Source organism: Enterocloster sp. OA13 (genome assembly GCF_022440595.1).
In the GTDB taxonomy this organism is placed as follows: domain Bacteria; phylum Bacillota; class Clostridia; order Lachnospirales; family Lachnospiraceae; genus Enterocloster; species Enterocloster hominis.
Window position 1 is genome coordinate 4,844,409 of record NZ_JAKNTF010000001.1, and the last position, 115,343, is coordinate 4,959,751.

Annotated in this window: 102 protein-coding genes (2 of these 102 cut by a window edge); 24 read left to right on the forward strand and 78 right to left on the reverse strand. The window is 50.9% G+C overall.

Annotated elements, in window-relative coordinates; translation table 11 throughout:
* The 8 genes from MCJ35_RS21440 to thrC form a co-directional block, all read right to left on the reverse strand.
* A protein-coding gene (locus MCJ35_RS21440; protein WP_008720060.1) for an AAA family ATPase crosses the window boundary here: on the reverse strand, positions 1-404 show its beginning. 913 nt of this gene lie to the left of the window's left edge; the window shows 404 of its 1,317 coding nt (coding positions 1-404); its start codon is at positions 402-404; its stop codon lies off the left edge, out of view.
* Between the two features lie 28 nt (positions 405-432).
* Positions 433-1,161 (reverse strand): polysaccharide deacetylase family protein, encoded by a 729-nt coding sequence (locus MCJ35_RS21445; RefSeq protein WP_008720061.1) that lies wholly within the window; start codon positions 1,159-1,161, stop codon positions 433-435.
* A 179-nt stretch (positions 1,162-1,340) separates the two neighbouring features.
* On the reverse strand, positions 1,341-3,191 hold the full coding sequence (locus tag MCJ35_RS21450; RefSeq protein ID WP_240299648.1) for a GH25 family lysozyme: 1,851 nt from the start codon (positions 3,189-3,191) through the stop codon (positions 1,341-1,343).
* Between the two features lie 79 nt (positions 3,192-3,270).
* Positions 3,271-4,344, reverse strand: coding sequence for a PspC-like choline-binding domain-containing protein (locus MCJ35_RS21455; RefSeq protein ID WP_008720063.1), 1,074 nt, complete (start codon positions 4,342-4,344; stop codon positions 3,271-3,273).
* A gap of 105 nt (positions 4,345-4,449) precedes the next feature.
* Positions 4,450-6,321 carry a phosphotransferase gene (locus MCJ35_RS21460; RefSeq protein WP_025485374.1) on the reverse strand — a complete coding sequence of 624 codons (1,872 nt, stop codon included), beginning with the start codon at positions 6,319-6,321 and terminating at the stop codon, positions 4,450-4,452.
* Positions 6,322-6,744: 423 nt separating this feature from the next.
* On the reverse strand, positions 6,745-8,859 hold the full coding sequence (locus tag MCJ35_RS21465) for a glutamine synthetase III family protein (protein WP_025485373.1): 2,115 nt from the start codon (positions 8,857-8,859) through the stop codon (positions 6,745-6,747).
* A gap of 300 nt (positions 8,860-9,159) precedes the next feature.
* Positions 9,160-10,023, reverse strand: a complete 864-nt coding sequence (gene fba / locus MCJ35_RS21470) for a class II fructose-1,6-bisphosphate aldolase (protein ID WP_008720067.1) — start codon at positions 10,021-10,023, stop codon at positions 9,160-9,162.
* 122 nt (positions 10,024-10,145) lie between these two features.
* Complete coding sequence (gene thrC, locus MCJ35_RS21475; RefSeq protein WP_227808576.1) at positions 10,146-11,639, reverse strand: threonine synthase; 1,494 nt, start codon at positions 11,637-11,639, stop codon at positions 10,146-10,148.
* A 257-nt stretch (positions 11,640-11,896) separates the two neighbouring features.
* On the opposite strand from thrC, the gene MCJ35_RS21480 reads away from it, so the two are divergent.
* Positions 11,897-12,742: a PD-(D/E)XK nuclease family transposase gene (locus MCJ35_RS21480; RefSeq protein WP_025485372.1), complete on the forward strand. Its 846-nt coding sequence runs from the start codon at positions 11,897-11,899 to the stop codon at positions 12,740-12,742.
* 168 nt (positions 12,743-12,910) lie between these two features.
* Entirely contained in the window at positions 12,911-13,636 is a 726-nt protein-coding gene (gene sfsA, locus MCJ35_RS21485) for a DNA/RNA nuclease SfsA (RefSeq protein WP_025485371.1), read from the forward strand.
* Positions 13,637-13,763: 127 nt separating this feature from the next.
* On the opposite strand, the gene MCJ35_RS21490 is transcribed toward sfsA, so the two are convergent.
* Positions 13,764-14,189, reverse strand: a complete 426-nt coding sequence (locus MCJ35_RS21490; protein ID WP_025485370.1) for a hypothetical protein — start codon at positions 14,187-14,189, stop codon at positions 13,764-13,766.
* Positions 14,190-14,322: 133 nt separating this feature from the next.
* On the opposite strand from MCJ35_RS21490, the gene MCJ35_RS21495 reads away from it, so the two are divergent.
* Complete coding sequence (locus tag MCJ35_RS21495; RefSeq protein WP_008720073.1) at positions 14,323-14,562, forward strand: FeoA family protein; 240 nt, start codon at positions 14,323-14,325, stop codon at positions 14,560-14,562.
* An 84-nt stretch (positions 14,563-14,646) separates the two neighbouring features.
* Here MCJ35_RS21495 and MCJ35_RS21500 read toward each other — a convergent pair whose 3' ends face one another.
* From MCJ35_RS21500 to MCJ35_RS21520, 5 genes are read right to left on the reverse strand one after another with little or no spacing between them, the layout of a single operon-like run.
* On the reverse strand, positions 14,647-15,534 hold the full coding sequence (locus tag MCJ35_RS21500; RefSeq protein WP_025485369.1) for a dihydrodipicolinate synthase family protein: 888 nt from the start codon (positions 15,532-15,534) through the stop codon (positions 14,647-14,649).
* 11 nt (positions 15,535-15,545) lie between these two features.
* Positions 15,546-16,436, reverse strand: a complete 891-nt coding sequence (locus tag MCJ35_RS21505) for a fumarylacetoacetate hydrolase family protein (RefSeq protein WP_025485368.1) — start codon at positions 16,434-16,436, stop codon at positions 15,546-15,548.
* Between the two features lie 37 nt (positions 16,437-16,473).
* A complete protein-coding gene (locus tag MCJ35_RS21510) occupies positions 16,474-17,661 on the reverse strand; it encodes a UxaA family hydrolase (RefSeq protein WP_353656084.1) in 1,188 nt (395 codons plus the stop codon).
* 15 nt (positions 17,662-17,676) lie between these two features.
* The gene (locus MCJ35_RS21515) at positions 17,677-17,970 is read right to left on the reverse strand and encodes a UxaA family hydrolase (RefSeq protein WP_240299649.1); all 294 of its coding nucleotides are present in this window, start codon (positions 17,968-17,970) and stop codon (positions 17,677-17,679) included.
* A 31-nt stretch (positions 17,971-18,001) separates the two neighbouring features.
* Positions 18,002-18,958 (reverse strand): 2-keto-3-deoxygluconate permease, encoded by a 957-nt coding sequence (locus MCJ35_RS21520; protein ID WP_025485364.1) that lies wholly within the window; start codon positions 18,956-18,958, stop codon positions 18,002-18,004.
* Between the two features lie 220 nt (positions 18,959-19,178).
* Here MCJ35_RS21520 and MCJ35_RS21525 point away from each other — a divergent pair, with 220 nt between their 5' ends.
* Positions 19,179-19,970, forward strand: coding sequence for an IclR family transcriptional regulator (locus tag MCJ35_RS21525; RefSeq protein ID WP_008720082.1), 792 nt, complete (start codon positions 19,179-19,181; stop codon positions 19,968-19,970).
* 1,317 nt (positions 19,971-21,287) lie between these two features.
* Here the strand turns inward: MCJ35_RS21525 and MCJ35_RS21530 are convergent.
* The 8 genes from MCJ35_RS21530 to MCJ35_RS21565 form a co-directional block, all read right to left on the reverse strand.
* Positions 21,288-22,520: a phenylacetate--CoA ligase family protein gene (locus tag MCJ35_RS21530; protein ID WP_008720084.1), complete on the reverse strand. Its 1,233-nt coding sequence runs from the start codon at positions 22,518-22,520 to the stop codon at positions 21,288-21,290.
* Between the two features lie 19 nt (positions 22,521-22,539).
* On the reverse strand, positions 22,540-23,127 hold the full coding sequence (locus tag MCJ35_RS21535; RefSeq protein ID WP_025485359.1) for an indolepyruvate oxidoreductase subunit beta: 588 nt from the start codon (positions 23,125-23,127) through the stop codon (positions 22,540-22,542).
* 15 nt (positions 23,128-23,142) lie between these two features.
* Positions 23,143-25,098, reverse strand: coding sequence for a thiamine pyrophosphate-dependent enzyme (locus MCJ35_RS21540; RefSeq protein ID WP_025485358.1), 1,956 nt, complete (start codon positions 25,096-25,098; stop codon positions 23,143-23,145).
* A 221-nt stretch (positions 25,099-25,319) separates the two neighbouring features.
* On the reverse strand, positions 25,320-25,496 hold the full coding sequence (locus MCJ35_RS21545; protein WP_155858460.1) for a hypothetical protein: 177 nt from the start codon (positions 25,494-25,496) through the stop codon (positions 25,320-25,322).
* Between the two features lie 425 nt (positions 25,497-25,921).
* Positions 25,922-27,187 carry a uracil permease gene (gene uraA, locus MCJ35_RS21550; protein WP_008720087.1) on the reverse strand — a complete coding sequence of 422 codons (1,266 nt, stop codon included), beginning with the start codon at positions 27,185-27,187 and terminating at the stop codon, positions 25,922-25,924.
* Positions 27,188-27,266: 79 nt separating this feature from the next.
* Positions 27,267-29,255, reverse strand: coding sequence for a helicase-related protein (locus MCJ35_RS21555; protein WP_240299650.1), 1,989 nt, complete (start codon positions 29,253-29,255; stop codon positions 27,267-27,269).
* 78 nt (positions 29,256-29,333) lie between these two features.
* Complete coding sequence (locus MCJ35_RS21560) at positions 29,334-29,729, reverse strand: DUF6483 family protein (RefSeq protein ID WP_025485356.1); 396 nt, start codon at positions 29,727-29,729, stop codon at positions 29,334-29,336.
* 120 nt (positions 29,730-29,849) lie between these two features.
* Positions 29,850-31,454, reverse strand: a complete 1,605-nt coding sequence (locus MCJ35_RS21565; RefSeq protein ID WP_025485355.1) for a hypothetical protein — start codon at positions 31,452-31,454, stop codon at positions 29,850-29,852.
* Positions 31,455-31,705: 251 nt separating this feature from the next.
* On the opposite strand from MCJ35_RS21565, the gene MCJ35_RS21570 reads away from it, so the two are divergent.
* From MCJ35_RS21570 to MCJ35_RS21580, 3 genes are all read left to right on the forward strand, one after another.
* Positions 31,706-33,643 (forward strand): FeoB small GTPase domain-containing protein, encoded by a 1,938-nt coding sequence (locus tag MCJ35_RS21570; RefSeq protein ID WP_025485353.1) that lies wholly within the window; start codon positions 31,706-31,708, stop codon positions 33,641-33,643.
* Between the two features lie 143 nt (positions 33,644-33,786).
* Positions 33,787-34,848, forward strand: a complete 1,062-nt coding sequence (locus MCJ35_RS21575) for an AI-2E family transporter (protein ID WP_025485352.1) — start codon at positions 33,787-33,789, stop codon at positions 34,846-34,848.
* Positions 34,849-34,967: 119 nt separating this feature from the next.
* A complete protein-coding gene (locus MCJ35_RS21580) occupies positions 34,968-36,131 on the forward strand; it encodes a DUF3810 domain-containing protein (protein WP_025485350.1) in 1,164 nt (387 codons plus the stop codon).
* 264 nt (positions 36,132-36,395) lie between these two features.
* On the opposite strand, the gene MCJ35_RS21585 is transcribed toward MCJ35_RS21580, so the two are convergent.
* The 7 genes from MCJ35_RS21585 to MCJ35_RS21615 all read right to left on the reverse strand — a co-directional run bounded on the left by MCJ35_RS21585 (position 36,396) and on the right by MCJ35_RS21615 (position 45,469).
* A complete protein-coding gene (locus MCJ35_RS21585) occupies positions 36,396-38,483 on the reverse strand; it encodes a gluzincin family metallopeptidase (protein WP_025485349.1) in 2,088 nt (695 codons plus the stop codon).
* 141 nt (positions 38,484-38,624) lie between these two features.
* Positions 38,625-40,193 carry a metallophosphoesterase gene (locus MCJ35_RS21590; RefSeq protein WP_025485347.1) on the reverse strand — a complete coding sequence of 523 codons (1,569 nt, stop codon included), beginning with the start codon at positions 40,191-40,193 and terminating at the stop codon, positions 38,625-38,627.
* Between the two features lie 14 nt (positions 40,194-40,207).
* Positions 40,208-41,017 (reverse strand): Cof-type HAD-IIB family hydrolase, encoded by an 810-nt coding sequence (locus MCJ35_RS21595; protein WP_025485346.1) that lies wholly within the window; start codon positions 41,015-41,017, stop codon positions 40,208-40,210.
* A complete protein-coding gene (locus tag MCJ35_RS21600; protein ID WP_008720099.1) occupies positions 40,995-41,579 on the reverse strand; it encodes a xanthine phosphoribosyltransferase in 585 nt (194 codons plus the stop codon). The genes MCJ35_RS21595 and MCJ35_RS21600 overlap by 23 nt, the downstream gene beginning before the upstream one ends.
* A gap of 32 nt (positions 41,580-41,611) precedes the next feature.
* Entirely contained in the window at positions 41,612-42,907 is a 1,296-nt protein-coding gene (gene tig / locus MCJ35_RS21605; RefSeq protein ID WP_025485345.1) for a trigger factor, read from the reverse strand.
* Between the two features lie 207 nt (positions 42,908-43,114).
* Positions 43,115-44,509: an aminopeptidase gene (locus MCJ35_RS21610; protein WP_025485344.1), complete on the reverse strand. Its 1,395-nt coding sequence runs from the start codon at positions 44,507-44,509 to the stop codon at positions 43,115-43,117.
* An 18-nt stretch (positions 44,510-44,527) separates the two neighbouring features.
* Positions 44,528-45,469 (reverse strand): leucine-rich repeat protein, encoded by a 942-nt coding sequence (locus MCJ35_RS21615; protein ID WP_025485343.1) that lies wholly within the window; start codon positions 45,467-45,469, stop codon positions 44,528-44,530.
* A gap of 190 nt (positions 45,470-45,659) precedes the next feature.
* On the opposite strand from MCJ35_RS21615, the gene MCJ35_RS32595 reads away from it, so the two are divergent.
* Entirely contained in the window at positions 45,660-46,121 is a 462-nt protein-coding gene (locus tag MCJ35_RS32595) for a peptidoglycan-binding protein (RefSeq protein WP_025485342.1), read from the forward strand.
* Between the two features lie 459 nt (positions 46,122-46,580).
* Here the strand turns inward: MCJ35_RS32595 and MCJ35_RS21625 are convergent, their stop codons facing one another.
* The 13 genes from MCJ35_RS21625 to MCJ35_RS21685 all read right to left on the reverse strand — a co-directional run bounded on the left by MCJ35_RS21625 (position 46,581) and on the right by MCJ35_RS21685 (position 62,209).
* Positions 46,581-47,270 (reverse strand): response regulator, encoded by a 690-nt coding sequence (locus tag MCJ35_RS21625; protein ID WP_008720107.1) that lies wholly within the window; start codon positions 47,268-47,270, stop codon positions 46,581-46,583.
* On the reverse strand, positions 47,263-48,744 hold the full coding sequence (locus MCJ35_RS21630) for a sensor histidine kinase (RefSeq protein WP_025485340.1): 1,482 nt from the start codon (positions 48,742-48,744) through the stop codon (positions 47,263-47,265). Before MCJ35_RS21630 ends, MCJ35_RS21625 begins: the two co-directional genes overlap by 8 nt.
* 35 nt (positions 48,745-48,779) lie before the next feature.
* Positions 48,780-49,166, reverse strand: coding sequence for a potassium channel family protein (locus tag MCJ35_RS21635; RefSeq protein ID WP_025485339.1), 387 nt, complete (start codon positions 49,164-49,166; stop codon positions 48,780-48,782).
* Entirely contained in the window at positions 49,163-49,600 is a 438-nt protein-coding gene (locus MCJ35_RS21640) for a potassium channel family protein (protein WP_008720112.1), read from the reverse strand. Before MCJ35_RS21640 ends, MCJ35_RS21635 begins: the two co-directional genes overlap by 4 nt.
* A 227-nt stretch (positions 49,601-49,827) precedes the next feature.
* Positions 49,828-50,025: a hypothetical protein gene (locus tag MCJ35_RS21645; RefSeq protein ID WP_008720117.1), complete on the reverse strand. Its 198-nt coding sequence runs from the start codon at positions 50,023-50,025 to the stop codon at positions 49,828-49,830.
* Between the two features lie 94 nt (positions 50,026-50,119).
* Positions 50,120-52,102: a DUF4118 domain-containing protein gene (locus tag MCJ35_RS21650; protein ID WP_025485337.1), complete on the reverse strand. Its 1,983-nt coding sequence runs from the start codon at positions 52,100-52,102 to the stop codon at positions 50,120-50,122.
* Positions 52,103-52,233: 131 nt separating this feature from the next.
* Positions 52,234-52,839, reverse strand: a complete 606-nt coding sequence (gene kdpC, locus MCJ35_RS21655; protein ID WP_025485336.1) for a potassium-transporting ATPase subunit KdpC — start codon at positions 52,837-52,839, stop codon at positions 52,234-52,236.
* 73 nt (positions 52,840-52,912) lie between these two features.
* Positions 52,913-54,985, reverse strand: a complete 2,073-nt coding sequence (gene kdpB, locus MCJ35_RS21660; protein WP_025485334.1) for a potassium-transporting ATPase subunit KdpB — start codon at positions 54,983-54,985, stop codon at positions 52,913-52,915.
* A gap of 15 nt (positions 54,986-55,000) precedes the next feature.
* Positions 55,001-56,752 carry a potassium-transporting ATPase subunit KdpA gene (gene kdpA, locus MCJ35_RS21665; protein WP_025485333.1) on the reverse strand — a complete coding sequence of 584 codons (1,752 nt, stop codon included), beginning with the start codon at positions 56,750-56,752 and terminating at the stop codon, positions 55,001-55,003.
* Between the two features lie 787 nt (positions 56,753-57,539).
* Entirely contained in the window at positions 57,540-58,229 is a 690-nt protein-coding gene (locus tag MCJ35_RS21670; protein WP_025485332.1) for a response regulator transcription factor, read from the reverse strand.
* Between the two features lie 305 nt (positions 58,230-58,534).
* The gene (locus MCJ35_RS21675) at positions 58,535-58,807 is read right to left on the reverse strand and encodes a 4Fe-4S dicluster domain-containing protein (RefSeq protein WP_008720126.1); all 273 of its coding nucleotides are present in this window, start codon (positions 58,805-58,807) and stop codon (positions 58,535-58,537) included.
* Complete coding sequence (locus MCJ35_RS21680; RefSeq protein WP_240299651.1) at positions 58,794-60,746, reverse strand: FAD-dependent oxidoreductase; 1,953 nt, start codon at positions 60,744-60,746, stop codon at positions 58,794-58,796. Before MCJ35_RS21680 ends, MCJ35_RS21675 begins: the two co-directional genes overlap by 14 nt.
* Before the next feature lie 53 nt (positions 60,747-60,799).
* Positions 60,800-62,209 carry a sodium:solute symporter family protein gene (locus MCJ35_RS21685; protein ID WP_025485331.1) on the reverse strand — a complete coding sequence of 470 codons (1,410 nt, stop codon included), beginning with the start codon at positions 62,207-62,209 and terminating at the stop codon, positions 60,800-60,802.
* 192 nt (positions 62,210-62,401) lie between these two features.
* Here MCJ35_RS21685 and MCJ35_RS21690 point away from each other — a divergent pair, with 192 nt between their 5' ends.
* On the forward strand, positions 62,402-63,058 hold the full coding sequence (locus tag MCJ35_RS21690) for a GntR family transcriptional regulator (protein ID WP_025485329.1): 657 nt from the start codon (positions 62,402-62,404) through the stop codon (positions 63,056-63,058).
* A 54-nt stretch (positions 63,059-63,112) separates the two neighbouring features.
* On the opposite strand, the gene xdhC is transcribed toward MCJ35_RS21690, so the two are convergent.
* The 7 genes from xdhC to MCJ35_RS21725 form a co-directional block, all read right to left on the reverse strand.
* The gene (gene xdhC / locus MCJ35_RS21695) at positions 63,113-63,598 is read right to left on the reverse strand and encodes a xanthine dehydrogenase subunit XdhC (RefSeq protein WP_025485328.1); all 486 of its coding nucleotides are present in this window, start codon (positions 63,596-63,598) and stop codon (positions 63,113-63,115) included.
* Positions 63,591-64,481 carry a xanthine dehydrogenase subunit XdhB gene (gene xdhB / locus MCJ35_RS21700; protein ID WP_008720135.1) on the reverse strand — a complete coding sequence of 297 codons (891 nt, stop codon included), beginning with the start codon at positions 64,479-64,481 and terminating at the stop codon, positions 63,591-63,593. Before xdhB ends, xdhC begins: the two co-directional genes overlap by 8 nt.
* A gap of 51 nt (positions 64,482-64,532) precedes the next feature.
* Positions 64,533-66,860 carry a xanthine dehydrogenase subunit XdhA gene (gene xdhA, locus MCJ35_RS21705; protein WP_025485327.1) on the reverse strand — a complete coding sequence of 776 codons (2,328 nt, stop codon included), beginning with the start codon at positions 66,858-66,860 and terminating at the stop codon, positions 64,533-64,535.
* Between the two features lie 16 nt (positions 66,861-66,876).
* On the reverse strand, positions 66,877-67,626 hold the full coding sequence (locus MCJ35_RS21710) for a sulfite exporter TauE/SafE family protein (protein ID WP_025485326.1): 750 nt from the start codon (positions 67,624-67,626) through the stop codon (positions 66,877-66,879).
* A gap of 104 nt (positions 67,627-67,730) precedes the next feature.
* Positions 67,731-69,041 (reverse strand): amidohydrolase family protein, encoded by a 1,311-nt coding sequence (locus MCJ35_RS21715; protein WP_008720138.1) that lies wholly within the window; start codon positions 69,039-69,041, stop codon positions 67,731-67,733.
* A gap of 46 nt (positions 69,042-69,087) precedes the next feature.
* Entirely contained in the window at positions 69,088-69,534 is a 447-nt protein-coding gene (locus MCJ35_RS21720) for a hypothetical protein (RefSeq protein WP_025485325.1), read from the reverse strand.
* A complete protein-coding gene (locus MCJ35_RS21725; protein WP_008720140.1) occupies positions 69,531-70,403 on the reverse strand; it encodes a DUF3100 domain-containing protein in 873 nt (290 codons plus the stop codon). Before MCJ35_RS21725 ends, MCJ35_RS21720 begins: the two co-directional genes overlap by 4 nt.
* 206 nt (positions 70,404-70,609) lie before the next feature.
* Between MCJ35_RS21725 and MCJ35_RS21730 the strand changes: the two genes are divergently transcribed.
* From MCJ35_RS21730 to MCJ35_RS21740, 3 genes are all read left to right on the forward strand, one after another.
* Positions 70,610-71,317: a Crp/Fnr family transcriptional regulator gene (locus tag MCJ35_RS21730; RefSeq protein ID WP_025485322.1), complete on the forward strand. Its 708-nt coding sequence runs from the start codon at positions 70,610-70,612 to the stop codon at positions 71,315-71,317.
* Between the two features lie 91 nt (positions 71,318-71,408).
* Entirely contained in the window at positions 71,409-73,565 is a 2,157-nt protein-coding gene (locus MCJ35_RS21735) for a DNA gyrase/topoisomerase IV subunit B (protein WP_025485321.1), read from the forward strand.
* Positions 73,566-73,698: 133 nt separating this feature from the next.
* A complete protein-coding gene (locus MCJ35_RS21740; protein ID WP_025485320.1) occupies positions 73,699-74,799 on the forward strand; it encodes a LysR family transcriptional regulator in 1,101 nt (366 codons plus the stop codon).
* Between the two features lie 117 nt (positions 74,800-74,916).
* Here MCJ35_RS21740 and MCJ35_RS21745 read toward each other — a convergent pair whose 3' ends face one another.
* Together MCJ35_RS21745 and MCJ35_RS21750 are read right to left on the reverse strand one after the other, a co-directional pair.
* Positions 74,917-75,279, reverse strand: a complete 363-nt coding sequence (locus tag MCJ35_RS21745; RefSeq protein ID WP_025485319.1) for a hypothetical protein — start codon at positions 75,277-75,279, stop codon at positions 74,917-74,919.
* Between the two features lie 88 nt (positions 75,280-75,367).
* A complete protein-coding gene (locus MCJ35_RS21750; protein ID WP_155858459.1) occupies positions 75,368-77,017 on the reverse strand; it encodes a hypothetical protein in 1,650 nt (549 codons plus the stop codon).
* A 161-nt stretch (positions 77,018-77,178) separates the two neighbouring features.
* Between MCJ35_RS21750 and MCJ35_RS21755 the strand changes: the two genes are divergently transcribed.
* The 6 genes from MCJ35_RS21755 to MCJ35_RS21780 all read left to right on the forward strand — a co-directional run bounded on the left by MCJ35_RS21755 (position 77,179) and on the right by MCJ35_RS21780 (position 83,999).
* A complete protein-coding gene (locus MCJ35_RS21755; protein ID WP_025485317.1) occupies positions 77,179-77,961 on the forward strand; it encodes a nitroreductase family protein in 783 nt (260 codons plus the stop codon).
* Positions 77,962-78,148: 187 nt separating this feature from the next.
* Entirely contained in the window at positions 78,149-78,892 is a 744-nt protein-coding gene (locus tag MCJ35_RS21760; RefSeq protein ID WP_025485316.1) for a MurR/RpiR family transcriptional regulator, read from the forward strand.
* Positions 78,893-79,264: 372 nt separating this feature from the next.
* Positions 79,265-80,869: a PTS transporter subunit EIIC gene (locus tag MCJ35_RS21765; protein ID WP_025485315.1), complete on the forward strand. Its 1,605-nt coding sequence runs from the start codon at positions 79,265-79,267 to the stop codon at positions 80,867-80,869.
* Positions 80,870-80,935: 66 nt separating this feature from the next.
* Positions 80,936-82,267 (forward strand): 6-phospho-alpha-glucosidase, encoded by a 1,332-nt coding sequence (locus tag MCJ35_RS21770; protein ID WP_025485313.1) that lies wholly within the window; start codon positions 80,936-80,938, stop codon positions 82,265-82,267.
* Positions 82,249-82,389 carry a hypothetical protein gene (locus tag MCJ35_RS21775; protein ID WP_008720156.1) on the forward strand — a complete coding sequence of 47 codons (141 nt, stop codon included), beginning with the start codon at positions 82,249-82,251 and terminating at the stop codon, positions 82,387-82,389. Before MCJ35_RS21770 ends, MCJ35_RS21775 begins: the two co-directional genes overlap by 19 nt.
* A gap of 206 nt (positions 82,390-82,595) precedes the next feature.
* Positions 82,596-83,999, forward strand: a complete 1,404-nt coding sequence (locus MCJ35_RS21780; protein WP_488473305.1) for an ATP-binding protein — start codon at positions 82,596-82,598, stop codon at positions 83,997-83,999.
* Positions 84,000-84,066: 67 nt separating this feature from the next.
* Here the strand turns inward: MCJ35_RS21780 and MCJ35_RS21785 are convergent, their stop codons facing one another.
* The 9 genes from MCJ35_RS21785 to MCJ35_RS21825 all read right to left on the reverse strand — a co-directional run bounded on the left by MCJ35_RS21785 (position 84,067) and on the right by MCJ35_RS21825 (position 92,007).
* On the reverse strand, positions 84,067-84,834 hold the full coding sequence (locus MCJ35_RS21785; RefSeq protein ID WP_008720159.1) for a DeoR/GlpR family DNA-binding transcription regulator: 768 nt from the start codon (positions 84,832-84,834) through the stop codon (positions 84,067-84,069).
* Between the two features lie 62 nt (positions 84,835-84,896).
* Positions 84,897-85,973 carry an SIS domain-containing protein gene (locus MCJ35_RS21790; RefSeq protein WP_025485311.1) on the reverse strand — a complete coding sequence of 359 codons (1,077 nt, stop codon included), beginning with the start codon at positions 85,971-85,973 and terminating at the stop codon, positions 84,897-84,899.
* A 13-nt stretch (positions 85,974-85,986) separates the two neighbouring features.
* Positions 85,987-86,706, reverse strand: coding sequence for an amidohydrolase family protein (locus tag MCJ35_RS21795; protein WP_008720163.1), 720 nt, complete (start codon positions 86,704-86,706; stop codon positions 85,987-85,989).
* Positions 86,707-87,438: an amidohydrolase family protein gene (locus MCJ35_RS21800; protein WP_025485310.1), complete on the reverse strand. Its 732-nt coding sequence runs from the start codon at positions 87,436-87,438 to the stop codon at positions 86,707-86,709.
* A gap of 16 nt (positions 87,439-87,454) precedes the next feature.
* On the reverse strand, positions 87,455-88,471 hold the full coding sequence (locus MCJ35_RS21805) for an SIS domain-containing protein (protein WP_025485309.1): 1,017 nt from the start codon (positions 88,469-88,471) through the stop codon (positions 87,455-87,457).
* On the reverse strand, positions 88,468-88,806 hold the full coding sequence (locus MCJ35_RS21810; protein WP_025485308.1) for a PTS sugar transporter subunit IIA: 339 nt from the start codon (positions 88,804-88,806) through the stop codon (positions 88,468-88,470). The genes MCJ35_RS21805 and MCJ35_RS21810 overlap by 4 nt, the downstream gene beginning before the upstream one ends.
* A gap of 18 nt (positions 88,807-88,824) precedes the next feature.
* Positions 88,825-89,160, reverse strand: a complete 336-nt coding sequence (locus tag MCJ35_RS21815; protein WP_025485307.1) for a PTS sugar transporter subunit IIB — start codon at positions 89,158-89,160, stop codon at positions 88,825-88,827.
* Between the two features lie 27 nt (positions 89,161-89,187).
* Positions 89,188-90,465, reverse strand: coding sequence for a PTS sugar transporter subunit IIC (locus MCJ35_RS21820; RefSeq protein ID WP_008720173.1), 1,278 nt, complete (start codon positions 90,463-90,465; stop codon positions 89,188-89,190).
* A 603-nt stretch (positions 90,466-91,068) separates the two neighbouring features.
* The gene (locus MCJ35_RS21825; RefSeq protein WP_025485306.1) at positions 91,069-92,007 is read right to left on the reverse strand and encodes a LysR family transcriptional regulator; all 939 of its coding nucleotides are present in this window, start codon (positions 92,005-92,007) and stop codon (positions 91,069-91,071) included.
* A 142-nt stretch (positions 92,008-92,149) separates the two neighbouring features.
* Between MCJ35_RS21825 and MCJ35_RS21830 the strand changes: the two genes are divergently transcribed.
* On the forward strand, positions 92,150-93,463 hold the full coding sequence (locus tag MCJ35_RS21830) for a GntP family permease (protein ID WP_025485305.1): 1,314 nt from the start codon (positions 92,150-92,152) through the stop codon (positions 93,461-93,463).
* A gap of 9 nt (positions 93,464-93,472) precedes the next feature.
* Positions 93,473-94,636, forward strand: a complete 1,164-nt coding sequence (locus tag MCJ35_RS21835) for an amidohydrolase family protein (RefSeq protein ID WP_240299652.1) — start codon at positions 93,473-93,475, stop codon at positions 94,634-94,636.
* 252 nt (positions 94,637-94,888) lie between these two features.
* Here the strand turns inward: MCJ35_RS21835 and MCJ35_RS21840 are convergent, their stop codons facing one another.
* Genes MCJ35_RS21840 through MCJ35_RS21850 form a run of 3 tightly spaced genes read right to left on the reverse strand, consistent with a single transcriptional unit; the run spans position 94,889 to position 96,583 of the window.
* Positions 94,889-95,692 carry a KilA-N domain-containing protein gene (locus tag MCJ35_RS21840; protein WP_025485303.1) on the reverse strand — a complete coding sequence of 268 codons (804 nt, stop codon included), beginning with the start codon at positions 95,690-95,692 and terminating at the stop codon, positions 94,889-94,891.
* Complete coding sequence (locus tag MCJ35_RS21845; RefSeq protein WP_025485302.1) at positions 95,670-95,885, reverse strand: hypothetical protein; 216 nt, start codon at positions 95,883-95,885, stop codon at positions 95,670-95,672. The genes MCJ35_RS21840 and MCJ35_RS21845 overlap by 23 nt, the downstream gene beginning before the upstream one ends.
* A complete protein-coding gene (locus tag MCJ35_RS21850) occupies positions 95,882-96,583 on the reverse strand; it encodes a Crp/Fnr family transcriptional regulator (protein ID WP_025485301.1) in 702 nt (233 codons plus the stop codon). The genes MCJ35_RS21845 and MCJ35_RS21850 overlap by 4 nt, the downstream gene beginning before the upstream one ends.
* A gap of 270 nt (positions 96,584-96,853) precedes the next feature.
* Here MCJ35_RS21850 and MCJ35_RS21855 point away from each other — a divergent pair, with 270 nt between their 5' ends.
* The 4 genes from MCJ35_RS21855 (at position 96,854) to MCJ35_RS21870 (ending at position 101,527) form a co-directional block, all read left to right on the forward strand.
* Positions 96,854-98,095, forward strand: coding sequence for an aminotransferase class V-fold PLP-dependent enzyme (locus MCJ35_RS21855; RefSeq protein WP_025485299.1), 1,242 nt, complete (start codon positions 96,854-96,856; stop codon positions 98,093-98,095).
* Positions 98,096-98,351: 256 nt separating this feature from the next.
* A complete protein-coding gene (locus MCJ35_RS21860; protein ID WP_008720191.1) occupies positions 98,352-99,761 on the forward strand; it encodes a Na+/H+ antiporter NhaC family protein in 1,410 nt (469 codons plus the stop codon).
* 5 nt (positions 99,762-99,766) lie between these two features.
* Positions 99,767-100,474, forward strand: coding sequence for an aspartate/glutamate racemase family protein (locus tag MCJ35_RS21865; protein ID WP_025485297.1), 708 nt, complete (start codon positions 99,767-99,769; stop codon positions 100,472-100,474).
* A gap of 18 nt (positions 100,475-100,492) precedes the next feature.
* Entirely contained in the window at positions 100,493-101,527 is a 1,035-nt protein-coding gene (locus tag MCJ35_RS21870) for a threonine aldolase family protein (protein ID WP_025485296.1), read from the forward strand.
* 173 nt (positions 101,528-101,700) lie between these two features.
* Here MCJ35_RS21870 and MCJ35_RS21875 read toward each other — a convergent pair whose 3' ends face one another.
* The 15 genes from MCJ35_RS21875 to MCJ35_RS21945 all read right to left on the reverse strand — a co-directional run.
* Complete coding sequence (locus MCJ35_RS21875) at positions 101,701-102,987, reverse strand: TRAP transporter large permease (protein ID WP_227796816.1); 1,287 nt, start codon at positions 102,985-102,987, stop codon at positions 101,701-101,703.
* Positions 102,988-102,990: 3 nt separating this feature from the next.
* Positions 102,991-103,470 carry a TRAP transporter small permease gene (locus tag MCJ35_RS21880; protein WP_025485294.1) on the reverse strand — a complete coding sequence of 160 codons (480 nt, stop codon included), beginning with the start codon at positions 103,468-103,470 and terminating at the stop codon, positions 102,991-102,993.
* A 42-nt stretch (positions 103,471-103,512) separates the two neighbouring features.
* Positions 103,513-104,565: a TRAP transporter substrate-binding protein gene (locus tag MCJ35_RS21885; RefSeq protein ID WP_008720198.1), complete on the reverse strand. Its 1,053-nt coding sequence runs from the start codon at positions 104,563-104,565 to the stop codon at positions 103,513-103,515.
* Positions 104,566-104,628: 63 nt separating this feature from the next.
* The gene (gene yiaK, locus MCJ35_RS21890) at positions 104,629-105,639 is read right to left on the reverse strand and encodes a 3-dehydro-L-gulonate 2-dehydrogenase (RefSeq protein WP_240299653.1); all 1,011 of its coding nucleotides are present in this window, start codon (positions 105,637-105,639) and stop codon (positions 104,629-104,631) included.
* A gap of 168 nt (positions 105,640-105,807) precedes the next feature.
* Positions 105,808-106,281 (reverse strand): NanQ anomerase/TabA/YiaL family protein, encoded by a 474-nt coding sequence (locus MCJ35_RS21895; RefSeq protein WP_025485291.1) that lies wholly within the window; start codon positions 106,279-106,281, stop codon positions 105,808-105,810.
* 423 nt (positions 106,282-106,704) lie between these two features.
* The gene (locus tag MCJ35_RS21900; protein ID WP_240299654.1) at positions 106,705-107,016 is read right to left on the reverse strand and encodes a hypothetical protein; all 312 of its coding nucleotides are present in this window, start codon (positions 107,014-107,016) and stop codon (positions 106,705-106,707) included.
* Positions 107,016-108,005: a LacI family DNA-binding transcriptional regulator gene (locus MCJ35_RS21905; protein ID WP_227796812.1), complete on the reverse strand. Its 990-nt coding sequence runs from the start codon at positions 108,003-108,005 to the stop codon at positions 107,016-107,018. The genes MCJ35_RS21900 and MCJ35_RS21905 overlap by 1 nt, the downstream gene beginning before the upstream one ends.
* A 382-nt stretch (positions 108,006-108,387) precedes the next feature.
* Complete coding sequence (locus tag MCJ35_RS21910) at positions 108,388-108,816, reverse strand: DUF3788 domain-containing protein (RefSeq protein ID WP_025485285.1); 429 nt, start codon at positions 108,814-108,816, stop codon at positions 108,388-108,390.
* Positions 108,817-108,884: 68 nt separating this feature from the next.
* The gene (locus MCJ35_RS21915; protein ID WP_025485284.1) at positions 108,885-109,922 is read right to left on the reverse strand and encodes an aromatic acid exporter family protein; all 1,038 of its coding nucleotides are present in this window, start codon (positions 109,920-109,922) and stop codon (positions 108,885-108,887) included.
* A gap of 110 nt (positions 109,923-110,032) precedes the next feature.
* Positions 110,033-110,803 (reverse strand): nucleotidyltransferase domain-containing protein, encoded by a 771-nt coding sequence (locus MCJ35_RS21920; protein ID WP_025485283.1) that lies wholly within the window; start codon positions 110,801-110,803, stop codon positions 110,033-110,035.
* Positions 110,803-111,804 (reverse strand): nucleotidyltransferase domain-containing protein, encoded by a 1,002-nt coding sequence (locus MCJ35_RS21925; RefSeq protein WP_034577462.1) that lies wholly within the window; start codon positions 111,802-111,804, stop codon positions 110,803-110,805. The genes MCJ35_RS21920 and MCJ35_RS21925 overlap by 1 nt, the downstream gene beginning before the upstream one ends.
* Before the next feature lie 141 nt (positions 111,805-111,945).
* Positions 111,946-112,110, reverse strand: a complete 165-nt coding sequence (locus MCJ35_RS21930) for a hypothetical protein (RefSeq protein ID WP_168164722.1) — start codon at positions 112,108-112,110, stop codon at positions 111,946-111,948.
* Positions 112,111-112,177: 67 nt separating this feature from the next.
* Positions 112,178-112,534, reverse strand: a complete 357-nt coding sequence (locus tag MCJ35_RS21935; RefSeq protein WP_008720217.1) for a hypothetical protein — start codon at positions 112,532-112,534, stop codon at positions 112,178-112,180.
* A gap of 83 nt (positions 112,535-112,617) precedes the next feature.
* Complete coding sequence (locus MCJ35_RS21940; protein ID WP_025485280.1) at positions 112,618-114,117, reverse strand: methyltransferase domain-containing protein; 1,500 nt, start codon at positions 114,115-114,117, stop codon at positions 112,618-112,620.
* A 322-nt stretch (positions 114,118-114,439) separates the two neighbouring features.
* Positions 114,440-115,343 carry the 3' portion of a methyl-accepting chemotaxis protein gene (locus MCJ35_RS21945; RefSeq protein ID WP_025485279.1) on the reverse strand. Its footprint extends 770 nt past the window's final position, so 904 of the gene's 1,674 nt are visible here — the last part of the coding sequence; its start codon lies beyond the right edge, outside the window — the gene reads right to left on this strand; its stop codon occupies positions 114,440-114,442.

The window sequence follows — 115,343 nt, forward strand, 5'->3', positions numbered from 1 at the left end:
TCCTCCACAAAGGGCAGGAGATAATCCTGCTGCCCCTTATTAAAGCGGTGGATCTCATCCACGAACAATATGGTCTTCCTGCCATACATGCCCATATTATCCTTGGCGCCCTTAACCACTTCCTCCATGTCCTTCTTGCCGGCAACCGTGGCATTGATCTGCTTGAAATCCGCGCTGGTGGTATTGGCAATCACCTTGGCCAGGGTGGTCTTTCCCGTGCCGGGAGGGCCATAGAAAATAATGGATCCCAGCTTATCCGCCTTGATTGCCCGGTAAAGCAGTTTATCCACGCCCACTATATGCTGCTGCCCCACCACCTCATCCAGGGTCCTGGGCCTGAGCCTGGAAGCCAGCGGGGATTCTGTCTCCATGGTGTTCTCTCTCATATAATCAAATAAATCCATCGTCTTACCCTTTCTGCCGTGTCCTATCTCAATCAATCAGCAGTTCATCAACCGTAACAAAAGTATATCCCTGCCTGGTAAGCGTGTCAACCAGTTCCAGCGCAGCCTGTACCGAAGTGGGGAAAATATCATGCATTAATATAATATCCCCATCCTCCACATCTTTCAAGACCCGTTTCACAATCTTATTCTTATTCCTCAGTTTCCAGTCCAGGGAATCCACGGACCACAGCACCGTGGTCATGCCCACGTCGCACTCCAGTTCCTCATTCCAGTCCCCAAAGGGCGGCCTCATGTATTGCGGCCGTTCCCCGGTTATGTCCTCTATCATCATGCTGGTCCTGTCCACGGCCTGGCACACGGACCTGGCCCCGGCCTTGGTCAGCTGGACATGGCTGAAGCTGTGGTTTCCAATCAGATGGCCGTCATCATGCATCCGCTTCACCAGCTCTTCATTGCCCTCTATGTTCTGTCCCATCAGGAAAAATGTGGCCCTGACGCCTCTTTCCTTCAGACCGTCCAGCAGCTGGGCGGTACACTCCTTATGGGGACCGTCGTCAAATGTAAGGGCCACGCATTTGCCCTCAAGCCCTTTGGCCCGCTCCATGGTCTCCCCGCCCTCCTGGACCCACGCCCCATTCCCTGCCGCGGCATGGACCGGCCGGTTTCCCAGGACAGTACGGCACAGTCCCCCAAGAAGGATCACGTCCGCCGCACAGACAACAGCCAGAAGTTTTACTTTATTTCCCAGTTTCACCTTATGCCCTCTTTCACCTGATGCCCTTTATCTATCCAGTATATGTCAGGAGTGGAAGGAAAAATGCATGGGATTCTGAAACGGGGTGGATTCCTGCATCATAGCAAGAATCCACCCCATCATGGCGTCCTTCACGGACACTGCTTTTCGAGTCATTTCATGTGCATGTCACCGTATCCCTATCCCACCGGAGTAATGACTACCCCTGGGCCGCCGGATTTCCCGCTGGGGGAACTGCCCTGCGTCTGGCCGGACTGGCTTTCGCCCGGTGCAGTACCGGCCTGGGCATTGCCGGACTGGGCGCTGCCGCCCGGTTGGGCACTGCCCGGCTGTGTGCTGCCCGGCTGGGCGCTTCCGCCGCCCTGGGCACCATCTCCCGGCTGGCCCCCGGCGCCGTCCTGGCCGCCTGCATTTTCCTGTACCTGGCCCAGCACACCGTCAGGGCCGGCCTGATAGCTGGTCCCATTGATGTCAACCACGGTGTTTGCCGCCATCCTGCCGGTGGATGGATCCATATAGTAATGGAGGCCGTTTACATCAATCATGCCCTTTGCCATACGGCCTGAGCCTTCAAAGTAATACCACGCGCCGTCCATCTCGCGCCAGCCGGTTGCCATGGCGCCTGAACCCCTGAGGTAGTATTTCTCCCCGGCATCCTCCAGCCATCCGGTCTGCATGGCCCCCTGGCCGTCGGCATAGTACCAGGTTCCGTTGTCGTTAATCCAGCCCTTGGACAGGACGCCTGCGTTATCCAGATAGTACCACGTTCCGTTCTGGTTGGTCCAGCCCTTGGCCATGGCTCCTGAGTTCTCCAGGAAGTATCTTCTTCCGTTGTCGTCCAGCCATCCGGTCTGCATCACGCCCTGGCTGTCAGCATAGTACCAGGTTCCCTTATCATCTATCCAGCCCTTGGACAGGGCGCCTGAACTGCCAAAGTAATACCACTTGCTGTTGTCGGACTTCCAGCCCGTTATCATGCGGCCCGTACTGTCATCCAGGTAATATCTCTTATCTGAAAGGGTAAGCCAGCCCCTGGATGCAAGGCCGTCCCCATCCATGTAGAACCAGCCCGTGCCGTCGTCAATCCAGCTGTTCTTCTGTTTTACGTAGTTCTGGTAATAATAGGTCTTTCCCTGGATGGTCCTCCAGGTATTGCCTGGAATCACCGTTGTAAAATCCTTAAACTGGAAATCAATGTCCACATTCCCGCTGATCCCGTTGACCGCGCCCGTACTGGTGGCCTGCCACATGACCGGGTTCTGATATGCCGGTTTTGCGGAGTAACGGGCAACCCAAACAGGATAATTCATCTTGCCCATGTCTAATTTGTTGGCCAGCCAGTTGTCATTGGCATAAATGATAGGATAATAGCCTGCTTCGGATATACGCCCGCAGAACGCATTGGCGATTGCCGCCAGTTCATCCTTTGACAGGGCGCCCTGGGTGGAGTCCTCCATGTCAAATGCAACCGGATAGGATACCGGATAATCGTGGATCAGGTCCAGGACAAAATTCGCCTCGTCCACCGCCATCTCCGGCGTGGTGGCAAGGGAATAGATATAGACCCCCACCTTAACCCCTGCCGCGCTGGCCTGCTGTATGTTCCTGTGGAAATATGGGTCCACCGCGCCCTTGGAGCGGGTTCCCAGCATGACAAAGGACACATCGTCCGCAGCCACCTGGCCCCAGTTAATATCCCCCTGCCACCTGGATACGTCGATTCCCCTGAACAGCACGCTGCTGATGGATGTACCGTCCGGCATCTGGTATGTGCCATTTACCTTTTTCCAGGCATTGGGGTTGGTCGTGGAAGAGCCTGAGGAAGCCGCTCCCGTATTTCCCGTGCTTCCGGTGGCACCTGCGGCGGGCTGTCCGGGGCCTCCGGGGCCTGGTGATGAGACAACCGGGGCTGATGTCTCGCCCGGTCCGATGGCCAGTGCGGTGCCCGCGGGAAGAATGGTGCCCGCGCTTATGATTCCCGCCATGGCAAGTGCCTGGCAGCGTCTTATCATGTGCATCTTGTTTTTCATACATTTCTCCTTATATAAAAATACGGGGGATGCTCAGCCGTCCGCTGTGACATCCCCCGTATCATGATCTGATTTACCGTCAGCCTGGTCCGTCTGTCCTTCCGGCCTGCAGGCTCCCTGAGGAGCTTCCGCCAGGCGAGTTGCTTGTGGAATTATTTCCGGAACTGCTTCCGGGAGTCCCACCGGACGTGCCGCCAGGCCCGTTGCTGCTGATGCCTGAGGAACCGCCTGACGCGCCCGGACCGCCGCTTGTGCCTGTGGAACTGTTGTTAACAGTACCTGGAGTCTGGGCCGATACACCGCCGGCGTTCTGGCATATGCCGCTGGCGTCAAAGGTGTACTGCGTTCCGTTGATGGTTGCCGTGGTGCCTGCAATCATCCTTCCTTCATTGGCAGGGTTCAGATAGTAATACTTGCCGTCCAGCTGAATCCAGCCAGTCATCATATGGCCGTTGCTGTTAAAATAATACCATGAGCCGTCAATCTGCTTCCAGCCCGTGGACATCTTACCATTACTCATATCCATGTAGTACTTGTTGCCATCGCTGTCACTGAGCCATCCAATCAGCATGCGCCCGTCCGTGTTCAGGTAGAAATAATCCTTGTCCACCTTGGCCCATCCGGTCATCATCTTGCCGTCCGTGCCGAACAGGTACCAATTGTCCTTAATCTGTGCCCAGGAATTCACGACGCACTTGCCGTTGCTCTGGAAATAGTACCAGGCCCCGTCCATCTCGCGCCAGCCCGTTGCCATGGTCCCGTTACCGCGCATGAAATAAAAGTCGCTGGTGGTTCCATTGCTGATTTTCAGCCAGCCGGTTACCATGGTTCCGTCATTCAGCAGGTAGTACCACTTGCCTTCTTCCGGGTTCACCCAGCCCGTTGCCATGATGCCGCTGGGCTTGAAGAAATACCACTTACCGTCAATCTGTTTGAAATCCTTTGTCATATAACCAGTGGACGGGTCCATGTAATACCATCCCTCACTGGTCTGCAGCCATCCTGTGTATACCTGGCCGTTGTCGACATAGGTCCAGTTGTCATTTGATTTTGTCCAGCTGCCGGCGGCATAGCTGGTAAATGCGCTCCCCAATGCCATGGCCCCAATCATACCGGCTGCTGCGACAGCTGTCCAGTACCTTTTATGTCCCATGTGTCATCCTCCTCGCCTCTTATATCCAGTTGGGGACAATATTCCCCAGTTTTCCACATATTTTTGATTATAGCACAATCCCATATGCTTTTGATAACATTTTTATTACAATTTCCGTAATTTCCTATAATATTTCTTTGCGTACCGGTACATGATGATGGTGTACTCTCCGAATTCATCTCCCAGCGCACTCTTGTATACAGCCCACAGGCTCCACAGGAAACCGCCCAGGGCAGCATATGCATAGACGGCAAAATACTCGTCTTTTGTAGGTTCCCTCTGAAGGTAAATGGCCAGAAGCTTCTCCATGTCCGCCTCATCATAGTAAGAGTAGATAGCGCACATGGACACATCCATGATGGGGTCGCACATGCCGGCATACTCCCAGTCCAGAAGTTTTACACCGCCGTCCCCGAGGAACAGGAAGTTATCCACATTGGCGTCAATATGGCTCAGGCATTTGGGGCGGTCCATGGCGTCCATGCGGTCCATGAGCCAGTCCATCCACCCCCGCACCTCCTGGTAGTCCTCGAACAGGATGCCGCCATGGCTGCTGCACAGCTTTTCATAAAAATCAATCCGTTCCCGGATGTCAAAATCATGTCCCACCGTGATGCCTGACTGATGGAGCCTGCGCACCATTTCCATGCACCGGTCCATGTCGGACCAGTCCGAGGCGTCTGCATTCCTGGCCCCCTCGTAATATTCGGCTATCTTATAACCGGTCCGGTCGTTCATATAAATCACATGCTCGGTAATACCAAGGCAGGCCACGGCGTCATAGACCTGTTTTTCCTGCTTCCTGTTAATAAGAAGCTCTGTGCCCGGACCAGGGATGCGGCAGATACAGTGGCGCTCCCCTACCTTGAACAGGAAGGACTTATTGGTCATGCCGGACTTCAGGCAGCGTATATCCTTAATCTGGGATTCAGGCACCTTAAATACCTCGGCCACCAGCTTCATGGCCGCGTTGTCGGAGTGGTTCTGATACCTGGGGTCGAATAAGCGCAGTTCTTCCAGGTTCTCGAACTCATACACCTGATTGTCGGGCTGGCGGTTTGCATCCATTTCAATCTCATCCCAATGGGCGGGGGACAGGCCGCTGGCCCTCACGGCCTCGTTAAGCAGCTCCCCATCCTCCTGTTCCAGGCGGCGCCTGGCCTCGCCTGAGAGCATGTCCACGTATACCTGCTCCCAGTAGAACTGTTCCGTGCCCGGGCTTTTGTAATAGGCCTCCAGCACGGGAAGGAACCGCGCGGAGAACTCCCTGGAAAAATAGGCCGGCCCGTACATGACCCACTGGTCCCGTCCGCCTATCTTCACGTCCGTGATGCGCCCCCTCTTGTTAAAGGAAAGGCACCACTCCTTGGTCTCGCCGTCCTGATAGGCAGCGCTGTACCATGCCCCGCATTCATATGCGTGGTACATGTTCTCCCTCATCCAGTTGTCGGAGGCCAGCACATACATGTTCCGCCCTTTTAAGACCTTCCTGGACCTGTAGATGGTTGCCAGGGTGTTCTTGTCCGAATACTCAGGATTATATAGAAGCTTTACATCGTATTTATCCATAAGATATTCAAACTTTTCCTTCAGATACCCCACCGCTATGGTGATATCCGTGATTCCCGCCTCATGGAGCTGGCATATCTGGCGTTCTATCATGCGCTCCCCGAATACCTCCAGAAGCCCCTTGGGGGTTTCAAATGTCAGGGGAACGAACCTGGAACCAAACCCGGCCGCTATGATTAATGCACCGTCCACCTTATACCCTTCCAAAAGGCGCCGTCCTTCTCCTGTAAGCTCCCACCCGGAGCCGCCCCCGCCGTCCGTGCGCTCCGCAATGTATCCCTTTCCGATGCACTCCTTAATAAGCCCGTTAACGGTCCCCAGGGATACCTTAAGCTTTTGCGCCATCTCCCTCTGGGTGATATCCGGCTGCTCCAGCACTGTCCTGCACACAAGTCCATGTCTGTCCATCAATACAAATCCTCGCTTCCGTCCCATTTATGTTCAAAATATGTATTTAATCAAAATATATGAACATTATAGCACATCCACCGGAAAATGCAAGCCGGATCAGGACTACATGGAAAGGGCATGAAAAAGGGGCCTCCGTTCCATGACGGCAGACCCCTTTCTCAAATGATTGATATATCCTGATACTCATTTCCCCTTAACCTGACAGCTGCCAATCTGTCACATGCCTGATGCTGCAGCGGCCAGCCTATGCTGCCAATCTGTCACTTGTCTGATGCTGCTACGGCCAGCCAATGCTGCCAATCTGTCACATACAGGATGCAGCGGCGGCCAGCCTATGCTGCCAATCTGTCACATGCCTGATGCTGCAACGGCCAGCCTATGCTGCCAATCTGCCACATACAGGATGCCGCGGCAGCCAGCCTATACTTCAAAAATCAGATCGCCGTAGCTGGGCATGGGCCACAATTCCTTATCCACAATCATCTCCAGCTTATCCACCGGCGCCCTTAAAGCCTCCATGGCCGGAACCACCTCGCTGTGATAGGCGGTTGCCTGGGCAATCCCGCCATCCGCGCAGGCTGCCTTCTCCGTTACCTCAGCCAGCCTGGATACCGCCGCCTTCATATCGGACAGCAGGCCGGAGGTCTCCATGAGAAGTCCTGTCTGTGTGCTCACATCCGCCTCCGGGCAGGCGCCCTTGACCGCTGAAATGGATGCCGCCAGCTGTGTAGTGTATCTGATGACTGCCGGGATAATGGACTTGCTTGCCATATCGTACATGGTCCTGGCTTCTATGTTGATGGCCTTAGAAAAGTTCTCATATTCAACCTCAGCCCTGGATTCAAGCTCCGCCCTGGTGAACACGCCGAAGGCCTCGAACAGCTTCACCGCCTTATCCGTTGTCAGGGCAGGGATGGCCTCCACCATGGACCTGATGTTTGGAAGGCCCCTCTTCTCTGCCTCTGCAACCCATTCGTCAGAGTAGCCGTTTCCATTGAAGATGACCCTTCTGTGGGCTGCCAGCATTTCCTTAATCATGTCATGGACCGCCATGTCGAAGTCGTCGGCCTTTTCCAGCTTATCGGCAGCTTCCTTGAACGCTTCCGCCACAATGGTGTTCAGCACGGTGTTGGGGCTTGCGATGGAATCCGAGGAACCCACCATACGGAACTCAAACTTGTTGCCTGTAAATGCAAAGGGCGAGGTCCTGTTCCTGTCCGTGGCATCCTTATCCAGGTCAGGAAGGATGTCAACCCCGGTCCTTAAGGTGCCGCCCTTCTTGGAGTGGGTTGCTTCTCCTGTGCTGCACAGCTGGTCAATCACGTCCTCCAGCTGCTCTCCCAGGAAGATGGAAATGATGGCAGGCGGCGCTTCGTTGGCACCCAGCCTGTGGTCATTGCCCACATCGGCCGCTGATTCCCGCAAAAGGTCTGCGTGGAGGTCCACTGCCTTGATGATACATGCCAGCACCAGAAGGAACTGGATGTTCTCATGAGGCGTGTCGCCTGGGTTTAAAAGGTTGGTGCCGTCATCCGCTGTCAGGGACCAGTTGTTATGCTTTCCTGAACCGTTGACGCCTGCAAATGGCTTCTCATGGAGAAGGCATGCCATGCCATGGCGGCCAGCCACCTTTTTCAGTGTCTCCATTACAATCTGGTTGTGGTCCACTGCCTGGTTCACGCCCTCATATATGGGGGCCAGTTCGTGCTGTGCAGGCGCAACCTCGTTGTGCTGCGTCTTGGCCGGGACGCCCAGCTTCCAAAGCTCTTTATTCACATCGTTCATGTAGGAACCAATCCTCTCGCGGATGGCGCCAAAGTAATGGTCCTCCAGCTCCTGCCCCTTGGGAGGCATGGCGCCGAAGAGGGTGCGTCCGGTGTAAATCAGGTCCTTGCGCTGTAAGTATTTTTCACGGTCAACCAGGAAGTATTCCTGCTCCGCCCCCACGGACGGCGCAACCCTTTTGGCGGTTGTGTTGCCAAAAAGTCTGAGGATCCTTAAGGCCTGCTCGTTCACCGCCTGCATGGAACGCAGCAGGGGCGTCTTTTTATCCAGGGACTCGCCTTTATAAGAACAGAAGGAGGTGGGGATACAAAGGGTGACGCCGATGGCGTCTTCCCTTAAGAACGCAGGGGAGGTACAATCCCAGACCGTGTACCCCCTGGCCTCAAAGGTGGCGCGCAGGCCGCCTGATGGGAAGGAGGATGCATCCGGCTCACCCTTAATCAGCTCCTTGCCGGAGAATTCCATGATTACCTTGCCATCGCTTGGGGCAGAGATAAAGGAATCATGCTTCTCAGCTGTCACGCCGGTCAGAGGCTGGAACCAGTGGGTATAGTGGGTGGCCCCCCTCTCAATTGCCCAGTCCTTCATGGCGTGCGCCACCACATCCGCAATACTGGGATCCAGTTCCGCACCGTCTTCCACTGTCTTTTTCAGCTTCTTATAAACATTTTTAGGCAGACGGTCCTTCATCACCGCATCATTGAACACATTTTTCCCGAATATCTCAGATACATTCAATACATCGCTCATAGATTCTTCCATCCTCTCTTTGATTCTTCCTTTTTGATTCTTCCTTTTGGGTTCTTCCTTTTTCCGGGCTTCCGCTTCCTTTTTCCAAAATCCTGTCATCCTGTCTAAATCCAGATACCATTTCCCGTAATTTTATTCAATCCGGCCGGATATATAACAAAAAGGTGCTCTCCCCTTGAGAGAGAACACCTTTGTTCTTTATTAAAATAAACCATTTCCTTTGAAATTGCAAGCAGTTTTTCAGGAAAACATGATTTTTATTCTAATAAGCATTATTAAGCTGTCTTAATATCTCAGGAATTAAGCCTTGCCAACAGAACCGAATAATTCCATCTTTTCTTTTACAGTTGCCTTGATTGCATCTGCGCCCGGAGCCAGCAGCTTTCTTGGGTCAAAGCCCTTGCCGCTCTGGTCCTTACCGGCCTCGATGTACTCCCTGGTAGCTGCCGCAAAGGTTAACTGGCACTCCGTGTTAACATTAATCTTAGCAACGCCCAGGCTGATTGCCTTCTTAATCATATCCTCAGGGATGCCGGTTCCGCCGTGAAGGACCAGAGGCATGTCGCCTACAGCCGCTTTCACATTCTCCAGCACGTCGAAGCGCAGGCCTGGCCAGTTCTCCGGATATTTGCCGTGGATATTGCCGATGCCTGCTGCCAGGAAGTCGATTCCCAGGTCAGCAATGGCCTTGCACTCATTGGGATCCGCGCACTCGCCAAGACCCACAACGCCGTCTTCCTCACCGCCGATGGAGCCCACCTCAGCTTCCAGGGACAGTCCCATGTTATGTGCAATCTTAACCAGTTCCTTGGTCTTCTCAATGTTCTCCTCAATTGGATAATGGGAGCCATCGAACATGATGGAGGTAAAGCCTGCCTTGATACATTTATAGCAGCCCTCGTATGAGCCGTGGTCCAGATGCAGGGCAACCGGAACCGTGATGTTCAGTTCTTCCATCATGGCCTTCACCATGGCAGATACTGTCTTAAAGCCTGTCATATACTTTCCTGCGCCCTCGGATACGCCCAGGATAACCGGAGATTTGAGTTCTTCTGCTGTCAGCAGCACGGACTTGGTCCACTCAAGGTTATTGATGTTAAACTGTCCAACTGCATACTTGCCTTCCCTAGCCTTGTCAAGCATCTCTTTTGCTGAAACTAACATTTGATACCCTCCTTATAAAGTTTGTTATTTTATTAACTATCTCACCTATTATATCGCAGCTGCGAACAAAAAGGAAGATGTTTTTTTGTAATTTATGATTCGTGCTGCATCGGAACCATGAATCAGATTCCAAGGATAGCTTTTACCGCTTCTTCCATTTTATCCACATCGCACTCTGTGTTGTGGCGGATCGGCGCGTGGCGGATTTCCTCAACCGCGGCCGGGACATCCACTCCGGACAGGCTGCTTAAGGCGTCTACCACCTCAAATCCGTCTTTGTCCCTGATGCTTTCAGGTCCGGCAATTGCTTCCATTACGCTGTCAGAGAACTTGTAGGGACTTGCCGTGGAGGCGATGACGGTCTTTGCCCTATCGCCGCTTTCCGCCCTGTAGGCTTCATATACCGTGGCCGCAACGCCCGTATGGGTGTCAATCAGGTAACCGGTGCTGTCAAATATCCTCTTGATGGTGGCAGCATTTTCCTCCTGGGTTGCAAAGCCGCCTGCGAAATCGGACATGAATGCCTTCATATCCTCTGTGACGGTATAGCTCCCCTTCTCGGATAAATCCTGCATCAAAGCCGCGCTGGCCCCGGCGTCACAGCCGGTGCTCAGATAAATCAGGCGCTCCAGGTTGCTGGAAATCAGGATATCCATGGACGGGGAATTGGTGAGGATGAAATCCCTCTTCCTGTCATAGGTTCCCGTTGTAAAGAAATCATACAGCACCTTATTGTCATTGGACGCGCAGATCAGTGTCTTAACCGGGACGCCCATGCGTTTTGCAAAGTAGGCTGCCAGGATATTGCCGAAGTTGCCTGTCGGGACCACCACATTAATCTGCTCGCCGTCCGCAATCTCCTCATTGGCCAGAAGCCTGGCATATGCATATACATAATAAACAATCTGCGGGACCAGCCTGCCGATATTGATGGAATTGGCGGACGAGAACTGGAAGCCCCTGGAATCCAGTAAAGCCTCCAGGGACTTGTCCCCAAACAGCTTCTTCACACCGGTCTGGGCATCGTCAAAGTTGCCGTGGATTGCCACCACGCTGGTGTTGGCTCCCTTCTGGGTGCGCATCTGGAGTTCCTGTACCTTGCTGACCCCGTCCTTTGGATAAAATACAATGATACGGGTGCCAGGCACGTCGGCAAAGCCAGCCATGGCCGCCTTTCCCGTGTCGCCGGAGGTGGCTGTCAGTATCACGATTTCCTTGTCCACCTGGTTCTTCTTAGCCGCCGTTGTCATGAGATGGGGCAGGATGGAAAGGGCCATGTCCTTAAAGGCTATGGTGCTTCCGTGATATAGCTCCAGGAAATATGCGCCGTCGGCCTTTGCCAGGGGCGCAATCTCTTCTGTGTCGAATTTGCTGTCGTAGGCCTTTGCTATGCAGTCCTTAAGTTCCCCGGGACTGTAATCCGTAAGGAACAGCTTCATGACCTCGTAGGCTGTTTCCTGGTAGGTCATGGTCCCAAGCTTCTCCATTGGCACGTCAAGCTTTGGTATCTCTGTGGGCATGAACAGGCCGCCGTCCTTTGCCAGTCCCTTCAGGATGGCCATGGATGCCGGCACACCTGCTTCACCGCCCCTTGTACTCTGATAGGTTAATCCCATACTCTTGTCCTCGCTTTTATATTATGTTCACATTTATTATTGAAATATTAACACATTTCACTGGCTGGCGCAACTGAAATTCGGAACGCTTGCAGCCATCGGGGAGATATGCTACAATGAAGCCAAAGCAATACATCTTAATTATTCTATATGGCCTATCTAGGTTAAACCCGTATCTTGCTTTAAAACCCATTTATGACAAACATGCAGGATAGGAGGCAGACCTGTTCCTGCATAAGAACGAAAGAGAGGAATTTATGCAGGAAAAAGTAGGACGCAGTGAAAGCAGGCTGGAAAGCTATGAGGAAAAGCGGCAAAAGGTCAGCCAGTTCAATCTGACAAGCGATATATTCTTTGGTAAAACAGTGGAGGATATAGATGCCTGCCAGGAAGTGGTGCAGATCCTTACCAGGAAGGAGCTGAAGATTAAATCAGTGAAAACCCAATATTCCATCCGCAATGTGGAAAACCGCTCCGTGGTATTAGATGTGCTGGCTGAGGACAGGAATGGCTGTCTGGTAAATGTGGAAATGCACCCCCAGGAGGATGAAGATCATGTCCGGCGGGTCCGCTATCACCTAAGCAGCCTTGACATGAGCTATCTTGAAAAGGGAACGGATTTTGAATCCATTCCAGAGGTTTATCTGATTTATATTACGAAAAAGGATTTTATTGGAAGGAACAGAGGAATTAACGAAATAATCCGGGTTGTGGATGGAACCGGAACCGTTTTAAATAATGGGGTCCATGAGTTATATGTTAATTTTGAAGGCGCGGCAGACACGCCGGAACAAAGGGAGCTGCTGGATTATATGGTACACTCGGCTGCTGACTATGAGACTGGGACATTTCCGCATTTAGCTGCAAGGGTCAGGCTGCTGAAGGAGAAGAAGGAGGGAATTGATATTATGTGTGATATCCTTGATAGGGAACGGGCAGAAGGGAAAGCAGAGGGAATGGCGGCGGGAATAGCCGCATTCATCCTGGATAACCTGGAAGAGCATAGGACAGAGGAACAGATACTGGCAAAACTGGTAAAGAGATTTTCCCTGAGCCAGGAGGAAGCCGGGAAGTATCTGGCTGAATATATTCCAAAAGATTAATATGAAGCATGGCTGCTTTCATGCAGATTCAGCTTGATTCCTCCGTCTGGTTTCTATATAATTGAGTATCGCCTGTTTTACCACATATGTGTGGATTGCAGGAATGGATATCCATCCTGATCCATATCCGGATGGGTATCCGTACACTTTGACCAGGAGGAACCTTCCATGATTTACCAGCATATAAAAACCGGAACCTTCATAAGCCGCCCCAACCGTTTCATAGCCCATGTGAAGCTGGAGGGGCAGACCGTTGTCTGCCATGTGAAAAATACAGGGCGGTGCAGGGAGCTGTTAATTCCCGGCGTAAAGGTAATCCTTGAATACCATCCGGATGCCGCGGCCGCCGGACGTAAGACAGAATATGACCTGATTGGGGTATATAAGGGCGGAATCCTGATTAACATGGATTCCCAGGCGCCCAACCGGGCTGCCTGGGAATGGCTGGATGCGCAGGAAAGCATTCCGGGGCTGCCTGGCTGGGCGCCTGACAGTCTGCAGCGCGAGGTGACCCACGGTGATTCCCGGTTTGACCTGGCATTTACCCTTAATGAGATAAATGGCAGCGGGACCCGGCCTGCCTTTATGGAGGTAAAGGGGGTGACCCTGGAAACAGATGGCATGGCCATGTTCCCGGACGCGCCCACTGAGCGGGGGATTAAGCATCTTCACGGATTGGAGAAGGCGGTGCAGGAAGGTTATGAGGCCTATGTACTGTTTGTCATCCAGATGAAAGGAGTCCACGGATTCAGACCCAATGACACCACCCACCCCGCATTTGGCGATGCGCTGCGGGCCGCAGCCAGGGCCGGTGTCCATGTGCTGGCATATGACTGCACCATAACGCCGGATACCATGACGGTTGATGCTCCGGTAGCTGTAATCCTGGAATGATTCAGGTACCAGGCAGAAGCCGGGGCTTCCACATCCATGGAAGCCCCGGCCATCCCATCCGGATTATATTCTCCGGGGTGTATTTACTGTATCATAACCTCAAGCTGCATGTGCTGCAGCCAGACCTTCACATGCGGCATCCGCAACCGGAGTTACATCTGCTGCATCCGCAGCCAGTATTGCATCTGCTGCAGCCACATCCGGAATTGCAGGAGCTGCAGCCGCAGTTTCCTGCCGCGGCAGCGGAAGCAGTACGCCCCGCTGCCTGGGCAGCCGTCCTTGCAACGGATGACTGGTTGCACTGGTTATTGGCGTAGAATCCTGCCATATATCCCTGCCAGTATAAATTGCAGTTACGGCAGCCGGAGCCGCAGGCAGCTGCTGTGCCGGCCGTGTTTGCATAGGCCGTGTTCCCATAATAAGCTGCATTTCCATAATTATTTGCATTCTCATAACAGGTACCATTGGCAGCATATGCTGCACCTGCATTCGCGGCTGTCCCGCCATAATTCACACTATTTCCACTACAACCACCACATTCACTATAATTCATATTTTATCTTCTCCTTTCAATTAGGTTGTACTCTATTATATGGGCATGTACGGAATGTGTGACAGGCCTGTTCCTCCCCCCGGATAAGCGCCCTGCATATAATATAGTAACAAACCTGAACCGGTGATTTATTATGGTCTATCCTTTAAATGAACTCAATCCAGGAGAAACAGCCGAGGTGGTCTGGATCATCAGCGACCCGTATATGTCTGACAGGCTGGATTCCCTGGGTTTTTCCTTCAAGGAGCATATAACCTGCATCCTTGGCGGCCACAGGGATTCCATGTCTGCCTATCTCATACGCGGCACCCTTATTGCACTTCGCACTGAAAATGCAAAGGAGGTGCTGGTACGCTCCTTAGGGCGTGTTTGAAAATCACTTTGCTTTCTGTCAGCAGTCAGGAACAGGGGCCGCAAACGCAGCCCCTGTCCAGAACATCTATCCACTTATCTTCAATTATCCCACACGTTCCATGATTGCCTTTAAACGCCCGGTTTCCGGCTCCGTGGCACTGAGCACCGGTTTCTTGCAGCAGTCCTTCATCTGGACGCCCCTGAGGATCATTGCCTTTTTAATGGTGCCTATGAAGAATGGGTTGATATCATAGATACCCATTAACATATCCACCTTTTTCTGAAGTGCGAAGGCAGCATCCCAGTCCTTCCGGTTCACGGCATCCTGCCAGCTTACCAGCAGCTCCGGATACACATTGGACAGGGCGCCGATACAGCCCGCGCCGCCGCAGGCAGCATTGTGAATCAGGTTCTCATCAAATCCGCAGTACACCTCAAACTCAGGAAATTCTTCCCGCACCGTTGTAAGGATGCTCCTGGTATGCCCCATCTCCGATACCGAGTCCTTCAGGCCCACGATATTCCGGTGTCTGCGCAGCAGGTTCAGGACGATTTCAGGTTTCACGTCATATCCGGTCCTGGCTGGAAAGTTATAGATGTACAGCGGCCCGTCAATCTTCTCCGCCGCCTCATCATAAAACGCTTCAATGGAAGCATCGTCAATGGTAAAGTAGTAGGGGCTGATTAACATCACGCCGTCCGCACCCGCCTTAAGGGCATAGTTGCTCAGCTCCACGGTCTCCTCCATGCTGTCGCATGCGGTTCCAAAGAAAACCTTTGCCCTTTTGTTAATATATGGGACCGCCATGTCAATCAGCGTTTTTTTCTGTTCCATGCCCAGTGCATAAAACTCACCGCTGCTCCCAAGTATCAGCAGACCTCCGATGCCGCCTCCGATCAAATGGTCGTATATGTTCTTATTGCCCTGTAAATCCAGTTCCCCATTCTCATCAAATGCAGTTACAACTGGGGTGTAAAAGTTCACTTTCATATGTTTCCTCCCTAGCCAATTATATTTGTCAGTTTACCTATCTTCTCTATCTCGCATGTTACCTGGTCGCCCTTTTTCATATAACGGGGCGGGTCATACCCCATGCCGACGCCGGAGGGGGTTCCCGTGGCAATGATGTCCCCGCACTCCAGAGTGATGCACTGGGATAATTCGGATATGAGCCATGGAATGTCGTGGATGAAATTGCGCGTATTGGAGTGCTGGCGCAGCTGTCCGTTGACAAAGCTCCTTACTTCCAGCTCCACGGGGAACGGCAGTTCCTCCCGGCCCACGATTACCGGCCCCATGGATGCGTATGTGTCCAGGCTCTTTCCATAAAACCACTGTCCATGCCCTGTCTGCAGGTTCCTGGATGAAATGTCATTAAATACAGAATATCCGAAGATATATTCCTCTGCCTGGCAGGGCGGTATCTTCTTTCCATCCTTGCCTATGATGACCGCCAGCTCCACCTCATAATCCAGCGCTTCATCCACATCCAGCCTGCCCTCAATCCGTCCCCCGGGACCCATAAGCCGCAGCGCCCGTTTGGAGAAATATACTGCCTTGGGCGGTTTTTTAAAGCTCTCTTTTCCAAGATGTTCCTCTGTTTCCCTCAGATGGTCTTCATAATTCACACCCACGCACAGGATATCGTGGATTGGCCGTTCAATGGGCGCAAGAAGCCTCACTGAATCCAGGTCATATGACTGTTGCCCCAAACATCCGGAAACCGGCGGCTCCGGCAAGCCGCCGGAGATACCGGCATATTTAATGAGATCCATCATATCCCCCTTCTTCAGTCCGGGAACAAAGGATGACACCGGGATCACCCGGTCCCCCTCCAAAAGGATGCCAACCTCTGCTTCCTTTCCAGGGGCAATAAACCTTATGTATTTCATGATACACCTCTTTTTATATCGTGCCACCCTTTTATGGTTACATATAATTACATACCCTGGCAATGGCCATTTCCGTGTAGCCCAGGGCTTCTGCCTTGGTCAGTTTTCCGTCGGCCACCTGCTTCATTTCCGTAAACAGTTCATCCCCTAATTGCTCCAGGGTCTTCTTGCCGTAGATATAGGGGCTTGCATCAATGTCGATATTGTCGGACATGTTCGCATAGGTTACTTTATTGCCCGTTATCTTGATGACAGGGACAATGGGGTTGCCGGTAGGCGTTCCGCGGCCAGTGGAGAACAGGCATATCTGACAGCCGCCTGCAGCCATCCCGGCAACGGAAGAGGGGTCATTTCCAGGTGTGTCCATGATGACCAGGCCCATGTTTTTCTCCACCTGTTTTGCATAATCGTAAACCTCGTTGACCGGCACATGGCCGCCCTTATGGATGCAGCCCAGGGACTTTTCCTCCAGGGTCGTCAGTCCGCCTTCCATGTTGCCGGGGGACGGGTTTCCTTCCCGCACATCATGGCCCACAAGGCGGATTGCATTTTCATAATCATGTACAATCTGGTAAATCCTCTGGCTGACCCTCTCATCCTTGCCGTGCTTTGCCAGTATGTGTTCGGCGCCGATGAACTCGGTTGTCTCGGATAGGATGGAGGTCCCTCCGATTTCCGCCATGCGGTCGCTGATCTCGCCAATAAGGACATTGGAAGCAAGACCTGAGGTGGGATCTGAACCGCCGCATTCCGTTCCGATGATCAGTTCGGACATGCCGAATTCCTCACGTGGAAGCATGGACGCGTCCATTGTCATTTTCCTGGCGGAGCGCACCGCCTTCTCGATGGTGGCAATGGTGCCGCCGTTTTCCTGGATGATAAAATGCTCCAGTGGCTTATTTGTGCGTTCCCTGATTGCATCCAGCACCAGATCCATCTGGCAGTTCTCACATCCCAGGGAAATGACCACGATCCCATATACATTGGGATTGGCTGCATAACCAGCCATCACGTCCATGGTAAACTGCTGGTCCGAGGGGACCTGGGAGCATCCATTCTGATTGTTAAATGTAACAGCATTTTCCACCTGGGAAGCGATGATCCTTGTTGTATCCGAAGCACATACGCTGGCCGGGAGGATTAACACCTTGTTGCGTATCCCTACCCTTCCATCCGGTCTCCTGTATCCCATAAATGTCATTTCCTTCATTGCTTTCTTATCCATTGCGTCAGCCCCCTTTTATAATTGTTCCCTGTGGTTCTCAACATTGTGCGTATGTACGTGTTCTCCTGCCTGGATATCCCTGGCAGCCAGCCCGATATGTTCCCCATACTTGACAACCGGCTCTCCCTTTTGCATGTCCCTGATTGCAAACTTGTGGTAAATGGGTATGTCCGTAACAGCCGTAACTTCCCAAAGCCCGCCGCTCTTATCCAGCCAGGCCGCGGTCTGGCCCGCCTTAACCGGTTCAATGGCAACGGCTACCGTGTCTTTTTCATCAATAATCATTGCATTCGTAATTATTTCGCTCATTCTAATCATCCTCCACCATTTGTCCTATTATTTATTCAGTTTCCAGCGGCATTTTGGGGCAGCCATACTTCTTGGCCCAGTAGCTTGTCATCAAAGGAGCGATGATTGCCGTTACCACCACGGCCGCCGCCACCTGGGTGGTTGCACCGGATACGTACGGCTCAAGAGCCGGGTCCGCCATGGCCACCACGGCCGGAACTGCCACCGCATTGCCTGCGGTTGTGGCAACTGCCCATCCGGCATATCCGGGACGCTTGCCAATCACACGGTCGCAGAACACGATGAACGCGCCGCCCACGAATACAGAGATAAGCCCCAGGATCACGCCAGGTATACCACCCTTAAGTACATTCATAAGATTGATTCCTGCTCCCAGCGTCAATCCCACAAAAGGAATCATCACAGCCCCTGCAGGGGAAACGAAATCCGCAAATTTTTTATCCATATTGCCCAGGATCATACCTACCAGGATAGGGGTCACGGTTGCAATCAGTGCCTGGATTGGAATATTGGCAAGACCGGATACACCCATGGCAATCATGGTCATGAACGGTCCGTCATTCAGTGCCAGCAGCGCCATGGCGCCTCCGTCCACATCGTCTCCGTATGTCTGCATCAGGGCCAGGTAAACGGAGCCGTTGCTGTTGGTTACGGCGCTGATGATTGCCAGTGCGGATAATCCCAGGACCCCGGCCGGACCGAATATCTTACCCGCAGCGATTCCAATCAGTGAGCCGATACAAAACTTTGAAAGCAGCAGGATTCCGCCCCGCTTCAGCACCCTTCCGATATCGCCCAGCTGCAGCGTGGTTCCCAGGCATACAAGCTGGATTCCCATGGCGGTTGCGGCGCCTGCATTGGAAAATGTTGCTGTTGTCAGGGAGCCAAGCTGCAGCGCCTGGGGGAAAAAGGTGTTTAAGACCGCGCCAATCAGAAGCGGTACAATCATCATTCCGGCAGGAACCTTTTTTAGGAAATTCATTATCATAGTTTTACCCCTCTTTTCTTTTTGTACGTATATTCGTACGATATGCGCATTCTCGTACGTCACATAAAAAGAATATATCTGATTCAAAGAAAAGTCAATATTAATTTAACATTTCGACATATCACACAAACGAATACATTTTATATTGTATATTTTTACTAGTGGCTTTCTCAAAATCCCGTCTGGTATAATAGACTCAGCAAGTTAAAAGGAGCAGACCATGCCAAATACAGAACATAAACCAACAGAGCGCGTTTTAAACATACTGGAGCTGCTGGGAACCACCCCATCCGGCCTCAGCCTTTCTGATATAGCCAAACATATCGGTTCCCCCAAAACAACCGTGGCCCCTATCCTGCACACCATGGCCAGCCGGAACTTCATCGCATTCCACAGGGACAGCAGCCTTTACACCATAGGCATCGGCGCCTACCTGGCGGGCAGTTCCTATTATGGTGAAAAGAGCATCATGCAGTTCATCAAATCAGAAATGGAATATGCGGTCAATGAAACAAACGAAATCTGCCAATTCGGAATCCGTTCCGATAACAGCGTGCTTTACATAGCAAAGGTGGACTCAAAGGAGGCCATACGCCTTGTATCCAGCGTCGGGAAACGTCTGCCCCTCTACTGTACCGCTCTTGGCAAGGCCCTGCTGTACCAGCTCCCCTTTGAAAAGGTAAGGGCCTTATACCCTAACGGCCTGGAAAAGTTCACCGAATATACCATCACGGATTTTGAAACACTGGAAAAAGAGTGGGAAGAGATTAACGCCAGCAAATTCGCCCACGAAAAAAAGGAAACCGCCCTGGACATCTGCTGCTACGCAGTCCCTATCTGCTGCAACCAGAAAACCATTGCCAGCCTGTCCATCAGCGTTCCTGCCTTCCGGGACACGGAAGAAAAAGCTGTGTTGATAAAAGATGTACTTAAAAAGGTGGGAAATACAATCGAACAGTATTTGTTTGAGAATAATTTGGATGAGAATGCGTTTTGTATTTATGAGGGGTGAGGATTGGTAGGATGAGGATTGGTGGGATGAGGGCGAAGGTGCATCCGTCCGTGAGTGGAATGGGGATGGGGGCCATGGATACGGCTGCGGGGCTAGCATGTCTAAGCCTGTGGAAATCGGCGCTGGACAAGAGTCTGGCTGCCAAACTCACGCCTTATCTTATCCAACAATTTTGTTACTGAGTTCAGACAAAGGCGCCAGACTCTTAGCACCGATTCCCACAGGCTAAGACCTGCACGCCCCTGTAGATGCATCCATCGCCCCCATCCCCATTCCACTCACCCGCTACGTATCGACAGCTTCCTGCATCACACGAATCCGGGGTGTGATTTATGAGTCTCTGCGGCGTAGTAGTACCAGTATGCCAGTGCATGTTGTCTGCCTTATGTGCTCTGCAAAGAGGTGGCGTAGTGGGCGCTATGACTAGGCTTTTCAGGCATATTTCTGGCGTAGATATCTGATGCTGGCTTTACTGGTATTCGTGTAAGGCTGTACTAACTATGGCTTTCGTATTGATTTCATATTACGTTCTTATCACTTAATTATTGTTTTTTATTGGCTTCTTATTGCCTTTTTATTATTTACTTTTCGTGCTTTTATTGCTCTTTTGTTGCTTTCTTATTGCCTTCTTATTACTTACTTATCGCGCTTCTATTGTTCTTTTGTTGCTTTCTTAATGCCTTCTTAATTATTTACTTATGGCGCTTCTATTGTTCTTTTGTTGCTTTCTTATTGTCTTCTTAATTATTTACTTATGGCGCTTCTATTGTTCTTTTAGTTGACCAGTTACAGTGTCAGATTAATGATAATTTGGACAGCAATCCATATTCGATTGCACATCTAACTATAGAATGAATCCTAAAATATGTTAAAACACTCAACCTAAGATATCCCATAAACCAGCACACTACCCGTGTCATATGGCGGGCGGGGCCTTCTTCCTTTCTGGTGTGGAGGTGGCAGACGCAGTGGACGGAAGATATAGCAACCTCTTCATAACCTTGGCAGGAGCGGGGGCGGGAGGCGGGCGGGCTTGCGGTTCCTTGTGGAGGGGGCTTGGTTTGCTTGCTCAAAAAATGGGCGGAAACAGGGCCGAGAGAGGGCTTCCAAGCCCGAACGCAGAGCGCCTACGGACGAAAAATCATCAAGATTTCTTCGGTAGTTGGCGCGGTGCCCTGTTTCCGTCCATTTTTTGAGTTAGCAAACCATGCGCCCGGAACCAGGAACCGCAAGGCCGCCCGCCTCCCGGCCCCGCTCCCGGAACCAAACAAAAGCAGAGGTTGCGCACCCCCGCGCTCCCTCTGCCTCTCCCCCCCATCAATACCTATTATCAAACACCCTGGTAGACTTCTTCTCACTCCGCGGAAGTTCCCCCAGATCCACCAGCTTAACAACCGGCGTCAGGCCTATCCTGTTTTTGAAGCTGGTCTGGATTTCTATTTCAAGGGCGTACCTGTTAATGGATGGGTTGGTTTCCACAAACAGGGTCATTACATCCTTGCCCATGAGATGGTCTACCATGACCTGATACTCACTGGATGCGCCTTCAATGGAGCTTAACAGTTCTTCTATCTGGCTTGGGAAAATGTTGACACCCTTTACTTTTACCATATCGTCCGTGCGTCCAATCAAGGTTCCGATTCTTGGATAAGGAGAACCGCATGGGCAGTCGCCGGGCACAATCCTGGAAAGGTCATGGGTGCGGTAACGGATTAAGGGAGCGCCTTCTTTTTTCAGGGTTGTGATGACGATTTCCCCCACTTCCCCGTCAGGCAGGACTTCTCCGGTCTTCGGGTCCACAATCTCAATATAAATAAAATCATCCCAGTAATGCATGGCTCCCTGGGCCTGGCAGTTGATTGCTATGCCGGGACCATATACTTCCGTGAGTCCATAGATGTCGTAAAGGTCAACCCCCAGCTCGGCGGCAATCCGCTTCCTCATCTTGTCACCCCAGCGTTCCGATCCAATCACACCTTTTCTCAGGCATATCCTGTCCCCAATCCCCCTCTTGGCAATCTCCTCTGCCAACAGCAGGGCATAGGATGAGGTGGCGCACAGGACCGTGGACTTCATGTCCATCATCATGCGCAGCTGTTTATCCGTGTTGCCGGGTCCCATGGGCACGGTCATGGCCCCCAGACGCTCAGCTCCCAGCTGGAATCCGATTCCCGCTGTCCACAGCCCGTATCCCGGTGTAATCTGTATCCTGTCCATGTTGGTGATTCCGGCCATCTCATAGCAGCGGGCAAACATCAGCGCCCAGTCATCCACATCCTGCTGGGTGTAGGGGATGATGACCGGGGTCCCGGTGGTCCCGGATGAGGAGTGGATACGCACGATTTTATCTTCTGGTTCAGCCATGAGACCAAGGGGATACGCCTCCCTCAGGTCGCCTTTCCACGTAAACGGAAGCTTTTCAAAGTCCTCCTGCGACTGTATCTGGTCCACATTGATTCCTTCCAGCTTGTGCTTATAAAAACACTCCTTGCCAGTCAGTTTCTTCAGCTGTTCCTTTATGAGAAGGAACTGGGATTCTTTCATCTTCATTGGTTCTATCCTCCGTTTTTCACGCGTGTTCTGAGGCAGCACCCAAGTTAAGCGCTGTCACATTCATGGCCCTGAACTTCTCAGGTACCCGTTTTAATATGGCCTGCTCCATTTCCTCCAGGGAAATGCCGATTAAACCGCTGGCAATGGCAGCGCCCAGCAGCGCCACATTCAGTACCTTTGGGGAACCGCTCCTGGTGCAGATGGCTGTGCCGTCCACCACCACCAGGTTATCCACGGTCTGTTTTAAATACTCCATCATCTCATTGCCTGTATAGGCGCCTCCTGTGAGGGAAGCAGTAACCGGACGGATCGGCACGGGTGACACCACCATGCAGCCTCCCTTTTTCAGGTATGGGAGACAGCGCACTGCCTCGGCAGGTTCAAAGCCAATGATGACGTCCGCTGCTTTGTATGGTATCAGGGGGGAGTGGATTTCCTCCCCAATCCGCACATGGCTGACCACGCTGCCGCCTCTCTGTGCCATTCCAATAGTTTCTGCGCCTCTGGCCTCCATCCCCTTTTCCATGGCTGCCAGGGCTATCAGGCGGGACGCAAGGACGGTTCCCTGTCCTCCCACTCCACATAACAATACATTTTTTGTCATATCTATCCTCCTCGCTTATTCCACAGGTTCGATGGCGTCCACGGTACATATCTGGCCGCAGAGTCCGCAGCCGGTACAGAGTCCGGAATCTATCTTAACCTTATCCTGGTCCAGCACCAGGGCCGGGCATCCGATTTCATTGATGCAGGTGCGGCAGTCCACACATCTGTCCTCCACAATCCTGCATTTCTTCGTGGTTTTTACAATGGCAATGCAGGGAGCCTTGAATATCACGGCCTTTACCCCGTTTAGGGCGGAAAACTCCAGCACGGTGTCCACGCACTGCTTAAGATCCAGCGCATCCACGGTCCTTATGTGTTTTATGCCGATTCCCTCCAGTACCTTTGTTATGTCAACCTTTTCCACCACCTGGCCCATCATGGTATGGCCGGTTCCCGGATGGGGCTGGTGGCCTGTCATGGCCGTGGTGGAATTATCCAGGATGCACAGGGTGAGATTGGCCTCATTGTACACTGCATTCACAATACCAGTCAGCCCGGAGGCAAAGAATGTGGAATCCCCGACAAAGGAGAAGTAACGCTTGTGCGGCTCCACCCTCTGCATCCCCTGCGCCATGGTGATGCCTGCACCCATGCACAGACAGGTATCCACCATGTCCAGAGGCTTTGCATTGCCCAGGGTATAGCATCCGATGTCTCCGCAGTAAATGCCTTCCACCGGCTCCTGTCCATCGGGCAGTTCCTGGTTCAGCTTTTCCATGGCACGCTTGACCGCATAGAAGGAAGCCCTGTGGGGACATCCCGCACATAGGACCGGAGGACGGATTGGGAGGGGCGGGACCGGAAGGGGGGCCGCACCGGCAGCCATATCGGAAGATGCACCGGCAGCCTCATCGGAAGCCGCATCGACAGCCGCACCGGCAGCCTCATCGGAAGCCTCATCGACAGCCTCATCGGAAGCCTCATCCAGGGATTCCATATATTCTATGTACGGTGCACCCAGATAAGCCTCCAGCACCTTGCGCACGGACTCCACGCTGTTCTCTCCTGCACACTGTACATCACCCGTAAGCTTTCCCCGGATATCCACATTCAAATGGTGTTTTCCGCAGAGAAGCATCAGTTCCTGCTCCAGCACCGGGTCCAGTTCTTCCACTGCCATGACCTCATTAAGGCCGTCCATGAACTGAAGCATCAGCTTTTCCGGCGTGGGGTTGGGCGTGGAAATCTTGATTACACGCGCGCCCTTGTATCCGTTCAGCGCTTCCATGACAAACTCATAACTGATTCCATGGGTGATGATTCCCTGGACAGTTTCCTTCTCTTCCCTGTGTAGCAGGTTGAAACGGTAACTGCTGAAGTCATCTCCGATTACAGGATTGCGCGCCTCAATCATCCTGTGGTTTGCATTGGACAGGCGCGGGAAGATAACCCATTTGTTGGAATCTTTCACGAATCCCTGTGGTGCCGGAAGACAGATACGTTCCTTTAACTCCACGCTGGCACAGCCATGGCAGATTCTTGTGGTGGGACGGAACAGCACCGGGGTATGGTATTTTTCCGAGTAATCAAATGCATCCCCAATCATCTCATAAGCTTCCTCCGGGGAACTGGGGTCAAATACAGGCAGCTTGGAAAACTGTCCGAAGTGACGCGTATCCTGTTCTGTCTGGGAGGATATGGGGCCTGGGTCGTCTGCCACCATGACAACCATACCTCCCTTGACGCCCACATAGGCCAGGCTCATAAGGGGGTCCGAGGCCACATTAAGTCCCACCTGTTTCATGGTGACCATGGTCCTGGCGCCCGTATAGGCGGCCGCGGCAGCCACCTCCATTGCCGCTTTTTCATTCACCGACCACTCCACATAGATATCACCTGGGTTGTGTTTTGCCACTGTCTCCAGGACTTCCGTGGACGGGGTGCCCGGATAACCCGATACCACCTGCACACCTGCCCTGACTGCTCCCAGGCCGATTGCTTCATTTCCCATTAAAAATGATTTGGACATTGCCCTTCTCCTTCCGTTATGTACATTTACTGCTATTTTCAGATACAAAAAGACCTGTCCTTAAGAAAGGACAGGCCTGAATATACAGCACCTGTGGTACCACCTTATCTGCTTACCACTTTAACAAATATGCTAAGACGCGTTTGGGCAAAACTGAACTTCCAGACACAATCCGGCACATATTCTGCCTTTAACGCAGGCCTGCGGTCCGGATACTGGGGCTATAAATGCCGGATTATACATGCCAGACAGCTGCAACGGCCGATTGTCGCCTTCCTGTGGCACACTTCCATCTGCGGCCTTCCTGCTGCACACTTCCGTCTGCGGCCTTCCTGCTGCACGCTTCCGTCTGCAGTCTTCCTGCTGCATGTTTCCTTCTGCAGTCTTTCCTGCCGCATTCTTCCCGCCACAGTCTTCCTGCCCGCACCTAACCTGCCCGTTCACCTTTCCCTCTGCGGTCCATTTGCCGTCCGGCTTATTACAGGAATCCCACCATCCCCTGCTCTCTGTGAATGCCCTCTACGGTTTGATCTCCGCTTCATCGGTTTAATACTTTACTTTATCAGTCATTATTGCAGATTTCACTGTAAATGTCAATGACTTTCCAATGCATTTCCATACCTGTAATTCATGGCTGTTATTCCATAACCGCTATCCCATAACTGTTATTCCATAACCGCTATCCCATAACTGTTACTCCATAACCGCCACCCCATAACTGTTACTCCATAACCACTATTCCATAACTGCTATTCCATAACTGCTATTCCATAACTGTTATTCCATAACCGCTATCTCATAACTGCTATACATACCCACCATCCTACGCCTGGTCATTAGTCAGATGGAAATAATCCAGCAGATAGAACACAAGGCTTAAAACCATACCCACCACGCAGGCCAGGACCATGCCGGTCAGCTGGATGTTTCCGATTTTCACGGCGATTCCTGAAAGGCCGGTGACAAATATGACAGAGGTCAGGGCCAGGTTCCTGGAATTGCCGTAATCCACCTGTGAATCCACCAGGATACGCAGTCCCGAGGTACCGATCATTCCGTAGAGCAGGAAGGAGATTCCCCCGATGACCGGCCCCGGTATGGTGCTGATCAGGGTGGACAGCTTGCCGATGAAGGAACATATGATGGACAGCACGGCGGCGCCTGCGATTACACGCACACTGTATACCCGGGTGATGGCCATGACGCCGATGTTCTCCCCGTAGGTGGTGGTTGGCACGGAACCGATGAGTCCGGATATCATGGTGGAGAAGTTGTCTCCGAACAGGGAGCGGTGAAGGCCCGGGTCCTTTAACAGGTCGCGGCCCACAATCTTACTGGTGACCACCTGATGTCCGATGTGCTCCGAAGTGATGACCAGGAGGACCGGAAGGATGGTCATGATTGCCTCCAGGTTAAACTTGGGTCTGGAGAAGTTTGGCAGTGCAAATACAGGCGCCGCAGCCACTGCTGAGAAATCCAGAAGTCCGCATGCAAATGCAGCTACATACCCTGCTATGACCGCTATCAGGATAGGGATGACTGAGAAGAACTTCCTGAACAGGATGGAGCCAAATACAGCGGTGCCCAGTGTGATTACGAATACGATAATCTTCCTTGGGTCCATTGCAGGGTCTAAAAGGCCTGCATTGTCAGCCGCATTGCTGGAAAGTTCAAGACCAATCAGGGCCACCACCGGACCCATGGCTGCCGGAGGAAGGACAACATTAATCCATTCCGTGCCGAACTTGTAAACGATGAATGCCAGGATACATCCGCAGAATCCCACGGCCACAAAACCGCCCAGCGCATAGGCGTATCCGGATTCCCCGAAGTTTTGGATGACCACCCCGGCCGGGGCCAGGAACGCAAAGCTGGAGCCCAGATAAGCAGGCGCCTTTCCCTTTGTCACACAGATGAACAGCAAGGTACCCACACCGTTCATGAACAGGACCACAGCCGGGCTGATGCCGAACAGAAAGGGCACCAGGATGGATGCGCCGAACATGGCGAACATGTGCTGGATGCTCAGGGGAACAAGCAGCTTAAAGGGTACCTTGTCCTCCACCTGAATGATACGTTGATTTTCCATTTTCTTCCTCCTTTGTCTTTCCCATACTCTTATAAACAACTGGCGCATCCCTGCGCAGACCTGCGGTAATGGCCCGCCTCTATGATGCGCGGCGCCGTCCCCCTCGGTTATGGGTACGGTTTACCTTCCCCCGCTCAAAACATTTCTCACATACAGAGAAGGGGTAATCCCATGACAGCTCCCGTCCGCAGGCTGAACACTTGCGGGAATAGCTGGCACATTCTGTTTTCAGGATACGGCTGATTTCCTCTTCGGTGCGCCGCCGCTCCTCATTCAGGTTTCCGGTCTGGACCGGAAGTCCTGCCTTCCTGGAAAACTGGAAATACAGATCCAGCATTTTATAATAGCTCTCCAGGTCATACAGGTCATCGCCCGGGCTGTAGGGGAATTCCAGTTCATCCACATCCCGGTAATCCCTGCAGTAATCCTTCCACAGGTCCATGACCATCTTATTATCTATATCAATGGAACACGTAATCAGCTTATATATCTCCTGTCTGGTAAATGTGTCCATGTTGTCCTGGTGCACATGTTCAAATGTCATGTACAGGGACAGGAGCTCGTCCACCTCCATCTTCTCATAAATGGAAGGCGTATCCATGGACGCCCAGATCTTCACCAGGGTGTCAATCTCGGCCGGCAGGTTCAGCAGCTGTTCCGGGAAGCCCACATATGCCTTCATGATGGGGATGGGAAGCCTGGACAGACCGTCCTTTATCACATCCAGCTCGTCAATGGCAGTGACGAACCCTTCATCGTAAAGCCCGTATCTTCCGGCCCGGCCCGCTATCTGCTTAATCTCTTCCGGATTCAGGGTGCGTTTGCCCACACCGTCGAATTTCCTGGTCTCCACAAACACAATCCTGCGTATGGGCAGGTTCAGGCCCATGCCGATGGCGTCCGTGCTGACCACCACATCCGTCTCCTTTGCCAGGAAACGGCGCACCTGTTCCCGTCTGGTGGCCGGAGGCAGGCTTCCATATATGACGCTGCAATGGGTTCCCTCGTTCTCCAGATGGGCTGCCAGGGCAAGCACTGATTTTTTGGAAAATACAATCAGGGCGTCGCCTTTCTTCAAATCCCGCTTCAGGTTATATGGCTTTGTCTCCAGGGTCAGCCTGGTATTCCGCTTGTGGCGCACCACCCGGAACTGGTCCCCGCAGCGTTTTATCATCTGGACGATGATGTCCTCTGCCTCCGGCGCCATGCACAGATGTATCTCCTCTGCCCGAAGCCCCAGGACCGCCCTGGTCCAGTTGTGTCCCCTGTATGGGTCCGCAACCATCTGGCACTCATCCACCACAACGATATCAAAGTAATCGTGGTCATTGAGCATTTCCACGGTACATGCCTGGCACACGGCCCCCGGCACCTCCAGCGTCTCCTCCCCTGTAATCATGGAACATGCAAGCCCCTCTGAATTAAGCTTATCATAGACCTCCAGGGCCAAAAGCCTTAAGGGGCCGAAATACGCCCCGTGCCCGCACTCCTTCAGCCGTTCCAATGCATCATGGGTCTTGCCGCTGTTGGTGGGGCCTACATGGAGGATGAACCTGCGCTTCATCTCCCTGGCTCCCGGATACTCCTCCTCCGGCTTCTGGTTCACGGACTCCCGGATTCCCTTTTTAATGGTCTTTGGTATATAGAACAGCTGGTAGGCACGGTCCAATGAGTTGGTCAGCAGATAACGGCGGATTCCCTGCATCCTGAGGACATGTTCCAGTTCCTCCAGGGACAGGCCCGACAGGTACTCCAGGTCCTTTCTTGCAAGGGCGCCGCAGAATTCCTGCATGCTGGCACAATTCTGTTCCCACTCCTGGACAGCCGGTCCCGGCGGCAGCTTTCCCTCCTTGTGCATCAGATATGCGCAGACCTTGGACAGCATGGCATGGACATCGCTCAGTTCATTGGCTTTCTCAAGGGGCTTTAAGTTCTCCTCAGTCAGGCGCTTTAACCGTTTCCTCAATTCAGCGGCCGTCATGGCCCTGAAACGCTTATTCACGCTGCCGAAAAAAAGCTCCTTATAGTATTCCTCCAAATACTGAGCGCATTCTCTTTTTATCTCCATGGATTTCCTCTTTCCTTCTGATTTTCACAAAAGCAGCCAGGTGCACATGTTCCCACGTCCATCTGGCAGCTATTAAACTTACACCATGGTAGTATCCACAAAATGCTCAAAACCTGAAATGCCATATTCCGCGCACACGCTGTTGATACCGTCCACAATCTCCTCCCGCGAATAGTTCGCCTCGAAAAGTGTGTCATCCTTCATCTGGTTAAGATACATATAAAAAGTAAGGGCCATCTCCAGGCGGTCAATATCCTGGGGATCCAGCTGGTCCGAGAGATAATTCTCAGCCCCGTTGATATCGCCTGCATCCGCCATGTCCTTTAACTGGCGGTACACCCGGTCCATGGGGGTATAGCTGTCCTCGTCCTCCGGAAGCTCATAGTCTATATCGTTCTTGCCCAGCACCAGCCTTGCAATGGCCCTGACCAGGTCGCTGATGGTCCTCATCACATAATCGTCCTGAAATCCCATAACTGTTCATCTCCTGCGTATTTTCCTTTTAGTATAGTTGATATCGATTCCGCCGTCAAGCCGTAGAATTGATCCCGTCTTACAATGTCCTGCGGCCTGCCCTGCAAAGCATCTGCCTGTTCAGTCATACCCTGCCAGCCCAAAATCCCCGTCCATTATCAGCCCGGCTCCATAGCGGCTTCCGGCAACGTCATAACGGACTGTTATCCGCGGATAATCTGAAGGGATTACATCAACCTGGAACGAACAAAAGCGCCCATCCTGTGAAAGGCCGGACGAAGCCACGGTTATCCTTTCATTCCCATAATCATATTCCGAGTAAACAGCGCCGTCTGCCATCCATGCCAGCCAGTGCTGTTTCAACGCATCCCCCACCTGCTCCGGCACCGTCACATATCCATGATCACCCGCCCCGCCGTAATGCCGTATCCGTGTTATGAGGGCATCCTTCACATCTGCTTCCCGGTCCGTAAAATTAGCGGCGGACAGCACTTCCAGAACCCCTGGCTCCAGCAGGTCCATCTCCAGCGCGTCCATCCCCAGCACATCTGGCTCCAGCACGTCCGTCCCCAGCACGTCCATCCCCAGCACGTCCCGGAAGGTGTCTGCTAAAGCGCTGTCACCGTACGCCCCAAGGACAGCGGCTTCCGGCTTCAATAGGGATTCCAGTCCCTCAGGCTGTCCTTTCAGGAAATCCCCATATGGCTCCAGCACGGTATAGGTAACATTTCCTTTTGTAAGAAAATAGTCCTGGTTCCGCCCGCTTTTTACAAACTCCAGAACCTGGTCCGCATAATCCCTGTCCCCGTCTCCATGGCCCTGTTCCGGCGTGACTGCCTTTAGGGTCAGATGGCTTACAATCAGGCGCTCTTTTTGCCCTATGTCCGCCTTTTGCCAATCTGAAAGTTCATCCAGCCTGTCCTCCATCATTTCCTTTACCTCTGCAGCGGTTTCATCAACAAGGGTATTGCACAGGCATTCCATCCTGTATTCCAGGTATTGGCTGAAATCCCGGTCCTTAAATACCACAAAAGCCGCGTTGACCGTGTGATAACCCGGGGCTGTTTCCTTAGACTGAATGGAAGAAAAGCACAAAGTTTCCGGGTTATAGTTATTCCATGACCCTTCCTCTTTGTGGTCATTAATCATATCTGCAATGGATGACGGAAGCCTGATTGAGGACAAGGACATCTCATCCGGGTTCACCTCCACCATGGTAAGCGGCTGGCTATCCGCACCTGTCTCACCGGCCGCGCCGGTTTCCGCTGCCAATGAAAGGATTGTCCGGTAATCCCCGGCCTCCGTCTCCTTTTCAACAGCAAATACCTTCCTGCTGCCAAATATCCGGCTTCTCTCCTGCGCACCCGGCACCGGTTTTTCAGTAAACGGGTCCAACAGGTCCGTTTCCTCCCGAAGCTTCAGGCTGCCGTATGTCTTCCTGATTCCGTCCGGCGTATCCCCAAGGCGGAATTCAAAGGCTTCATCAATGGGTTCCGGAATATTTCCAAGGGGAGAATTAAACTCACTGTAGATGACACGGTTCACCTCTTCATAGTACGGGTTGACAGTCCCGGCAGCTTCCTCTCCGGCCCTGTCCACACGGCTGTCCGCCTCCAGTCCGGCAGGTATCCCGGCTTTGTCTTCCTTATCCCCCTGTCCGCTGCACGCAGCCGTAAAAACTGCTGTCAGTATCAGCACAGGCAGTATCAGCATTTTCCTCATCATCTTTTCTCCTCCTTGATACGGACCATACGACAATACATCTTTCCATTATATCAAAAGATGTATGTAAAATCAAAACAGTTTCCGTCATGTCCAAAGCGGCGGCATATGGATGGACTGGCGTGATTCAGGCAGACCGGCTCCTGGGGCGCCGGAACCCCTCCGCTGTACTGGCACCACCAGGATTTCCCGGCATATCTAATCATAAGGCCCAATCCATTTCCCTGGATTGGATTTATATATGGAGTGATTAAATGGAAAATGAATACAGCGTGATTGCCCTTGCAGGAACCCCGAAATCCGGAAAAACCACCATATTCAACGGACTGACAGGTATGTGCCGTTACACCGGCGGCTGGTGGGGGGACGGGGGAGCACCTGGCCGCGGTACTTACAGATACTGCGGCCAGGCTTATATGCTTCTTGACATGCCCGGCGCCTATTCCCTTTCCTCTGCTCCGTTTCCGGATTCCGGTTCCCGTGAAAGCAATGATTCCCTCCTGCAATCCCGGCAGCCGGATGTAATTGCAGTGGTGGCTGACGCGACCAGGCTGGAACTGGGACTTCACCTGTTAAAACAAGTCCTTGGAATGGATAGCGGAACCAGAAATACAGGCAGCATCCCAGTGATACTCTGTGTTAATTTTTGTGACGAGGCCCTTCGGACAGGGCTGGTGATTGATTATAACCTTCTGGAGGATGTGCTCCAGATTCCCGTCATCCCCTGCTGCGCCCGGGACCAGAGCCATCTTGACGATGTCAAGGCCGCCATACATTATGCGGCCAAACCAGGGAACCGGAAGGCATTCTGCTATGACTGTCTGGATTTTTCGCCTAAGAAACTGACTGCGGAATGCATCTCCGTCACCTCAGAGGCAGACGGCGCCCGCAGGGTATTGCTGGACCTCATCCTCACCGGGCCTGTTACAGGGAAAATCATACTGCTCCTGCTGCTGGCCGGAGTCCTCCATCTGACCATGCTTGCTGGCGGTGTCCCATCCCTCCTGCTGTGGAATGCCCTGTCACGGCTGGAACTGTATCTGGACAGCGCCATGGCATATCTGGGGGCGGCTCCCTGGCTTACAGGCTGCCTTATTCACGGTGGCTTCCGTGCGCTTTCCTGGACCACTGCCATCATGCTGCCTCCCCTTGCTGTTTTCCTCTTTTTTTTCACCCTGCTGGAGGACCTTGGATTCCTTCCCAGGGCATCCATGGGCATGGACCCCATATTTGAAAAATGCGGCGCCTGCGGCGGACAATGTGTGACCATGGCCCTGGGTCTGGGGTGCAATGCTGCCGGAGTGGCCTGCTGCCGGTCCATCCAGTCCCCCAGGGAACGCATCATTGCCGTACTCACCAATTCCATGATTCCCTGCTGCGGCCGTTTTCCTGTTTTTATAATGCTGATTCCCCTGTTTTTTGCCGTTGGTCCCGTGGACTCCCTGACCGGTTCCCTGTCCTGCGCCCTGTTGTTTTCCATCCTGCTGCTGGCCGCTGTCTACCTGTCCTTGGGGATATCCTGGCTTCTGTCAAAAACGCTGTTAAAGGGACTTCCCTCCGCCTTCGCCCTGGAACTGTCCCCTTACAGGAAAATGCACATTACCCGCTCAGCCCTGCGCTCCCTCCTGAACAGAACCATGGTGTTTGCCGGACGCGCGGTCAGGGCGGCGGTTCCCGCCGGAATCATCATATGGTTCCTGGCCAATCTCTTCTACACAGGCCCTTCCGGCGGATTCGTGTCCTTTCACCGGCCTGCCGCCGGCGTTCCCAGCCTGCTGGCTGCATTTACGGGCCTGCTCCATCCTGCCGCGGTCCTTCTTGGCATGGACGGGGCCATATTGGCGGCCTTTGTGCTGTCCTTCCCGGCAGGAGAGCTGTTCCTTCCAATCCTCATCATGGCCTACCTTGAAGGCGGGCCCCTTGGCGGCATGCTGGGCGGTTCCCTGGCCGCGGGCGGCAATGGCTTTTCCCTGTACCAGCTGCTCACCTCCCAGGGCTGGACCTGGGTTACAGCAATCTGTACCCTTGTCTTTACCTTCCTGCACTGGCCCTGCCTGACCACCTGCCAGGCAATTGCCAGGGAGACAAAAAGCTGGAAATGGGCCGGGGCGGCTGTCTGTATCGCCACGGTTCCCGGGATTCTCATATGTGCGGGGATTGCGCTGTATGGGCATATGGTCTTAGGTATCTGAGTTAGCATGTCCTCCTGATTGCATATTCTCCTGATTGTATATCCTCCTGATAGCATGTCCTCCAAATTCTGGGGATTATTTCTTGACTGCGGCATTTCCACTGCCTATAATAGAGGTAAGCAAACAAACAGGATGCATGTCATATGGACCTCCAAAAACGCAGGACCTTTATCATCAGCTTTATTTACTTTGCGATTATCGGTGTAATCTGCTATATTCTCTTTAAAAGGCTGATTCCCATGCTCATGCCCTTTATCATGGCGCTGGCAATTGCCGCGGCGCTGGACCCGGCTGTCTCCTTTTTAGGAAGCCGCATCAAAGGCGGGCAGAAGTGTGCGGCAGCGGCAGTCCTCCTTCTGTTCTATGGCTGTCTCTTCAGTCTGGCGGCTGTCTCCGGGAACTGGCTGTTTTCCTGCATCCAGGAACAGGGCAGGAAGCTTCCAGCGTTATACAGCGAAGTGGTGGAACCAGGGCTTTCCCGGTTTTTCACGCTTCTGGAAGCCAGTTTCCCAGGCCATAGCATCCATATCTCCTCCCTTGGGACCAGTCTGGAGCATGCCATGGAAAATGCAGCAGGCGCCCTTTCCTCCAGCCTGATTGGCTACGGCGCCTCTGTCCTTGTTGGTTTCCCATCCCTTCTGGTGGATATCCTGGCTGCGGTGATTGCGTCTTTCTTCCTTACCGGAAGTTACCGGCAGACCGTTGCATTCCTCATGCGCCAGATTCCGGAAAAACAGCGGGCCATACTCACGGCTGCATGTGCCAGCATACGGGATGTGACAGGGCGTCTGGTTAAGGCATATGCCCTGCTTATGGCCCTTACCTTTGCGGAACTGTCCGTGGGTTTCCTAATCCTGGGAGTGCCCATGGGGTTCACGGCCGCTTGCCTGATTACACTGGTGGATATCCTGCCTGTGCTGGGCACGGGCACCGTCCTTTTGCCCTGGGCCTTTATTGCCTGGACCACAGGTTCCAGGAGCCTGGGCATCGGCCTTGTGTGCCTCTATCTGCTGATTACGGTAGTCCGCCAGTCCCTTGAGCCCAAGGTGGTCGGCCTGCAGATGGGCCTCCCTCCTGCTGCTGCCCTGCTCTGCATGTTTGTGGGCGGCAAAGTCCTGGGGCTGCCCGGTATCTTCCTGTTTCCCATTGGCGCCACCGTCCTCTTTAAGCTCAGCGGGGACGGAACTATCCAGTTATTCAAATAAATTGCAAATCCTTTTTCTTCTGGGCGTGTATGTTCATCATTTCCCGTCAAGTCATCCGCCCCGGAGCGTGCTGTATACCATCCAGAACCGGACTACATTACATAAAGGCAGGTATGTTTATGAAGATTCCATCCAAGTTCCCGTCCCCACCATCCCGTCATGCCCCCAGTCCCCCGGACAGGGTCCGCAGGTCCCAGATCCGTCTTTTTGCCATCAGCCTGGTTCTTGCTGCCGCTGCCGCCATCCTGGGCATCTGTGCCAGGATGGTTCCTGGTTTTGCACATACATATTCCATTACCGTCTATCCTGTGCTTGTGAATACCATTGGCCGTTTCAGCAGCATTTTCCCTATCTCCCTGTCAGAAGCAGGGTTATATCTGGCTGCTGTTTTCTGTATCCTGAACCTCTTTTCCCTCATCAGGAAACCGCTTGCCGTGCTGTCCCGTCTGTTTTTCCTTGTCTGCCTCCTCCTGTTCCTGTACACGGCCAACTGCGGCATCAACTACTACAGGACGCCATTTTCCTATGAGGCTGGCATGGTCATGGAAAAATCGTCTACAGAAGAGCTTTACAGCCTCTGCCTGTTCCTTACGGAACAGGTAAACAGCACGCTTAAGGAAACAGACCACTCAGAAGATGTACTTAAGGGGCTTTATCCTGGCCAGACAGGGGACACGCCCCTGCCCTCAGCCGCAATGCTCCGGGAGTTTGGGATGGAAGGGGTTAAATCCATGAAGGACCTGGGCACAGACTACCCCCAGCTGGCTGGATACTACCCTTATCCCAAACCCCTGATGAATCCGCGTCTGCTGTCCATCCAGCAGCTTTGCGGCATCTACTCCCCCTTTACCATTGAGGCAAACTACAACAGGGAAATGCCTTACTACAATATCCCGCATACCATATGCCATGAACTGTCCCATCTGAAAGGATTCATGCGCGAGGATGAGGCCAACTTCATCGGATACCTGGCCTGTATCGGTTCCGGTTCCCCGGATTTCCGTTACAGCGGATACCTGACCGGATGGGTCTATGCCGGTAATGCACTGGCCAAGGTGGATCTGGAGGCATATTATGACCTGTACGGGCGGCTTGCCCCGGAGGCAGCCAGGGACCTCTCCTGGAACAACCAGTTCTGGGACAGGTTTGACGGCAAGGTCGCCGAAGCCTCCACCCAGCTCAATGACCGTTACCTGAAGGCCAATAACCAGGAGGACGGTGTGCGCAGTTATGGGAGGATGGTGGATCTGATGCTGGCTTATTATCGGGATTCCCAGTGGTGATGATGCGGGGTGGCGGGTGGCAGTTTTGTGGTTGGTAATTTTACGGTTGGCGATATCACAATCGATGATATCCAAGGCATATATGTCCCAAATGACCGCTTATAATTCAATCCAACGGATTCTTACATAGGAAAAGGACAGTAACCCAGATATCTGAATCCCAGATTCCTGAATGCTGCTGTCCTTTTCTTACCACCGCATCTATACTAGCTTTTCCTTACTGCCATTTATCCTGCTTCCGCTTTCCTTACCGCTGCCTTTCCCTCACTGCCGTCTCTTCTTAATCTCCCACAAAATCACAAGCCCGATACTGATGATCAGGACCTGAAGCACAATCACTGTCCCGACTCCCGCCAGAATGATGAACAGTACTGACCTATCGCTCTGGGCTGCGGATGTTCTGTCCGGGCTGACCACAGGCGCTTCTTCCTCAGGCTGGCCGCCATCCACGGTATCTTCCCCTTCCATGCCGCCGGTTTCCCCAAGCCTTGTAAGTTCCAGGGACAGCTCCTTTATATCTTCCTCATTAAACACATCCTTCATATCCCACCTGGCCATGGTCCCTCTGTAGGGCGCATCCAGCCCTTCGTTCAGTATTCCAAGGTAGGTGTCCACCGCCCCATCCCAGTCCTCCCCGGAAAGCACCCAAAGATCCAGGGCTGAAAGGGCTGAAGTCCCATAGCCGATATAATACAGGGGAGTATAGAAAAGGTGGGGGATATCTACCCAGTCATAACACATATCCCCATATACCCGGTAATACCAGCCATCGTAAGAATCCTGTATCTCCTTGAACCTGCGGTTCATATCATCCAGGGTCATGTCAGGGGTCGTGTATACGGCTTCCTCGAATTCCTGAATCATACATGCAGTTATGGCCACATACAGCATATCCGTCATTGTCTCATAGGCATAGGCGGACGCCCCATCCCCAAACAGTTCCTCCGCATAGCGTGTTGACAGCATCTCCAGTCCCTGGGACTGTATCTCGCACACATCCACATGAAAGCCCTGATACATCTCGGGTACTGTATTATAATAATAACTGCAAAAATGCCCGAACTCATGAATCAGGGACTGGTAATCCCGGAACGTATTGTCACGGTTTATGAAGATAAATGCGTCCTTGTAGCTGGGCAGACCCACTGTATAGCTCCCAGCGGTACGCTCCACGCCGTCCTCCCCTGCCTGGATATCATACAGATGGTTATCCCTCATATATTGGAATATTTCCCCAAGTTCCGGCACCATCTGATCCATGCCGTGCCCTACCGTATCAAGAATATCCTCTGTCGTGCTTTCTTCCAGCCGGTCCAGGCTGTCATAGGAAGCATTATCCACATCTTCTGACCACAGGTACCACATAGTATCGCTGAGAACCACGATGTAATCCTTCACATTCCGGCAAAGCTGCTTCGTATCCTCAAGGGTATAGTCCCGCCCGTATATTGTCTCATGTGCATATTCAGCATAATTGTCATAGCCTGCAGAACCGGCTATCTCCCCGCGGACCTTGACCAGTTCCAGGTATTTGCCCCCAAGGATGCGGTTTCTTTCCCTGCCCAGCGCCTCGTTCACTTCACTGTAATCTTCCGTACTCATATCCGGCTCTTTTGCCAGACGCTCATAATCCCACTGTTCCCCGTCATATTCCACGGATATCCCGCCGGATGCCAGCTGGTCATATTCCCTGATCAGTTCTTCTTCCCTGCTATGGAGATCCAGCTCCTCCTGTGAGTAATCCTCATAATAGGCAATCATGGGAACGTAGGATTTTCCAATTTTTGTCTCCAGAAGGGAGCGGTAAGAAGATTCAAGGCCCTTTTGCAGGCAGGCCGCTGCCTTATTCCCCATCTCCGAATACAACTGTGTTGTATATGCCTGCTCCGCGGCGGCCTCCTGGTCAGATATATCCCTGTCATACATGATCTGGGCCATATAAGCCATTGTTGCCAACCGGTCAAACTCACTGATGATCAGGTCATACAGACGCCCCACTTCCTCTTCCTGCCCCTGTGCGCTTAAAGCCAGTTCAAAATCCTCCATGGCCTTGTCCAGGACAGATGTGGAGAAATGTTCATACGGCCTTTGGGAATAATCCACCCCTTCAAAAAACCGGTCCATCCGGGGTGATACCGCCTGACGCCCCGATTCCGACCGAGCCTGAACCTCTGCCTGACGCCCCGATTCCAACCGCGCCTGAACCTCTGCCTGACGCCCCGATTCCGGCCGCGCCTGAACCTCTGCCTGAACCTGGACCGCGCCGCAGGACGGTACGGAAACCACAAGGATGGCTGCCACCGCCAACGCCCCCAGGCGTCTTATGACAATCTTCCAGGCATTTTTCTTCATGGCCGGTTCCTCCTTCTGTATATTTCTTACATTTATTCTAACACACAAACAGGCCCCTCACAAGGCCTGTCCGTCAACCGTGCCGGCCATGCCAGCCCCATTCTGTAATTTTCCAGATACCCGGTACCGGATATCCCCGGTTCATTCCCTGAGCCAGCCCTCTTCCTCCGGCAGCAGGAAGTAATTATTATCCCTGTCCGAATCCATAATCATGGAATCCAGTTCCCGGAGCAGGTAGCTGTCCGGCATATTGCGCTGCCACCATCGGTACCCCTTTGTGTTCCTGATTCCTTTGGCATCAATCTTCCTGCCTGCATAGTAATCAATGTAAACACCCGCATAGGTGGCTGCCATGGAACGCTCCACATCATTCCCAAGATTTTTCACCACTCCCCGTATCTGGTCACTGATAAGTTTCTGTATGTAGCGGTAAGACCAGTCCTCAAAGTCCAGCAGATCCGGATTCCCACTTCCCATCTTCCTGGCCCAGCCTGACACATCCACTGACCGTGTCTCATAGGAAATGCTGCCATCCTCATCCCAGACCACCTCGCCATACTGGCACGGGGGGATGCTCAATGCATCTGTGATGATTTCCTGTATCCCGTAAGCCTCATCGGCCACTCCAGGCTCAGCCTTGTGCTTGCGCACCCTTTGTACATGAAGGTGTCCGCTGAAAAACAGGGGAAGTTCATATTTCTGGAGAAGGTCAATCACTTCCCCGTTATTGTCCATGGCACATTGGGTGGTATACATACGGCTCTGGGCCAGCAGGTTATGGTGGGCAACAGGCAGTACGAAAATCCCCTGTTCCCTGGCTTTTAAAAGCTGCTCATCCATCCATGCCAGGGTGCTTTCCTTAATCCTGCCCTCCACCTTATTCTCAGGTTCATACTGGCAGGAATCCAGCATGAGAAGCCAGTTTTTTTCATCCAGTCCATATACGTAACTTAGGGAACTGCTGTCCCTGCTGAGGGCCTGGTCATATCCATACCTGTGGTAGATTTCGTAAAAACCGTCCGCATCTATGGAATCCACGGATTCCTTCTCTGCTCCGTAATACACTGCGGCATGTCCATTGTTGATATCGTGGTTGCCGGGAATGACCAGTACCTGTATCCCTGCATCCTGTACCCGCGCCAGACGTCCTGCCAGTTCTTCATGGTTCATCCGCTCCCCGTTCATGGTAATGTCCCCGCTGAGTACAAGGGCGGAGGGCTTTTCTTCTATGACCTCGTCCAGGAATGCCTCCAGCAGTTCCGGAAGGTACTGGATGACCTTACCGTCGCTTCGCTCCACAAACAGCTGGAATGCCGGACCGCCGTCACCTGCCTGGGCGCTCTGATAGTGGAGGTCAGTGGCCAGGACAAGCCTTGGGGGCACATACGGCTCCTCTGTGTCCTGGGGAGGGGTCCACAGGCCGGGAAACTGTTTCTTCCAGCCGGTATACCCTTCTTCCCTTATGACCTCCTCCGGCTTTTCGGCCTGGGAATCCGTTGCCGTCTTAATCAGGCTGTCCACGTTCCCGTCTTCCGGCCGCTTTCCATCATCACCGTCCACGGATTCCTGTCCGAATCCCTCTGTGCCTGTCTCCATCTGCACCGGGCCAGCGGGTTCCATTAACTTTTTCATAAAATGCAAAACCCCGAAGCATGCCATGAATACCATGGCATACATCAGGGCACTTATTATCCAGGTCTTTTTCTTCATCCGGTCAGCTCTTTCTATATGATGCCTAACTCTTTCATCGCGTACGCGATACCGTCATCCTCCACGTCCTTTGTCTCAAAGGTGGCATAGGGCAGAAGCACGTCGCTGTGCTGGCCCATAAGCACACAATTGGTGGCATATTTGAACATGGACAGATCGTTGCTGCTGTCGCCGAATACATAGGCGTCATCCTTGGAAATACCATAATGCTTCAGGACTAAATCCATGGCCGTTGCCTTTGAATGGCCTCTGGGAACACACTCATAATAGCCGTCCCCCCTGTCAATGGCCTCAATATCCTTAAGACGCCCGAACAGTTCCCTGGGTCTGCTCTTCTCATCCGAGGCCAGATAAAACTTGGAAAAATCGTAACAGTCGTCCTCCCAGTCATACATGCCTGTGGTGCCCGACCGCCTCAATGCCGCCTTCAGCTCTTCCACCTGCGGAAACCTGGAAACCGTTCTGTGCAGATAACATCCTTCCACACCTTCCAGCGCGCCGTCCAGACCGCATTCGTCAATATCCTTCTTAATCTGCAGACCTCTCTCATGAGGAATCTGGTAACAGTAGAGTACCCTGCCCTCCGCAATCACATAGGTCCCACAGCCGCACAGGCAGCCATCGGTCTCAATCTCAGACCGGATATCCCGGGTGTGGGGGTACACCCTGCCTGTATTGATGAATACCAGATGCCCTTTTTTACGCGCTTCCTTAATTGCCTCTTTGGCGCTGTCAGGAACCAGTCCTGTCTTTTCAGACAGGAGGGTTCCGTCAATATCAAAAAATAAAGCTTTATTCCTATTACTCATCATCTCTGAACACAATAGTCTGTGTCTCCTCATCCATACTCTCTACAATTGCAAGGGATTCCAGCCTGATTCCCTCGGAACGCAGCAGGTCCCCGCCTACCTGGAAGCCTTTTTCAATCACGATTCCCGCGCCCACCAGCTGTGCACCGGAGTCCCTGACAAGGGCTGCCAGTCCTTCCAGCGCCTTGCCGTTGGCAAGGAAATCATCAATCAGAAGCACCTTGTCCCCAGGCCCTAAAAATTCCTTGGAAACAATGATGTCATATACACGGCCATGGGTAAAGGATTCCACCTTGGTGGTGTAAACCTCTCCTGCAATGTTCTTGGTCTGTGTCTTCTTGGCAAATACCACCGGCACATCAAAGTACTGGGCAACTATACATGCTATTCCGATACCGGAAGCCTCAATGGTCAAAATCTTGGTCACCGGAACATCGGCAAACCTGCGCTTAAACTCCCTGCCAATCTCCCCAAACAGCTTAATATCCATCTGATGGTTCAGGAAGCTGTCCACTTTCAGAACGTTTCCGGCCTTAATCTTGCCGTCTTTACGTATCCTGTCTTTTAAAATCTGCATGTACGTACCCTCCTCATTCTTTTCTTATCCTATTACTGCGCTGCCGTAGTCTCTGCCACTGTGGTCTCTGCCGCTTCCGTCTCAGCTGCTGTGGTTTCTTCTGCCATGGTCTCTCCTGCCCCGTCTTCCGCTGCCGTGGTTTCCGCTGCCATGGTTTCTCCTGCCCCGTCTTCCGCTGCCGTGGTTTCTGCTACCTCGGTTTCCGCTGCCGTGGTCTCTTCCGCCTCAGTCTCATTTGCCGTGGTTTCTTCCGCCTCGTTCCCTGCCGCAGCCGTCTCCGGTGCCGCCGTCTCCCCAGCACCCGTCTGTGCAACATTGGAAGCATTATCAGCCATGAACTTCATGACCTTATAATTCAGCGCCATCTCATCAAATGTCTCCTGGCCATAATAACTTACCGCAGCATCCACGGTCTGTCCGTTGGATTCTGCAAATGCCTCACGGTCAGCATCCTCCAGCACAAGTCCCTCACGCTCTGCAATCGTGTTGATGACCAGCTGGTTCTTTACATCATCCTTCACACTGGCATAGATTGCTTCCTGAAGTCCAGGCACGTCCATACCGTTGGCCTGGGCCATACCTGACAGGCTGCTCCCATACATCTTAGCCTGCTGCTCATACTGTTTAAGTCTTGTATTGTAACGCTTGGAAACTGCATTCTTATTAAGCTTGAATGTGGAATCCGCTACTACCTGCTGGAGTACGGATGTCTGTACCTGACGGTCTGCCGCCTGCTTCTTCTGTTTTAACAGATCGGCCCGGATGCTTTCCTTATACTCATCCACGGTCTTGTAGTCTGAAACCCCCTGGACAAATTCATCGTCCAGGACAGCGTCTGTTTTCTCCTTCACCGCATTCACGGTAACAGTGAATACAACAGGCTGGCCTGCAAGGGATTTTTCCTGATAGGTCTCTGGGAATGTCAGGTTCAGTTCCTTCTTATCGCCCTTCTTAGCCCCAATCAGGCCATCCTCAAATCCTTCAATAAAGCTGCCGGAACCAAGTGTAAGGTCAAAGCCCTCAGCGGATCCGCCCTCAAACTCCACACCGTCCTTTGTTCCCACATAATCGATGTTCACCACATCGCCCTCTGCTGCCGGGCGGTCAACCTCGGTTTCCTTGGGATTCTGGCTTAATACCTGATTAATCCTGGAATCCACCTCTGCGTCCGTGACCAATACCTCCGGCATGTTTACCTTAACGCCTTTGTATTCGCCCAGTTCCACGGTACCCAGGTTTTCCTTTCCCCCCTCAGTACTGCCTGAACATCCTGTCAGCAGTGACAGGGCTGTCATGGTGCATAAACATATCAATGCTAATTTTTTCATCTTACATATCCCTTTTCTTTTACTCATTTCACACATCCCCGGGCGGGAATGAATTTTCAAACATGCCCTCGTCCTCCCTCCCCTGATCTGTCATGGGGATTCCCGGGGATTCCTTTCGGAGCGTGCGCTGTACATAGTTATACCATACCTGTCCATGAAAAAAAAGTGTTTCCATCAATTTCATGAAAATTTAAGAGGGCCTTCCTTTTATTTATAAAATGCCTTAAATGCCTTGTAGGTGTTATACACATCCAGCTTGGAAGACAGTTCGAAGGGGGAGTGCATGGACAGGATGGGTACGCCCAGATCCACGGTATCCACATTCATGTGGGCAACCAGCTTGGCGATGGTCCCGCCTCCTCCTGCATCCACTGCGCCCAGCTCCCCTGCCTGCCAGTACACGCCCTCTTCTTCCATGATGCCGATGACTTTTGCCATGGTTTCAGCGCTGGCATCATTGGAACCGGACTTGCCCCTTGCCCCCGTGTACTTGGTCAGGACACAGCCCTTGTTGATGTAGCTGGAATTACGTCCCTCATATACATCGGGAAATGTCGGGTCGTAGGCCGCATTCACATCAGAGGACAGGCACAGGGAATTCCTGAGCACATCCCGCACCGGCACGCCGGCCTGCCCTGCAAGGTCTTCTATGTAGTGAAGCACGTAATCCGAATTCAGACCGGTATTGCCGTCAGAACCAGTCTCCTCCTTATCAGTCAGGATGGTCACCGTGGTATGGGCCGGCTTCTTTGCATCCATCTCGGCCGTAAGAGCGGTGTAGGCACACACCCGGTCATCCTGTCCGTAAGCTCCTATCATGCTGGCATCCAGGCCCACATCCCTGGCCTTTACCGCAGGCACCAGCTCCAGCTCTGCCCGGAAGAAGTCCTTTTCCGTAATCTTATAGCGCTCATTGAGCAGGGACAGTGCCATCAGCTTGACCGGTTCCTTTATGTCCTCCTCCTGATAAGGAAGGGAACCAATGACAATATTCAGTTCCTCCCCCTTCAGTCCGTCCTTTAAGGGGCGCTCGTTCTGTTTGGCTGAAAGATGGGGAAGCAGGTCTGTCACGCAGAACACCGGGTCTGTCTCATCCTCACCGATGCAGATATCCACGGTTTCCCCATTTTTCTTAACCACCACCCCGTGGATGGCAAGCGGTATGGTCCCCCACTGGTATTTGCGTATGCCGCCGTAATAATGGGTCTTAAAAAATGCAATCTCGTCCTTCTCATACAGGGGATTGGGCTTTAAATCCAGCCTTGGCGAGTCAATATGCGCCCCGTTTATCCTGACTCCCTCTGTAAGGGGCTTCTTACCAAAGGTGGTTGCTATCAGCGCCTTTCCCCTGTTAACATAATACACCTTATCCCCTGGTTCATAAGAAGCATTCCTGTCAAAGGGCCTGTAGCCTGCCTTCTTAAGCATTTTCACGGATGCCTTCACGCATTCCCGCTCCGTCTTGCCTGCATTTAAAAATGCCTTGTAACCCTCGCAGTATTTGGACGCCTTTTCTATCTGCTCCGGCGAATCCTTTCCAATGTGAGGGAAGGTCCATGTAAGCTGTTCCTGTAATTCCTGTGCTTTTGTCTTTTTTGACATATCCTTTTTTATCCTCCTTTATAATTCAAATGTCCTGGCCTTTAGAGGCACAGCACCGAATCTTTCGTGTTTTATATCCATCAGGAGGGCTGCATCCGCCGCATTCCCTCCGCGTGAAGCCGCATCCAGCATCTGCCCCAGCCCATCCCTGCCCACAGGCTCAGAGCGGGCCATCCAGCCCAGTATATCCCGTTCCCCCCGCTTAAGGATTCCTTCCGCGGCATCCCCTGCATGGGCAGCAACATAATCCCAATACGCCTGTGCCGCCTCCTCCTTAAGCCCCCAGGGCCAATACAGGCGGTACAGGGCCAGGCGCGTCACAAGTTCCGGCTTCTCCTGCACTGTCACATAGGGAAAAAGCCGGTCATACTCCCCCACATCGAACCTGGTCCCGTCAAAACAGTAACGGTACATATGGCCGCAGCCATGCATTTCCCTCATAATGATCCTGGCCGGGGTATTCTCCACCGACTCTTCAAAATACTCCGGAAACACCAATCTGGCAAGAAGCGCCCCGTCCTCCCCCCTGTAATCCACATCCAGGGTCTGGCGAAGTTCCGAAAGAATCTCCCTGAAGCAGGACTTCCCTTCCTCCCTCACACAGATATCCAGGCGTTCAATACCGGTACACCCGGTAAACACACCCGCCCCCCAATCCTCCACGGTACTACGGCAGGAAATCTTCCTCAACCCAAAACAGTTATAAAAAGCATAGGCACCAATCCGTTTTGTATATCTGGGCAACACCAGCTCCTTAACCTGGCTGCCGCAAAGTTCCGGCTCGCCCTCATATTCATGCGGAGGCACCTCGCGCCCTCTGACCGTCTCCGAAAAAAGATACCTCTCAAGCCCCGTCACAGGCTTTCCGTCATAACTGTCCGGAATCTGTACAATTCCGTCTAAACCATAACAACGCCGGACAGATATTCCATCCAGCGTTTCATCATATAATAACTTCATGGTATCAGTTTAATCACTTTACATATTTTTTTCAAGGACATTTTAAGATCTGCCGTAAAAAGGAAAATGAATCATTACAAACATAGTGACCGAACGCACAAAATATGCTAAAATAAAACCAGTACCAGGGGAGGGGAGCTTACCCTCTCCCCAAACCACAAAACATCCACATATCACGGGGGAAATGCATATGAGACACATCAGCAAAAAAATCATCGCAATGAGCATGGGAATCATGATGGCCGGAAGCGCCATCTGCCACGTCAGTGTCCAGACATCCATTGTAGCCGAAGCCCATTCCGGAAGGACCGATGCCAGCGGCGGACACAAGGACAACAAAAACAAAAGCGGCCTGGGATCCTATCACTACCACTGCGGCGGACATCCCGCCCACCTGCACCCAAACGGAGTATGCCCCTACGCCTCCACTTCATCCGCCAGCACCCAATCCTCCGCCCCTGCCTCCGAAGCAGACACCGCCCTTACCAAACAGGTCCAGCAGGCCCTAAACGACAAAGGCTACGACTGCGGAACCCCCGACGGCATATCCGGTGAAAAAACCAGGACAGCACTAATACAATTCCAGGAAGACAACAACCTGACCGCCGACGGACTCATCGGAGAAGAAGTAAAAACCGCCCTTGGAATCTAACCCCCAAAATCACCATCCAACAAACCATCACCCCCTCCCCCACTAACAAACACCCCCAAGGCCACCCCATCCTACCATCCCCAGATTCATGATTGAAGGCCTCGTCCCGGAGCGCCCAGCAACCTCTCCACAGCCTTAGCAGGAGGCAGGGGCGGGAGGAAGGCGGGGCTGCGGTTCCTTGTGGAGGGGGGCAGGTCTGCTTACTCAAAAAGAGGCTGGAAGCAGGGCCGAGTGAGGGCCTCCAAGCCCGAACGCAGAGTCTCCACGGACGGAAAATCATCAAGATTTTCCGGTAGTTGAGACGGTGCCCTGTTTCCAGCCTCTTTTTGAGTTAGCAGACCAGCCTCCCGGAACCAGGAACCGCAGCCCCGTCTTCCTCCCGCCCCTGACTCCGGAGAGACAAACAAAAACAGAGGTTGCGTACCCCCCAACCCCTGCCTCCAATCATCAACCTCCCCATCATTCATCCACAAACCTATACCCCACCCCCACCTCAGTCAATATAAACCTGGGGTTTGCCGTATTATCCTCTATCTTACGCCTGATATTAGCCATGAATACCCGCAGGGACTGGTAGTCGTCCGTGGTGTCATATCCCCACACCTCCTGCTGGATATAATGGTGGGTCAGCACCTTGCCGCTGTTGTTTACCAGCAGTACCATCATCTTGTACTCCAGGGGCGTCAGGTGGATTTCCTGGTCATGGACAAAAATCTTGCGCTTTTCAAAATCCATCCTGAAGTAGTCCAGTTCAAACTCCTGGTCCTGCCTGCTGACAAAGGAGTTCTTGTGCCGCAGCCCCACACGGATACGGGCCAGAAGCTCTTCTGCGCTGAAGGGTTTGGTCACATAATCGTCCGCGCCCTGGTCCAGGGCATTGATTTTTTCCCGCTCCTGCCCCCTGGCAGAGACAACGATGACCGGCGTATTGGACTGCTGCCTTATCTGCTTTAACACTTCCATGCCGTCAATATCCGGCAGTCCCAGATCCAGAAGGATTAAGTCCGGATGGTTGGCATAAAAAAGTGAAATACCGGAAAGGCCGTTATCTGCAAGTATATATGAATACCCCCGGGTCTTAAGGGATATCTTCATAAAATTCTGTATGGTCTTGTCATCCTCAATGACCAGGATTGTGGTTTCATTCATGCTTTTTGTCCTCCAATGGCATCCTTATTTCAAACACAGCGCCGCCCTGGCTGCCGTTATAAGCTGTTATGGTCCCTCCCTGGGCCTCTACAATGGCTTTGCAGATGGTAAGCCCAAGACCTACCCCTCTCTGTTTATCCCCCTTTTCATAGGCCGTGGTAAAGAAGTTGTCAAATATCTTATCAATCTTTTCCTGGGACAGGCCCACCCCGTTATCCGACACAGTGAACACAAGGACATCCCCCTCCTTCACAACCTTAAGCGTAACCGTCGTGCTGTTTCCGGAATGCCGGAACGCATTATCGAGAAGGTTGACCAGCACCTGTATGAAAAGGCGGCCATCCACCGGAAACAGGATGATATCCTCCGGCGTATGGGTCCTTAAGGTATGGTTTCCTATCCGCTTGGACACCAGCCGGACCGCAGATGAGACAATATCATCCAGAACTTCCTTTTTCTTATTGATATCCAGACGCCCTTCCTGGATCCGCGTCATGTTAAGCAGGTTTTCAACCATGGAGCTGAGCCACTCCGAATCCGTACAGATATCCTTTAACATACTCTTAATCGTGGCATCGTCCATGATTCCCAGATTGTCATAAAGGAAACCCGCGCTTCCGCTGATTCCGGTCAGCGGGGTCCTTAAATCATGGGAAATGCTCCGAAGCAGCGTGCTTTTAAGCCGCTCCCGCTCCACCTGCACCCGGTTGTCCTCCTTTTCCCGGCTCAGCTGCTCCCGCTCAATCACAAGGGTAATCTGGGAAATAACCGTGTCCACATATATCTTTTCTTCCTGGTTCAGCGTCCATCCGGCGCAGTCAAAGATGATGACCCCGTATGTTTTTTCCCTGTTCCGGATAGGGACGTACAGACCATTGTCATCCGGGAACTGGCATTCCCCATGTCCGCAGGGAATGGACTGGCGGTAGCACCACTCTGCCATGGAATTGGAGAATACCGTGTTCTCATCCTCCTTCAGAAGGACGGTCACATGCTTTCCAATCAGCCCTGTCAGGCTGGCCTCGCTGTACTCCTTAATCTGCTGGTACCCGGACAGGTTCAGGAAACCGCTTCCGATTTCGTTGAGCTTGGCTGTTATCTCCGTCTTCTTGTTGGCTATCTGCATCTGCTTCTGAAGCTTCAGCACCAGGGTGGCCACCGTGGCAGCCACTGCAACGAATATGACGGATGATATCACATAGTTAAGGTCATCCATGTGGAAGGTCAGCTTGGGTTCCGTAAACAGGTAGTTAAAGGTAAATGTGAATACAAAAGCCGCACAGAACGCCCATGCCAGGCTTCCCGTTGCAAGTATGCTGATTAGGACACCTACCAGGTAAACCAGAAGCAGGTTCTCCGCCCTGATACCCCAGCTGTCCAGCACAATGGCCAATATGGTCGAAAATACCCATATGACGGTCATCCTCACACATGCCTTTACAAAATCCAGTACAACATCCCAATGGTTAAACATATATTTATCCTTCACTATTCTTTTACTCTGGTATATTACCCAATCATATCCGCAATCATTACAGGGATATTTATCACCAGATCCATCCCCAGCTGCCCGAAAACCTCCACATTCCTTGGATTCTTCACAACACATACCGCTTTCTTAATCCCAAAAACCTTCTTGCACATCTGGCATATCTCAAAATTATCCGTATCCTCCTGCCCTATGGCCGCAACCATGTCAAAGTCCTTTAAACCGGCATCCGCCAGGACGTCTTCCTGGCAGGGGTTGCCCAGGATTGCCTTGACATCATAAGAAGCACACATGCGCTCACAGAATTCCTTATCCTTATCAATCACTGTCACCTTATGGTTCCTGGCTGCCAGCAGGCCAATAAGGATATCCGCGTAATCACTGCCGCCTGTCACCGCTATCTTCATACCGCCACCTCCTGGCACACAGACTCTGCCAGATGCAGGTAATCATCCACTGACAGGTTATAGACACAGATTGGCTTAATGGGCGTATCCCTTATGAGCCGGCTCCTGCTGGTGTCATCCAGACGCGCGTATACCTGGTTCACCTGGAAAATGCGGCTGGCTATCTGTGAAATCAGGAGGTTGGAATTATCATCCGGGGTGGCAGCGATGAACATGCCCGCCCGTTCAATCCCGGCTTCTTTTAATACCTTAGGGTCAGTGGGATCCCCTTCCATCTCAGCCCCGCCGAACCCGTCCGGCAGGTAACGGAAGCTTTCCCTGTCCTTATCTAAGACAACCACCTTGTGACCTTTATTATATAATGTATTGGCCAGCGCTGCGCCGAAGGGGCTGCAGCCAACGATAATAATACCTTTTGATTTATGGAATAACATGATATTTCCCCCTTTCTACTATATGTTCCCACTTTTATTGTAAAAGAAAACCATATAAAGAAACTAGGGATAATGTACAAACAGGGTATAAAGATTCTATAAAGATATCTTTATCCCTGTTTCCTGATTACAATCATATCCTTAATCCATGCCTGTGTCAAACAAAAATTACATCGCGGGGCAGCCGTCACTCCCATGCAAGGCTGTATGTTATCTATATCTCAAATTTACATAACTCCAAACACTTTGTAAAACACCCAGATAATGGTTCCTCCCACACATGCAATCGAGGCAACCACGCCAACCATGAAAATCGCGGCGGCCAGTTGAAGTACAATACTTGACAGTACCGGAAAATGCCGGCATGCACGGTCTATTTCCTGCTCCATCGGGCTTTTGAGTTTTAAAATCATCTTTGCAATCATTGCAGGCACCTCCTTTTGATATCTTAAGGATACTGCACATTGCCGTAAAGATTCCATTCGTCCCTCAGCCAATCACATAAATTCCGTGCAAATATCATCTGTGTTCCATGTCCCCCAGCCTGTAGGATGTCTCCTCCGCAATGATGTTAAGGACGTTCTTATCATTGGGCTTTATCATGTCCCCTCCGTCCAGTTCCACGCCGATGACCGCATATACCTTATCGTTCTTGTAGACCGGGGTATAGCGGGCCTTGGAGCCGGGAAGGGTGTCCGTGGTGGCGCCTGCCTTATGGCGGTTCTTCCTGACCCATGCCGCCACGGCCATCTCATCCGGGGATTTGAACAGGCCGGTAAGGCGGGCAGAGTCTTCGGATTCAGATGCAGGGTATATCCTCATCTGGTCCATTTTCCCGTTCCTTGTGTCATATATGACAATATTACGCTTTAAGAGGGTACGCACCAGGCGGCCGCATATGTCCAGGATTTCCTCTCCTGTGGCGCCCTTCCTTAAGTTCCTGTTAATATCAAAAAGAATCTGCATATACCTGGACTCAGACTCTCCCCTGGCAGCCTCACGCTTCAGCTTTGCCGCCATGGAGCTGGTTACAAGGGCGCATACCAGCATGGCTGCAAATGTAAACGGGTAAATGGACGCATCCGCCTGAAAGGTCAGACGCGGGTCCGTAAAAAAGTAGTTGAACAGCAGCACCGACAATACCGAGGCCAGCAGCCCGCACCAGCCGGCCCTTGTCATATATGCCACCAGCATGGTTCCCATCATGTATATCATGGCAGCGTTGATGACTCCCAGCTGATAATGATCCAGCACCAGCGACAATACGGTACAGAGCGCCATGACCGCTCCGGTCTTAAGGATATCCATCCATACCTTCCGTTTCTGGTCCGTGCTTATTTTATACCTGCGTTCCACTGCCGTTGCATCGGGGATCACATAGACATCCATATTGGGCACTGCCTTAATCAGGCGGTCTATGATGGTGGGGCGCACATATAGTGTGTGGCGTTTTCTCACGGAACGCCCTATCACTATTTTGGAAATGCCGTTCTGTCTTGCATAGGAAGCCACCTGTTCCACTATGTCATCCCCGTACAGGGTAATGACATTGGCCCTGAACTGCTTGGCCAGGCTGATATTGGCTTCCATGCTCCTGCTGATCCTGCTGTGCTCCCGTTTTAAATGCTCTGTCTCCACCAGTACCGCCGTAAAGTCCGCATGGAACGCCCCCGCCATCCTGGCCGCGGTCCGTATGACCCTTGCATTGGTGGGGGAAGGGGACAGACAGACCAGCACATGTTCATTGGTAAAATACTCCTTTCCTGCCGCATCCCGCTCCCGGACAACTTCCCGGTTCACCCGGTCCGCGGTGCGCCGCAATGCTATCTCACGCAGGGCTGAAAGATTCTCCACTGTAAAGAAACTGATTTTCGCCTTATCCGCCTGGTCTTTGTGGTATATCCTACCCTCCTCCAGACGCTGGCGCAGTTCTTCCGGCGCAATATCCACCAGCTCCACCTGGCTGGCATTGTCAAATACGGAATCCGGGATGCGCTCACTGACGCGCACATGGGTGATGGATGCAACTATATCATGAAGGCTCTCCAGATGCTGCACATTAACGGTGGTATACACGTTTATGCCTGCATCCAGGAGTTCAATCACATCCTGATAGCGTTTCCTGTGGCGGCAGCCCTGGGCATTGGTATGGGCCAGCTCATCCACCAGGATCAGGTCCGGCCTGCGTATCAGGGCGGCATCCAGATCAAACTCCCGCAGCGTGATTCCCTTATATTCCACGGACCTGGGAGTCAGGAATTCCAGCCCGTCAAGAAGGGCCATGGTATCCGGCCTGTCATGGGGTTCAATATACCCGGCCACCACATCCCTGCCCGCTTCCTTTTCCTGGCGCGCCGCATCCAGCATGGCATATGTCTTGCCCACGCCGGCCGCATATCCGAAGAATATCTTTAATTTTCCCTTCCCATCCGGTTCACCTTCCGGGAAATTCTGTCTGAGCAGAAGCTCCGGGTCGGGCCTGCTGTCCCATTCCTTGTCCATATGGTTCCTCCTTACCTGATTATGTATTTCCCAGGAATATCTATGTAAGTCCTGCTTTTACGGCGGGTATGCCAGAAGACAGCTTTAGAGCTGCCGCATCCGCGGCAACTCTCTTGGCATGTCTGAAAACATCAAAGCAGGCCATCCAGGGCAAGATTTACCTTCAGCACATTCACCCTTGGTTCTCCCATGATTCCTAAAAACTTTCCTGTGGTATACTTTTGGATGACGGACTCCACCTCTTCCACGGACATCCCCCTTGCGCCGGCAATCCGCTCAGCCTGGTACCCGGCTGCTGCCGGTGAAATCTCAGGGTCAAGTCCGCTGCCTGAACAGGTAACCAGATCCACGGGAATGGGTTCATCCCCCTTTTCAGGATGGGCCTCCCTGATTTTCTCCACGCGCTCAGCCACCATGGCCTCCAGTTCCTCACCTGCCGGTGTCTTGTTGGATGCCCATGAATACATCAGCGGCTCTCCATTTTCATCGGTAAATGTAGATGTGTCCACATTCATGATCCTGCCCCACAGATACTGGCTGCCTGTAAATTCCTGGGCCAGCAGGGCGCTTCCGTATTTCCTGCCGTCATTGCCTGTTATGATGGAGCCTTCGGCCTTATTGCCAAATGCCACATTGGCTGCCGCGGTAATGACCGCCGGGTATATGATGCTTGTAATCACCATCATGATTAGGAAAAATCCTATCATTTTAGGTAAGACTGATTTTATTGTTTTCATAGCTATCCTCTCCTCATTATGAGCACTTTTATGTTACTTACCCGGATACACTCTGCTGCTGCATTGCGCAGTACTAGCCGACTAATCCCGAAGCCGTGATCAGCACATCAATCATCTTAATGGCAATGAACGGTATGACGATTCCTCCAAGTCCATATACCAGAAGGTTTCCGCGGAGCATCTGCGCCGCCGACACCTCCCTGTAGCGGACGCCCTTAAGGGCCAGTGGGATCAGGGCCACGATAATCAGGGCATTGTATATGATGGCTGAGAATACCGCGCTGTCAGCGCTGTGAAGCCCCATGATGTTGAGCGCCCCCAGTCCGGGATAAAGTCCCATGAACAGCGCGGGGATGATGGCAAAATACTTGGCAACATCATTGGCAATGCTGAACGTGGTCAGGGACCCCCTTGTCATCAGCAGCTGTTTCCCAATCTTTACAATCTCAATCAGCTTGGTCGGTGAGGAATCCAGGTCTACCATATTGCCAGCCTCCTTGGCTGCCTGGGTGCCTGTATTCATGGCCACCGCCACGTCTGCCTGTGCCAGGGCCGGCGCGTCATTGGTACCGTCGCCTGTCATGGCTACCAGATGTCCCTTGGACTGGTAATCACGTATCATTTCCAGTTTTGCCTCAGGGGTGGCCTCTGCCAGGAAGTCATCCACACCTGCCTCAGCCGCAATGGAGGCGGCCGTCAGGGGGTTATCGCCTGTAATCATGATGGTCCTGATACCCATCTTGCGCAGGTCAGCGAATTTCTCCTTTACGCCCTGCTTAACAATATCCTTTAGTTCAACCACACCCATGACCCGGCCATTCCTGGCAACCACCAGCGGTGTGCCGCCCTGGTTGGCAATCCTGGTCACGGTCTGTGTACACTCATTGCTAAAACTTCCGCCATGTTCCTCCACGTACCGTTTCACGGCATCGGCAGCGCCCTTCCTGATCTCATTTCCATTATAATCAATGCCGCTCATCCTGGTCTTGGCCGTAAAGGGTACGAATCTGGCATGGAGTTCTTCCATGTTCCTTCCCCTGATTCCAAACCGTTCCTTTGCCAGGATTACGATGCTTCGGCCCTCAGGTGTCTCATCTGCCAGGGATGACAGCTGCGCAGCGTCTGCCAGGTCCTTCCCGTCATTGCCGTCAACCGGGATGAATGCATCCGCCTGCCTGTTTCCCAATGTAATGGTACCTGTCTTATCCAGAAGCAGCGTATCCACATCGCCCGCGGCCTCGATCGCACGGCCGCTCATGGCCAGTACATTGGCCTGGTTCAGACGGCTCATGCCCGCAATGCCGATGGCGGAAAGCAGGGCGCCGATGGTGGTGGGGGCCAGACAGATTAACAGGGCCACCAGGTTTGTCACGGATGTGGGATTCTCCATGCCAGCCTCCCTGGATGAAAACAGGGAGTAGGAATACAGGGACATGGTAACCAGCATGAATATAATGGACAATGCCACCAGGAAAATCTGGAGCGCCAGTTCATTGGGGGTCTTTTTACGGGAAGCGCCTTCTACCATGGCAATCATCTTATCCATGAAGCCCTCGCCCGGATTGCTGCTTACCTCCACCACAATCCAGTCCGATATGACGGTTGTACCGCCTGTCACCGCGCTTCTGTCGCCTCCGCTTTCACGGATTACAGGGGCGGATTCACCGGTAATCGCACTCTCATCCACCGAGGCCGCGCCTTCTATCACATCGCCGTCCGCCGGAATCTGCTCACCGGCCTTTATATATACAATATCACCTTTTTTCAGTTCTGTGGATTTAACCTGTGTGATTTTATCTTTCTGGCCGGCAGATGGTATCCTGGACGCCATTGTGTCCCTTCTGCCCGCCCTCAGCGCATCTGCCTGGGCCTTGCCCCTGCCCTCTGCGATTGCCTCGGCAAAGTTGCCGAACAGTACGGTGAACCAGAGGATGACTGATATGGCAAGTATGTACCCGGGCTTTGCATCCCTTACGCCAGCCAGTGCAAAGATGAACATGGCCAGGGTCAGTATGGCTGACACAAATACCATGAACATGACCGGGTTCCTGACCTGGGTCCTTGGATTCAGCTTTATGAAGGAATCCTTTATGGCCCGGCCTACTATCTTTCTATCGGAAAATATATTCTTTTTACGTTCACTCATGTCTCATTGACCTCCCTAAGCTATCATCTGGAAGAACTCAGCAACCGGTCCCAGTGACAATGCCGGGAAAAAGCTGAGAGCGCCTACTAACAGCACAACAAATATCAGTAAGAATATAAACATGGCATTGTGCGTGGGAAGGGTGCCGGAGCTTACCGCTACCTTCTTCTTGCCCACCAGGCTGCCTGCGATAGCCAGTGTCGCGAACATTGGCAGGAATCTTACAAAAAGCATGACCAGTCCAATGCTCACATTTAGGAATGGGGTATTTGCATTGAATCCTGCAAACGCTGAACCATTATTGCCGCCCGCAGATGAATATGCGTACAGCATCTCGGACAGTCCATGGGCGCCCGGGTTATTCAGGCTGTCATGGGTGGAAGGAAGCAGGGCTGCAATCCCGCTGCCCACCAGGATAGCAATGGGGGTTGCCAGACACACAAGGACTGCCATCTTCATTTCAAAAGGCTCTATCTTCTTACACAGGTACTCCGGCGTACGCCCCACCATCAGTCCTGCTATGAACACGGTCATGATGGCAAATCCAATCATGCCGTACAGCCCGCAGCCCGTTCCTCCGAATACCACCTCGCCCAGCTGCATCAGAAGCATCGGGACAAGTCCGCCAAGGGGCGTGTAGCTGTCATGCATGGAGTTGACGGAACCATTGGAAGCAGCCGTTGTAAAGGTTGCCCAGGTAGCAGAAGTGGCGATGCCGAACCTTGTCTCCTTGCCTTCCATGTTGCCTCCTGCCTGTCCTTCGGTCCCCATGTATACGGAGCCGTCCTGGGCCAGCTGGGGCGTGCCCGCCTGCTCATTATAGCCCACAATCACAAGGGCCACCGCCAGCATGATGAACATGGCAAGGAAGATGGCGATTCCCTGGCGCTTATCCTTTACATTGCGTCCAAAGGTAAAGCAGAGTCCTGCAGGAATCAGCAGCAGGGAAATCATTTCAAACAAATTGGAAAGGGGGGTGGGGTTCTCAAACGGATGGGCCGAGTTATTGCCCCAGAACCCGCCTCCGTTGGTCCCCAGCTGCTTGATGGCAATCTGGCTTGCGCCAGGACCCAAGGGAACCACTGCCTTGGTCACTTCTGTTGTGGTGCCGTCTTCATTTTCCACCACCACCGGCTCCAGCAGCTGTACTTCATCATACTGTTTAAACGTCTGGGGCACTCCCTGTGATGCAATGACAAGGGATACAGCCATTGACAGAGGAATCAGTATGTAAAGGACCGTCTTTGTCATATCCGCATAAAAGTTTCCGATACCTGTTTTCTTTACCCTCACAAATCCCCTAATCAGGGCAAACAGGACCGCAATCCCGATTGCGGCTGACACGAAGTTCTGGAAATTCAGTCCCAGCATCTGGCTGAAATAGCTCAGTGTGGATTCTCCTGAATAAGCCTGCCAGTTGGTATTGGTGGTAAAGCTTGCTGCCGTGTTAAAGCCCAGGTGCCAGCTTGTGCCCCCAATCCCTTCCGGATTCAGCGGAAGGAACTTCTGGAAACAGAGGATGGCCCACAGGACAAACAGGCTCAGCACACTGAAAACCGCTGCACAGACCGAATACTTCTTCCAGTCCATATCCTCATCCGGGTCTATTTTAAGCACCCTGTAAATCACGCGCTCGACTGGCTGCAATACGCCTGAGAGGAAAACATGCTCCCCATTCATAACCTTACCCATATAGCGTCCAAGGGGTATTGCCAGCAGTACAAGTATTACACAATACACAACCATCTGTACCGTTACATTCATCATTGTTTATCACCTCTCAATAGTATAATGACCAGATAGGCCAACAGGAAAACTGCGGTTACACCTATGATACCTAACAGTACTGACATCGATTTTTCCTCCTCGTTTTAAGATAGGGGTATGGTATCACACGTGGGAATAAAGATTCCATACCATAGCCGGGTCCTTTTTATAAAGAATCTATAAATACGTCAAGGGATATCCCGGTCTTAATGATAACTTAATGCCGTACCCGAAACTGCATATGGAATCTTTAAGCCTTCGGTACTAGACTGAAGGTATCTCAAAGGAGGTGACCTTATATGATGAAAGAGATAAAAAAGGACCTGGCCTGTTTGGGTATAATGACCGTGGTTTCCGCGTTAGCAATAGGGTTAAGGTTTCTTATATGGATGTCTTAGAATAGATTGGCAGATGGATTTGATGTGAAATGGATTTGATGTGTAAGTAGCTTTAATGTGTAAGTAGCTTTAATATGTAAGTAGCTTTAATATGTAAGTATGTTTAATGTATAAGTATGTTTAATGTATAAGTATGTTTAAGGCGGAGGCCATGCAGTTGTAATTGATACTGCATGGCCTCCGCCTCATTTTGTCCTGATTTAGTTCTAATTTATTCCTGATTTAGTTCTAAATTTATTCCTAATCTATCCCTATCGTCCTTGTTTATCCCTTATTTATCCCTAATTTAGTCCCAAATCAGACCTTACCTCCCTCCCCCCTTATATCCAGCCCAATCTGCCTTAATCCTCGTTCCCCACCGTGCAGTCCGGTCCGCCGGCGGAATAAGGCTATTCATCCGCAAACCTGTACCCCACGCCGATTTCCGTCCTAATAAACCTGGAATGTGCGGTCTGGTCCCCTATCTTTTTCCTGACATTGGCCATGAATACCCGGAGTCTTCTGTAGTCCCCGGTGTCATCATTTCCCCAGATTTCCTGCTGGATGTAACTGTTTGTCAGGACCTTTCCCTTATTTGTCACCATAAGGATCAGGATCTTATATTCCACCGGTGTCAAATGGACCGGTTTCCCATGGACATAAACCTTTCTCTTTTCAAAATCAATCTCCAGGTAATCCATGCGGAATGTATCATCCCTCACCGGTCTTTGGTCCTCTCCATGCCTCAGGGCGGCCCTGATACGCGCCATAAGCTCCTCTGAATGGCAGGACTTTGCCACATAATCATCAGCTCCGCAGTCCAAAGCCTCCACCATGACGGCTTCTTCTGTTTTGGATGTCACAATAATGACCGGGGTCCCGGATTCCTGCCGGATCATCTTCAGCACATCCATTCCATCCATGTCAGGAAGGACCAGGTCAAGCAGTACGATATCCGGATGCCCTGCATAGAAAAATGACAGGCCTCCCAGACCGTTCTCGGCCTGGTGGAACCGGTAATTCTCCGTATCTGACGTATTTTCCATAAGCTTCTGCATGATTTCATCATTATGGATTATAAGAACCGTGTATTGAGTCATATTCCTTCCACCTCCTGGATGCCTCTTTCCTTCCCGGAATACCTGCTGTCCCCAGATTCCGGCCATCCGGGTTTCCGGTCTGGCCCCTCCAGACTTGCCCCAGCCTGCCTCGTCCCAGCCAGCCTGTTTCTATAAAATACCAGAACTGTACGTTAAAAAGCCATATGCCATTTTTCCTATGATATAAATATCCTGTGAATACTTTTTTACAACACAAAAAAGCTGGCCCCCGGACTGATCTGACAAAATCACATCATTCCGGAGCCAGCTTCTGCTTTATTATATTTGATTTGATACGGCCATCCTTACTCAATCCCCACAAACTTGGTCTGGTTCATCAGCGGATGCCTCAGATGTATGGCCCCCTTAACCGGACAGGCCATGACGCAGGAGCCGCAGTAATAGCACTCCCCCGGATACATCACCACGGGATGCTTCCCCTTTTCCGGTGAAGGAATCATGATATCCACCTGGCACACGGATGCACACTGGTTACAGCCAATACAAAGCTTATCATCAAAGGACAGGGGCTTCACGCTGCATGACACCGGTTCTGCCTGAAATTCAATTTTCTTCATACAACCCAGCCTCCTCCTTCATATAGTCCTGGTTATGTGCTTCATACCCGGCCTTCACATCCCCGTAATATCGCTTTGGCACCCTTCTGCTGCGGATTTCCCCGTCCTCCTGGTAAATGGTGATGAAGCACTGGTCTTCTTCCGGATCCGTCTGCGGATAATCGCTGCGCTCAAAACAAAGAGGCACGGAGCTGGATCTGCGCAGCAGGCAGGAGTTGATGATCAGCTTACATACCTCTAAGATATCCATTACCTCATGGGCACGCATCAATTCATGGGGGTTGGAGCATGAGAGGGCGGGTACATATTCCCTTTCATAGCTTTCCAGCAGTTCCAGTCCCTGGGTCAGCAGCATGTCATTCTTCACGCCTCCGCAGTAATTCTGCATGGCCTTGGAGACCGCCTTGTTAAGCTCCCTCCAGTCCATTCCGTCCTCCACAAAAAGCGGGGCATAAAGCCGTTCCTTTTCCCGCTCCACATCCGCCCGGTCCGGCGCTGCCGGTTCAAGCCCATGGCAGGCCGCTGCCGCCTTCCGTCCCGCGTAATACCCGGTTGCAGCTGCAAATCCGCAGCAGTCCGATGCGTACAGCTGGTCTCCGGCAGCATAAAGCCCATCAATGTTGGTCTTTAAATCCCAGTCATGGAAAATTCCTCCGGGCGCGCCGAACAGCTGGCGCTCCTGTGCCAGGAAGGCAGCTGACTGCCAGCCCGTCCCATAGGACTGAAGACGGTGTTTTGCAGGGTCAAACCCACGCTCTGTAAAATTCTCCAGGACCGGAATCTTAGTCTTGCCTTCCTCACCCACCATCATGCCCCAGATGACCCGGCGCTCTTCGTCCGGCATCCTGCTTAAATCCGCATAGAACGGCAGCTGGTATCCGCGCCTCATCAGTTCCTCAAATTCCAGTGTCTCAGGCCCGCGGTACTCATACTTGGGATTGTCAATCACCCCGCCCTTCAGGAAAAACTTCTGTCCTTTGGCCGGATAATACCGTTCTTTTACGGTCTTAAGCTCATTTCCATCCCGGTCCACATATGGGATTTCCCGGCCCCTGGCATCCACCATGGTGGCCGCGTACCAGGTATTATGGTTATTCCCCGTGCTGTAGGGCGGAAAGCTTCTGCCTGCGGCTGAAAACTCCCCACGCACGGATTTCTCCATCATGGTAAACTCAACCCCTGCCCGGTAGCCCATGGCGTGACCGCTGCCAATGCTCTGGGTTGGACGGAATTCGCTTAAACCTACCTGATCTGAATCAAAGAGCCAGATCCTGGCCGGCCTTGACATGGCAAGGACCGTTGTCCTGGAGCTGAACACCAGGAACTTCCCCGTATGTACGTCCATACCCATGGCGCCGATGCAGCGCCTGCTGCCATTCTCCTGTTTTACCAGCAATGCCGTTGCCTCGGTCCTGTCATGGATTTCCACGCCCAGGCGTCTTAACTCCTTATAAAGAGCCGGTTTAAAGGTGCTTCCCCAGACGCGGATTGTAAATTTATTCTCATAGTCATAGGCAAACATCAGCCCGGTCTTCCCATCCCGGAAATCCGCCCCCGCGAATTCACCCTGGGTATCCCTGATCTTGCCCCCAAAGGATTCCATATCCCTAAGCCTGTGCCAGCCCTCCTGACATTCGATGTAGTGGGCAATCCCATTGCTGTACCCATCCTGCTCATCTATGTAGGCATTGGCAATCTCCTCTGCCGTTACTTTGGAGCAGGGGTTGGTGCAGGCTGACTCCCAGTGGTCAAAACCGCTTCCCGCTGCGCCGCTGCGGACCGTGGCTCCTTTTTCTACTAATATTACCTTTTTTCCCTTCCGGGCCGCTGCAATGGCTGCATAACAGCCCGCCATACCGCCCCCCAGGACAAGGACATCACCTGATATCTGCTCCTCCTGGTCCATTTCGTTGGGATAAGGCCATTTCATATCTGACATATTACCTCTTTTCTGTGTTCAAACACACCCTGATATAGAATCTATCGTATGACTTAATTCTTTCCTTTCCGGTCAGCCATGCTGAATAGGATCAGGAATACGGCTGAAACCGTATATGCGATTAAAAGTGAAAGGTCTGTGTTCATTTTCCCATATAAAGGTCCTGGTATGCCGAACAGGAAGGACACTACCCCCACGATGCCGCCCGCAATGGCTGCCGCAAACGCCCCCCTTCTTGTGGCCCCCTTCCATACCAGTCCGCCCAGCAGCGGAATCAGCAGGCTGCCCATATACGGATAATTGAAAATAATCATGGCGTCCAATATGTCCGTCATATGGAAGGCAAAGAAAATACCTGCCAGGCTGCCCAGGAACACCGTTACCTGGGAGATTAGCTTTGACTTTGGAAGCTTGTCCAGGTCGTCCACCTCCGGATGAAGGAACTTATTATAAAAGTCCCTTGCAAAGGACGCGCCCATGGACAGGATCACACAGTTGGCGCTGGACATGGCTGCCGCCAGTATGGCCGCAATCACGATGCCTGCCAGCACAGGAGGCAGGACGCCGGTGGCCGCTATGGTGAAAATACCGTCTGTCACGCCCGGGAAAAGGCTCCTTGCCGCCACGCCGATGGTGGAACAGAACGCGCCTATGATGATGACCAGGATACCGCCTATGATACAGCCAATCCTTGCTGTCTTTGCGTCTTTGGATGACTGTATGCGCGAGTAGGCGTCATAGGACACGGATATGGACAGCAGGAACGGCAGTACCAGGTATATGAACCTTGAACCCATTCCTGCCGGAATGAACGGCGTTGCAAAAATCTCCCCAATGCTTCCCCCGGCCCCCACATAACGGATCAGGATTGCAACTGCCAGGATTGGCACACCCACTGCAATGATGGCTGTCTGGGCCACATCGGTCAGCACAACGCCCCACATGCCGCCCACGGTACAGTAGATAAGGATTACCACTGCCGTAATCACAACCCCTGTCTTAAACGGGATGCCGAAACCAGCCAGGATACCGCCGGACGCCAGCAGCTGCGCAATGAAAATACCCAGAAGGCTGGGCACATTGCTGATCCAGGCCCAAAGCCGGATTGCCTTGCTCTCCCCATAGCGCTGTGCAAAATAATCCAGGGGCACATAGCCTTCCTGCTCCCTGAGTTTCTTTGTTGTTACAAGTCCCGCTATGATCAGACCTCCGCCGCATCCAAATGCATAATACATACCCGGCCATACGCCCAGGTCATAGCCATTGGTGGCGCTGCTGAGCACGATACCCACCCCGATCTGTACTGCTGCCAGCGTAATGGCGGTCATGGTCACGTTCAGTTTCCTTCCCGCCACCAGATAATCAGAAGTTGCCTTATTCCTTCTTGCAGCGATTATCCCTATCAGGATCATTGCTGCAAAGTAAATGACACAAACCACTACAACTATTTTTTCCTTTTCCATACCATGATTCCTTTCTTTTTCACTTTAAACCATTAAAGCCCATGTGTATTTTACCATCAAAGGTATTATTTGGCAATATGCATTTTGCAAAATGTCAAATAAATATAGATGGTTCTTCTTTATCATTGCATTCTGACAATTCCCTGTGATAAAATGATAGCTATCCCCATCTAATATGAAAGGCAGCTGACCATGGATTTAAAAAAGACCCTGTCCGAACAGATATATGAGATATTGAGAAATGATATAGTAACCCAGGCCATTCCCTGCGGTTCCAAGCTGACCCTGAAGATACTCCAGGAACGCTTTCACGTAAGTTCCACCCCCATCAGGGAAGCCCTGACCCGCCTGGCTGAAGAACAGCTTGCCTCCTATTATTCCAACATAGGCGTGTCCGTTGTCAGCCTGGATGAAACAGATGTAAAGGAAATCTACCAGTTCATGGGTGACCTTGACAGCCTGGCGGTAAGCTATGCCTCCCGCTGTCCGGACCAGAAGCCCATCCTCAGTGAACTGCGTGAAAACCTTTCCCGGATGGATGCCTGTGACCTGGCCTCCCCCAGCTGGCAGGACTACTCAGACCGTTTCCACCTGATTTTCTATGACTACTGTGAGAACAGCCGCCTGGTCCATTCCGCCCAGCGCATGCGCAGCCAGATGTCCATCCTGGCCTACCAGTATGAAAAACAGGCCCCGAAGCAGGACCTGATTTTAAAAGAACATCATATGATTTTCAGCCTGTATGAAACAGGACAGTATGAGGGGGCCGTGGCTATGATGAAAGAGCATCTGAGCCATTCCCTGGAATTTGCCATGGAGATTGCCCGGAAGCAGCCTGGGCGTGTTTGAAAATTCATTCCCGCCATCCGCCGCGCCTCTGCTCCACAGAAACCATCTGTTATCTTATTCTTTCCCAACTACTTTATATGTCTCCTCCACAATCCGCTCCATGGCATTCAGGATATTCTCATACCCCGTGCACCTGCAGAGGTGGCCGGATATCAGCTTCTTCAGCTCTTCCCTGTCATACTTCTTCCCGGTGCCCACGATTTCCACCGCGGACATGATCAGACCCGGGGTGCAGAATCCGCACTGGACAGCTGCTTCCTCTATAAATGCCTTCTGGATGGGACTCAGCTCGCCGTTTGGCCCTTTTAACCCTTCCACGGTCATGATGTTCCTGCCGTCCGCCCACATGGCCAGATAGATGCAGGAATCCACGGCCTCGCCGTCCACCAGCACGGTGCAGGCGCCGCATTCCCCGACCTCGCAGCCCTTTTTCACCGATGTATATCCAAGGTTTCTCAGGGTGTCTAACAGTGACTCCCGCTCATCCACGGAAACCTGTCTCAATTTTCCGTTTATCTTCAGATCAATCAGTCTAAGCATCTATATTACCTCCTGCCAGAAGAATGGATTCCTTGAGTCCGCGCCTTGCCAGCTCCTTAATCAGCTGGAGCCGGAACTCCCTGCTGGCCCGCCAGGACGTCCTGGGATTCACCTGGGACAGGGCGGTTTCTGCAAATAAATCATAGATGGAGGCGTCCCTGACCATCTTTCCCCGGAGCGCCGCCTCCGCCTCATAACACCGCACCGGCGTAGGCGCAGCCACGCCGTATGCCAGGCGCACATCCTCAATCACGGTTTTATCCTCAGACAGCTTAACCCTTACCGCGCAGCCAAGGGTGGCAATCTCCATGGCCTTACGCTTGCCGTACTTGATATAGCAGCCTTCCCAGCCCTCATAATCCTCCCTGGCAATCCTGAAGGCGGTACAGACTTCATTCTGTTTCCTCACGGTCCTTCCGGGGCCTGTGTAGAACTCGGTCACAGGTATCTCCCGGACGCCCTCCGGCCCCTCAAGCACCACCACTGCGTTCAGCGCGCACATGGTGGAGGCGGAATCCGCCGAGGTGGCCCCATTGCATATATTGCCGCCAATGGTGGCCGTATTCCTGACCTGGGGCCCGCCCACCTGGTCCACGGCAAGGCCCAGCATATTCAGGTGCTTCTGAATCATGGGGTGGTTGGTTATATGGGAAAACGAAGTTGCCGGCTTAATGATGATTGTCCCATCCGCATCCATTTCCACGCCTTTTAATTCCGGGATATTATGGATGGATACAAGGCCCTTTCCCGCATCCTTCCCTTCCCTGACACGTATGAGCACATCCGTACCCCCGCTGATGACCTCTGAATCCGGGTCAGCGCTGAGGGCCGCCACCGCATCCTCAACTGATTTGGCTTCATAAAATGACTTTATATCAAACATAATGACTCTCCTTGCTATTGACTAGTTCTGACCGGTCATCCCCGGCACATTTCAGATAAGCCCTTTTTCCTGGAACGCCCCGATGAGCCGCTGAGGCGTCATGGGTATGGTATCCATGGCAACCCCGGTCGCATGGAGCACGGCATTGCGCAGGGCCGGGGCCACCGGGATTGTGGGCGGCTCGCCCAGGGACTTATTTCCGTAAGGTCCGGTGGGGTCGTCTAACTGGATGAACTTCACGTTCAGGTCCGGGGTGTCCATGGCGGTTGGAATTTTATAATCCAGCAGGTTGTCATTGAGCGGCTTACCCTTATCACTGTAAATGAATTCCTCCGATAATCCGTATCCAAGCCCCATGGACATGCCTCCGTGGACCTGTGCCTCTGCCAGCTTGGGGTTCATCAGCATACCGGAATCATGCACATTGACAATCTCCTTCACCGTCACCTTGCCAAGAGGCATATCCACCTCCACATCCACAAAGCAGCAGCCCGAGGCAAATGAATTATCCCTGCACTGGTTTGTCACCTCTGCCGTGATATGCTCCGAGCGCTCCAGGGAATAGAATGCAGTGACCGCCAGGGTCGGCATGTCGATAAGCTCCTTCCCCGTTTCCTTCTCGATGACAAAATCATGGTCCACATCCAGTTCATCCACGGGCCGTCCATCCAGCATGAAGCTGGCGTAATCAAGAATCCTTGCCTTTAACGCCTCACCGCATTTTTTCACCGCCATACCGGACACGTAGGTCTGGCGCGACGCGTAGGCGCCCGTATCGAAGGGGGCCGTATCCGTATCCTGGGTGGATACGATGTATACGTGTTCAAAGCTGATTCCCGTTGTCTGGGCCGCCATCTGGGAGAATACGGTGTCCGCTCCCTGTCCGATCTCAGTGGCTCCCAGCTGTACCTGGATGGAACCGTCCTGGTTCAATATCATCCTGGCAGAAGCAGTTTCCAGGGAAATGGGGTACACCCCTGTCTTATAGCAGAAAATCGCCATTCCGATTCCCCGTCTTACCGGCCCTGTCTGATTGGCATAGGCCCTGCGCCTTTCATCCCATCCGATATAATCAGCGCCCTTCTCCATGCACTTCTTAAGGCCATAGGAGTGGAAGGTAATGCCGTTGGCCGGGTCCACGAAGCCCTCCGGCATACAGTTCTCCATCCTGAACCTGAGCGGGTCCGCTCCAATGGCATGGCATATGTCATCGGTGAGGGCTTCTGAGAAAAATGCGGCCTGCGGAATGCCATATCCGCGCATGGCTCCCGCAGTGGCAGTGGAGGTCCATACCGTATAGCAGTCAATCTCAGCTCCCAGCCGGTCCGCATAAATATCCTTAAACACATTGCCGCAGTTGGCACAGATGGCATGGCCGTGGGACGCATAGCCCCCGTTGTTGGCATAAGCCTCCAGCTTCCTGGCAAGCATTTTCCCGTCCTTTGTCACAACCGCCTTACATGACCCGTCGATGGCATGGCGGGTCCTGGTTCCATAGATGGTTTCCTCCCGGCTGATTTCCAGACGCACCGGACGTCCGCCCACCACAGTGGTAAGATATGCGTTCAAAGGCTCGTACAGAACATCCTGCTTGTTGCCAAAGCCCCCGCCGATATAGGGCTTAATCACCCTTATGCGCCCGGCCGGGACTCCCAGGGCCTGGGAAATCACCCGCCTTACAATATGGGGAATCTGTGTGGAGGAAGTAACCGTAATCTTCCCATTGGGTTCCACATAAGCCCAGGAAACAGGCAGTTCTATATGGCAGTGGGAAATACGTGGCGTATGGTAATCCCTTTCAATCACGGTGAGCTGGTCCTTCCCATAGACGTCTTCTGCCGCCTTAAGGCCATCCTCAAAGGTAAAGTCCTTTGGCCCCATGGTCAGGTGGGAATGGACAATCACATTATCCTTCCTCAAATCAGGATGGAGAGGGGTGGCGCCCTCTTCCATGGCCTGTCTGACAGTCACAAGGGGTTCATATTCTTCATACTCCACCTTGATGAGCCTTGCCGCCTGCTGGCATGCAACCTCATTTTCCCCTATGACGGCAGCTATGTCGTCCCCGTACAGCCTGACCCTCTGGTTTAAAAGCTTTCTGTCGGCAATATCCTGGTGGGCCTTCTCCACACTCCACGGATGTCCGGCAGTGGGGAACTGGTAATCCGGCACATCAAAGCAGGTGACAATCTTCACAACCCCAGGCACCTTAAGCGCTTCCTCCAGATCAAAGCTTTTAACCAGTCCATTGGCAATGGTGGAATGCACCACTTTGGCGCACAGGCAGTCCTTTGGTTCCAAATCAGCCGTATACTTTGCTTCCCCGGTCACTTTCCCGTAAGCATCCACACGGTTTACGCTTTTACCAACTATGTTCATGACAAATCCTCCGACTCTACAACAATTTCCAGATGGCAATCAAAATAGAAAATACCGCAATCCCTTTTTTCAGCAGGTCCTGGTTAATCTTCACCGCGTTCCTGCTTCCATAAATAACCCCGATTCCGTGGAACACCAGGGCTGCCGCCATCACCGGCAGGATGGACGTTACATCGCACTGCATCATATAGCCGATGCAGGCGGGAATCCCGATGAATACCGAGTTGAACAGCGCCACCCCCACCGCTGTCCTGATGCCGATTCCCAGCACCACCAGCAGGGGCATCACAAGGACCGGGCCGCCGGCGCCGGACAGGGCGCAGACAGCGCCTGTGACAAATCCCAGAGCCAGGGTGGCTGCCAGGTGTTCGGATATCACATAACCCTTTTTGCCATCCCCGTCCTTCTTATCCTTTCTTAGAAGGATGGAGATACCTGACAGGAGGACCACCACATAGAGGATGACTTTGACAACGGATTCCGGTATGACCAGGTTCAGCTTCACCCCCAGAATGGCGCCTGCCAGGCTTCCTATACTGAGCCGGATACCGAACGGGATATCCAGGTTCCCCGCCTTTTTATAATTCACCGAGCCAAGGGCGCCTGATACGATGAAGGCCGCAAAGCTTAAGGCCAGCCCCTCCGTCACCCCCATGGCCAGCGGCCCCGTATATACAATAGGCAGAAGAAATCCTGCCACTCCCGTAAGTCCTACAAATGCGCCCACCACCAGGTTCGCTGCCACAACAATCAGCCAGAATACCATGACCCAGTCATCCTCCTTGTTCTGTCTTTCTACTATGTTCTGTCTTTCTACTATGTTCTGTCCTTCTACTATGTCCTGTCTTTCTGCTATGCTTTGTCTTTCTGCTATGCTCCGTATGTCTCCATATATTTTCCCGACTCATACAGGATGCGCTCCTCATCCATGGAGAGCACTTCCCTATCCTTCATGATCAGCCTGCCGCCTACAACCATATCCGCCACATCCCCTGCGCCCACACACTCAAACAGGGTGCGCAGCTTATTGCCAGTGGGGCACAGATGGGCCTGGTTCATATTGATGCTGATGAAATCCGCCTTATATCCAGCCTCCAGCCGTCCCAGGTTCCCTTCCTCATCAAGGGCAGCCGCCCCGCCTTCCAGGATTATCTTAAAAATAGTCTCCGCAGGCATGACCTTTGGATTATTGTTGGGTACGCCATGGAAAATGTTCATGACGGAACGGAATATCTTCATCTCATTCCACAGGCTTAAACCTCCGTGGGCAGCCCCGTCCGTTCCCATCCCCACAGGGATTCCCATCTCCAGGAGCTTCGGCGTATCCGGCACCGCCTTGCCGCAGTTGCTGAACGGGCAGTGGCAGGTCTTCACCCCGCGCTCCTTCACAAGGGCCATCTCCTCATCGGAAAGGATCAGGCTGTGCGCTCCCAGGAAATTACTGCCAAGCACCTGCATTTTCTCCAGGTATTCATACGGGCGCATGCCTTCCCGCTTGATGATTCCATTCACCTCGCCCATGTACTCGTTCATATGGGCCTGAAGCATGGTGCCCCGCTCCTTTGCGTGTCCTGCCTCCAGTTCAACCAGGCGGTTGGAACAGGAGTTGAGGGCGCGCAGGGAATAGTATACCTTCAGGTTTCCATTTCCATGGAACCCGTCATACAGGGAATCCGTGCGCTTTACAGCCTCCTGCGCATCCATTGCAATGGATTCCGGAAGCCCATCCTCATCCATGGTGGAATAGGAAAGGGCGCCTCTAAGCCCGCTTCCTGCATAAACCCGGGCCGCGTCTTCCATATAATAGCTTCCGGCGTCAATAAATCCGGTTGTACCTGATTTAATCATCTCCAGCGCCGCTGCCTGGGCGCTTAGGCGCATTTTTTCAGGCGTCAGCGTGCTCTCAAAGGGAAGCATGACCCTGGTCCAGATAATGGGCTTTGCATCCAGTACCAGACCCTTTAACAGCTGCTGGCCCGTATGCATGTGGCTGTCTATAAGCCCGGGCATGAAAAGCTTTCCTTTTCCACTGATTGTCTCTGCTGCCTGGTATTTTTTCCACAGATCCGTTCCTGTCTCCACAATACGGCCATCCTGGACCGCGATATCCACATGTTCGCTTAAAACATCGGATTTTATCAACACAGTTCCATCCTTAATCAACAAATCGCATGTCTGCATCCTATCTTCTCCTCACTTTTCATGAAATCCGCCCCAGACCGTTACATTAGATCACACCCGCCAGTGTCAAAAGCATCTGGTCCCAGAGACATGAGCCTAAAAACGTTCCTGTCATGACGAATATCCCAACAATCAGTATCTTCCAGCCCTGGCTGATGAATGTCTTTAACTGGTCGCTGATAGCCAGTCCGGCAAATGCGCCAACCATTGTAAAAGGCGCCGTAAAGTTGATATTGGCCGCTGCCTGGATCACAAAATCCCGGACAGGTGAAATAGGCGAAGCGGAAATCAGTCCGATGATGGAGCAGTAAGCCACGATGGGAAGCTTTAAAGGAAGGATTTTGGTAAGGACCACCGCCACCATGGAAATCACAATCAGCACCAACAGTCCTGGGATGGAATCACCAAATCCCACTCCATAGCCAATCAGGTTGGCAAGCCCGGTCCCACATGCCGCTATTACAAACAATACAAGCCATTCTATGTATCTCATACCGTTCCCTCCTTAATCTCTGCACTTTCGCTGCCCTTTAAGGCAAATTTTCCAAGCTTCGGTTCCAGAATCCTGTACAGCTTATCGGTCATCGGAATCGCAATGAACATGGTTATGTACATGCCAGTGATTCCTGCAATGGTCTCGCCCACACTGGCCATGGCTGATATCGTCTCTGCCCAGGAAGGATAGATGGCGCACAGGCTTGCGCTGGAGCTGGCCATCATGATGCCTGCGCCCACACCGGAGGCAAGGCCAAGGGCCTGTGGATGGAACCATCCGGTCATACCGACCACGGAGGCCATCAGTCCAAAGTAAATGGTTCCCACCATGCCGCCTACAATGTAGATGGACAGGCTGCCCCTGGCCTCGGCTGATTCCGGCCCGTAGATATTGTTCACCAGCGCCATATGGTACTCCCTGTTAATGGAATGGCAGGCGCCGATGGCCTCCCGCTTCATTCCCAAAAGGATTGCGATTGGCAGCGCCAGCAGCGGTCCTAACAGGTTCCCGAAGCCGTGAAGCAGAAGCACAGGCCCGGACTGGAGAATGGTATCGATGTTGGCTCCGGCCGTGATGCCCAGCTTGGCGATAAAGGGACATATGCCCACTACTACCAGCTTGGAGGCCGCCTTCACGTGCTTGTTATCCACAATCTTAAGCACCTGCGGGCCGCTTATCACACCCAGGATAATCGCATAAAATATCGGGAACAGGATGAACATCCCCTTTCCCACCGGAATCTTAATCTGCCCGATATTATCTGCAATCAGGATAAATACGAATGCCAGGGCGTAGATTTTCCATTCCACCGCAAACCGTTCCTTTAAGGAACCATACACATATGTTTCTTTCTTTTTGCCGCTCATAAGAGCCCCTCCTTTCCAGCCGGCTTTTTTTCACCCCGCCGGCTGTTACAATCACCTTGTATTGAGTATTTTAGACAAAACACCATCACAAAAAAAGGACAAATGAGCACTTTTAACGGAAATCTCCATTGATTTTGTTTTTTATATAATGGTATACTTATAAAAAGCCATAAAATTAAAGAAATACAGGAATAGAGGGAATACCAATGACACTGACTGAACTGGAAGAAAAGGTTCCTGCCCTGAAGGAATATACAAAGACCATGCCCCCGGAAATACGCAGCCGCTGTACGGTAAGGACCCACGCCGCAGGCTCCATCATCCACCAGAAGGACATGGAGCTTAATTACTTCGGCATCGTGGCCACCGGGGAGAACCGGGTAATCAATGAATTTGAAAACGGAAATGTCTACATGATTGAGGGCAACAAGGCCATCGACTTCATCGGCGAGGTCACCATCCTTGCAGGCATGCCCCGCACCTCCGTGACCATCGAGGCGGTGACCGACAACGTGGTGGCCTATATCAGCCGCAAGGACGCGGAGCGGTGGCTGTCGGAGGACATGAACATCCTGCGCCTGACAGCCGGACACACGGCCTTCAAGCTCTACCGCTCCTCCTACACCAACGGGGCCAAACTCTTTTACCCGCCCTCCTATCTGCTGCTTGATTACCTGGTGCGCTATGGCAGGCAGAACGGCATGGAAAGCGCCCGCCCGCCAAAATCCGTAACCGTGGGCCGGACCCGCCAGATGCTTCAGGAGGAAATCGGCGTCAATGTCAAGACACTGAACAGGACCATACGCCAGCTGAAGGAGGAAGGATTCTTTGATATCTGCAAGGGCAAACTTTCCTTTACACGGGAACAGTACAGGATGGCTATGGACTGGCTGGAGTCAGCCAAAGATAAGTAGGTTTCCTGTGATTTAATCCCAGGAAATCAGTCAATGTTTCTCCCGGGGTTTTGATATAATGGCAATACTAACTTTTTAGGAGTGTTGCCATATGAATCCCAATGCAGGAATGATAGAAGATAATGGAGATTATAGCGCTGTGGATCGTCCGGATTATGGAGACGCAGGAAGTCCAGGCTGTGGAGGCGCAGGAAGTCCGGATTGCGAAGACGCAGGAAGTCCGGATTGCGGAGACGCAGGAAGTCCGGATTGCGGAGGCGCAGGAAGTCCAGGCTGCAGCACCGCAGGAAGTCCAGACTACGGCGCCGCCCAGATACAGATTCTCGAGGGTCTGGAAGCCGTCCGTAAACGCCCCAGCATGTATATTGGAAATACATCTGCCCAGGGTCTGCACCACATGGTCTATGAAATCGTGGACAACGCAGTGGACGAGGCCCTGGCCGGATACTGTACTGAGATTGAGGTTTATCTGAACCCGGATAACTCCGTCACCGTACACGACAACGGACGGGGCATCCCTGCCGGAATCCAGTCTAAAACAGGCCTGTCGGCCATACAGGTAGTATTTACCGTCCTCCACGCAGGCGGTAAATTCGATAACAGCAGCTATAAAGTATCAGGAGGCCTCCACGGTGTAGGGGCCTCTGTTGTCAATGCCCTTTCCAGCCACCTTAAAGTAAAGGTGGACCAGGACGGGTATTCTTATGTCCAAAGCTATGAGCGCGGCATTCCCCTTGGCCCTGTCCGCGTCCAGGGAACCTGCTCCAGCCAGGAACACGGCACCACCGTGACCTTCTGGCCAGACGGGAAAATATTTAAGGACTGCCATTTTCATCCCGAAACCCTCAGGCAGCATATGCAGGAGACCGCATTCCTCATGAGCGGGCTTACAATCACATTATATGACCATTCTGAGTCCCGGGGCCAGGACAATCATCCTGACGCGCCTGTCTGGCGTTTCTGTTATCAGGATGGGCTGAAGGACTTTGTCAAATTCATCAATGGCCCTGAACCAACCCTTTACCAGGATATTCTATACGGCCAGTCCGGCACGGATGAGGTACTGGCTGAATTTGCACTGATACACAATACTGGTTTTGATGAAAAGCTCCGCAGCTTTGCCAACAACATTTCCACCCCGGAAGGCGGAACCCATGTAACCGGTTTCCGTCAGGCGCTTACGCGGGCAATCAATGATTATGCCAGAAAGCAGGGCATGTTAAAGGAGTCAGACCCATCCATCTCCCGTGAGGAACTGTCCGAAGGCATGACCGCCGTCATCAGCGTGCGCCTAAAAGAACCACAGTTTGAGGGACAGACCAAACAGAGGCTGGGAAGCAGCAGCGCCCGCCCCGTGATGGACCACCTTGTATACACAAAACTCACCCTGTTCCTGGAGCAGAATCCGCTGGCGGCCAAGGCCATCATCAACAAAGCAGTCCTTGCCAAGAAAGCCCGGGCTGCCGCAAGAAGCGCAAGGGAGATGGCCCGCCGCAAGACAGCCCTTTCCGGCCTGTCCCTGCCCGGCAAGCTGGCTGACTGTTCCAGCCGCAATCCAAAGGATTGTGAACTCTTCATCGTGGAGGGGGATTCCGCCGGCGGATCCGCCAAGATGGCGCGCTGCCGCGAGAATCAGGCGGTCCTTCCCCTGCGCGGCAAAATACTGAACGTGGAGAAAACCACCCTTGACAAGGTCTGTGCCAATGCGGAAATCAAAGCCATGATTTCCGCATTCGGCACCGGTATCATGGATGGATTTTCCCTGGACGGCCTGCGCTATCATAAAATCATCCTGATGACGGATGCGGATGTGGACGGCGCCCACATCACCACCCTGCTGCTCACCTTCCTGTTCCGTTTCATGCCCCGGCTCATTGAGGCCGGTCATGTGTATCTGGCGCAGCCGCCCCTTTTCAGGGTGGAAAAAGGCAAAAAACTCTGGTATGCTTACAGTGACAGCGAACTTTCACAGATACTGGAGGACATCGGGCGCGATGGAAACTACAAAATCCAGCGCTACAAGGGCCTTGGGGAAATGGACGCAAAACAGCTGTGGGAAACCACCATGGACCCGTCCCGCCGCACCTTGCTGCGGGTGGGGGCCGCGGACTCCCATGATACGTTTGGACAGGACAGCAGTGAAAGCGAGACCAGCCGGATTTTCCGTATCCTCATGGGGGATGACGTGGAACCCAGGAAGAATTACATCCTGGAGCACGCCCAATATACCACCATGCTGGATGTATAAAGGGAATATAGATGAATCAGGATTTTTAGTGGATTAGGATTTTTAGTGAATCAAAATCTTTATTGAATCAGAATCTTTAGTAATTCAGGATATGCAGATAAAGCGCAGATGTGCACAGAAAGGGGATATACGCTTGAACCGTGGGGATTTACAGCTATTCATGACCATCCTGGAGGAAAACAATCTAATAAAGGCAGCCGGGCTTCTCTATCTGTCCCCTTCCACGGCCGGATCCAGGCTGCGGGCCATGGAAGATGAACTTGGCTTTGAGCTGTTTGAGCGGAAACGCGGGGTCAAGACAGCCCTTCCCACGCCCAAGGGCCAGGAATTTGCCCGTGTTGCAGCCCAGATGCTGGCATTGTGGAACGAGGCGGACCAGATTACCCATAGCCAGGAGACGCCCACCCTATCCATCGCAACCGTGGACAGCTTCCTGGACTATAACCTGTCCCCTCTTTACAGAGAACTGGTAACAGACCACGGATTTTCCCTGGACATTAAATGCTATCCCGCTGATATGATATACTCCCTGGTAAGCAGCAAACAGGCGGACGTCGGATTTGCACTCTATCACACCAGCTGCCCCCATGTGGATGTGGTTCCCATCATGGAGGATGAGATGGTGCTGGTAGTGCCGAGTGGGGAGGATTCCTGGTGGAAAGCCGCTTGCGTCAGCGGTTCCGGGTCCGTTTCATCATCTTTTCCTGCCCAGGAAAGCACCTGCCCTTCTGCCTCCGTGCATGAAGCCATCCCTCTGTCCGCCCCTGTGCATGAAGCTATCTGCCCGTCTACCCCTGTGCATGAAGCCATCTGCCCGTCTGCCCCTGTACATAAAGCCATCCACCCGTCCTCACTCCCACCTGAAAAGGAGCTGATGACAGGTTCCAGATTCAACAGCAATATGGGCTGGGGACCGGAATTCAGGTTATGGCATGACCGGTATATCAATCCCCAGGTCAGGCCCCTGGTAACCGCGTCCAGCATTTCCATCCTAACCGGATTTCTGGAGGGCAGGGACTACTGGACCATCATGCCCGCTACCACTGCCAACGGCCTGAAGGCCCACTATCCCATTACCATCCTGCCACTGTCGCCTGCCCCGCCAGGGCGCACCCTCTATATGCTGACCCATGAGTCCCCATCCAGCCTGTCAGCCAAAAACACGGATATCTTTTCCCGGTATCTCAGGGACTATCTGAAAATGCACTGCCCGGAGGGAAATCTGATGGAATAAGGTACATGTCATATACCACAGGACCATACGGAATACATTAAGATGTCTTTGGCAGCACCATCGCTGTCAGGGACATTTTGCCAGTGTCTTTCCCATATCAAAGGCAGCCCTTTCCCTTTATTTCTTTTTCCCCTTTAATGCTTTCCTTACATCCCGGCTGAATTTCACCATACCATCCTCATTAATAGTGATATCGACTGCATCAGGAACCCTCGCATTTAACTTATTTACAAAGGACTCGCCCAGTCTTTTCCTACTAAACAAATCAAGTATCTCTTCTTTGACATCTATATTTCGCACTTTACCTGATTCATCGAAACCAGATAGTCTGAGTTCTGAACCTGTAAATTCATGGTATCCTCCAAAACCGTTATAGTTCCTGTTTCCTGTTTTATGATTATAGTTATGTCTTCCGCGCACCCCCTGGTTATAAGAATAGCTTCCTGGTGAATATTGGAATTGTACTTCTGTTAGTTTCATCGGCTTTGTCCTCCTCATAAATAATTTTGTTTACAAGACAATATTACCAGAACGGAAGACTAAAATCAGGTGACGGAATTCTTGGATTTTACTCCAATATCCCCATACATACCTCATGCATATGATAGATGAATCTCCTCAACTCACTCATTTCCATGTCTAAAGATGGCAGTTGATAGATTTCCAGTATTCTTTCATAATAAAGTTTTTCTACATTGCTCTTTGGCGTATATAATTTACCAATCCCCCTCTCGCGGAAAAATCCCCGGTTTAACTTTTCCAATACAAAATAACCCTTTTCATTTAAAAAAAATTCACTGTCTGTTGGCTTCAGCTTTATTTCATCGCAAATTTCTTCCATGATAGTACGGGCTGTCTTTTGCGGTATTTTAGGAAATTTAGGGGATTTTAATTTATCTACCAATATCTCCCGATATATATTCTTTATATGCTGTAGGTAAAATGGCTCAAGCATCCTGCCTTCATACTTTTTTAGTATCATACAATAATTCCAGCATCTTTTCAGGTTCTCCCTAAAATCGCTTTTTCTTCCTTTTTCTTCACGCTCCAAAATATAGTGCTGGATATCACTTATATCTGCAATTATATCAAAGGTTCCCCTGTTTCTTGTCTCCAAAATTTTCTTTACACATCTGCCTGCTGTCTCCTGGGTAAAATCATCACCTTCTAGGTCATTTCCACACAAAGTTTTTTGTATTCCCCCCTTTGATTCAATGTATTCCTTTATGTAATCCATTCCATATATCGGTATTTCAATTATTTTCTTTTCAAACCTATAAATAGATGGCACCTCCATTGAATATCCGCCCTCTATCTGCTGCATTAAAAGATTCAATACTTTACAGGAAGTCATCAATTCCTTACGTCGGTTAAGATACGCTAACTTAATAGAAAAGTCAATAAAAATGTCTCCTTTTCCTATATCCTCAGATTTTTGTACCTGATAAAATCTGATTTTCTCGGCAATTAAAGACAATTTTTCCAATCGCGTTTGGATAGATAAGGATTGATTATCTGTTATATGATATACAATTATCTGCCAAAAAAAATCTGTCATTATCTCTTCTAACTGGATAAATGCAAGCAGCCTCTCATCAAATGGCGTATCTGGGAATCCTCCTTGCCAACAATACTCAGGCAGTGCTTTCTTTAAATCTTCATATACAGCCCTAGTCCCCCTTTCCTGATGACGGATTATGTCCCGTAAACGATGCTTTTCAATATCAATTGCATTGCGTATCTCCTGGATTTCATTTCGAAGAATCCCTTCATCTTTATTACAAACACAGCTTAAATTATATGCTAATATATCATCCAGATGAATGGACCAATCCATTTTTTCTATATTGCTCAAAAGCTCCCTATTCTTTCCAGCAAACTCCTCCCTCTCTATCATTAATATCCACCTTGCAAAAAAACGGGCTTTCATATCGGTAGAGTATTTATTTAAATCCAAACATAGAACATCCCTATCGCTATCATTAAGTGTTTGGGATAAACGTTTAATAAGTTTAAATATCCTATCCTTATTATCCTGAATCTCCCTTGCACTTGTATATAAAAGCTTAAGCGTCGGAGTAAGTACTCCGGAATAAACCGTTTTTTCCTCCATATTATCCCATCCTCCTCCAGATAAAATATTTATGGGCCAATCAAGGTGCAAAGCCATCCTAACCTGATTATACCCTATTTCCATAGATAAAAATATACTTTTCACCTTCCATCGGTTCCTATGATAGGATACCACGGTCGTAAAAACAGGTAAAAACGTTCCTCTTCTCGATATTGCCGTGACATTTAATATAGGTTATAATAGCAGTACAGATTATGGCAATCGTAAACCATAATCAGCGCCAAAAGCAAAGGAGGATCCGCCAAATGGTCATAATTGATAAAGACGCCTGTATCGGCTGCGGCCGCTGCGTTGCGGACTGTATCGCTAACAGCCTGTCCATTGAGGATAATAAAGCCCAGTCATCCGGGAACTGTCTTCTCTGCGGCCACTGCGTTGCGGTCTGTCCTGTCAGTGCAGTCTCCATCCCGGAGTATGACATGGAGGACGTGGAAGAATTATCCCCGGAAGAAGCCACGCTTGAAACCGGACGCCTGTTAAAGGCAATCAAATTCCGCCGGAGCATACGCAGCTATAAACAGATGCCGGTAGCCCGCAGTTATATGGAACTGCTGTTACAGGCCGGGCGGTATACCGCCACTGCCAAAAATACCCAGGGATGCCGTTTTATCTTTGTACAGGAAGAACTGGATTTGTTCAAATCCATGATATGGGAAGGAATCGGACGGATTCTGAATAGCCCGGAACCCGGCGTGGCAGAACCCTACCGGAATTTTTACAATGCCCATCGGGCCAATCCACAGGATGATTACCTCTTCCGCAACGCCCCATGTGTCCTCTTCATAGCTGCCCCAAGCACGATTGACGCCGGGCTGGCCGCACAGAACATGGAGCTGACCGGAACCTCCCTGGGCCTTGGCTTTCTTTACAACGGTTACCTGCGAAGGGCCGCGGAAATGATTCCCGAAGCCAGGGAATGGCTGGGAGCTGGCGACAAACCGTTAGAAGCATGCGCCCTGTTTGGATTTCCCGATGTTACATACAAAAGGACTGCCCCCAGACGGGCTGCGGATTCGGTTTTCCACTAGAAAAGACTGCTTTCGGTTTTCGGGATAGAAGTTTCTATTCAAATGCTTCCTTCATTCAGCCAAATGGTTCCTGCAGCCAGCCACATGCTTCCTACGCCAGCCCATGCTTCCTGCTTTCAGCCACACAATTCCTGCTTCCAGCCACACAACACCCATTTCCAGCCACATGCATCTCCGGGGGGACGCCATGAAATTTGACATCTACAAATTAGCCGATAAATACAAACTGACAGAAACCGAGGTGCAGGTACTGCGCTACATCCTGGACAACCATGAGCAGTCCATGAACATGGCTGTCCGGGACGTGGCCAACTTAAACTATACCTCTGCCGCCACGGTCATCAAGCTGTCCAAGAAAATGGGATATACCGGCTATATCGACATGGTATACCGGCTGAATTTCATGATTAAGAACCGTCAGATGGACCAGAACCACACCTCGGACCTGACCAGTTTCATGAACAATATCCCAAGCAGCTGTCTGGAACATTTTATTGAACAGATTAAGCTTCACAGAAAGAATCTGATTCTTGTCTCCGCCACCGGCTTCTCCACTCCGCTGGCCGAATATATCGAACGTAAGCTGCTGGTGACCGGATTCCGGTGCATTAAGACCAATGCCTATGAAGTCTACGACAGCAACAAGCTGGGGGCTTCCCTTATGATTGCCGTGTCCAGAAGCGGCGAGACCGATACCATTGTACGGGTGGCTGATTCTGCCCATGAAAACCAGATGGACATCATCTCCTTCACGGGAGAACAGATGAACCACATTGCCGGCATTTCCACGGTCAATATACCAATCCTGGACGATAAGGCCTTGGATGACCGGAACCTCCAGGCCAACTACTTTTATGCACGCGTCATCATCGTATTCGAGTATCTGATGGACCGGGCACTGGAACAGCTGGAGAAGCTGGAAAACGGATAACATCCATATGATATAAATTCCATCACATGAACTGCCTGCAGGGGAATCCAGCCCATCCCTGCAGGCAGTTACTTTTGCGGTTAATCTGTGTTCCCTTATCATTTATTCTGTATTCCCCTATCACTTATTCTGCGTTCCCCTATCCCATATTCTGTATTCCCTTACCCCCAAATCGTTCACCCCCTATCACTTATTTTCACTTCAAGCCCCATTGGACGTGTTTCAAACATTCATCCCGGTAAACCTGTTTACATCTTGGTCAACCTGTTGACAAGTGCCTGAAATCTATTTCCTTTTCTGTGCAATTATGATAAATTATGTCCACAAGGTAATTACCAGGAAAACACACAATGTTTTGAGGAGGATAAATCAATGAAAGACAAAGTAGTGGGCGGGATGCAGAACTTCTCCAAAGCCATGATCGGACCAGTCCTGTTTCTCCCTGTAGTGGGAATGCTGATTGCATTAACCGCAATCGCCACCAACACGGCAATCGTCACGGACGGCGGTTTCATATGGACGGCCGGCAAATTCTTCAATGGAATGTTAAATCCCATCATGGGAAACTTAAGCATCCTGTTCTGCGTTGGCATTGCAATGGGCATGTCCAAGAAAAAGAAAGCGGATGCTGCCTTCGTTGCCCTGATGTGTTACATCCTGTTCTTAGGCGCCAACAGCAGATGGCTGGAACTCTCCGGCAAACTCATTGAAGGCGCAACAGCAGGCGACCTTTATGGAACAGGCCAGACCATACAGCTGGGCTTCCATGTGACGGACATGGGCGTGTTCCTGGGCATGATTATCGGCGTACTCACTGCCTGGGTACATAACAGACACTGCGACACAGAATTCAAAGGCGGCTTTGCCCCTTACGGCAACAGCAAGCTGGTCTTCATCCTGATGATTCCGGTAACCGCTGTCTTAAGCATCGGCGTGACCTATGTATGGCCAACAGTTGCAAATGGGATTTCCGCCCTTACCGGCTTCATGAGCACCGCAGGCGCGCTGGGAGTCTTTGTATACGGTTTCCTCAACCGTTTCCTGATTCCTACCGGCCTCCATCATTTAATCTGGTCCCCATTCCTGTATTCAGCGGTGGGCGGCCAGTCCATCATCAACAATGAAAATGTCATCGGCGCAAAACCCATTTTCCTGGCGCTTTTAAGCGACCAGTCCGGCGCCATGATGCCTGACACCTGCCGTTTCCTGACCTATGGCCTGGTCAAGACCTTTGGTGTGATCGGTGTTGCCCTGGCATTCTATGTGACTGCCAAAAAAGTGAAAAAAGCCAACTTAAAGGCACAGCTTATCCCGTCCACCCTGACCGCTGTCATTGCAGGTATCACGGAACCGCTGGAATTCACCTTCATTTTCGCTGCTCCCGTGCTGTGGCTTGTGTATTCCATCCTGGACGGATTCTTCCAGATGGTCACCTACATAGTGGGCGTCCGTGTCTGCGCCACCAACGGCATCCTGGATTTCCTGGTGCTGAACCTTCCGGCAGGCGCGGGCCGGACCATGTGGCCCATGTATATTGTCATCGGCCTTGTGGAAATCGTGGTCATGTTCGTGGTATTTAAGTTCATGATTGAAAAGCTGAACCTGAAAACGCCGGGACGTGAGGATGATGACTCTGAACAGGCCATTGACCTGAAAGCCAACGCCTCTGTCGTCAAGAAGGAATTGAAGGCAAAGCAGTCGGGAAATGCCTCAGGCCCAGCATCCCAGGCAGACCCCCTTGCAACAGGCCGCATCATCGTCAACGCACTGGGCGGCAAAGACAATATCCTGTCCCTGGAAAACTGCTTCTCCAGGCTCCGGGTGGAGGTAAAGGATATCCAGCTGATAGATGAACCCACCCTGAAAACCACAGGCGCTGCCGGAATCATGAAAAAGGGCAATGCGGTCCAGGTCGTATATGGACTCAGTGTAAGCAAGATGCGCACCATGGTGGATGACGCGCTGGAACAGATGTAGCGATACAAAATGGAAAAAATGATTTAGCGGCATAAAAACATATCTCAAAATTCAGGAGGAAACACCATGAACAAAACATTTAAACTAGTCATTGTAGGCGGCGGCAGCACCTATACCCCGGGAATTGTCAAAAGCCTGCTGGATAAAAAGGATTCTTTTAAGCTCTCTGAGCTGAGGCTGTATGATAACCTGAAGGAACGCCAGGACAAGGTGGGCGTCCTGGTACAGAAGGTAATCGAAATGTTTGACCCGGACCTTAAGCTGGTCCTGACCACTGACCCAAAGGAAGCATTTGAGGACGCGGACTTCATCTTTGCCCAGATGCGCGTGGGACTGTACCACATGAGGGAACTGGATGAGAAGATTCCGTTAAAATATGATGTTGTTGGACAGGAAACTTGCGGCCCAGGCGGACTTGCCTATGGACTGCGCACCATTTACCCCATGGTGGATATCATTGATTACTGCGAACAGTATGCCAGCAAGGATTACTGGATCGTCAACTACTCCAACCCGGCCGCCATTGTGGCAAAGGCCATGCACAGGCTGCGCCCCCATGCCCGTATCCTGAATATCTGCGATATGCCGGTTGCCATCATGAGGAACATGGCCAACATCCTTGACTGCGACCGCCATGATATCGTGCCTGATTACTTTGGCCTTAACCATTTTGGCTGGTTTACTAAAATCCGTGTGGGGGATACGGACCGCACTGAGGAATTAAAGGCATACGTAAAGGAACACGGCTACATGCCGCCGGATGAACGAAGCGAGGTCCGCCACAACGACGCATCCTGGAAGCACACCTTCGACAATGCCAAGAACCTGCTGCGCATGTTCCCGGATTATCTGCCCAATACCTATATGCAGTATTATCTGCTGGGTGACCAGATTGTAAAGGACTCCGACAAGAACCACACCAGGGCCAACGAGGTCATGGAGGGCAGGGAAAAACGCATCTTCCAGGCAGTGGATACATACATGGAAACCGGAGAGATTGACATGACCCCCTTCTTCACCGGCGTACACGGCGAATTCATTGTGGAGGTTGCCATGAGCCTTGCATTTAACCTGAGGAAACGCCACCTTGTCATGGTCATGAACAACGGAGCTATCAAGAACCTTCCGGATGACGCCATGGTGGAAATCCCCTGCTACATCACCAGCGAAGGTCCGGAACCCACCCGCGTTGGCGAAATCCCCACCTTTTTCAAGGGCATGATAGAACAGCAGGAAGCCTGCGAAAAGCTGATTGTGGAAGCCGCCGTGGAAGGCTCCTATGAAAAGGCGCTGATGGCATTTACCCTGAACAAGACCATCCCTTCTGCCGCGGTTGCAAAACAGATACTGGATGAGATGATTGAGGCGAATACGGAGTATTGGCCGGAGTTGAAATAAGCGCGGGACAGACAATCAACCTTTCTAAAATCAATATATTCCGCCGGATGCAGGGGGATGCCAAAGCCGAGGCCAATGTGTTCCTGACAGGGATTTACATCCAGCTTACTGTTTTAAAATGACGAATCCTGATCCTATCAGGATTCGCTTTTTTTGTGCCTTTCTGCTATACTTACTATTATCAATAATACTGGCAGAAGGATTTCCTGTGGATGGCAACCACAATCCAAGGGCAGACTCCTCTGCCCTTTGTCATAATTGACACACAATGTTTACAAGAACAGAGAAAAGGAAATGACCCCGATGCTGATTAGAAATGAGGTGTTAGATGATGAAAGTAACCGATTTTATTGGCGAAGCTACCGAATATGACAAGAAGGAAATGTTGGAAGAACGCAAGCCCCGAAGCTGGCTGAAAAGCGTAAGCGCCTTTGCAAATGGCATTGGTGGAACATTGATTTTCGGTGTGTCCGATGATGGAATGCTCGTTGGTCTTGCAGATTCACAGACAGTATCCGAGAAAATCAGCGAAATCATCAAGACTAAAATGGATCCGGTTCCGCAAGTAATTATGGAAAATCACACTGAGGACGGAAAAGACTTTATCACCTTAAAAATCCTGCCCGGTCAGGAAACGCCGTATTACTATGCTGCAGATGGAAACCGTGTTGCCTATGTCCGTGTTGGTAATGAGAGCATACCCGCAGATACAGCAGCTTTGAAGCGTCTTGTCCTCCGTGGTACGAATATGACATACGACAGTGTTGTTTCCTCTTATATGCTCCAAGACCTTTCTTTTACAAAGCTACGTTCCGTCTATCGCATGAGAACAGGGGCAGAGCTGACAGATTCAGACTTTATTTCTTTTGAACTTGCAGACGAAAGCGGGAAATTAACAAATGCAGGAGTTTTGTTAGCTGATGAATCCCCCATGCGGCATTCTCGTCTATTCTGCACACGCTGGTATGGATTGGATAAGGCATCCGGAATAATGGAAGCGTTAGACGATAAGGAATACAGCGGGTCACTTGTGTCCCTTTTGCAGAATGGAACAGAGTTTATAAAGAACAATACGAAAAAGCGATGGAAAAAGACAGGTACAGGCAGAGTGGAAATGCCGGAATATCCCGAACAGGCCGTACATGAGGTTTTTGTTAATGCGTTGATTCACCGTGATTATATGGAAATTGGCAGCGAGGTTCACATTGATATTTTTGATGATTGTATGGAGATATATTCTCCCGGCGGTATGTTTGACGGTTCCATTGTGCAAAATCTGGATACCGATAATGTAGCATCCAAACGACGTAATCCCATAATCGCTGATATTTTCAGCCGTATGCACTTTATGGAACGCCGGGGCAGCGGATTTAAGAAAATTTTTGTCACGCTCTATAACTTAAATTACAATGTTCCGGTTGAAAAGGTGTTAATTGACCCCAAAAAGGTTGCAGTTGACAGAGAAAAGGTGTTAATTACGCCCGATTACCTTTCAGTTCAAAATGCTATTGATGGGTTAAATGCCACAAAAGGCACAAAAGAAAAAGCTAGAATCCTATTTGGCCAGATGGAGTTTGACGGTATATTTGGCCGTAATGATATCATGGGGATTATGAACATTTCCATAACGGCTGCCGGCAATCTCTTAAACCACCTAAAAAATGCAGGACTGATTAAAACTGTCCGCGGATATGGGAAAGGCAAATATAAATTCATAAAGCCAGAAGCGTAACATTAATGCCCGTTATCAGCCATCAAGCTAATAACGGGCATTTTGTTATAATACCGCCCCTCATCATTTATACAACAATAATCTTCTTTCCCAGTCCTTCATACCGTTCAATCACATCCTGGTCCAGCCCACTGTCAGTAACAAAGGTATCCACATCATCCAGCTGCGCCACCTTGGTAAAGGCCGTCCTTTCAAATTTAGAGGAATCTGCCAGGCATATGACCTGGTCAGCCGCATCAATGAACGCCCTCTTGGTAAAATTATCGCCGTAGTTAAAAATCATCAGGCCTTCCTTTGTATCAACGGTGCTGGTCCCCAAAAACAGCTTACTTACCCTATACTTTTTCAGGAACTGGATTGCATCCTCGCCTGTGACAATATAGGAATCGCTGTCACGGCGCACCAGCCCTCCTATGATGTAGAGCGTGACGTTGGGCTTATACATAAGTTCATTTACAATAAGCAGGTCATTGGTCAGGACCGTAACCCTGAAATCCCCCAGAAGATTTGCCAGTTCCTGAGTGGTGCTGCCATCATCCAAAAGAATCACATCATCTTCCCTGATAAGCGTCAGCGCCCTTCTGGCAATTCTCTGCTTCTGCTCCAGATGGGATAACCTTCGGGAGGATTTCCTGCTGTTCAGTGACATTGTCTGGATTTTAAGAACAGCTCCCCCATGAACACGTTCCACAAGATTCTGGTTTTCCAGTTCTTTAAGATCCAGCCTGACTGTCTTTTCCGTGACCTCAAGCCTCTGGCTCAATGTCTTTACATCCACCATGCCTTCATCTTTTAATATGCCCATAATCGTATCCAGGCGTCTCTTCTGTATCATCCAGAATCCTCCCCTCTGCCATTCAATATACCATATGCCAAAGTCCTAATCAACCGCTTTCTTTATGAAACCCTGGTGTGCACATACTGTGTATAATCGTCATTTGCCTCACGGTTAGGGTCATATCCGCCGGCTTCAGGAATATAAACCGACAGGACCTGTATGGCCATGGTCAGCACCAGGACCGACTGGGTGAGAGGATAGTAATCCAGTTTCAGGACCTTGTCTCCACAGACGCTGCCATTTCCCGCATAGAGCATCAAAACCCTATCCGTTATATTCATAAGATAGGAAAATGTAGCCGATATAAGTTCTGTATACAGGTTGTCCGTGTTAAGCAGGATCACGCTGGAGGTTTCATTAATGGAACGGTGCATCCCATGGGAAAATTCCTCAATATCATTAAACATGGTGGGAATGCACATGGTCTCCATCAATTTCAGCTGTCCTTCCATAGCAGTACCATAATTCATCCCTGCCCCCAGTACGTACAGGTTTTCCATCCGGCATCCAAAGCCGCTCTTTTTACACCAGTCCGCCACCTGGTCCATAGCGGTATCCAGCCGGCTGACACATTGTTTCAGTTCCTGTAGCACAGCCTGATACATTTCCTGTTCCAGCTTTCCATGGGAAAGGCCGTATTGTAACCCAAATATCATCAGGGCCAGAAGGGTACTGCTGTAGCCTTTTGTTTTTGCATTACTTTCTTCATCCCCACATCCCAGGTAAAGGCATCGGCCTGCCAGATGGGTCAACGGGGAATCCTTTACCTGTGTGACGCCCATCACTGCAAATCCCATATCCTTTGCCAGCCCTGCCGCCTCCAGAAGTCCTCTGCTGGTCCCCGTCTGGCTGATTGCCACGACCATACAACGTTTCCGGTCCTCGCATTTTATGGAGCTGCAGTTATGCATGAAATTTGCAGGCGTATACCCATATACCCGGACGCGCATATATCGTGACAGGAAATCCGACATTACGACCGATGCATTGTAGGAACTGCCATGGGCTACAATATAGACAGCTTCCAATTCCGGGACAGATCCGGCAGTCTCAAACAGCGCTTCATCGTCAAGCATCCGCCCCAGCGCTTCCTGTTCCTCCCTGATATAGTCCCACATGACGCTTGTTCCCTTCATATGCCACCTCGCCCTATTTATCATCCATATTCATGATCCTGGCTGAATTTTTCCCCAGCATCAGTTCCAGATGTTCCTCATTCCTTGTTACATAACGGATTTTGTCCATTTCCTGTATCTGGTCACAGAATGGGGCGTCTGATGAAAAGAGTATCTTCTCCGGACCAACCTTCTCATACGCCATCTGTATGACAGGAACATATGCGCCTGCTGTGCTCAGATAGAAGTTAGGGATTTCTTTTGCCAGCTCCATGGCCCTTTCATACATCAGCGGAACCCCCATATGGTATAATACCACCGGTACATCCGGAAAGCTTCTGGCCATCTGCGCCCACTTATCCGGAATGGAAAACATATCCGACTGTCCGTGGACCACAACACATTTTCCATATGCCCTGCATAATTCGAAATAAGGGGCCAGAAGGCTGTAACGGTCCGCAGAATACCCGAAGCGGATTGCGTTCATTTTAAGTCCATAAAAATGATAATCCCGGAAACATTTCTCCAGCTGCTCCTCACCGTTGATGTCCCATGGATTTACCACTGCAAACCCAAATGTCCTATCCGGGAATTTCTGCACGGACTCATATATGTATTCGTTGTTGACGGTTTCCAGCTGGGAGCATATCATACATTTATCCACGCCGGACTGATCCATGATCTCAATCAGGGATTCCACATGGTAATCCTCTCCCTTTTTCACACCAATGTGCGCAAGCATATCAATAATCATTTAACATCCCTCCTCAAGACGGAATATCCTGGCCGCGTTTTTCCAGAGCACCTTTTCCTCGCCTTCGGGGAAACCCGCCGCAGCCTTCCTCACCTTAACCAGTTCCAGTTCATAGTAACCGGCATCCGGCGTCCCGGTCCCCAGTAACACCTGATCTATCCCCGCCGTCTTCATGGCCCGCAATGTATTAAAGTCCATACTGGAGGATGTTTCAAGATAAACATTCTTATGCCGCTTTCCCACTGCCACCGCACTGGCATTATCATACTGCAGCCCCATGCGTCCCATGATAATATTGACATCCGGATAGTCCCCGGCTATCTTTTCAAAAAACACAGGGTTGGAAAATACCTCAGCAGCTCCATAACACCATACCGGGACCTGATATTTCCTGCACAGATCCAGCAGAGGATAAAATACCTCCCTTTCGCAAAGCATGTATCCATGGCGGACAGGATCCATGTAAAGCCCTTTAAATCCATCTTCTGTCAATGCCTTCTCGAATTGAGCCGGACTGTCCTCATACCACGGGTTTACTGTATAAAGTCCGATAAAGCGTTTGGGATGATCTTTCATAGCCTGGTATACAGACCTGTTATCCATGCTTTCTGCATAGCTGTGGATGACCGCCATATCAATATGGTTCCTGTCCATCTCCTTCAACAGATCCCCTGCCTTGATTTCCGGCTTAAACCGGTGGCGCCCTAATGTATTGGAAACATCAATAATCATACAATCCTCCTTCCTGTCAATGGTCCTTTATCCAGTCAGGACCGTACAGCATTCCAAGAAACGTTTCTGCCGCAATGCTTTCAACCAGCGGCATCAGGGATGGGCGTACCTGCGGCAGCCGTACCACCAGCAGGTTTTCCTGGGGCCTGATATCAGAACAGGTATAAAGGATCACCCTGCCCCCATGTTCCAGTATATAGTCCTTCATCTTCATTTCCTTGGTCCCATCCTCAAATACAGGAAAAAACATCTGCGCCAGATATTGCCTGCCCAGCTTGGAACTGTGATACTGTCCATGGGCATAGTCCGCGCACTCCCATACAGCCGTGCAGTTATGAAGCCCTTCCCTGTATGCCAGTGACAATTGTTGTGCCGTTGCCAGCGAGGCGTCATTCGCCAATAAATCATACAGCAGCGCATCCTTTGCAAATTCAAACATCGGTCTGCTGTTTTCCTCCCAATCTTCCAGCCATGAGCACGCCCAATCCGCAGCACACCGGCACTCTTGCATAAAGCCTTCATCCAGGCCGCCTGTAAGGCGGTGGGCAATCAGGTTCAGGATCAGCATGGTCAGCTCATATGTCTTATTCGTCACCGAGTATTCCTTATCACCGTGAATCTGAAGCATGAAATCACACACGGCCCCCAACGGGCTTTCCTCATAATTATGGATGCCAACCACAACCGTAACCTTCCTGGCCTTGTCCGCCAGTTCAACTACCTCCGGGCTTTTACCGGACTGTGAGATGGCAATGACAAGGCAGCGGCTGTCAATCTGATTGAACTGGAACCGCGAAAGTTCAAATGAACTGAATGCCAGGGCCGGAATGCCGTGTCCTGTCAGATAACTCTGCACACAACGGGCCGCATAAAGCGAGCTTCCCATACCGGTAAGGATTACGCGGTTCATGGCTTTCTCCTTAAAACATACGGCTATCCGCTCCACAATCTCCCGGTCCACGGGCCAGTATTCCTTTAAATACCGTTTTAATAAGATTCCCTGGGTACGGACTTCTTCCACAAATCCATTCATGTCCTGACTCCTCCTGCCTTTTTAATTTTTGCTTTGACGATTGCCTTAACCATATCCTTTTCCGCAGTACTGGTCATGAGTATATCCATGGCGTGAAGCAGCAGCATGCTGCAGGGTATCTCGTCGCCCCTGGCCTGCATGCTCATCAGCTTCAGGAACTGGATTTCATGCGCCTTTGCCAGGTTATCCTCTGCCTCTTCTATCTTCTTCATCGCCGCCTGGTAGTCATCCTCCACCATCAGGCCTACCGCTTCATACACCAGGGATCTGCCCTCCCCTGTATAACCAATCATTTCCATGCAATTGGCTGCCACTTCATCCATTGTAAGCGCCATCTGAATCAACCTCCCCTGTTACTTTTTATTCTGATTCAGGACTTCCAGGGCCTGTTTCAGGATTGCGCCGCCCTTTACCAGACCGTATTCCCTCATCTGTATATTCATATATGGGATATCCAGTCCAAGACCCTTTACATATTCCATGATATCCCCGGTAGAACTTTTTACCTGCGGGGCAATCAGGATGATATCCAGCCCATTATAATCCAGTTCCCTGTAGCGCAGGCTTGGTGAACAGTGGACATCCACCTCCACGCCATATTCCGGGGCATGTTCAATTATGCTGTCCACCACCAGACCGCTTGACATACCTGATGCACACAGGACCATTATCCTTATCTTTCCTTCCATATCACTACACTCCTTCCAGTATGTTGCTTACGCGTTTTCTTCTTCAATCATCCTTGCTTCCCATATCTTTGCAAATGGGTAATATATGATAAACAGCACAACCAGCAATGCCACCTGGGCAATCACACAGCGCACATCCCCTCCGGAGGACAGGTATGGATTAATCAGAAGCGGCGTTGTCCACGGTGTCGGAACATAGGCGGCGGTAATTACGCTGGCCCTTGTAAGGAAGTAAGCAAACATGGATCCTACAATCCCGGACAGCATGAACGGTACAAACATAATTGGGTTAAATGCAATAGGCGCCCCAAATATAATGGGTTCATTGATATTGAAAATCCCGCAGGGCAGCGCCAGATGGGCTACCTCCCGCAATGTGGCTGATTTGGATTTCCACCATATCAGGCATAATGGAAGGGTGCTTCCCACACCGCCAATCATAATCCATGTATATACAAAAGGCTCCGTAAACACATGGGGCAATGGCTGTCCAAGGATGGACGCCGCTGTATTTTCAGCAATATTGGTTATTAAAAGCGGATAGCACACACCCCACACGGTAAACGAACCGCCATGTATTCCCACAAACCATAAAAGCTGAAGCAGCAGTACGCACACCAATACGCCAAACCATGTATCCTGAAGGACCAGGAGAGGGCTGATGATGATATTCAGGAACTGTGTTAAATCAAATCCAATTATCACACGTACGGCCCAGAAAAAAGTAGCAAGGATTGACATGGGGACCAAGGCGCCAAAACTTGTGGCAATATTGGCCGGCACCCCTTTTGGCATGCGGATTGTCAGGTTCTTATCATGGGCGAACTTCATGAATTCCGCTACAATCACACTCACGATAATAATAGAAAACATCCCCTTGACCGAAAGGCCGGTACAGTCCAGGGTATTCCCCGACAAGTCGATGGGCGATACCACAATCAGGGAACAGGCCACCGTGACAATGCTTCCTATGTTCTGATCCAGTCCATACATCTTCGCCATCTCAGCCCCAAGGCTGATTGCAAGCCATAATCCGATAAAATTAAATGTCATGGAATAAAGTACATTCAGCTTATCCGCATAAGGCGCGAATAAATTAGCCAGTGAGGGAATCGGCAGGTTCGTGAGAATCAGAGGCACCGAACCCACGATTATAAATGGAATAATCCTGATATATGCAGTCCTGATTGCCGCCATATGTCTCTGATTCCCAAATTTCACAAGAGGCGGCGCTACATATTTTTCAATCCATGCACCAAAGCTTTCCATATTGCTCTCAAACCTGCTCACCTTTCTCTCTGCCATCTCTTTTCCTCCTCTCAACGTGCACTTCACGCAATCAGCCTTGCGTCCTGTGCTGTAACCACTACACGCTTCTGCCTTACCTGTGATTCCTTGATACTATTTTTCGACCCCTTCCATTCCCCTCCTTTTAAATTTTTGTTCGTTATTGTTCATTATAATCTTTTATTAGTTCTATTTCGTTCGTTTATTGTATATTCATTCTATACCAATGCCTATTCCAAGTCAATGTTTTGGTGAAATATTTTTATTTTCATCTATTTTCACATTTTATTATGTGCAATATGCACATATCTTCAATACTTGTTGTTTGTTTTTGTTCGTTTCGAACCACAGATTTGTCCGGCACACTGCGGTTCCACCCAAGGCCTGATTCCCTTCACCACGGTCCCATCCCGGGGCCTGATTCCTTTCACCACGGCTCCAGACCTCGGTCTGATTCCTTTCATAAAAATAATAGCCATGGTCTGCCCTATCACAGACCACAGCTATTACTCTTTATGGTACCCCCCTCATCCGGTACCATGCCCATTTACACTCTTCACTTACATTCTTCCTGCCATACAATATGGCAGATATGATAAGGCCCGCCTCCATAAGTCCGGCCTATAACCCTTTCCTCATATCCTGTGTCAGCTCCTCCCCATATTCCCTGGCAAGCTGTATGAAATATCGTGATGCTTCGCTTAAATGTGTATTTTTGCGGTATGCGATATAGGTCGTCCAGCTAAGGGGCGGTGAGAGCCTGAACCAGGCCAGATCCTTCCTGTCAGGACTGCAAAGCGCCCTGGAATGTGGAAGTATCGTGCAGCACAGGCCGGTGGTCGCCAGTTTAATCAGGGCATGGTTCATGCCTGTTTCTATTAAGATTTTTGGCTTAAATCCGGCTGCTTCAAAGGCAGGGTCTATGATACCGCGCATGGTGGAATTGGGAAACATCAGCGCAAATGTATCATTACTGAAACGTTTTAAATCTATAAAAGGAAGGGTGCTGTCGGGAGCCGCTCCCAAATCCGCAAATGGATGTCCCAGTGGTACGCCTAACAGCATCTCTTCCTCATACAATGGAATATATTCCAGGTTTACCTTATCCTGTTCTCCCAGCATGACCAGGCCAAAATCCAGCTGTCCGGCCCCGATAAGACTGTGCTGCTGTGCCACATACCGCTCCTGCAGGTGGAAATTAATGCCTGGAAAACGCCGGTTAAATTTAGGGAACACAAATGTAAACAGGTCAATACCGTGTTCAAGGGTCAGCCCCAGGGTGATTTCCCCCACCGTATTATTCTTCATGTCTGAAAGAATATTATAGGTATTCTTTTTAATGTTAATGATCTCCCTTGCATTCTCCACATACACTTTCCCCGCCGCCGTCATCTGCAGATGATGCTTATCCCTGTAAAACAGCTGGATTCCCAGCTCCTGCTCCAGTTTGATTAACTGCTGGTTCAGCCCGGACTGCGTGATGAAAAGGGCTTCGGCTGCTTTGGAAATATTTCCTTGGTCAGCAATGGCTATGATGTATTCCAACTGCCTTAGTTCCATGGTTCCTCCTCATACTTTTACTTATAACCGATATTATTATTCTTAAGTTCACTTCTTACTATATTGCTATTATAATAAAATCACATTTAAAAGTCAGTACAAATTCATGAAAATGTACAAATAAAATGAAAAGGAGTATATTATGGTAGGTATTGTGGGGTTAATCTGTGCTGTGGTGGCTGTTATTTTCCTGATTTGGAAAAACTGGCATATGGCCATCGTATCTTTGATCGGCGCATTCATTGTAATTGTATTTAATGGCATGAATCCTGTTTCCGCTATAACGGATAATTTCATGACAGGAATGAGCGGTTTTGCAGGCAGTTGGTTTTTGTTGTTTATGCTTGGCTCAATTTTTGGTAAAATAATGGGGGAGAGCGGGGCTTCCGTGGGCATTGCCAACAGCCTTTTAAAGCTCCTGGGGGAAAAGTCCGTTGTATTGGTGGTCATGATTACCGGGCTGGTATTATCCTATGGCGGTATCGGTACATTCATCATTGCGTTTTCCGTTTACCCCATTGCAGTTGCATTATTCCAGAAAGCGGATATTCCAAAGAAACTGATTGTTGCAACCATCATGGTATGTCCGGTAACCGTATGTATGGCCATGCTTCCGGGTTCCCCTTCCACCCAGAACCTGCTGCCCACTACGTATTTCAATACAACGGCTTACGCAGGGGCCAGGATCGGTATCATCTGTTCCGTGCTGATGTTCCTTGCAGCCTACCTGTATCTGAACTGGCAGATTAAGGCAGCCAGGGCAAACGGGGAACACTTCGTGGCAAGTCCTGAGGAAAATATCATGGACCTGCAGGCAGTGGAACTGGGAAAAACGCCGGAAGTATGGCAGTGTTATGTCCCCATCGCAGTGCTTCTTGCAGCCATGTTCGGATTCCAGAAGCTGACCGCCATGCCCTCCACCTACGCCGTGGCCTGCGCCATGACCCTGGCCATCCTGATTGGATGTATCCTGTTCCATGATAAACTGGACATCCGGTCTGCTGTCAATGACGGCGCGGCAAGCGGCCTGGGGGCGCTGATTGCAACATCCTCCATCATGGGCTTTGGCAGCGTGGTTTCCGCATCCCCTGCTTACGGGATTGTTACGGATGCCCTGGTCAACATGAACATAGGGCCGCTGGCAACCGCACTTATTTCGATTAACGTGATTGCCGCCATCACCGGTTCATCCGCAGGCGGATTAAATATCTTCCTGTCCAGCATGGGAGGATATCTGGCCTCTACCGGGCTGAACACGGCCATGCTGCACCGGGTGGTGTGTATTGCATCCTCGGGCTTTGACGCCATGCCCCATGCCTCCGGCATGGTGGTCTGTAACCAGATTGCAAAAACTTCCCAGAAGGATACATATAAGCATGTATTCATCACCTGTGCAATCATGCCGTTCTGCTGTGCCATCCTGGCCTGCGTGATCGGTACTATGGGAATCATTTAGAGGTAAACTATGAGAGCTGATTTTATTATTCGCGGCGGGCGGGTCATGGATCCGTATACAGGCGCAGATGAGATTAAGGATATTGTGGTCTGCAATACAAGAATTGCGGACCCGGACGGGGAACAGGTGGAATGCGGACATATCATCGATGCCTCCGGCTGTATCGTGGCGCCGGGACTGATCGACTTCCACACCCACATATTCTATGAGGGAAGCGGTTCCTGTATAAGGCCGGATTTCATGATATCCCAGGGAACCACTGCCGCAGTGGATGCAGGGTCTGCGGGTACGGTCACATACGAGTCATTTTATAAATCCGTGATTGCCCAGTCCACAATGAGGATCAAGGGTTTCCTGACCACATATTCCGGCGGGCAGCTGGATTTCAAGCTCTGCGAGGATTTTAATCCGGAACTCATCAATCTTGCCAGGATGGAGCGTGTGATTGACAAATACAGGGACAATATCCTGGGACTTAAAATCCGCCTCTCCAAAGGTGTCGTGCCCGATGATAAGGGACTGGACTATCTGAAGCGGGTCATAGAACTAGCTGAGGAACTGGATGAAAGGCTTGGAACCTCCCTCAGGGTATGCGTACATACCACCAATTCCCCCATTTCCGCCAGTGAACTGGCAGGCTGCCTGAGGCCGGGGGATATCTTCTGCCACTGCTTCCAGGGGGCGGGCAATACCATCGTGATGGAAGACGGGCAGATATGGCCCGGCATATTAGAGGCAAGAAAGAAAGGTGTGATTTTTGACGCGGCCAATGGCCGGGGCAATTTTGGGGTGGCAACAGCCAAACAGGCCCTGAAGGCGGGATTCCTGCCTGATATAATCAGCACCGACCTGACCATTGATAAATTCAACATTCCTCCCTATACCAAGAATCTTCCATCTGTCATGGCAAAATATATTACCATGGGCATGAATCTCATGGATGTGCTGCATACCGTAACCGCGGCGCCTGCAAAAATCATGGGAATGGAAGGAAAAATCGGTACCCTGCAGCCGGGAGCTGATGCAGATATTGTTATTCTGAAAGAAAAACAGCTTTCTTTTGTCCAAAAGGATTTTAAGGATGAAGAACTGGTAAGTAATTCCCTGCTGGTTCCGCAGCTGACAATGTGTGCAGGGGAAATCAATTTCTGTCAGGCGGATTTCTTCCTGTAGGTTCCTAAAATATATGATATGGGTAAAAAGGAGAGCGGGTAACAGATAACCTTGTCTCTATGACGGCATGATGGAAATCCCCTGCTTCATCACCAGCAAAGGCCCTGAACCCACCCGCACCGGTGAAGTCCTCAACTTTTTAAGGGCATGATGGAAAAGCAGGGAGCCTGTGAAAAGCTGATTGTGGACGGCTGCCCCCGGATGGAAAACACTGATTTTCATCCGGGGGCAGTTTGTATCCCTCTTCTTATCTTACTCCAACCGTTTGCCAGCATTCTGCTCTTCCAGTATGGTCATCTGCTGAATTGCTATCCTGTTTAATTTTATGAGCCATTCCTTCTGCTCATATCCATCATGAATAAGGACTGCATTGATATTTTCCATATTTGATAGACAAATCAACTCATTGATTGAAGCATAATCCCTGATATTTCCCTTCCTGCCAGGATTCTTTTCCCGCCATTCTTTTGCAGTCATGCCGAATAATGCCACATTCAGTACATCCGCTTCATTTGCGTAAATATAAGATATCTGCTGGCTTGTCAATAATGGAGGAACCAGGTTTTGTTTTATTGCATCTGTATGAATCCTATAATTTATTTTAGCAAGTTCCCTCTTTGCACTCCAGCCCAACTGCCTTTGCTCCTGTTCTTTTAACCGTTGGAATTCCTTAACAAGATATAGTTTAAACTGCGGTGATACCCACGAAGCAAATTCAAAAGCAATATCACGATGGGCATATGTCCCGCCATACCTTCCTGCCTTTGCAACAATACCCTTTGAGTTCGTCCGGTTAACCCACTGCTTTACAGACATAACAAAACGGTTCAGACCCGCTTCACCCATAATCATGTGGTACTCAGCCGTATTAAATTCTGAATTATACATCTCTTCCCAAATTCCCAGAAATTCTAAGGTGTTCTTATTTCTTAACCACTTTTCAATTAAAGATAATCCATTCTCTAATTTCCTTACCATATCAGTTAACGAAATATAATCTTCCTTACTTATTGATATAACTGATATCTCTGTATCATCTATCTGCATCTTCCCCATATCTACCCGCCTTTTTAATTCCCCCGAAATCGAGGGAATTAAAACTTTCATATCCAACCGCAGCAAAGAACATATGTTCTTTTTTCAGTATACTATTTACCAACATACAGTGCAAGGGGTAGAATGAACCAAAATGAAAAACCTGAAATGAAAAAGCCAGGATAAAAACACCAATCCCCTCCCGCCACCTCACAAAGCCAGCTCCTCTTCCCCGCTTGCCAGACTTTCCAGTTTTCCAAAATCCGTCACCACAAACAGCCCGTTTACCTTTTCCAGGATTCCCTCATCCGCAAACAGGGAGAACACATTGCTGACCGTCACCCTGCTGGTATTAATCATGCTGGACACATCCTGGTGTGTAAAGCGTATATCAATGCGGACAGCCCCTGTGTCCTCCTTTACGCCGTACTGATTACACAGATGGACAACCAGCTGTGCAACCCTTTGGACCGACTGGGTGAAGCTCAGTTCCAGGACCTGGTTGAATGAGATACTGTTTTTACGGCACATCATCCGCATCACGGTCCGGGTCAGCTCCCAGTCAGCCTTCATTCCCGCCTCCAGCTCCACATGTGGAATACAATATACCTCCGTGTCAACGATAGCCACCGCCGAGGTGCTATGCGGATGTCCGAGTATACAGGATGCCTCGCCTATGAGACATCCTTTTTCTGCAATATAAAACTGCTTCTCTTCTCCATCAATCTGATAGGAAGTGATGCGGATCCGGCCTGAAAGGACAATATACACGGCATCCGCCGGGTCGCCCTGATGGAATAAAAAAGCCTTTTTACGGAACATGGCAGGTTTGCGGCCCTTAATCAGGGCATTCCAGTATGAAATATCCATATTAATCCAGGGGGATGTATCTTCAGCCCAGGTCTTTTGCATATCGGTTCTCCTTTCGTTGATGGATAAGTGTCTAAAAATTACGAATTTAAAAAAAATTATACTATGAATAGGGCATAAAATCAAATTAAAGTAGGATTTTGTAAAGTACTTTATAGAATTTGCCTAAAAAACAGGCTAAGATTGGAACTACAAAAGCAAAGTTCAGAACAGGAAGCAGGAGGTGAAAATAAAATCTGCATGGGCTGCAACCGATGGCAGATTACGCTGTCATACAGCAAAACAAATCAAACAGATCAGGAGGATTGTAACATGGGTGTTAATTGGGAACAGATACGAAAAGAGGAATGGCCGGTTCTGGAGACCATGACGTTTTTAGACGCGGCGTGCGTAAGCTTTGCCCCACAGAGAACGGTCAGGGCTGTCAAGGCATTTGCAGACATGACTGCCCGCCAGGATGAGGCCAATTCCAGTGCACATCATATTGCCATGGATTCCCTGCGGCATAAGGCTTATGTGGAAGCATGCAGGCTGTTAAACGCAGATGAAGAGGAAATCGCGCTTGTGGAGAGCACGTCCCATGGACTCAATATTGCCGCCCAAGGAATTGATTTGGATAAGGATGACAATATCATCACAACGAATCTGGAATTTATCCAGGTAGCGCTGCCATGGTGTGTGATGAGGGAAGAAAAGGGATTTGAAATCCGCGTATGCAAAACGCCGGACAGCCGCTTCACGGCAAAGGATTTTGCCGCCCTCGCAGATGAACACACGAAAATCATTGTCATCTCCACCCTGGAATGGTGTAATGGCTGGCAGATGGATTTAAAGGATATCGGTGATTTCTGCAAAGAAAAGGGTATCATGCTGGTTGTGGATGCGGTGCAGCAGCTGGGCGTTACCAAGATAGATACAAAGGCATGCCACATTGATATCCTCACGGCAGGAGGCCACAAATGGCTGAACTCCCCGTACGGAACCGGTGTGCTCTATGTCAACAAAGAAACCCTGCCCAAGTTAAAACAAAGCTACGCAGGATATCTGAACACAACGGTCCCCGAGGGCGGCTGGGGCGCTTACTGGGAAAATCCAAGCGCACCGTCCGTTAACAACTGGACCTTCGACCAGACAGCACGCAAGTTTGAAATAGGCGGGACATCCAACTACACAGGCGCCATTGCACTTGGCGAGTCCCTGGGGCTTGTCAACGAAATCGGGATTGAGAACATAGAAGCGCGGATACGTGAAATCAGCACCTACTGTATGGACCGTATCGAGGAAATCGGCGGCACCCTCATCACCCACAGGGATCCCGGACATTTTGGCGGGATCGTGATTGCAAGGCTGTATGACGACCTGGATGTGGATCGCATGATATTGAAGAAACTCCATGGGAAAAAAATCTTTATTGCACAGCGTTTTACCGACTATATTGGCGGTTTCCGCATTTCCTGCCAGTATTTCAACAACAAGGAGGATATTGATAACATGATTTCAGGAATGAAGGAACTCATTGCTGAAATCGGACGGGATCCGGATTATAAAAAGTAATACAGAGAATGAAGGGCAGGCAGGGGCACGCAGCATATGCTGTTTTGCCCCTGCCTTGTTTTTTATGATCCCAACGTACAAACATGGCCCGGTTTTGTAAGTTAGTTTACAGAAAATCATCCGATGGTCTGCTATAATAATCCTAATGGTTGCAGCCCATGAAATAATTTTATTGAATTTTGTTTTTCTGACTTTAAGTTTTGGGGAACTTAGTGTTGTAATGCTCAGCAATGAGCTTACCAGAAGGGGGTAAGTTATGTTTACGAAGACAAATGAAGATAAAATACAGTTTCGGGGTGGAATGTTTGGTTTAGTGTCTCCATTTATTGTGTTGTTCATAGGTATCATACTGCTGTCTGTTTCAGGCAAGGCCATGCCCATGGCCTTCTGGGCGCCCACGCTGGCCGCGGTCCTGACAGCGCTTCTTATGTCTAAAAATGCAACCCAATGCGCCGAAACCCTTATACAGGGAATGTCCTCAGAAATGGTATCCATCATGTTGATGGCATGGTTCCTGGCAGGCATCGTGGCACAGCTCATGAAAGAGACAGGGCTGATCCAGGGCCTGATCTGGCTAAGCATCAATGCAGGCCTGAAGGGAAGGTTCTTCCCGCTGATAACCTTCATATGCGGAAGCCTGCTTTCCACGGCAACCGGTACGGCCCTGGGAACAGTGATTGCACTGGCGCCTATTTTATATCCGGTGGGCGTTGCATTGGGCGCCAATCCCCCGGTCATGGCAGCCGCGATTGTAAGTGCGGCCTACTTTGGCGATAACATCGCCCCTGTATCGGATACGACCATTGCTTCTGCCTACACACAGGGAATCGATGTTTCAGATGTGGTCCGTTCCAGGTTAAAATACGCCCTGACGGCAGCGGTCATTGCCATGGTCCTGTTTGTCATCTTCGGGGGAATCGGGACATCCGGCGAGCCTGATTTATCATTCATCGGCGACATTGCGCCAAAGGGACTTATCATGCTGCTGGTGCCGGCCCTGCTGATTGTTTTAATGTACCGTAATGTCCATCTGATTGTTGCCCTCATGACAGCCGGCTCCTTTGGAATCCTCCTTGGCCTTGTAACGGGACTGCTTCCTCTGTCCAGGCTGTTAGTGGTTGACATGAATGAATTTGTGGTCAGCGGCATCCTGGTGGAAGGCATCCAGAGCCTTATTGACATCGCAGTCTTTGCCATGCTGCTGATGGGCCTTATCAACCTTTTGGATAAAGGCGGTTTCTTTGAGTGGATGATTAACGCCCTTTCCAAATATACCAAAGATGACCGCTCCTCTGAACTTGTAATCGCACTGATTGATATCATACTCTGCCTGCTGACAGTGGCAAACAGCGTGGTTATCGTCATGGAAGGGCCCATTGCCAAGAAGCTGCTGGTGGAAACCCATAATATATCCCCTGACCGCAGCGCCAACATCCTGGATGCCGTGTCCTGTGTGTCCATGTGCCTGATTCCATACAGTTTTGCTCCCCTGCTTACCTTCATGTTCGCCAATGGTTCCGGCGCGCCAGTCAACTTCTCAGTGAACTATATGGTCCTGTTCTCCTTCCACGGCTGGGCGCTGGGCGCCGTGATGCTGTTTTCCATCCTGACCGGATGGGGACGCACCCATGGCCCGGTAAAGAAAAAGGCTGCCAAGGGGGATTGAGGAGGATGATTGAGACAGGTCAGGCCTTTTACGGCCAGCATATCGGAATCCTTGTATTTTCCACGAAAACCCCGAGGATTCCGGGGGATGCAGGAAACGGGGAATCATTTTCCTACCAGGTGCGGTATGAGATTGTGGAGGGCGGTTTTGCCGATCTGATTACCGGCTCTGACAGGATAAAAGCTGCAATACTAAAAGCAGGACAGAACCTGGCCCGGCTGGGAATCCGGGCCATCATAGGGGACTGCGGCATGATGTCGCTTTATCAGGATTGCCTTGGAAAAGAACTGGGCGTATTATTTGCCGGATCTTCCCTTTGCCTGATACCGACGGTATGGCAGCTGATCGGCCGCCATGGGGCAATCGGCATCATAACCGGACACTCAAAATTATTGGGTAAGCAGCATCTTATAAATTCAGGATGGAACGAAGATATGGAGATTTCCATACAGGGAATGGAAGATGAGAAACATTTCCATGAAATTGTCATCGATGGCGGCCTGCACCTCAACAGGGAGGCAATGCTTAAGGATGTACTGGAGGCAGGGAGAAAGCTGCGTGAAAAAACGCCGGGGCTGCGGGCAGTCATATTTGAATGCAGCAACCTGGCAACCTATTCCTCTGCACTAGCAGAAGAACTCAGGCTTCCTGTCTTTGATACCATTTCCGCTGCTAACCTGCTGGAATACAGCGTCCATCCCCCCAGGTACTGAACCAGAAACGGAGGAACCATGTATTGGATTGATTTAAGGAGCGATACGGTAACACAGCCCACCATGGCCATGCGGCAGGCCATGAAGGATGCCATTGTGGGAGATGATGTATATGGAGATGACCCAACCGTCAACCAGCTGGAAACAATGGCTGCCCGGAGGATGGGCAAGGAAGCCGCGCTGTTTGTGGTATCCGGCACAATGGGAAACCAGCTTGCCGTCATGACACATACCACGCCAGGCCAGGAAATCATCGCCAACAGGAACTGCCACATCATACATTATGAATGCGGCTCGCCTGCCAGGCTGTCCGGTGTGGGATACGCGCTGACGGACCGCGAGGATGGAACCGTGACAGCGGAAGATGTAATAAGCTTAAAACGCCCGGAACACGACGCCCATTTTCCCGCAACAGGACTGGTGTGTGTGGAAAATGCACTCTGCAACGGGACCGTTGTACCCATGGACGTACTCCGCCGTACCTGCGGGACAGCCCATGACCATCATATCCCGGTCCACCTGGACGGCGCCAGGATTTTTAACGCGGCCCTGGCCCTTGGGGTTGACGCCGCTGAAATTGCTGCCTGCGCGGACTCCGTCATGTTCTGTATCTCAAAGGGCCTGTGCGCCCCTGTCGGCTCACTGCTGTGCGGGACAAAAGATTTCATAGAAAAGGCGCGGGCCAACAGGAAAGCCCTGGGCGGCGGCATGCGCCAGGCCGGGGTCATAGCCGCCTGCGGGGTCCTGGCCCTTGAGGACATGGTGGAACGGCTTAAGGAGGACCATGATAATGCAAAGTATCTGGGAGAGCGTTTAAATGAAATCCCCGGCATATACGCGGACATGGACCGGATACAGATTAACATGGTATTCTGGAAAACAGATATCAAAGGATTCACCTCCCATGGATTCGTGGATTACATGGATAAAAAGGGTGCAAAAGTTTACGGGATACTTGGTGACGAATACCGCTTTGTCACAAGCCACGATACGCCGCGCCGCTCACTGGACCAGGTAATCCGGTTAATCCAGGAGTATATCCATACATTATGAAGCTGGTCCTATAAAAGGCGGCTGGCGGTTAACGGATCTGATCAATAAAAGGCGGCTGCCGATTAACGGATCTGATTATATAAAACACAACTGCCGGTTAACGCATCTGCTCCCTTCAAAAGAGCATACCGCTTAACCGGCAGTCATTATTTTACAGTCATTACTCCATTTCCTTAAAACAAATTGGGGAACAGCGCCGTCGGTATTGCCAGAAACACGTCCGAGAACACCATCATCAGCACCAGCACTGCCAGCGAAGATAAGAAATAAGGAAGCACGCCCTTAAATGAATCCTCAATGCTGATTCCGCTGATGGAACCGGCCAGAAGCAGGCACAGGCCGTAGGGCGGGGTCACCAGCCCAAGGGCCAGGGTAACCACCACAATCAATCCAAGGATGATGGGGCTGATACCAAGGGCGGTTGCGGACGGCAGGATAATGGGTACAAACAGGATCATGGCCGGTACCGCATCCATAAAAGTCCCCACAAACATGAAGAATAAAACCACCACCACAAGGAACAAAAGCTTTCCTCCGGGCATTCCCACGAAAAATCCCTGTACTGCCGCATTCAGCTGATAGTAACTCAGCAGTTCCCCCAGTGCGTTGGCTGTTGCCAGGGCAAACAGGGACAGGGAGGACAGCTTCATGGTTTCAACCAGGATAGCCGGAATCCGTCTGATTTTAATTGTCTTGTAGAAGAAAATCCCGATAATCAGGGCATAGACGCAGGCCACTGCCGCGGACTCCGTGGGAGTGAACCATCCGGTCACAATACCGCCGATCAGGATGACAGGCGTCATCAGGGCAGGAAAAGAACTCCATACCTGGCGCAGGATTTCCCGGGTTGGGATGCGCTCACCCTTGGGGAAATTCTTTTTCTTGGAATAGAATACCACGACCCCCATCATGGCAAGTCCCAGCATGATTCCTGGAATCAGCCCGGTCATGAACAGGGCGCCTGTACCCACATTGGCAATGCCTGCAAATACCACCATGGTGATGCTGGGCGGTATGATGGAACCCAGTGTGGAGGAAGCTGCTGTCACGCCTACCGCGGTCTGCTTGTCATACCCCTGTTTTTCCATGGCCGGAATCAGGATTTTTCCCACACCAGCCGTATCTGCCTGTGAGGAACCGGATATGCCTGCAAAAATCATGGACACAAGAATGTTGGCATGGGCCAGGCCGCCCCGCACATGTCCCACTGAAGCAGAACATACGTCGATGAGCCGGTCCGATATGGCTCCTTCGTTCATCAGGTTGGCTGCCAGGATGAACAGCGGCACCGCCAGCAAGGTAAAGCTGTTAAGGCCGTTGAACATTTTCGTGAATACAACACTGTTCGGTATGATGGGGAGCGCGGCAATCCCGGCAAAGGAAACAAATCCAAGGGCGAAGGAAATGGGTACTCCCAGTACCACAAATGCTATGAATAAGACCACCAGTAATATCTGCATGATTTACTTACCTCCTATCAGTGATTTCACGTCATCCACAATCTGCCCTGCCAGATAAAGGATGGATGTGGCGCCGCACACAGGGATGCACAGCCATGTCGGCCCTCTCTTAAAATCCGGTATGCTGACCCAGCGGTAATTCCAGAACTGCTTTGTGATCTTACAGCCGTACCAGAACATCAGCACTGCAAATGTCAGCATCACAACTGCAATCCCAAAGGAAATCACCCGTTTTACCCTTTCATTCTTCATCATGTCACTGACCGATGTGAATGCAAAATGCCTCTTCTCATAGACCATGGCCCCTGCCCCCATAAAGGCAGCCCAGATAAACGCATACATGGAAACGTCCTCTGTCCAGATAGCCGCTACGCCCGCATACCGGCATCCCATCTGTATCACTACACTGATCAGGAATATACTTAAGAATATCCCTCCTGCTGCAATCTGCACCTTTTGCATATAACCCAACATCTTTTTCATGGTTTTTCATCCTCCTTGTCATGGACTTCCGGCTGGCCTCTGCTACCTGTCCTGAAGCCTTTTCCCTTCCTCCCGGATCATTGCCAGATAATCCTCCATATGGTTTTCAGCAGCAAACCTGTCCTGGATGGGGATGGCGATTGCCTTAAATGCATCAATGTCCACGTCCGCGAAATCAGTTACCTGCGCCCCGTCCGCTATGACCTTTTCCTTGGATTCTTCAAACATGTCATAGGTAACCCGTCGGTTCTCCTCGGTAGCAATGCGGCAGGCCTCGTCAAACCATCCCCTCTGCTCCTCGGTCAGCGCATTGTAGAACTGGCCCGTGGTAAGGAAAAGCCTGGTGGTATAGTCATGGTGTGTCTCGCTTATGTACCTGCCGTTATCTGTCTTATGGTGCTCCTTTAAACGGAAACTGGTGTAGTCGTTTTCAGCGGAATCCACCACGCCCTGGCTTAATGCCTGGTAAAGCTCGCCCCAGGCAACAGAGGTGGGGATGGCGCCGCAGCTTTTAAAGAATTCCTGGACAACCGGAGTGCTCTGGGTACGGATGGTCATGCCCTTTAAATCTTCCGGGCCTATGACGGTCTTCTTTCCATAATAATCCCTGACCGAGCTGGTCCAATAGCCCATGATGCGGAAACGGTCATCGGTCTTTTCCGCCAGAAGACGGTTCATGTCCTGGCCGAACTGGCCGTCCACGCACGCCTCCCAGTGGTCAAAGCTGTCAAACAGGTAAAGAAGGGAAAACATGTCGATTTCCTTTACTCCCAAAAGTGTCATGAAACCGGGGGATGCCACGGTCAGGTGGACGGCCCCCATTTCCAGCTTCTCCACCAGCTCGGATTCATTTTCACCCAGGGTGCCGTGATGGAGGGTTGCCGTGGCCCTTCCTCCCGACACCTCCTCCAAGGCTTCTTTAAAACGGATTGCGGCCTTTGTGTAGGGGTTCTCCATCGAAGTCTGATTGTGTGCAACAATGATATTCAGCTCGGGCTTCGGCTTTCCATCCTCTGATGACGTTGAGGATGAGCAGCCCGTGAATGTCATGACGGTCATGGCTGCTGCCAGCAATAACGCTATTTTCCTTTTCATATCCAAACCTTCCCTTCTCCATGCCTGATTACCCAGCGGATGTATGGTATCCGCTCATCTGTATTACATTGCAAGTACCTGATTCCATTTCTCCTCAATGACCGGAATACCATTGGCCAGGTTATCCTTTATGGTCAGGGATTCAGGCTCGCCTGGGTAAAGTACCTTCCCGCCCTCATCCGCCGGCTCAGAGGACTTAATATCCGCAACAATCCTGTCCACAATCCCATCGGTCACGTTTACGCTGTTTGCCTTTGCCGGGTCAATGGCAATCATGATCTGTGTCAGCCCAACCTCATCCCCGAATGTCCCAATCTGCTGCACGGAATTGCCGTTGGTCAGCACCGTGGCGATTAAATCCAGCGCAATGGAGATTCCGCTTCCTTTCCAGTAGCCCATGGGAAGCACCCTCCAGGTCTTTTCAATCTCAGCCGGGTCCGTGGTCAGGTTGCCCCTGGTGTCATATCCCCCCGGCACGGGAAGCTGGATTCCCTTTAACTTGCAGTCCTCAATCTTGCCATAGGAGAACTGGGAAACAGCACAGTCAATCACAACATGCTGTCCGTTGCTTCTTGGGACCGCGAAAATGATTGGATTGTTGCCGATTTTCCGGTCCTTGCCGCCCCAGGCAGGCATGTTGGGGCATGTGTTGGACCAGCAGATTCCGATGCATCCCTGGTCCGCTGCCTGGAAGCCGTAGCTCCCGCCCCTCATCCAGTGGTTGTTGTTGCCCAGTGCAACCAACCCGATACCATACTCCTTCGCCAGTTCACAGGCCCTGTCCATTGCCAGCCTGGCATTCAGCGGACCAAACCCCCTGTGTCCGTTCCAGCGCTCAAATGCTCCCATCTGCAGTTCACATTCAGCCACGATATCCGGGTCAATCTCCCCCTTCTCCAGATATTCCACCACTCTCGGGAAACGGTTCAGGCCATGGGAGTAAACACCCGCAAGGCTGTTCTGTGCGAAAATCACAGCCGCGGCCTCTGCCCGGTCCTCCGTGAATCCCTTCTTCACAAGAACCCTCTTAAATTCGTTAACCATTGTCTCATAGGGAACTCTCTTCATCTTCATATCCTCCTGGTTTTATGTTTGGCCGATTGCATCCTGCTAATTGTTTCTTTAATTTTGCAATCGATTGCTAAAATGTTCTTAATAAAAGAGCCTGCCTCCTGGTGTTTCAACATGCCCTGCTGCTGTTCATTATAAGTTCATGATTAGACGCTATTGACAAAATACCTGTCATAAGGTATTCATCTGTATCTTTATAACAATCATTTTCACATCCTCCGGTTCATCCATCTGACAGAACGGGCGGTGGACATCATTGGGGAAAAATATGGCATAGGAACCTGGCATCATTGGAAGCATCACTTCCACGGAACCGGGATTTTCTTCGTAAAATAATGCATCCTTTTCCCTCAGGCAATCCATACGCACCTGGTTATCGCCAAAATCCGGATAATATCCGATGTATTCCCGGCCGGAAACCATATAATGCAGTTCTGCACATTCCTTATGGACCTCCGGCATCCTCTCCTCCTTTTTTCCGGTCCTGCGTTCATTTATTGATACCATGAAATCCTTACTCTCCAGCGGATACCTCCCATCCTTCATCAAGGATGCGTCCGTATTCCTGCAGTATGCAATGGCCTTTTGTATCTGTTCCAGGTTACATGCTCCACATTCCACTGCATCAATATGTCCTAAAATCATATGTACCTCTTTCTTTTTCATTAAATTGGCTTCTTGTTTTGCAATCGATTGCTAACCCTGTTTTAATAATATCATAAGCGTTTATTGATTTCAAGTGCCTTTTTATTGTCTTATTTTACGTATTTTATTAACTAATTTTGTGCAATATTACTTTTTCGGTTATTTTTCAGTATTTTAAGGCATTTTATTTTGCAGAAGTACCGCAATCGATATATTTATTGCATGCATTTATCTTATACTCTGATTTATATATATTTATTTACCTCACCGCTCATCCCCCATCGCATTCCCCCCATCGCATTCCCCCATTCCCCCATAATCCAATACCAGATATTTGACCACAAAAAACAGGAGCCACGCGTCAACACGTACACTCCTGTCCTATTACCATCATTTCCTGAACCGCTAATGATATCGCCGCTATCACCCTTCGCGGCTCCCATCTACCACTACGGCTTTGTCCTCCGTCCGCGGCTCCCATCTACCACTGCGGCTTTGTCCTCCGTCCGCGGCTCCCATCTGCCTCTGCGGCTCTGTCCTCCATCCGCGTCTTCCATCTGCCTCTGCGGCTTTGTCCTCCGTCCGTGTCTTCCATCTGTCTCTGCGGCTCTGTCCTCCATCCGCGTCTTCCATCTGCCTCTGCGTCCCCATCTCACGTCCGCATCTCCCGTATTTCCTACGTACATACGCGCACATACGCATACATCCACATGCATCCGCGTACATCCCACCCATCAAGTGCTTTCCCGCTCCACAATACGCGAAAACAACATGATTTTATCAGGATTTTCCCTTCCCTCCAGACTGTCGAGAAGAATCCTGGCTGCTTCCAGGCTCATTTCCAACAGGCGGTTATTAAGGGAGGTAAGCTTTGGATAGCAGATATCACAATACTTGGAGTTATCCACGCCCATCACCGCTACCTGCCCAGGCACCTGTACCTTCCTGTCGTGCAGGACACGGATTGCGCTGACCGCTGACAAATCCTCCCCGAAGATAACCCCCTCCACATCCGGGTGTTCCTCCAGGATCCGTTCCATCATGGCATACCCGTCCTCAAGGGTAGTGGGACATTCATAAAGCCACAGTCCTTCCCTTTTCCAGCCTTTTTTTTCCATGCCCTGTATGAATCCCTGCTGTTTGGAGAGGTTGCTTGGGGTGTGGTTAGGCAGGACAAATGCCAGCTTTTCATGGCCTTTGGCGGTGAGCATTTCCACGCAGTGCTCCACGCCTTCCCTCTCGTCCACCAATACTCCCTTTACATTGGGAAGGTCCAGATAACCGTTGGTAATCACCACCGGAACCTTTGAAAGACCGCTTTCCAATGCCCGTTTCACCGCCTCACACTGAAAGGTGGAGCCCACCAGTATGACCCCGTCCACACGCCTCTGCTCCAGCACCTTCACCGCATCCACTTTCTTGTCATCCGTAAGCCCTGTATTGAGGATCAGGCTGCAATATCCATGCTTACCCATCTCTTCCTCGATATAATATGCGATATCCACATGATGCGCATACCGGATATCCGCAATCAGTATCCCTATCATCCGGCTGGCCTTGTTCACAAGTCCCCTTGCAGTCTCGTTGGGGCTGTAATCATACTGTTCCAGCAAAGCCAGTATCTGCTTCCTGGTTTCCTCCTTGATTCCCGGCTTATTGTTCACAACCCGGGAAACCGTGCTGGCAGAAACCCCGGCTATCCTGGCTATATCATATATAGTCATATTTCCCTGCCCCTTCCCATGTAACAATATTTTTGCAATCGATTTTATACTAAAAACATTGTAGCACGGGGGCCTTTTTCCTGCAAGTGTAAAGTTGGGAATGGGTTTCCTGCCGGTTTTAACGCCAATGAGGGCGTGTCCCTCACTTTCCGGCCTCCGATGGCTGGCACAAAGGACAATAGTAAACAGTCCCGCCCAGATACGTCTCCTTCGTGTCCGCACTGTTCTGTCATGTCTGCCATCACGTCCCTGATTGCATGAAAGACCTTCTCCTCATCCTTGGCAGACCAGTCTTCCAGTTTTTTCCTTGGACGTATCCCTGCCCGCGTATCCATTGCTCCCCAATCATTCCGGGGCTATTTCCCCATTTCTGCCATATCTTCTATTTCTTCTTTTTCATCCGCACCCCAATCATTTCCTTCACATCCTCCAGCGTCTCCTTATCCCTTACCTCTATCATGAGCCATCTTCCCCCATTAAAAGGAGCCGTACCTGCATACAGTTCCTGTAGGTACGGCGAGCATCCCTTCAGTATTAATTCCGCCTCAGCCGCCTCCTTGGCGCCAATGGAAACCATACAGATAAAATATCCATGATCCGGATAAAGAGTGCAGATGGCCCTGGACCCCTTCTTATACTTCACATTCCAGCCTGTCTGCATGGAACATCTGCTGTATTCAATGCTGGGCGAAGTGACGTATGTCTTTTGCAGATAACTGCACAGCTGCTCCCAATACGGGCTATTGACAAATTCCCCAATCTGCTTCATATCCGGCTGGCAATGGGCCGGGTAAGTTTCATGCCAAACCATATCCAATTCCTCACTTTCATCTGTTTTACCAATCATATCAGAGCAAAGATGACATCAGTGTGTCATTATTATGTGTTATCATTGTCACCGTCCTGCCAGAAACTGAGTATATCATTCTGGGTAAGCCCGTCCACAAACTCCCGTTTTAATACCAGGAACTGTTCCAGTTCCAACATGACCTGGAACAGAACCGCCCTGGACTCGAATTCCTCCCTGGTCGCAGGAAGGGGCTGAAGCCTCATCTGCTGCTTTACATCCTCCAGTTCTTTAAGCAGCCCGCGGGCATTATTATATTCGTGGAAGGAACTGCTGACCGACATAAAAAGCCTGGCCAGATACCGCGCCTGACCCGGAAATGAATCGGACCATTCCAGGTGCGACCGGATCCTGCGCAGGATTAACAGCTGGTTTTTCCGCAGCCCCATATAGGCCAGATAGTATTTCGTCTCTGCCAGCAGCCTGTTTTCCATCTCCTTATACGCATCCTCTTCCCCCTGTCTCAGCATTTCCTGCAGATTGGAAAATACTGTTTCATCCCCGGAGTCCCGGAGTTTGCGCATATTGCCGCCGCACTGTCCATCCCCATTCAGCATATCGCCCATCTGAGCCAGGATACACCGGAACTGTGACTCAATCCGGTGCTGCTTCTGCCGTATCACCCCGGTTTTTCCGGGCATATAGAGGTTCATTGCCACCCCCACCCCGGTTCCAACCAGCAAAAGCAATACCTCATTCAAAATATTGCCTGCCGACACCGAGCCTTCGGTCAGGAAATGGGTCATAAGAACCGTGCTTACCGATATTCCCTCCTGCACATTCAGCAATGTGCATACCGGGGTAAAAACCAGAAGAAATGCGCCGACTGCAATGGGGCGGTATCCCAGGAAGTAAAAACACACCGGGGCCAGCAGCAGAGCCACAAGGAAGGCCGCCATGCGCTTTGCCATCACACGGATTGTCTCCCGCTTCGTGTCATGTATGCTTAAAAGGGTAATCACTGCCGCCGATGCAGCGTAATTCAGCCCCAGCCATTCCGCCGCCGCCATCGACAGAAGGCTTCCCCCTGCAATTTTTATGATTTTCAATCCATTCAAACCACGGTTCATCAATAAATCCTTTCAGGTTCCAATTTTCATTCATTGTAATTCCCTTTATTTGGAAATCATGCCCACAACGAAAACGTTGTATTTACAACATTTACCAGATTATGGAATCATCAATCCAGCATTTCCAGAACTTCCAGAAAAACATGGTTCAGCTCTTCCCAGCCGTTCATCCTGTCATCGGCAAGGACGGATGCGGCGGCCTTCTGCCGTTTTAGCTCCTGTTCAATGAAATCCTGTATAACCGGAATCCTCTGTCCCTTTTCACTTTCGCCGCTTCTCTTTTTTATCTCCAGAAGTTCCTCAATGCCTGCCCGTAAATCCCCCGGCATTTCCATCTTCATCAGGTCATCAAACAGTACCGGGGGCGGACAGCCCTTCTCCAGTATATAACGCCCGGCCAGCAATGGCCGCAGCGCATAAAAATATTTTTTGTATCTGACCTGATTCTCCTGAAGGAACTGGTCACAGGTGTTCCCGGCCGTGCCGCAGTAATGATGGACCGCCGCCTTTACCGAAAAGCATGGGGCAGCGGCATCATGAATCCTGTTCCAGATGTCTGTTGTCTTATATACCACGGGCGAATTCCCCCACTCAAACAGGGTGGCGTTTCCTCTGTGGAAATGCTTCAGCGTTTTTTTAAGGTCCCACCCATTGATATCCAGCACCTCATCCATCTGCCACTCTATCACGTCCCTCGGCTCATCCAGGCGCAGATAATCCTCCCTGGCCCTTACGTATATGAACCGGACATCGTAATCACTGTCCGGTGAAGCAAATCCCCATGCCCGGCTCCCGGACTCCACTGCATGGAGTATTGTCACATGCTCCTGCTTTTCAATCTCCTTCAGCTTCATCTGGATCTCATCTATGATTCCTATCATCAGTAATCCCCCTCTATGGCCTTCCTGTTCACATATTCCACAAATGCCTCCACCTTTTCCATATCCGGATTATCTGGAAGGATTGTATTCTTCGTTGCCTGTAGAAGCCGCTCCTCGTAGTCCTTTAGCATGTCATAGAAATCGCTGCCAAAGGTCCCGTCCTCCTTCTGAAATCCTCCGGACCGTATCCTGAGCAGCAGATCAAGGTCAGACCTTCTGTTTGTCCGGATTTCCCCTTTTTCCAGGATATCCACTGCCATCATGAACAGCCGGATAAGATGCATGGCATGTTTGTTCAGATGGTTATCATCCTTCTTTTTGTTCCGTTTTCCAATCTTATCATAATCCTTTACAACGCTGTGCATGATGGACCACATATTCTCATAATCCCGAAGGGGCATATGCCTGTAATGGGCATCCACAAATATCTCTGTCTCCAGCAGCGGATTCTCCGCCTTATCAATATAGAGACGGATACTGCCTTTGTCAAAATCAGCATACCGCCGTTCAAAATCCTCCAATGCATTTGTCACCGAGTTGAAGATATGGCGTTCCCTCTCTGTCTGCGGCATGGAGTCCCTGGCAATTGCGTTCTGCAGACGCCGCAGCTGGGCGCCCGCATATCCGCCAAAGGACTTGGCTGCGCGCTTGGACAGGAACATTTTCCTGTTGTCCAGAAGCTCCTGTCCAAGACTTGACTTTATCAGGTACTGGTCATGGTCCAGGCCCAGGATCTCGCATGTATTGGGGTTACACTCCAGCAGCAGCCTCACCATTTTGTTAAATGAATAGATAACCGTATCCGTACCGCTGTCCTCATACTGCTCAAACTCCGTCAGACCAATCAGGTCCGAGGGCATGTTAAGGGTAATTCCCCTGAAGTCAATATCGCTGTTTTCATTATTCGTCCCGTAGGCATGGCTTCCGCCCAGCCCAAGAAGCATAATCCGCCTGCCCAGCCTTGGCTCGGTCCTCAAGAAGTCATACCGCGGGATGGTCATAAGGTGTCTGAAGTCCGGTTGTCTTGTCAAATTCCTGTCCTCCCTGTATTATGTTTACCTGAAAATGAATCATTTTCATCTATATTATCTAATCTATATTATAGCGTAACCTTTTCCGTATTAAAAGAAAAAGAAGAGTCATCAAGACTCCTCTGTTTCCTCTTTCCCGTATTTATGGATATCTTTTTTCTGTCTCAGTGTATTAGGTCCCAGGAACTCCCCGTCCGTCCAATGGTTGTTAAATGTCTCAACCTCCCTGGCCCGGGCCTCCAGTTCCTTCGTGGACTCCTGCTCTCCCTGCTTCATTGTCATCACCTCAGGGATAGTATGGCCGCCAGGCCGGGATGGTATGCAGGGCAATCTTGTACAGACCCTATATTTTCAAAAAATAATACAGATTGATTCCCTCAATGGATATACCCATATATGGATTGTCAAAGACCTCCCTCACACCCTTCACTACCCTGATGAATGTCTTGTGGAACTCTGTCTCGCTTTCCACTTCCACAGGATTCCATACGGATGTATACTCCGCAGTAGGGCCTTTTAATTCACAGCCCCGCCTGTCCCCGCAGATCATATAAGACATGGCCAGCCTTGCGCTTATGTAAATCCCAGTCTCAAGATATATCCTGTCTGCCACGTCTTCCCATGTCCTAATTAAGACATCCTCCGTAAATTTTTCCGGTCCCAGACCTGCAAATATAACGATGTACCGCTTTGTCAGCATCTATTTCAGCCTTTTTTATTTAGTATATTGGAGGCTGCCTGGCATTATTCTGGGTAGGCACGGCCATAAAAGTAATGGGACAGTTAATTCCCCGCGTAACGGAGGATCATGATATGGGTTCCTTCTTTCTTCGATACTTCATGGCTTTTCATGATACTGAAGCCTGTACGGAAGGTTAACTGGACCACATCTTCCCTATTATGGGTATACAGGATCAGAACCGAACCTTTTTTCAGAAAGTCAGGGATTATCTGAAAAAACCGTTTGTAAATATCATAGACCTCATCATCTGTCAGACGGCCAATCTTAAAGGGCATATTGGTAATCACTTCGTCAAAGAGATAGTCATGTGTAAACTGGAAGAAATCCCGGTTGATAAAGTGGATGACCTGCCTTGCCGCCTCTGCGTTCTCCCTGGCTTTCAATATGGCGTCCTCCTGGATATCGATTCCGTATGAGGTATTGGCCCGGACTGCTTTATGGCGTTCAATCAGCATGGTCCCTACCCCGCAAAATGGATCCAGGACCTGTGCATCCTCTTTCATGTATTCTTTTGCAAGCGCTGCGGTCAGGGCCGCGTTAACCGGCTTTATGCTGGTGGGGATCACTTCCCTGCGGTAGGAAAACCGCGTGTCCTTCAGGGTAAACAGCTTTACCATGATGTTGCAGTTCCCCAGCTTATTTTCAATTAACCGCAGCTCAAATTCGTAATTTTCCGTTGTGTTTATCAATTTCCTGTCTGATAATGCTTCAATCTTAGAAGCCACCTTTTTCAGGAACACGCTTTTCTGGCCCAAATCCTTCTTACTCTTTAACTCCAGCCGGAAATGATAGGGCGGGTTTCCTTCATGGCTTTTTGACAGGAAGGATAGCAGCGGGGAATCAACCACTGTATGGGCAATCTTATCCGGTTCCATTTCGCTGGTTTCCATGCCCCTTACCACAAACAGCAGCTCCTGATAGGTGCGGATTCCCTTAATCCAGTTAAGATTGGTAACCCTTGCCATGATCCCGGCTCCCATAAGCTTTATTTTCGCATTTGGCTCCAGCTCCATCAGTTCACCGGCGGTCAGCTCCCGGTAATTCCGGTTGGTAATCAGAAAGATGTCATAGGCTTTATCCCAGCCAATGAATTTATGGGCGGAAACCCCTTCTATGTGGACAATCAGGAAGGATAGCTTCCTCATTTCTTCCATTACATGCTTCTGGTTTTCTTCCGTAACCTTTTCTTTTCCCAACACAGCCAGCTGCTCTTTTATGGCATCCATATACTCCCTATAATCAAAGTTGCCGATGGCTGATAAGTAGGAACTCTTAACAAACCTCTGCCCATCCTCCTGATATGCCTTCCAGATAGGCGCCAAAAACAACGGATTCCTCAAATCCCCCATCAGCAGCGCTGCATTCTTCCTGGTCTTGGCATCTTCCGACTGCAGCAGGTTGATAAGGACCGCCTCCTTGCCTTCCAAAAGGGATGAAAGCTTCCTCCGCTCCCCATTGTCCTTTATTTCCTGCCTGATTTTACTGAGATTCTGTCTTACTTCCTGTCCATCCTGGATCTGCTCCCATAATTCCTGTATCATAGTTCTCCTTGCGTTTATTATATTTATAGTTACCGCTGTTACTGCTGTCCTTATTTAATCATCCGTGGAAAAGCCAGGAAACATATATCCCTCCTGTAAGACACATAAATAAGTATGCATGTCTTATATTATAGCGCATCTTTTCCCTTAATAGAAGAAAAAGAAGGGACAATATGATTTCCTTGCCCCCTCTTACCCGTATTTATGGATTTTTTATCTTTTCCTTGTATCAAAACCCATGAGGAAATTGTATTCAGACAATTCACAACCAGGAAGCATATTATATACATCTGCTGTGACTCTCTGCAATGAATACTTTTCTTCATACGTCATTTAACCTAAAGCGGCTTACCCTGCTTTTCAGAACCTGGGACTGTCCGTAGAGTTCTTCGGACGCGGCGGCTGACTCCTCTGCAGTGGCAGAGTTGGTCTGAACTATTTCGGATATCTGGTCGATGCCTGCGGAAATCATTTCAGTCGCGGCTGCCTGCCTTTTTGAAGCCTCCGCGATTTGGTTTATTTTAGATATCATATCATCGGTACCACCAGCTATATTCATGAGCGAGGCTGCGGTTTCTTCCGCTACTTTTGTTCCATAATCAACCAGAGAGAGAGACTGCTCAATCAATGCCTCCGTGCTCTTTGAAGCATCTGATGATTTGGTTGCCAGGTTGCGCACCTCCTGAGCCACCACGGAAAATCCTTTGCTTGATTCACCAGCCCGGGCCGCCTCCACAGCGGCATTGAGGGCCAATATATTGGTCTGGAACGCGATATCATCAATCGTCTTTATGATTTTTCTGATTTGCGTAGAGTTTGCATTGATTTCTTCCATCGCATGTTTCATTTCCTGCATCTGCTGGTTACAGGCCAGAATATTTGCGCCCATTTCACCTGCCGCTGTTTTTACCAATTGTGAGGTTTCCGCATTCTCCCTCACCTGCTGGGATATCTCTGACATGGTCGCTGCCAGTTCTTCCACCGAGCTGGCCTGGGCTATGACACCCTGCGAAAGTATCTGTGCACCGTTGGAAACCTGGTCTGCCCCGCTGGCAACCTGGTCTGAGAACATGTTGATTTCTGAAATGGTCTCATTCAGAGAATTAAGTACAATAAACAGGGACTCCTGTACCGGCCGAAAATCCCCCTGGAAATCATCATAGCACGGTATTTTCAGATTGCTGTCGGCCAGCTGCTGCATAACCCTGGAAATCGCATCCATGTAA

Excerpts from the sequence above, each read along its gene's own strand:
- MCJ35_RS21450 (WP_240299648.1), bottom strand. The coding sequence starts at position 3,191 with ATGAAAAACAAGATGCACATGATAAGACGCTGCCAGGCACTTGCCATG.
- MCJ35_RS21455 (WP_008720063.1), bottom strand. The coding sequence starts at position 4,344 with ATGGGACATAAAAGGTACTGGACAGCTGTCGCAGCAGCCGGTATGATT.
- MCJ35_RS21460 (WP_025485374.1), bottom strand. The coding sequence starts at position 6,321 with ATGGACAGACATGGACTTGTGTGCAGGACAGTGCTGGAGCAGCCGGAT.
- MCJ35_RS21465 (WP_025485373.1), bottom strand. The coding sequence starts at position 8,859 with ATGAGCGATGTATTGAATGTATCTGAGATATTCGGGAAAAATGTGTTC.
- fba (WP_008720067.1), bottom strand. The coding sequence starts at position 10,023 with ATGTTAGTTTCAGCAAAAGAGATGCTTGACAAGGCTAGGGAAGGCAAG.
- thrC (WP_227808576.1), bottom strand. The coding sequence starts at position 11,639 with ATGGGATTAACCTATCAGAGTACAAGGGGCGGTGAAGCAGGTGTGCCG.
- MCJ35_RS21480 (WP_025485372.1), top strand. The coding sequence starts at position 11,897 with ATGCAGGAAAAAGTAGGACGCAGTGAAAGCAGGCTGGAAAGCTATGAG.
- sfsA (WP_025485371.1), top strand. The coding sequence starts at position 12,911 with ATGATTTACCAGCATATAAAAACCGGAACCTTCATAAGCCGCCCCAAC.
- MCJ35_RS21490 (WP_025485370.1), bottom strand. The coding sequence starts at position 14,189 with ATGAATTATAGTGAATGTGGTGGTTGTAGTGGAAATAGTGTGAATTAT.
- MCJ35_RS21495 (WP_008720073.1), top strand. The coding sequence starts at position 14,323 with ATGGTCTATCCTTTAAATGAACTCAATCCAGGAGAAACAGCCGAGGTG.
- MCJ35_RS21500 (WP_025485369.1), bottom strand. The coding sequence starts at position 15,534 with ATGAAAGTGAACTTTTACACCCCAGTTGTAACTGCATTTGATGAGAAT.
- MCJ35_RS21505 (WP_025485368.1), bottom strand. The coding sequence starts at position 16,436 with ATGAAATACATAAGGTTTATTGCCCCTGGAAAGGAAGCAGAGGTTGGC.
- MCJ35_RS21510 (WP_353656084.1), bottom strand. The coding sequence starts at position 17,661 with ATGGATAAGAAAGCAATGAAGGAAATGACATTTATGGGATACAGGAGA.
- MCJ35_RS21515 (WP_240299649.1), bottom strand. The coding sequence starts at position 17,970 with ATGAGCGAAATAATTACGAATGCAATGATTATTGATGAAAAAGACACG.
- MCJ35_RS21520 (WP_025485364.1), bottom strand. The coding sequence starts at position 18,958 with ATGATAATGAATTTCCTAAAAAAGGTTCCTGCCGGAATGATGATTGTA.
- MCJ35_RS21525 (WP_008720082.1), top strand. The coding sequence starts at position 19,179 with ATGCCAAATACAGAACATAAACCAACAGAGCGCGTTTTAAACATACTG.
- MCJ35_RS21530 (WP_008720084.1), bottom strand. The coding sequence starts at position 22,520 with ATGAAGATGAAAGAATCCCAGTTCCTTCTCATAAAGGAACAGCTGAAG.
- MCJ35_RS21535 (WP_025485359.1), bottom strand. The coding sequence starts at position 23,127 with ATGACAAAAAATGTATTGTTATGTGGAGTGGGAGGACAGGGAACCGTC.
- MCJ35_RS21540 (WP_025485358.1), bottom strand. The coding sequence starts at position 25,098 with ATGTCCAAATCATTTTTAATGGGAAATGAAGCAATCGGCCTGGGAGCA.
- MCJ35_RS21545 (WP_155858460.1), bottom strand. The coding sequence starts at position 25,496 with ATGCGGCAGGAAAGACTGCAGAAGGAAACATGCAGCAGGAAGACTGCA.
- uraA (WP_008720087.1), bottom strand. The coding sequence starts at position 27,187 with ATGGAAAATCAACGTATCATTCAGGTGGAGGACAAGGTACCCTTTAAG.
- MCJ35_RS21555 (WP_240299650.1), bottom strand. The coding sequence starts at position 29,255 with ATGGAGATAAAAAGAGAATGCGCTCAGTATTTGGAGGAATACTATAAG.
- MCJ35_RS21560 (WP_025485356.1), bottom strand. The coding sequence starts at position 29,729 with ATGGGATTTCAGGACGATTATGTGATGAGGACCATCAGCGACCTGGTC.
- MCJ35_RS21565 (WP_025485355.1), bottom strand. The coding sequence starts at position 31,454 with ATGATGAGGAAAATGCTGATACTGCCTGTGCTGATACTGACAGCAGTT.
- MCJ35_RS21570 (WP_025485353.1), top strand. The coding sequence starts at position 31,706 with ATGGAAAATGAATACAGCGTGATTGCCCTTGCAGGAACCCCGAAATCC.
- MCJ35_RS21575 (WP_025485352.1), top strand. The coding sequence starts at position 33,787 with ATGGACCTCCAAAAACGCAGGACCTTTATCATCAGCTTTATTTACTTT.
- MCJ35_RS21580 (WP_025485350.1), top strand. The coding sequence starts at position 34,968 with ATGAAGATTCCATCCAAGTTCCCGTCCCCACCATCCCGTCATGCCCCC.
- MCJ35_RS21585 (WP_025485349.1), bottom strand. The coding sequence starts at position 38,483 with ATGAAGAAAAATGCCTGGAAGATTGTCATAAGACGCCTGGGGGCGTTG.
- MCJ35_RS21590 (WP_025485347.1), bottom strand. The coding sequence starts at position 40,193 with ATGAAGAAAAAGACCTGGATAATAAGTGCCCTGATGTATGCCATGGTA.
- MCJ35_RS21600 (WP_008720099.1), bottom strand. The coding sequence starts at position 41,579 with ATGCAGATTTTAAAAGACAGGATACGTAAAGACGGCAAGATTAAGGCC.
- tig (WP_025485345.1), bottom strand. The coding sequence starts at position 42,907 with ATGAAAAAATTAGCATTGATATGTTTATGCACCATGACAGCCCTGTCA.
- MCJ35_RS21610 (WP_025485344.1), bottom strand. The coding sequence starts at position 44,509 with ATGTCAAAAAAGACAAAAGCACAGGAATTACAGGAACAGCTTACATGG.
- MCJ35_RS21615 (WP_025485343.1), bottom strand. The coding sequence starts at position 45,469 with ATGAAGTTATTATATGATGAAACGCTGGATGGAATATCTGTCCGGCGT.
- MCJ35_RS32595 (WP_025485342.1), top strand. The coding sequence starts at position 45,660 with ATGAGACACATCAGCAAAAAAATCATCGCAATGAGCATGGGAATCATG.
- MCJ35_RS21625 (WP_008720107.1), bottom strand. The coding sequence starts at position 47,270 with ATGAATGAAACCACAATCCTGGTCATTGAGGATGACAAGACCATACAG.
- MCJ35_RS21630 (WP_025485340.1), bottom strand. The coding sequence starts at position 48,744 with ATGTTTAACCATTGGGATGTTGTACTGGATTTTGTAAAGGCATGTGTG.
- MCJ35_RS21635 (WP_025485339.1), bottom strand. The coding sequence starts at position 49,166 with ATGAAGATAGCGGTGACAGGCGGCAGTGATTACGCGGATATCCTTATT.
- MCJ35_RS21640 (WP_008720112.1), bottom strand. The coding sequence starts at position 49,600 with ATGTTATTCCATAAATCAAAAGGTATTATTATCGTTGGCTGCAGCCCC.
- MCJ35_RS21645 (WP_008720117.1), bottom strand. The coding sequence starts at position 50,025 with ATGATTGCAAAGATGATTTTAAAACTCAAAAGCCCGATGGAGCAGGAA.
- MCJ35_RS21650 (WP_025485337.1), bottom strand. The coding sequence starts at position 52,102 with ATGGACAAGGAATGGGACAGCAGGCCCGACCCGGAGCTTCTGCTCAGA.
- kdpC (WP_025485336.1), bottom strand. The coding sequence starts at position 52,839 with ATGAAAACAATAAAATCAGTCTTACCTAAAATGATAGGATTTTTCCTA.
- kdpB (WP_025485334.1), bottom strand. The coding sequence starts at position 54,985 with ATGAGTGAACGTAAAAAGAATATATTTTCCGATAGAAAGATAGTAGGC.
- kdpA (WP_025485333.1), bottom strand. The coding sequence starts at position 56,752 with ATGATGAATGTAACGGTACAGATGGTTGTGTATTGTGTAATACTTGTA.
- MCJ35_RS21670 (WP_025485332.1), bottom strand. The coding sequence starts at position 58,229 with ATGACTCAATACACGGTTCTTATAATCCATAATGATGAAATCATGCAG.
- MCJ35_RS21675 (WP_008720126.1), bottom strand. The coding sequence starts at position 58,807 with ATGAAGAAAATTGAATTTCAGGCAGAACCGGTGTCATGCAGCGTGAAG.
- MCJ35_RS21680 (WP_240299651.1), bottom strand. The coding sequence starts at position 60,746 with ATGTCAGATATGAAATGGCCTTATCCCAACGAAATGGACCAGGAGGAG.
- MCJ35_RS21685 (WP_025485331.1), bottom strand. The coding sequence starts at position 62,209 with ATGGAAAAGGAAAAAATAGTTGTAGTGGTTTGTGTCATTTACTTTGCA.
- MCJ35_RS21690 (WP_025485329.1), top strand. The coding sequence starts at position 62,402 with ATGGATTTAAAAAAGACCCTGTCCGAACAGATATATGAGATATTGAGA.
- xdhC (WP_025485328.1), bottom strand. The coding sequence starts at position 63,598 with ATGCTTAGACTGATTGATCTGAAGATAAACGGAAAATTGAGACAGGTT.
- xdhB (WP_008720135.1), bottom strand. The coding sequence starts at position 64,481 with ATGTTTGATATAAAGTCATTTTATGAAGCCAAATCAGTTGAGGATGCG.
- xdhA (WP_025485327.1), bottom strand. The coding sequence starts at position 66,860 with ATGAACATAGTTGGTAAAAGCGTAAACCGTGTGGATGCTTACGGGAAA.
- MCJ35_RS21710 (WP_025485326.1), bottom strand. The coding sequence starts at position 67,626 with ATGGTATTCTGGCTGATTGTTGTGGCAGCGAACCTGGTGGTGGGCGCA.
- MCJ35_RS21715 (WP_008720138.1), bottom strand. The coding sequence starts at position 69,041 with ATGCAGACATGCGATTTGTTGATTAAGGATGGAACTGTGTTGATAAAA.
- MCJ35_RS21720 (WP_025485325.1), bottom strand. The coding sequence starts at position 69,534 with ATGAGATACATAGAATGGCTTGTATTGTTTGTAATAGCGGCATGTGGG.
- MCJ35_RS21725 (WP_008720140.1), bottom strand. The coding sequence starts at position 70,403 with ATGAGCGGCAAAAAGAAAGAAACATATGTGTATGGTTCCTTAAAGGAA.
- MCJ35_RS21730 (WP_025485322.1), top strand. The coding sequence starts at position 70,610 with ATGACACTGACTGAACTGGAAGAAAAGGTTCCTGCCCTGAAGGAATAT.
- MCJ35_RS21735 (WP_025485321.1), top strand. The coding sequence starts at position 71,409 with ATGAATCCCAATGCAGGAATGATAGAAGATAATGGAGATTATAGCGCT.
- MCJ35_RS21745 (WP_025485319.1), bottom strand. The coding sequence starts at position 75,279 with ATGAAACTAACAGAAGTACAATTCCAATATTCACCAGGAAGCTATTCT.
- MCJ35_RS21755 (WP_025485317.1), top strand. The coding sequence starts at position 77,179 with ATGGTCATAATTGATAAAGACGCCTGTATCGGCTGCGGCCGCTGCGTT.
- MCJ35_RS21760 (WP_025485316.1), top strand. The coding sequence starts at position 78,149 with ATGAAATTTGACATCTACAAATTAGCCGATAAATACAAACTGACAGAA.
- MCJ35_RS21765 (WP_025485315.1), top strand. The coding sequence starts at position 79,265 with ATGAAAGACAAAGTAGTGGGCGGGATGCAGAACTTCTCCAAAGCCATG.
- MCJ35_RS21770 (WP_025485313.1), top strand. The coding sequence starts at position 80,936 with ATGAACAAAACATTTAAACTAGTCATTGTAGGCGGCGGCAGCACCTAT.
- MCJ35_RS21780 (WP_488473305.1), top strand. The coding sequence starts at position 82,596 with ATGATGAAAGTAACCGATTTTATTGGCGAAGCTACCGAATATGACAAG.
- MCJ35_RS21785 (WP_008720159.1), bottom strand. The coding sequence starts at position 84,834 with ATGATACAGAAGAGACGCCTGGATACGATTATGGGCATATTAAAAGAT.
- MCJ35_RS21790 (WP_025485311.1), bottom strand. The coding sequence starts at position 85,973 with ATGAAGGGAACAAGCGTCATGTGGGACTATATCAGGGAGGAACAGGAA.
- MCJ35_RS21795 (WP_008720163.1), bottom strand. The coding sequence starts at position 86,706 with ATGATTATTGATATGCTTGCGCACATTGGTGTGAAAAAGGGAGAGGAT.
- MCJ35_RS21800 (WP_025485310.1), bottom strand. The coding sequence starts at position 87,438 with ATGATTATTGATGTTTCCAATACATTAGGGCGCCACCGGTTTAAGCCG.
- MCJ35_RS21805 (WP_025485309.1), bottom strand. The coding sequence starts at position 88,471 with ATGAATGGATTTGTGGAAGAAGTCCGTACCCAGGGAATCTTATTAAAA.
- MCJ35_RS21810 (WP_025485308.1), bottom strand. The coding sequence starts at position 88,806 with ATGGCGCTTACAATGGATGAAGTGGCAGCCAATTGCATGGAAATGATT.
- MCJ35_RS21815 (WP_025485307.1), bottom strand. The coding sequence starts at position 89,160 with ATGGAAGGAAAGATAAGGATAATGGTCCTGTGTGCATCAGGTATGTCA.
- MCJ35_RS21820 (WP_008720173.1), bottom strand. The coding sequence starts at position 90,465 with ATGGCAGAGAGAAAGGTGAGCAGGTTTGAGAGCAATATGGAAAGCTTT.
- MCJ35_RS21825 (WP_025485306.1), bottom strand. The coding sequence starts at position 92,007 with ATGGAACTAAGGCAGTTGGAATACATCATAGCCATTGCTGACCAAGGA.
- MCJ35_RS21830 (WP_025485305.1), top strand. The coding sequence starts at position 92,150 with ATGGTAGGTATTGTGGGGTTAATCTGTGCTGTGGTGGCTGTTATTTTC.
- MCJ35_RS21835 (WP_240299652.1), top strand. The coding sequence starts at position 93,473 with ATGAGAGCTGATTTTATTATTCGCGGCGGGCGGGTCATGGATCCGTAT.
- MCJ35_RS21840 (WP_025485303.1), bottom strand. The coding sequence starts at position 95,692 with ATGGGGAAGATGCAGATAGATGATACAGAGATATCAGTTATATCAATA.
- MCJ35_RS21850 (WP_025485301.1), bottom strand. The coding sequence starts at position 96,583 with ATGCAAAAGACCTGGGCTGAAGATACATCCCCCTGGATTAATATGGAT.
- MCJ35_RS21855 (WP_025485299.1), top strand. The coding sequence starts at position 96,854 with ATGGGTGTTAATTGGGAACAGATACGAAAAGAGGAATGGCCGGTTCTG.
- MCJ35_RS21860 (WP_008720191.1), top strand. The coding sequence starts at position 98,352 with ATGTTTACGAAGACAAATGAAGATAAAATACAGTTTCGGGGTGGAATG.
- MCJ35_RS21865 (WP_025485297.1), top strand. The coding sequence starts at position 99,767 with ATGATTGAGACAGGTCAGGCCTTTTACGGCCAGCATATCGGAATCCTT.
- MCJ35_RS21870 (WP_025485296.1), top strand. The coding sequence starts at position 100,493 with ATGTATTGGATTGATTTAAGGAGCGATACGGTAACACAGCCCACCATG.
- MCJ35_RS21875 (WP_227796816.1), bottom strand. The coding sequence starts at position 102,987 with ATGCAGATATTACTGGTGGTCTTATTCATAGCATTTGTGGTACTGGGA.
- MCJ35_RS21880 (WP_025485294.1), bottom strand. The coding sequence starts at position 103,470 with ATGAAAAAGATGTTGGGTTATATGCAAAAGGTGCAGATTGCAGCAGGA.
- MCJ35_RS21885 (WP_008720198.1), bottom strand. The coding sequence starts at position 104,565 with ATGAAAAGGAAAATAGCGTTATTGCTGGCAGCAGCCATGACCGTCATG.
- yiaK (WP_240299653.1), bottom strand. The coding sequence starts at position 105,639 with ATGAAGATGAAGAGAGTTCCCTATGAGACAATGGTTAACGAATTTAAG.
- MCJ35_RS21895 (WP_025485291.1), bottom strand. The coding sequence starts at position 106,281 with ATGATTTTAGGACATATTGATGCAGTGGAATGTGGAGCATGTAACCTG.
- MCJ35_RS21900 (WP_240299654.1), bottom strand. The coding sequence starts at position 107,016 with ATGGGTGGGATGTACGCGGATGCATGTGGATGTATGCGTATGTGCGCG.
- MCJ35_RS21905 (WP_227796812.1), bottom strand. The coding sequence starts at position 108,005 with ATGACTATATATGATATAGCCAGGATAGCCGGGGTTTCTGCCAGCACG.
- MCJ35_RS21910 (WP_025485285.1), bottom strand. The coding sequence starts at position 108,816 with ATGGTTTGGCATGAAACTTACCCGGCCCATTGCCAGCCGGATATGAAG.
- MCJ35_RS21915 (WP_025485284.1), bottom strand. The coding sequence starts at position 109,922 with ATGAACCGTGGTTTGAATGGATTGAAAATCATAAAAATTGCAGGGGGA.
- MCJ35_RS21920 (WP_025485283.1), bottom strand. The coding sequence starts at position 110,803 with ATGATAGGAATCATAGATGAGATCCAGATGAAGCTGAAGGAGATTGAA.
- MCJ35_RS21925 (WP_034577462.1), bottom strand. The coding sequence starts at position 111,804 with ATGACCATCCCGCGGTATGACTTCTTGAGGACCGAGCCAAGGCTGGGC.
- MCJ35_RS21930 (WP_168164722.1), bottom strand. The coding sequence starts at position 112,110 with ATGAAGCAGGGAGAGCAGGAGTCCACGAAGGAACTGGAGGCCCGGGCC.
- MCJ35_RS21935 (WP_008720217.1), bottom strand. The coding sequence starts at position 112,534 with ATGCTGACAAAGCGGTACATCGTTATATTTGCAGGTCTGGGACCGGAA.
- MCJ35_RS21940 (WP_025485280.1), bottom strand. The coding sequence starts at position 114,117 with ATGATACAGGAATTATGGGAGCAGATCCAGGATGGACAGGAAGTAAGA.